Annotated in this window: 111 protein-coding genes, 2 tRNA genes and 1 pseudogene (2 of these 114 cut by a window edge); 72 read left to right on the plus strand and 42 right to left on the minus strand. The window is 53.7% G+C overall.

Annotated features, from left to right (window positions below; translation table 11 throughout):
* Window positions 1–778, minus strand: partial view of a GntR family transcriptional regulator gene (locus ACR0A1_RS14635; protein WP_480707736.1) — the 5' portion only. It extends 146 nt beyond the left edge of the window; the window shows 778 of its 924 coding nt (coding positions 1–778); it begins with the start codon at window positions 776–778; its stop codon lies beyond the left edge, outside the window.
* 192 nt (window positions 779–970) lie between these two features.
* Here ACR0A1_RS14635 and ACR0A1_RS14640 point away from each other — a divergent pair, with 192 nt between their 5' ends.
* The 9 genes from ACR0A1_RS14640 to ACR0A1_RS14680 all read left to right on the plus strand — a co-directional run bounded on the left by ACR0A1_RS14640 (window position 971) and on the right by ACR0A1_RS14680 (window position 9551).
* Window positions 971–2149, plus strand: a complete 1179-nt coding sequence (locus ACR0A1_RS14640) for a Bug family tripartite tricarboxylate transporter substrate binding protein (RefSeq protein WP_480868119.1) — start codon at window positions 971–973, stop codon at window positions 2147–2149.
* A gap of 72 nt (window positions 2150–2221) precedes the next feature.
* Window positions 2222–2653, plus strand: a complete 432-nt coding sequence (locus ACR0A1_RS14645; protein ID WP_039522583.1) for a tripartite tricarboxylate transporter TctB family protein — start codon at window positions 2222–2224, stop codon at window positions 2651–2653.
* A 9-nt stretch (window positions 2654–2662) separates the two neighbouring features.
* A complete protein-coding gene (locus ACR0A1_RS14650) occupies window positions 2663–4207 on the plus strand; it encodes a tripartite tricarboxylate transporter permease (protein WP_039522586.1) in 1545 nt (514 codons plus the stop codon).
* A gap of 50 nt (window positions 4208–4257) precedes the next feature.
* Window positions 4258–5343, plus strand: a complete 1086-nt coding sequence (locus ACR0A1_RS14655; protein ID WP_480868121.1) for an isocitrate/isopropylmalate dehydrogenase family protein — start codon at window positions 4258–4260, stop codon at window positions 5341–5343.
* Window positions 5344–5448: 105 nt separating this feature from the next.
* The gene (locus ACR0A1_RS14660; RefSeq protein WP_480868123.1) at window positions 5449–6093 is read left to right on the plus strand and encodes an aspartate/glutamate racemase family protein; all 645 of its coding nucleotides are present in this window, start codon (window positions 5449–5451) and stop codon (window positions 6091–6093) included.
* A gap of 10 nt (window positions 6094–6103) precedes the next feature.
* Window positions 6104–7381, plus strand: coding sequence for a 3-oxo-tetronate kinase (gene otnK, locus ACR0A1_RS14665; protein ID WP_480868125.1), 1278 nt, complete (start codon window positions 6104–6106; stop codon window positions 7379–7381).
* On the plus strand, window positions 7378–8019 hold the full coding sequence (gene otnC / locus ACR0A1_RS14670) for a 3-oxo-tetronate 4-phosphate decarboxylase (protein ID WP_480868127.1): 642 nt from the start codon (window positions 7378–7380) through the stop codon (window positions 8017–8019). Before otnK (ACR0A1_RS14665) ends, otnC (ACR0A1_RS14670) begins: the two co-directional genes overlap by 4 nt.
* A 6-nt stretch (window positions 8020–8025) precedes the next feature.
* A complete protein-coding gene (gene rraA, locus ACR0A1_RS14675) occupies window positions 8026–8499 on the plus strand; it encodes a ribonuclease E activity regulator RraA (protein ID WP_480753930.1) in 474 nt (157 codons plus the stop codon).
* A gap of 38 nt (window positions 8500–8537) precedes the next feature.
* Window positions 8538–9551 (plus strand): AbrB family transcriptional regulator, encoded by a 1014-nt coding sequence (locus tag ACR0A1_RS14680; RefSeq protein WP_480868332.1) that lies wholly within the window; start codon window positions 8538–8540, stop codon window positions 9549–9551.
* A 2083-nt stretch (window positions 9552–11634) separates the two neighbouring features.
* Here the strand turns inward: ACR0A1_RS14680 and ACR0A1_RS14685 are convergent.
* Window positions 11635–13179, minus strand: coding sequence for a ShlB/FhaC/HecB family hemolysin secretion/activation protein (locus tag ACR0A1_RS14685; RefSeq protein ID WP_480868129.1), 1545 nt, complete (start codon window positions 13177–13179; stop codon window positions 11635–11637).
* Window positions 13180–13303: 124 nt separating this feature from the next.
* Complete coding sequence (locus ACR0A1_RS14690; protein WP_170408154.1) at window positions 13304–13603, minus strand: hypothetical protein; 300 nt, start codon at window positions 13601–13603, stop codon at window positions 13304–13306.
* A gap of 569 nt (window positions 13604–14172) precedes the next feature.
* On the opposite strand from ACR0A1_RS14690, the gene ACR0A1_RS14695 reads away from it, so the two are divergent.
* The 4 genes from ACR0A1_RS14695 (at window position 14173) to ACR0A1_RS14710 (ending at window position 19869) form a co-directional block, all read left to right on the plus strand.
* Window positions 14173–14688 carry a DUF805 domain-containing protein gene (locus ACR0A1_RS14695; RefSeq protein ID WP_170425262.1) on the plus strand — a complete coding sequence of 172 codons (516 nt, stop codon included), beginning with the start codon at window positions 14173–14175 and terminating at the stop codon, window positions 14686–14688.
* A 74-nt stretch (window positions 14689–14762) separates the two neighbouring features.
* A complete protein-coding gene (locus ACR0A1_RS14700) occupies window positions 14763–15533 on the plus strand; it encodes a hypothetical protein (RefSeq protein WP_480868131.1) in 771 nt (256 codons plus the stop codon).
* A 1311-nt stretch (window positions 15534–16844) separates the two neighbouring features.
* Window positions 16845–18734 (plus strand): SLC13 family permease, encoded by a 1890-nt coding sequence (locus ACR0A1_RS14705; protein ID WP_170567630.1) that lies wholly within the window; start codon window positions 16845–16847, stop codon window positions 18732–18734.
* Window positions 18735–18963: 229 nt separating this feature from the next.
* Window positions 18964–19869, plus strand: coding sequence for a haloalkane dehalogenase (locus ACR0A1_RS14710; protein WP_480868133.1), 906 nt, complete (start codon window positions 18964–18966; stop codon window positions 19867–19869).
* Between the two features lie 32 nt (window positions 19870–19901).
* On the opposite strand, the gene ACR0A1_RS14715 is transcribed toward ACR0A1_RS14710, so the two are convergent.
* Window positions 19902–20789 (minus strand): LysR family transcriptional regulator, encoded by an 888-nt coding sequence (locus ACR0A1_RS14715; RefSeq protein ID WP_480868134.1) that lies wholly within the window; start codon window positions 20787–20789, stop codon window positions 19902–19904.
* A gap of 104 nt (window positions 20790–20893) precedes the next feature.
* Here ACR0A1_RS14715 and ACR0A1_RS14720 point away from each other — a divergent pair, with 104 nt between their 5' ends.
* The 8 genes from ACR0A1_RS14720 (at window position 20894) to ACR0A1_RS14755 (ending at window position 26188) form a co-directional block, all read left to right on the plus strand.
* On the plus strand, window positions 20894–21184 hold the full coding sequence (locus ACR0A1_RS14720) for a putative quinol monooxygenase (RefSeq protein ID WP_480868136.1): 291 nt from the start codon (window positions 20894–20896) through the stop codon (window positions 21182–21184).
* Between the two features lie 26 nt (window positions 21185–21210).
* The gene (locus ACR0A1_RS14725; RefSeq protein WP_480868138.1) at window positions 21211–22224 is read left to right on the plus strand and encodes a zinc-binding alcohol dehydrogenase family protein; all 1014 of its coding nucleotides are present in this window, start codon (window positions 21211–21213) and stop codon (window positions 22222–22224) included.
* A complete protein-coding gene (locus ACR0A1_RS14730) occupies window positions 22224–22604 on the plus strand; it encodes a VOC family protein (RefSeq protein WP_480868139.1) in 381 nt (126 codons plus the stop codon). The genes ACR0A1_RS14725 and ACR0A1_RS14730 overlap by 1 nt, the downstream gene beginning before the upstream one ends.
* Window positions 22605–22749: 145 nt before the next feature.
* Window positions 22750–23133: a nuclear transport factor 2 family protein gene (locus ACR0A1_RS14735; RefSeq protein ID WP_170626249.1), complete on the plus strand. Its 384-nt coding sequence runs from the start codon at window positions 22750–22752 to the stop codon at window positions 23131–23133.
* A gap of 136 nt (window positions 23134–23269) precedes the next feature.
* Window positions 23270–23773, plus strand: coding sequence for an aggregation factor core (locus ACR0A1_RS14740; RefSeq protein WP_170408449.1), 504 nt, complete (start codon window positions 23270–23272; stop codon window positions 23771–23773).
* 13 nt (window positions 23774–23786) lie between these two features.
* Window positions 23787–24239: a TspO/MBR family protein gene (locus ACR0A1_RS14745; RefSeq protein ID WP_480868141.1), complete on the plus strand. Its 453-nt coding sequence runs from the start codon at window positions 23787–23789 to the stop codon at window positions 24237–24239.
* Between the two features lie 65 nt (window positions 24240–24304).
* Window positions 24305–24805 carry a CIA30 family protein gene (locus ACR0A1_RS14750; protein WP_170626246.1) on the plus strand — a complete coding sequence of 167 codons (501 nt, stop codon included), beginning with the start codon at window positions 24305–24307 and terminating at the stop codon, window positions 24803–24805.
* A 210-nt stretch (window positions 24806–25015) separates the two neighbouring features.
* Window positions 25016–26188 (plus strand): adenylate/guanylate cyclase domain-containing protein, encoded by a 1173-nt coding sequence (locus ACR0A1_RS14755; RefSeq protein WP_170597186.1) that lies wholly within the window; start codon window positions 25016–25018, stop codon window positions 26186–26188.
* Between the two features lie 351 nt (window positions 26189–26539).
* Here ACR0A1_RS14755 and ACR0A1_RS14760 read toward each other — a convergent pair whose 3' ends face one another.
* Window positions 26540–28072 carry a phospholipase D family protein gene (locus tag ACR0A1_RS14760; RefSeq protein WP_480868144.1) on the minus strand — a complete coding sequence of 511 codons (1533 nt, stop codon included), beginning with the start codon at window positions 28070–28072 and terminating at the stop codon, window positions 26540–26542.
* Window positions 28073–28408: 336 nt separating this feature from the next.
* On the opposite strand from ACR0A1_RS14760, the gene ACR0A1_RS14765 reads away from it, so the two are divergent.
* Window positions 28409–29176, plus strand: coding sequence for a hypothetical protein (locus ACR0A1_RS14765; RefSeq protein WP_480868145.1), 768 nt, complete (start codon window positions 28409–28411; stop codon window positions 29174–29176).
* A 37-nt stretch (window positions 29177–29213) separates the two neighbouring features.
* Here ACR0A1_RS14765 and ACR0A1_RS14770 read toward each other — a convergent pair whose 3' ends face one another.
* The 5 genes from ACR0A1_RS14770 to ACR0A1_RS14790 form a co-directional block, all read right to left on the minus strand.
* Window positions 29214–29663 carry a MarR family winged helix-turn-helix transcriptional regulator gene (locus ACR0A1_RS14770; protein WP_480868147.1) on the minus strand — a complete coding sequence of 150 codons (450 nt, stop codon included), beginning with the start codon at window positions 29661–29663 and terminating at the stop codon, window positions 29214–29216.
* Entirely contained in the window at window positions 29653–30753 is a 1101-nt protein-coding gene (locus tag ACR0A1_RS14775) for an Acg family FMN-binding oxidoreductase (RefSeq protein ID WP_480868149.1), read from the minus strand. The genes ACR0A1_RS14770 and ACR0A1_RS14775 overlap by 11 nt, the downstream gene beginning before the upstream one ends.
* Before the next feature lie 216 nt (window positions 30754–30969).
* Entirely contained in the window at window positions 30970–31647 is a 678-nt protein-coding gene (locus tag ACR0A1_RS14780; protein ID WP_480868151.1) for a GntR family transcriptional regulator, read from the minus strand.
* Window positions 31644–32675 carry a Gfo/Idh/MocA family protein gene (locus ACR0A1_RS14785; protein WP_170408442.1) on the minus strand — a complete coding sequence of 344 codons (1032 nt, stop codon included), beginning with the start codon at window positions 32673–32675 and terminating at the stop codon, window positions 31644–31646. The genes ACR0A1_RS14780 and ACR0A1_RS14785 overlap by 4 nt, the downstream gene beginning before the upstream one ends.
* Window positions 32672–33760, minus strand: a complete 1089-nt coding sequence (locus tag ACR0A1_RS14790; protein ID WP_480868153.1) for an isocitrate/isopropylmalate dehydrogenase family protein — start codon at window positions 33758–33760, stop codon at window positions 32672–32674. The genes ACR0A1_RS14785 and ACR0A1_RS14790 overlap by 4 nt, the downstream gene beginning before the upstream one ends.
* Before the next feature lie 135 nt (window positions 33761–33895).
* Between ACR0A1_RS14790 and ACR0A1_RS14795 the strand changes: the two genes are divergently transcribed.
* The 8 genes from ACR0A1_RS14795 (at window position 33896) to ACR0A1_RS14830 (ending at window position 42005) form a co-directional block, all read left to right on the plus strand.
* Window positions 33896–34903, plus strand: coding sequence for a Bug family tripartite tricarboxylate transporter substrate binding protein (locus ACR0A1_RS14795; RefSeq protein WP_170513339.1), 1008 nt, complete (start codon window positions 33896–33898; stop codon window positions 34901–34903).
* A 56-nt stretch (window positions 34904–34959) separates the two neighbouring features.
* Window positions 34960–35709 carry a hypothetical protein gene (locus tag ACR0A1_RS14800; RefSeq protein WP_480868155.1) on the plus strand — a complete coding sequence of 250 codons (750 nt, stop codon included), beginning with the start codon at window positions 34960–34962 and terminating at the stop codon, window positions 35707–35709.
* A gap of 4 nt (window positions 35710–35713) precedes the next feature.
* Complete coding sequence (locus tag ACR0A1_RS14805; protein ID WP_170638038.1) at window positions 35714–37225, plus strand: tripartite tricarboxylate transporter permease; 1512 nt, start codon at window positions 35714–35716, stop codon at window positions 37223–37225.
* Complete coding sequence (locus ACR0A1_RS14810; RefSeq protein WP_480868157.1) at window positions 37225–37512, plus strand: putative quinol monooxygenase; 288 nt, start codon at window positions 37225–37227, stop codon at window positions 37510–37512. The genes ACR0A1_RS14805 and ACR0A1_RS14810 overlap by 1 nt, the downstream gene beginning before the upstream one ends.
* Entirely contained in the window at window positions 37509–38309 is an 801-nt protein-coding gene (locus ACR0A1_RS14815) for an N-acyl homoserine lactonase family protein (protein WP_480868159.1), read from the plus strand. Before ACR0A1_RS14810 ends, ACR0A1_RS14815 begins: the two co-directional genes overlap by 4 nt.
* The gene (otnK, locus tag ACR0A1_RS14820) at window positions 38303–39580 is read left to right on the plus strand and encodes a 3-oxo-tetronate kinase (protein ID WP_170395484.1); all 1278 of its coding nucleotides are present in this window, start codon (window positions 38303–38305) and stop codon (window positions 39578–39580) included. Before ACR0A1_RS14815 ends, otnK (ACR0A1_RS14820) begins: the two co-directional genes overlap by 7 nt.
* Window positions 39577–40218 (plus strand): 3-oxo-tetronate 4-phosphate decarboxylase, encoded by a 642-nt coding sequence (gene otnC, locus ACR0A1_RS14825; protein ID WP_170395486.1) that lies wholly within the window; start codon window positions 39577–39579, stop codon window positions 40216–40218. Before otnK (ACR0A1_RS14820) ends, otnC (ACR0A1_RS14825) begins: the two co-directional genes overlap by 4 nt.
* Before the next feature lie 755 nt (window positions 40219–40973).
* Window positions 40974–42005, plus strand: a complete 1032-nt coding sequence (locus tag ACR0A1_RS14830) for a GlxA family transcriptional regulator (RefSeq protein ID WP_170395488.1) — start codon at window positions 40974–40976, stop codon at window positions 42003–42005.
* On the opposite strand, the gene ACR0A1_RS14835 is transcribed toward ACR0A1_RS14830, so the two are convergent.
* The 7 genes from ACR0A1_RS14835 to ACR0A1_RS14865 are packed head-to-tail and all read right to left on the minus strand — an operon-like array spanning window position 41983 to window position 49460.
* A complete protein-coding gene (locus ACR0A1_RS14835; RefSeq protein ID WP_480615304.1) occupies window positions 41983–42915 on the minus strand; it encodes a 3-hydroxyacyl-CoA dehydrogenase NAD-binding domain-containing protein in 933 nt (310 codons plus the stop codon). The genes ACR0A1_RS14830 and ACR0A1_RS14835 overlap by 23 nt on opposite strands.
* Window positions 42915–43655 carry an SDR family oxidoreductase gene (locus tag ACR0A1_RS14840; RefSeq protein ID WP_170662990.1) on the minus strand — a complete coding sequence of 247 codons (741 nt, stop codon included), beginning with the start codon at window positions 43653–43655 and terminating at the stop codon, window positions 42915–42917. Before ACR0A1_RS14840 ends, ACR0A1_RS14835 begins: the two co-directional genes overlap by 1 nt.
* Entirely contained in the window at window positions 43655–45073 is a 1419-nt protein-coding gene (locus ACR0A1_RS14845; RefSeq protein ID WP_480868162.1) for an aminobutyraldehyde dehydrogenase, read from the minus strand. Before ACR0A1_RS14845 ends, ACR0A1_RS14840 begins: the two co-directional genes overlap by 1 nt.
* A 10-nt stretch (window positions 45074–45083) precedes the next feature.
* On the minus strand, window positions 45084–46016 hold the full coding sequence (kce, locus tag ACR0A1_RS14850; RefSeq protein WP_170648587.1) for a 3,5-dioxohexanoate:acetyl-CoA acetone transferase: 933 nt from the start codon (window positions 46014–46016) through the stop codon (window positions 45084–45086).
* Complete coding sequence (locus ACR0A1_RS14855) at window positions 46016–46810, minus strand: SDR family oxidoreductase (protein ID WP_170395498.1); 795 nt, start codon at window positions 46808–46810, stop codon at window positions 46016–46018. The genes kce and ACR0A1_RS14855 overlap by 1 nt, the downstream gene beginning before the upstream one ends.
* A 5-nt stretch (window positions 46811–46815) precedes the next feature.
* Complete coding sequence (gene betC, locus ACR0A1_RS14860) at window positions 46816–48342, minus strand: choline-sulfatase (RefSeq protein ID WP_480868164.1); 1527 nt, start codon at window positions 48340–48342, stop codon at window positions 46816–46818.
* Window positions 48339–49460 carry an aromatic ring-hydroxylating oxygenase subunit alpha gene (locus tag ACR0A1_RS14865; RefSeq protein ID WP_480868166.1) on the minus strand — a complete coding sequence of 374 codons (1122 nt, stop codon included), beginning with the start codon at window positions 49458–49460 and terminating at the stop codon, window positions 48339–48341. The genes betC and ACR0A1_RS14865 overlap by 4 nt, the downstream gene beginning before the upstream one ends.
* Window positions 49461–50441: 981 nt before the next feature.
* Here ACR0A1_RS14865 and ACR0A1_RS14870 point away from each other — a divergent pair.
* A complete protein-coding gene (locus tag ACR0A1_RS14870) occupies window positions 50442–50780 on the plus strand; it encodes a hypothetical protein (protein WP_480868168.1) in 339 nt (112 codons plus the stop codon).
* Entirely contained in the window at window positions 50780–51274 is a 495-nt protein-coding gene (locus tag ACR0A1_RS14875) for an ImmA/IrrE family metallo-endopeptidase (RefSeq protein ID WP_480868170.1), read from the plus strand. The genes ACR0A1_RS14870 and ACR0A1_RS14875 overlap by 1 nt, the downstream gene beginning before the upstream one ends.
* 86 nt (window positions 51275–51360) lie before the next feature.
* On the opposite strand, the gene ACR0A1_RS14880 is transcribed toward ACR0A1_RS14875, so the two are convergent.
* Window positions 51361–52239: an IS1595 family transposase gene (locus tag ACR0A1_RS14880; protein ID WP_480868172.1), complete on the minus strand. Its 879-nt coding sequence runs from the start codon at window positions 52237–52239 to the stop codon at window positions 51361–51363.
* Between the two features lie 1475 nt (window positions 52240–53714).
* On the opposite strand from ACR0A1_RS14880, the gene ACR0A1_RS14885 reads away from it, so the two are divergent.
* Window positions 53715–53927, plus strand: coding sequence for a hypothetical protein (locus tag ACR0A1_RS14885; RefSeq protein WP_170395513.1), 213 nt, complete (start codon window positions 53715–53717; stop codon window positions 53925–53927).
* 241 nt (window positions 53928–54168) lie between these two features.
* Complete coding sequence (locus tag ACR0A1_RS14890) at window positions 54169–54978, plus strand: hypothetical protein (protein ID WP_170395515.1); 810 nt, start codon at window positions 54169–54171, stop codon at window positions 54976–54978.
* A gap of 341 nt (window positions 54979–55319) precedes the next feature.
* On the opposite strand, the gene ACR0A1_RS14895 is transcribed toward ACR0A1_RS14890, so the two are convergent.
* The 4 genes from ACR0A1_RS14895 to ACR0A1_RS14910 form a co-directional block, all read right to left on the minus strand.
* Window positions 55320–56267 (minus strand): DMT family transporter, encoded by a 948-nt coding sequence (locus tag ACR0A1_RS14895; protein ID WP_480437132.1) that lies wholly within the window; start codon window positions 56265–56267, stop codon window positions 55320–55322.
* A 471-nt stretch (window positions 56268–56738) separates the two neighbouring features.
* Window positions 56739–58103 carry an alpha/beta fold hydrolase gene (locus ACR0A1_RS14900; RefSeq protein WP_480868174.1) on the minus strand — a complete coding sequence of 455 codons (1365 nt, stop codon included), beginning with the start codon at window positions 58101–58103 and terminating at the stop codon, window positions 56739–56741.
* A 479-nt stretch (window positions 58104–58582) separates the two neighbouring features.
* The gene (locus tag ACR0A1_RS14905) at window positions 58583–59122 is read right to left on the minus strand and encodes a luciferase domain-containing protein (RefSeq protein ID WP_480753975.1); all 540 of its coding nucleotides are present in this window, start codon (window positions 59120–59122) and stop codon (window positions 58583–58585) included.
* Window positions 59123–59187: 65 nt separating this feature from the next.
* On the minus strand, window positions 59188–59778 hold the full coding sequence (locus ACR0A1_RS14910) for a YceI family protein (RefSeq protein ID WP_480868176.1): 591 nt from the start codon (window positions 59776–59778) through the stop codon (window positions 59188–59190).
* Window positions 59779–59902: 124 nt separating this feature from the next.
* Here ACR0A1_RS14910 and ACR0A1_RS14915 point away from each other — a divergent pair, with 124 nt between their 5' ends.
* Complete coding sequence (locus ACR0A1_RS14915; protein ID WP_170408611.1) at window positions 59903–60484, plus strand: TetR/AcrR family transcriptional regulator; 582 nt, start codon at window positions 59903–59905, stop codon at window positions 60482–60484.
* A gap of 195 nt (window positions 60485–60679) precedes the next feature.
* Here ACR0A1_RS14915 and ACR0A1_RS14920 read toward each other — a convergent pair whose 3' ends face one another.
* Complete coding sequence (locus tag ACR0A1_RS14920; RefSeq protein ID WP_480763647.1) at window positions 60680–61261, minus strand: TetR/AcrR family transcriptional regulator; 582 nt, start codon at window positions 61259–61261, stop codon at window positions 60680–60682.
* Window positions 61262–61347: 86 nt separating this feature from the next.
* Here ACR0A1_RS14920 and ACR0A1_RS14925 point away from each other — a divergent pair, with 86 nt between their 5' ends.
* Window positions 61348–61821 carry a cupin domain-containing protein gene (locus ACR0A1_RS14925; RefSeq protein WP_170512635.1) on the plus strand — a complete coding sequence of 158 codons (474 nt, stop codon included), beginning with the start codon at window positions 61348–61350 and terminating at the stop codon, window positions 61819–61821.
* A gap of 261 nt (window positions 61822–62082) precedes the next feature.
* Here ACR0A1_RS14925 and ACR0A1_RS14930 read toward each other — a convergent pair whose 3' ends face one another.
* On the minus strand, window positions 62083–62724 hold the full coding sequence (locus ACR0A1_RS14930) for a TetR/AcrR family transcriptional regulator (protein ID WP_170597208.1): 642 nt from the start codon (window positions 62722–62724) through the stop codon (window positions 62083–62085).
* 249 nt (window positions 62725–62973) lie between these two features.
* On the opposite strand from ACR0A1_RS14930, the gene ACR0A1_RS14935 reads away from it, so the two are divergent.
* Complete coding sequence (locus tag ACR0A1_RS14935) at window positions 62974–63972, plus strand: efflux RND transporter periplasmic adaptor subunit (protein WP_480868178.1); 999 nt, start codon at window positions 62974–62976, stop codon at window positions 63970–63972.
* Window positions 63973–63984: 12 nt separating this feature from the next.
* Entirely contained in the window at window positions 63985–67128 is a 3144-nt protein-coding gene (locus tag ACR0A1_RS14940) for an efflux RND transporter permease subunit (protein WP_480868179.1), read from the plus strand.
* Between the two features lie 278 nt (window positions 67129–67406).
* On the opposite strand, the gene ACR0A1_RS14945 is transcribed toward ACR0A1_RS14940, so the two are convergent.
* From ACR0A1_RS14945 to ACR0A1_RS14955, 3 genes are all read right to left on the minus strand, one after another.
* Window positions 67407–68306, minus strand: coding sequence for a hypothetical protein (locus ACR0A1_RS14945; protein ID WP_480868181.1), 900 nt, complete (start codon window positions 68304–68306; stop codon window positions 67407–67409).
* A 169-nt stretch (window positions 68307–68475) separates the two neighbouring features.
* Complete coding sequence (locus tag ACR0A1_RS14950) at window positions 68476–70089, minus strand: mechanosensitive ion channel family protein (RefSeq protein WP_480868183.1); 1614 nt, start codon at window positions 70087–70089, stop codon at window positions 68476–68478.
* A complete protein-coding gene (locus tag ACR0A1_RS14955; RefSeq protein ID WP_170567857.1) occupies window positions 70086–71408 on the minus strand; it encodes a mechanosensitive ion channel family protein in 1323 nt (440 codons plus the stop codon). The genes ACR0A1_RS14950 and ACR0A1_RS14955 overlap by 4 nt, the downstream gene beginning before the upstream one ends.
* A 1258-nt stretch (window positions 71409–72666) precedes the next feature.
* Here ACR0A1_RS14955 and ACR0A1_RS14960 point away from each other — a divergent pair.
* Window positions 72667–72897 carry a hypothetical protein gene (locus ACR0A1_RS14960; protein ID WP_223117491.1) on the plus strand — a complete coding sequence of 77 codons (231 nt, stop codon included), beginning with the start codon at window positions 72667–72669 and terminating at the stop codon, window positions 72895–72897.
* Window positions 72898–73328: 431 nt separating this feature from the next.
* Here ACR0A1_RS14960 and ACR0A1_RS14965 read toward each other — a convergent pair.
* The 3 genes and pseudogenes from ACR0A1_RS14965 to ACR0A1_RS14975 form a co-directional block, all read right to left on the minus strand.
* A pseudogene (locus ACR0A1_RS14965) lies at window positions 73329–73505 on the minus strand (integrase); the annotation flags it as partial.
* 56 nt (window positions 73506–73561) lie between these two features.
* Window positions 73562–74338, minus strand: a complete 777-nt coding sequence (locus ACR0A1_RS14970; RefSeq protein ID WP_480753989.1) for a nuclease-related domain-containing protein — start codon at window positions 74336–74338, stop codon at window positions 73562–73564.
* Between the two features lie 234 nt (window positions 74339–74572).
* Complete coding sequence (locus ACR0A1_RS14975) at window positions 74573–75010, minus strand: helix-turn-helix domain-containing protein (RefSeq protein WP_370644341.1); 438 nt, start codon at window positions 75008–75010, stop codon at window positions 74573–74575.
* A gap of 286 nt (window positions 75011–75296) precedes the next feature.
* Between ACR0A1_RS14975 and ACR0A1_RS14980 the strand changes: the two genes are divergently transcribed.
* The 7 genes from ACR0A1_RS14980 to ACR0A1_RS15010 all read left to right on the plus strand — a co-directional run bounded on the left by ACR0A1_RS14980 (window position 75297) and on the right by ACR0A1_RS15010 (window position 80412).
* A complete protein-coding gene (locus ACR0A1_RS14980; RefSeq protein ID WP_480868186.1) occupies window positions 75297–76637 on the plus strand; it encodes a tyrosine-type recombinase/integrase in 1341 nt (446 codons plus the stop codon).
* Window positions 76624–77136: a hypothetical protein gene (locus ACR0A1_RS14985; RefSeq protein ID WP_480868188.1), complete on the plus strand. Its 513-nt coding sequence runs from the start codon at window positions 76624–76626 to the stop codon at window positions 77134–77136. Before ACR0A1_RS14980 ends, ACR0A1_RS14985 begins: the two co-directional genes overlap by 14 nt.
* Before the next feature lie 621 nt (window positions 77137–77757).
* A complete protein-coding gene (locus ACR0A1_RS14990; RefSeq protein WP_480868190.1) occupies window positions 77758–78309 on the plus strand; it encodes a hypothetical protein in 552 nt (183 codons plus the stop codon).
* Between the two features lie 224 nt (window positions 78310–78533).
* Window positions 78534–78938, plus strand: a complete 405-nt coding sequence (locus ACR0A1_RS14995; protein ID WP_480868192.1) for a hypothetical protein — start codon at window positions 78534–78536, stop codon at window positions 78936–78938.
* Between the two features lie 216 nt (window positions 78939–79154).
* A complete protein-coding gene (locus ACR0A1_RS15000; protein WP_480868194.1) occupies window positions 79155–79379 on the plus strand; it encodes a hypothetical protein in 225 nt (74 codons plus the stop codon).
* A gap of 175 nt (window positions 79380–79554) precedes the next feature.
* Window positions 79555–80028, plus strand: coding sequence for a hypothetical protein (locus ACR0A1_RS15005; protein ID WP_480868196.1), 474 nt, complete (start codon window positions 79555–79557; stop codon window positions 80026–80028).
* A 57-nt stretch (window positions 80029–80085) separates the two neighbouring features.
* Window positions 80086–80412 carry a hypothetical protein gene (locus ACR0A1_RS15010; protein WP_480868198.1) on the plus strand — a complete coding sequence of 109 codons (327 nt, stop codon included), beginning with the start codon at window positions 80086–80088 and terminating at the stop codon, window positions 80410–80412.
* 369 nt (window positions 80413–80781) lie between these two features.
* Here the strand turns inward: ACR0A1_RS15010 and ACR0A1_RS15015 are convergent.
* Together ACR0A1_RS15015 and ACR0A1_RS15020 are read right to left on the minus strand one after the other, a co-directional pair.
* Window positions 80782–80857, minus strand: a tRNA-Ala gene (locus tag ACR0A1_RS15015).
* A gap of 137 nt (window positions 80858–80994) precedes the next feature.
* Window positions 80995–81318 (minus strand): TIGR02300 family protein, encoded by a 324-nt coding sequence (locus tag ACR0A1_RS15020; RefSeq protein ID WP_170395552.1) that lies wholly within the window; start codon window positions 81316–81318, stop codon window positions 80995–80997.
* Window positions 81319–81418: 100 nt separating this feature from the next.
* Between ACR0A1_RS15020 and ACR0A1_RS15025 the strand changes: the two genes are divergently transcribed.
* From ACR0A1_RS15025 to ACR0A1_RS15035, 3 genes are all read left to right on the plus strand, one after another.
* Window positions 81419–82111 carry a M48 family metallopeptidase gene (locus ACR0A1_RS15025; protein ID WP_480571347.1) on the plus strand — a complete coding sequence of 231 codons (693 nt, stop codon included), beginning with the start codon at window positions 81419–81421 and terminating at the stop codon, window positions 82109–82111.
* A gap of 30 nt (window positions 82112–82141) precedes the next feature.
* On the plus strand, window positions 82142–82789 hold the full coding sequence (locus ACR0A1_RS15030; protein WP_170395556.1) for a GntR family transcriptional regulator: 648 nt from the start codon (window positions 82142–82144) through the stop codon (window positions 82787–82789).
* A gap of 111 nt (window positions 82790–82900) precedes the next feature.
* A complete protein-coding gene (locus ACR0A1_RS15035; protein ID WP_170401999.1) occupies window positions 82901–84031 on the plus strand; it encodes a lytic murein transglycosylase in 1131 nt (376 codons plus the stop codon).
* A 4-nt stretch (window positions 84032–84035) separates the two neighbouring features.
* Here the strand turns inward: ACR0A1_RS15035 and ACR0A1_RS15040 are convergent, their stop codons facing one another.
* Window positions 84036–84998, minus strand: a complete 963-nt coding sequence (locus ACR0A1_RS15040) for an acetyl-CoA carboxylase carboxyltransferase subunit alpha (protein ID WP_170395560.1) — start codon at window positions 84996–84998, stop codon at window positions 84036–84038.
* A 121-nt stretch (window positions 84999–85119) separates the two neighbouring features.
* On the opposite strand from ACR0A1_RS15040, the gene ACR0A1_RS15045 reads away from it, so the two are divergent.
* A complete protein-coding gene (locus ACR0A1_RS15045; RefSeq protein WP_480868201.1) occupies window positions 85120–85953 on the plus strand; it encodes an AraC family transcriptional regulator in 834 nt (277 codons plus the stop codon).
* A gap of 1 nt (window position 85954) precedes the next feature.
* Here ACR0A1_RS15045 and ACR0A1_RS15050 read toward each other — a convergent pair whose 3' ends face one another.
* Complete coding sequence (locus ACR0A1_RS15050) at window positions 85955–86551, minus strand: LysE family translocator (RefSeq protein WP_170626224.1); 597 nt, start codon at window positions 86549–86551, stop codon at window positions 85955–85957.
* A gap of 72 nt (window positions 86552–86623) precedes the next feature.
* On the opposite strand from ACR0A1_RS15050, the gene ACR0A1_RS15055 reads away from it, so the two are divergent.
* Window positions 86624–87076 (plus strand): Lrp/AsnC family transcriptional regulator, encoded by a 453-nt coding sequence (locus tag ACR0A1_RS15055; protein ID WP_170513733.1) that lies wholly within the window; start codon window positions 86624–86626, stop codon window positions 87074–87076.
* A 118-nt stretch (window positions 87077–87194) separates the two neighbouring features.
* Complete coding sequence (locus ACR0A1_RS15060; protein ID WP_170395568.1) at window positions 87195–87773, plus strand: PA14 domain-containing protein; 579 nt, start codon at window positions 87195–87197, stop codon at window positions 87771–87773.
* A 39-nt stretch (window positions 87774–87812) separates the two neighbouring features.
* Here the strand turns inward: ACR0A1_RS15060 and ACR0A1_RS15065 are convergent, their stop codons facing one another.
* Window positions 87813–88775, minus strand: a complete 963-nt coding sequence (locus tag ACR0A1_RS15065) for an L-malyl-CoA/beta-methylmalyl-CoA lyase (RefSeq protein ID WP_480868204.1) — start codon at window positions 88773–88775, stop codon at window positions 87813–87815.
* Between the two features lie 295 nt (window positions 88776–89070).
* Here ACR0A1_RS15065 and dgcN point away from each other — a divergent pair, with 295 nt between their 5' ends.
* From dgcN to ACR0A1_RS15080, 3 genes are all read left to right on the plus strand, one after another.
* Complete coding sequence (dgcN, locus tag ACR0A1_RS15070; RefSeq protein WP_480868205.1) at window positions 89071–90072, plus strand: N-acetyltransferase DgcN; 1002 nt, start codon at window positions 89071–89073, stop codon at window positions 90070–90072.
* 68 nt (window positions 90073–90140) lie between these two features.
* On the plus strand, window positions 90141–91106 hold the full coding sequence (gene dgcA, locus ACR0A1_RS15075; protein ID WP_480707031.1) for an N-acetyl-D-Glu racemase DgcA: 966 nt from the start codon (window positions 90141–90143) through the stop codon (window positions 91104–91106).
* A gap of 10 nt (window positions 91107–91116) precedes the next feature.
* The gene (locus tag ACR0A1_RS15080; protein WP_170395576.1) at window positions 91117–91977 is read left to right on the plus strand and encodes a D-amino-acid transaminase; all 861 of its coding nucleotides are present in this window, start codon (window positions 91117–91119) and stop codon (window positions 91975–91977) included.
* A 44-nt stretch (window positions 91978–92021) separates the two neighbouring features.
* Here ACR0A1_RS15080 and ACR0A1_RS15085 read toward each other — a convergent pair whose 3' ends face one another.
* The 3 genes from ACR0A1_RS15085 to ACR0A1_RS15095 all read right to left on the minus strand — a co-directional run bounded on the left by ACR0A1_RS15085 (window position 92022) and on the right by ACR0A1_RS15095 (window position 93515).
* Window positions 92022–92336, minus strand: coding sequence for a DUF1244 domain-containing protein (locus ACR0A1_RS15085; protein ID WP_170395578.1), 315 nt, complete (start codon window positions 92334–92336; stop codon window positions 92022–92024).
* Between the two features lie 114 nt (window positions 92337–92450).
* The gene (locus ACR0A1_RS15090; protein ID WP_170395580.1) at window positions 92451–92690 is read right to left on the minus strand and encodes a DUF6868 family protein; all 240 of its coding nucleotides are present in this window, start codon (window positions 92688–92690) and stop codon (window positions 92451–92453) included.
* An 87-nt stretch (window positions 92691–92777) separates the two neighbouring features.
* A complete protein-coding gene (locus ACR0A1_RS15095; RefSeq protein ID WP_480754037.1) occupies window positions 92778–93515 on the minus strand; it encodes an N-formylglutamate amidohydrolase in 738 nt (245 codons plus the stop codon).
* A gap of 118 nt (window positions 93516–93633) precedes the next feature.
* Between ACR0A1_RS15095 and pyk the strand changes: the two genes are divergently transcribed.
* The 10 genes from pyk to ACR0A1_RS15145 all read left to right on the plus strand — a co-directional run bounded on the left by pyk (window position 93634) and on the right by ACR0A1_RS15145 (window position 101781).
* Window positions 93634–95079, plus strand: a complete 1446-nt coding sequence (gene pyk, locus ACR0A1_RS15100) for a pyruvate kinase (RefSeq protein ID WP_170395584.1) — start codon at window positions 93634–93636, stop codon at window positions 95077–95079.
* A 243-nt stretch (window positions 95080–95322) separates the two neighbouring features.
* A complete protein-coding gene (locus ACR0A1_RS15105) occupies window positions 95323–95760 on the plus strand; it encodes a universal stress protein (protein ID WP_170395586.1) in 438 nt (145 codons plus the stop codon).
* 14 nt (window positions 95761–95774) lie between these two features.
* On the plus strand, window positions 95775–97325 hold the full coding sequence (locus ACR0A1_RS15110) for an alanine/glycine:cation symporter family protein (protein ID WP_170465878.1): 1551 nt from the start codon (window positions 95775–95777) through the stop codon (window positions 97323–97325).
* Window positions 97326–97507: 182 nt separating this feature from the next.
* Window positions 97508–97708 carry a 50S ribosomal protein L35 gene (rpmI, locus tag ACR0A1_RS15115; protein ID WP_010443552.1) on the plus strand — a complete coding sequence of 67 codons (201 nt, stop codon included), beginning with the start codon at window positions 97508–97510 and terminating at the stop codon, window positions 97706–97708.
* Window positions 97709–97722: 14 nt separating this feature from the next.
* The gene (gene rplT / locus ACR0A1_RS15120; protein WP_008756009.1) at window positions 97723–98088 is read left to right on the plus strand and encodes a 50S ribosomal protein L20; all 366 of its coding nucleotides are present in this window, start codon (window positions 97723–97725) and stop codon (window positions 98086–98088) included.
* 466 nt (window positions 98089–98554) lie between these two features.
* The gene (locus ACR0A1_RS15125; protein WP_480868209.1) at window positions 98555–99775 is read left to right on the plus strand and encodes a tyrosine-type recombinase/integrase; all 1221 of its coding nucleotides are present in this window, start codon (window positions 98555–98557) and stop codon (window positions 99773–99775) included.
* Window positions 99776–100465 (plus strand): hypothetical protein, encoded by a 690-nt coding sequence (locus tag ACR0A1_RS15130; RefSeq protein ID WP_480868211.1) that lies wholly within the window; start codon window positions 99776–99778, stop codon window positions 100463–100465.
* Between the two features lie 97 nt (window positions 100466–100562).
* Window positions 100563–100757 carry a helix-turn-helix transcriptional regulator gene (locus ACR0A1_RS15135; protein WP_480868213.1) on the plus strand — a complete coding sequence of 65 codons (195 nt, stop codon included), beginning with the start codon at window positions 100563–100565 and terminating at the stop codon, window positions 100755–100757.
* Between the two features lie 96 nt (window positions 100758–100853).
* The gene (locus tag ACR0A1_RS15140; RefSeq protein ID WP_480868215.1) at window positions 100854–101144 is read left to right on the plus strand and encodes a winged helix domain-containing protein; all 291 of its coding nucleotides are present in this window, start codon (window positions 100854–100856) and stop codon (window positions 101142–101144) included.
* Window positions 101145–101265: 121 nt separating this feature from the next.
* A complete protein-coding gene (locus tag ACR0A1_RS15145; protein WP_480868217.1) occupies window positions 101266–101781 on the plus strand; it encodes a helix-turn-helix domain-containing protein in 516 nt (171 codons plus the stop codon).
* A gap of 921 nt (window positions 101782–102702) precedes the next feature.
* Here the strand turns inward: ACR0A1_RS15145 and ACR0A1_RS15150 are convergent.
* Both ACR0A1_RS15150 and ACR0A1_RS15155 read right to left on the minus strand, forming a co-directional pair.
* Window positions 102703–103821 carry a hypothetical protein gene (locus ACR0A1_RS15150; RefSeq protein WP_480868219.1) on the minus strand — a complete coding sequence of 373 codons (1119 nt, stop codon included), beginning with the start codon at window positions 103819–103821 and terminating at the stop codon, window positions 102703–102705.
* Window positions 103822–103938: 117 nt separating this feature from the next.
* A tRNA-Ser gene (locus tag ACR0A1_RS15155) sits at window positions 103939–104028 on the minus strand.
* A gap of 304 nt (window positions 104029–104332) precedes the next feature.
* Here ACR0A1_RS15155 and ACR0A1_RS15160 point away from each other — a divergent pair.
* Window positions 104333–105289: a FecR family protein gene (locus tag ACR0A1_RS15160; RefSeq protein WP_480615339.1), complete on the plus strand. Its 957-nt coding sequence runs from the start codon at window positions 104333–104335 to the stop codon at window positions 105287–105289.
* Window positions 105290–105310: 21 nt separating this feature from the next.
* Complete coding sequence (locus ACR0A1_RS15165) at window positions 105311–107572, plus strand: adenylate/guanylate cyclase domain-containing protein (RefSeq protein ID WP_170566150.1); 2262 nt, start codon at window positions 105311–105313, stop codon at window positions 107570–107572.
* Between the two features lie 220 nt (window positions 107573–107792).
* On the opposite strand, the gene hemC is transcribed toward ACR0A1_RS15165, so the two are convergent.
* Complete coding sequence (gene hemC / locus ACR0A1_RS15170; protein ID WP_170636667.1) at window positions 107793–108749, minus strand: hydroxymethylbilane synthase; 957 nt, start codon at window positions 108747–108749, stop codon at window positions 107793–107795.
* Between the two features lie 107 nt (window positions 108750–108856).
* Here hemC and hemE point away from each other — a divergent pair, with 107 nt between their 5' ends.
* Window positions 108857–109891: a uroporphyrinogen decarboxylase gene (hemE, locus tag ACR0A1_RS15175; RefSeq protein WP_480868221.1), complete on the plus strand. Its 1035-nt coding sequence runs from the start codon at window positions 108857–108859 to the stop codon at window positions 109889–109891.
* A gap of 58 nt (window positions 109892–109949) precedes the next feature.
* On the opposite strand, the gene ACR0A1_RS15180 is transcribed toward hemE, so the two are convergent.
* Window positions 109950–111044, minus strand: a complete 1095-nt coding sequence (locus ACR0A1_RS15180; protein ID WP_480868223.1) for a CaiB/BaiF CoA transferase family protein — start codon at window positions 111042–111044, stop codon at window positions 109950–109952.
* A 155-nt stretch (window positions 111045–111199) separates the two neighbouring features.
* Between ACR0A1_RS15180 and ACR0A1_RS15185 the strand changes: the two genes are divergently transcribed.
* From ACR0A1_RS15185 to ACR0A1_RS15200, 4 genes are all read left to right on the plus strand, one after another.
* Complete coding sequence (locus ACR0A1_RS15185; protein ID WP_170395597.1) at window positions 111200–111715, plus strand: SRPBCC family protein; 516 nt, start codon at window positions 111200–111202, stop codon at window positions 111713–111715.
* A gap of 91 nt (window positions 111716–111806) precedes the next feature.
* Complete coding sequence (locus ACR0A1_RS15190; RefSeq protein WP_170395599.1) at window positions 111807–112736, plus strand: ABC transporter ATP-binding protein; 930 nt, start codon at window positions 111807–111809, stop codon at window positions 112734–112736.
* Window positions 112733–113494 carry an ABC transporter permease gene (locus ACR0A1_RS15195; protein WP_170395601.1) on the plus strand — a complete coding sequence of 254 codons (762 nt, stop codon included), beginning with the start codon at window positions 112733–112735 and terminating at the stop codon, window positions 113492–113494. Before ACR0A1_RS15190 ends, ACR0A1_RS15195 begins: the two co-directional genes overlap by 4 nt.
* 104 nt (window positions 113495–113598) lie before the next feature.
* Window positions 113599–114378, plus strand: partial view of a S49 family peptidase gene (locus ACR0A1_RS15200; protein ID WP_170423599.1) — the 5' portion only. It continues 18 nt past the right edge of the window; only the first 780 of its 798 coding nucleotides appear in the window; its start codon is at window positions 113599–113601; its stop codon lies off the right edge, out of view.

Raw genomic sequence — 114378 nt, forward strand, 5'->3', positions numbered from 1 at the left:
CAAGATGCTCAGTACATTGTTCTATCAATCGTTGATGGTTCACTTCGGCTCGGTACTCCATAAGGCGTCGCATTCTATTCACGCGTTGGAGTGCCATGAGAAAGAACGGGTTTCCGGACAACTTGATGAGCTCCTCATGGAATAGAGCCCCGCTTTCTAGCAGCGCTTCTCCATTAACGGCGTCCATATCCATATCGAGCATTCCCTGCTGAATGCGCCGCTGTTCATCCAGGACTTTGTGATCGAGTTCAAACGAGGGCTCCAGCATGGCGGCTGGTTCTATCGCCATTCTGAACCTGTAAATCTCATCAAATGCCTCGGGTGTTTTTGCGACTGGAAGAAACCGCCAGCCGTAGCCTTCTTTGCGTTCAGCCCAACCTTCTCGAGAAGCGCGGATCAACAGTTCTCCGACCTTAGCTTTAGTCCAGCCGTACTTCTGCTTTAAGAACTGCTCAGTAACTTCTTCTGGAATTTCATTTGTTAGCCAATCGTTTGCAAGCAGTTGGTATTCGTCCAGTTCGCTCGGGTCGACAGTATCCAGGTTTTCTTTGATGGCTGGAGGCAACTTGTCGGCCACAAAGTACCCGCGGTTTTCCAGGCGGATGAGAACATCTTTTTCCTCTAAGGATATAAGCGCCTCGCGCACTGGGGTTCTGGATACGCCATACCTGTCGGCGACTTGCTGAGCGCTTATATGCTGGCCACCTTCAAGTGTACCCGCAACGATATCATGCAAAAGACGGTTCGATATCTTCTTTGACAATTCGCTGGCTCGCATCGGTACGCCTGACTCCTCTTGCCGCTCTCACCTACGTAGATTGCATCTGACAGCTAACATACAGCCAAATTTTAGGTTTTCTACACGTAAAAAGCCAAAGGAAGGTGGATTTTACACTGCTGAGACGATGATGTTCGCGTAAATTGGATTGGTTTTATGACTGTTTGAGCGAAGTTCTTTCATTTCAGGTGAGTGCCGATTCTTCGAAAACACATAATAAAACATATACTTGAAAGGTGTCGGGAAATAGCTCGTTCGATCATTTTGGTTTTTTTGATTAAAAAAAGCAAAATAAGATTGGCTTTTTGCGCATCAATATGCAATCAAAATAGCCAGTGCGGGATTCGCGCTGAAAAACACTTGGAAAACTGGGGAGGATTACCCGTGTTCATGAAATTTACTCGCATCGGCGCCATTGCTGCTGCGGCAGCCGTTGCCGGCGTGACTGGCGCGTCCGCCGAATTCAAAGCTGAAAGCCCGCAATGCATTGCGCCCTCAAATCCCGGTGGCGGATGGGACTTCATCTGTCGGACAACAGCAAAGTATCTTTTCGATCTCGGGATCATCGAGGATTCGATGCAGGTTACCAATATGAGCGGTGGGGGCGGTGGAGTTGCGTTCGCGCATGTCACGAAAGAGCGCAACGAAGACAACAACCTTATCGTTGCGGCTTCTATGAGTACCAGCGCTCGAATTGCGCAGGGCATTTACGAAGGCGCCCAACAGGATGACGTGCACTTTCTTGCGACTTTCGGAGCTGAATATGGAGCCATCGCTGTTCCCGCAGACTCCAAATACACCTCTCTGTCTCAGATGATGGATGACATTGTCGCTGATCCAAAATCAGTTGGGATCGCGGGTGGTTCGTCTGTGGGCAGTTTTGACCACATCAAGCCCATGTTGGTCGCCCGCGAAGCTGGCCTCGAAGATGTTACCCAGATGAAATATGTATCGTTCGATGGTGGCGGTGAAGCCATGACCGGCCTGCTTTCTGGTTCGGTCGAGGCGCTGTCTGGAGATTTCTCCGAGATGCTGGGCTTCCTAGAGTCGGGTGATATCCGGGTAATCTCGATCCTGGCTCCTGAGCGTCTGAAGAATTATCCGGATATTCCTACTGCAAAGGAGGAAGGCTTCGACGTCGTTGGCGCGAACTGGCGCGGCCTTTACATGCCGGCTGGTGCAACTGACGAAGCTAAAGAGTTCTGGAAGAACGCGATCATTACGCTGACCGAGGATCCTGGGTTCCAGGCAGAGCTCGAAGCAGCTGCTATTGAGCCGTTCAACAACTTTGGCGACGACATGTACACCTTTGTTGAGGGCAGTATTGCGGACGTGACCAAGCTCTCGAAAGAGATCGGTATCATCCAATAAATGTCATGCTTGCCCAACCGGTCGCATCTGGTTGGGCACCTAAAATAAATTCCGGAAATCTGGGAGGAAACTATGAGTGACCGCATCTTCGGCGGTTTCGGGCTGGCCCTTGCGATATTCTATATTTGGGCCGCATCGATCATCAAAGACAGTTTCATGGTCGATGTCGTGGGTCCGCGCGCCTTTCCTTACATCGTGGGCACCGTGTTAGGCCTTACGTCGCTCTACTTCATAATCCGCCCGGATGAAGAGCCTAAGTGGCCAGGGTTGCGCGACTTTGCCGAGATATTGTTCGCCACTGCTGTGATGTTTCTATACGCATGGTCTCTTTCCGAGATTGGGTTTGTTATCGCGACAACCTTTGCAACTGCCTACCTAACCTGGCGACTGGGAACCACTCCGCTTTGGTCGCTCGTCGTAGGCCTGCTGACAGCCATCGGTATCTACGTCGTTTTTCACCTAATCCTAGGCCTTGCTTTGGCCGAAGGACCATTGGGGTTCTGAGGGGTCGCCATGGAAACGCTTGCACTTCTTGTTGATGGATTCTCGGTTGCGTTGTCACCGCAAAATCTGTTCCTTGCTGTCGTTGGATGCTTCCTCGGCACTTTGATGGGAGCATTGCCTGGCTTGGGCCCGGCAAATGGGGTCGCGATCCTCATTCCGATTGCCTTCTCGCTCGGTCTTGGGCCCATCCCATCTCTCATCCTGCTTACAAGTGTCTACTACGGCGCCATGTACGGAGGTCGAATTAGTTCGATCTTGCTAAACATCCCGGGCGATGAACCCGCGATGATGACGTGCCTCGATGGATATCCGATGGCAAAGAACGGTCAGGCCGGCGAAGCCTTGTCTTTGGGTGGCATCGCATCTTTCTTTGGGGCGTTTGTCGCAACAATTGGCCTGGTGATTTTGGCGCCACAGTTGGTCAAAATCGCGCTGCTTTTCGGACCAGCTGAGTACTTTGTCCTCTTTACAGTCGCATTTGCGACACTGGGTGGTGTGTCCTCTACGAACCAAGCCAAATCTGCTTTCGCAGCTGCACTAGGGCTGGGTATCGCGATGATTGGCAGTGATAGCCAAACAGGGTCGCAGCGCTTCACCTTTGGTGAAATCCACCTCTTCGATGGCATCGACTTCTTGATCGCTATCGTTGGCTTGTTCGCCTTGAGTGAAGTGTTGATTTTTCTCGAACATCATCGTGGCGGTGCCGTTGGATCAGCTGGCGCGACGAAAGTTGGGCGCATCTTGCCAGACTTCGGCATGATCAAGCGCTGCTTGCCTTCAATCGCTCGCGGCACTGGTCTTGGTTTCTTCTCAGGCGTCTTGCCAGGTGCCGGAGCATCGCTGGGGTCATTCCTTGCGTACTCACTGGAGAAACAAAGCGTCGACCGGGATGGGAAATCCTTTGGAAAGGGCGATCCGCGCGGTGTTGCAGCTCCGGAGGCAGGCAATAATGCGGCCGCTGGAGGCGCGTTGGTGCCGATGCTTTCGTTGGGCGTACCGGGCTCGGGGACGACCGCCGTTCTGTTGGCTGTTTTGCTGCAACTTAACATTACCCCGGGACCACTGCTCTTTACAAAGAACCCGGACGTGGTTTGGGGGCTGATCGCGGCCTTGTTCATCGGCAACATCATTCTGCTTTTGATGAACGTTCCGTTGGTCGGGTTGTTCACGCGCGTGTTGCTGGTGCCGACGCGCATTCTGATGCCTGTCGTCGCCATGATCTCGTTCGTTGGGATTTACTCGATAACGGGCTCCACCTTCGATGTAATGCTCATGGTTGGTTTCGGTTTTGCAGGCTGGCTTCTACGCAAGCTCGACGTGCCGCTGGTGCCAGTCATCTTGGGCATCCTTCTTGGCAACCAGATGGAAGTGAACCTTCGCCGCGCAATGACGATTTCGGACGGGGATTGGTTGGCGCTAGTGGGAAGTCCCCTCGCAATAATCCTCTGGCTTATCGCAATCGCCGGTTTCGTATTGCCCATGTTTGTTGGCCGTCGGGTTAAGGACCGCATGGATGCGCAGCGCCATGACGAAGAGGCATCGGTGGGGGATTAAACCCACCGGATTTCAAGAATGACTGGCTTCGGCCAACAAGGAGACAAAAGATGCGTATCATGACATTGCCCTGCGATGGCATCGGACCTGAAATCATGGCGGCGACTTTGGAAGTCGTTGAGGCCGCCAACAAGAAGTACGATCTGGGATTGACGTTTGAAGAAGAAGAGTCCGGTTTTACCAGCCTCAGGAACCACGGTATCACTCTGCGTGACGACGTGTTGGAACGTGCACGAACTGAGTTCGATGGGGTCATTTTAGGGACGCAGTCCCATATGGACTACCCGCCGGTCGTTGAAGGAGGTCGTAATGTTTCGGCCGGGTTCCGTATCGGCCTCGATCTTTATGCGAATGTGCGGCCGGCCCGCAGCCGTGACTTTCTACCAAACAAAGCGCCCGGGATGGATCTTGTGATCATGCGCGAGGCGACGGAGGGATTCTATCCTGACCGCAACATGTACAAAGGCGTCGGAGAAATGATGCCCGATCCGGACATGGCTTTGTCGGTTCGCAAAATTACGCGACACGGATCAATGCGGATTTGCAGAGAGGCTTTCAAACTGGCCATGCAACGGAAGAAGAAAGTCGCCGCGATACACAAGGCCAACTCTTTTCTCATGACCGACGGCCTGTTTCTGGAATGCTTTCGCGAGGTGGCGAAGGACTACCCTGAAGTCGAAACCGAAGAGTTGATTGTCGACGCATTTGCAGCCCTGCTGGTTCGAAAACCGCACGAATATGATGTTGTCGTCGCGACTAATTTCTACGGCGATATTCTCTCGGACCTTGCCTCTGAATTGTCGGGGTCCTTGGGGCTCGCTGGATCGATTAATGCAAACGCCGAAACTGGCCTATGCTGCGCGCAAGCACAGCATGGTTCCGCCCCGGACATCCAAGGGCAAAACGTTGCGAACCCGACATCACTTATTCTCTCTGCTGCCATGATGCTCATATGGCTCGGCGAGCAGAGAGGAATTCCGAAGCTTATGGAGGCTGGGCAAACCATCGCAGATGCAGTTGATGCCGTCATCGATGATCCTGCAACGCGCACCCGTGACCTTGGTGGCACCGTAAACACCGACACCTTCGGGACGCTTGTGGCCGAAATGGTCTCCAAGGAAACGATCCCGGCGTGATTGGATCTCCCGGTGGGCAAGCGTGCCCACATCAACTGGTGGCGTCGCTCCTTGCGGCGTCACCCGTCTTGAGCTGGAGCAATTATGAGACGACCAAGATTAGCGTTGATCCATGCAACCCGCGTTGCGATTGATCCAATCGAAGTTGCAGCACGCGAGCACTGGCCGGAAGCAGAAACCATTACGATCCTAGAAGAGGGGTTGTCTTTAGACAGGTCTAAGCAAGTCGAATTGTCCGATGATCTTTTCCGGCGCATCGTAGACCTTTGCCAGTATGCGGAAGGCGCTGACGCAGATGGTGTACTGTTCACGTGCTCAGCATTCGGAGCCGCAATCGAAAGAGCAAATTTCGAGGCGCTCATCCCAGTCATGAAGCCGAATGAAGCGATGTTCGATGCGGCTTTCTCATACGGTGATCGCATCGCAATGATTTATTCTTTTCCTCCAGCTGCGGCAGGTATGGAAGAGGAATTTCTAGATGCTGCTAGGGCGCGCGGCAGCAATGCGGAGATCACGTTATACTATTGCTCTGGCGCGTTGGCTGCAAAGCAAGCGGGTGATGATGAAAAACACAATCGCCTGATTGCGGAAACCGCATCAAGTATCAACGACGCTGACGTTATTCTTCTAGCCCAGTTTTCGATGTCTGACGCCGTTGAGGATGTCCGTAAGACAGTGCAGATTCCAGTGTTGACCAGTCCACAGGCGGCGATTCACGAAATCCGACGGCGCGTCGAAGGCAATCAGTGAGGGTGGTTCAATGCTAATCGGTGTCATTGCAGACGATTTTACCGGTGCGAGTGATATTGCGAACACCTTGGCCAAGGGCGTTGAGCCGGAAGGTGGATTACGAACGGCTCAGTTCCCGGGTATTCCAACAACCCCGGCCAACGAAGAGATCGAAGCGGGTGTGATCTCGCTCAAAAGCCGCACTGCACCTGTCGAAGAAGCTGTTGCGGACAGCTTGCGAGCCCTGCGGTGGCTTAAGGATCAAGGATGCCAGCAGTTCATCTTCAAGTATTGCTCGACCTTTGATTCCACGATGGAGGGAAATATCGGCCCGGTTGCGGAAGCGCTGGCCAATGAACTGGGCGCGCAAAAGGTTGTGTTCTGCCCGGCTTTCCCGACGACAGGGCGCACCGTCTATCACGGCCATCTATTTGTGCTCGGCAAGCTGTTGAACGAGTCCGGGATGGAAAATCACCCCCTTACTCCGATGACGGATGCCAACATCAGGCGTTGGTTGCAGCATCAGACCGAAGAAGCGGTTGGGTCGGTGCCAGTTGACACCGTGAAGCAGGGGCCAGAGGCGATTGCTGATGCGTTGCAGAACGCAAACGAACGCTTTGTAATCGGTGATGCGATCTCGGACGAGGATTTACTGGCTTGGGGCGAGGCTCTGAAGGATGCCCAGCTCATTACTGGGGGATCTGGGATAGCGCTGGGGCTACCCAGAAACTTCGTCAGAAGAGCTTCGTCCAAAAAAGGTGGCAGTGTGTTTACAGGTATCACTGGGCCCGCTGCTATCCTTGCAGGGTCATGTTCAGGTGCAACCCGTGGGCAGATCGATGTTCATGCGGAATCCAATCCAACGTTAGCCATCGATGTTCCGGGTGTCATGTCCGGGGAAGTGACCACGCAAACGCTTCTGGATTTCTTTGAAACGCATCCGGGTCAGGCGCCGCTCGCGTATTCATCAGGAAGCCCGGATGATGTGCGCGCGATCCAAAACAAATTCGGTCAGGTGGCTGTGGCGGAAAAGCTGGACAATCTCTTTGCAGATACAGCACGAGAACTTGTTCAGAAGAGCTACAAGCGATTGGTGGTGGCGGGAGGAGAGACGTCGGGAGCTGTCGCCAAGGCTGTCTCTGAGGAACTGGGGTCTCCAGCCATGTCAATTGGGCCAGAAATTGACCCGGGCGTGCCAGTCCTGAGCGTTGGAAAATCTGAACCCATTGCACTGGCTTTGAAGTCTGGAAACTTTGGCGCTCCGGACTTTTTCGCTAAAGCGCTCAGAATGATGGAGGTCGGTAAATGAGATCTGAAGAATTGGCTTTACGGCAGCAGATGTCGGGACTGTGTGCCTCGCTGTTTGCACGTGGCTTTTCCGTCGGGACAGCGGGCAATGTCTCCGCACGCCTTGATGACGGAATCCTCATGACGCCAACCAATTCCACCTTGGGTGATATCGACCCAGAGCGTATTGCCAAGATTGATTTGGATGGAAACCACGTTTCAGGAGACAAGCCGACCAAGGAAGTTTTTCTGCATCAAGCCTTCTATGAGACGAGGCCACAAGCTGGTGCAGTGGTGCATCTGCATTCGACCTGGGCCACTGCTCTGTCGTGTCTGGAAGACACCGATCCCAATGACTGTATTCCACCGCTTACACCATACGTGGTCATGCGCGTCGGCACGGTCAAACTTGTTCCATACGTTAAGCCGGGTGATCCGAACTCCGGTGATTTGATCCGCGAACTGGGCGGCCAGTATAGTGCGGTGCTGTTGGCTAATCACGGCCCCGTCGTTTCAGGGAAGGATCTGTTCTCAGCGGTCTGTGCAGCAGAAGAGCTGGAAGAAACAGCCAAGTTACTCTTGGCGCTGCGAGGTATGCCAACCCGAATGCTGGATGTAGCTCAAGTTGCAGAACTCAAAGATACTTTCGGAAGGATGTAATCCATCATGAAAACCGCTGACCTTATCGATCACCATGCGTCAGAGCTTACACTTGTCCACCTGCCGTTTCGGCAGTTCGGGATAAAACCATTCTTTGCGGCGCACATACAGACAGTGAAGTGCTTCGAAGATAACACGGAACTTAGGGCGCAACTGGAAACACCCGGTGAGGGGCGCGTCTTGGTTGTCGACGGCGGAGCATCAACGCGAATTGCAATTCTTGGCGATATGTTGGCTGATCTTGCGATCAAAAATGGATGGGCTGGTCTCATCCTGAACGCCGCAATTCGAGACAGTGCCGAAATCAATCAAATGGACACTCTGGTATTCGCCTTAGCGACCAGCCCCGTCAAAAGCGCGAAACGTGGATGGGGCGTAATCGGGGAGCCGGTGACCTTCGGTGGGGTTAAATTCCATCCTGGTGATTGGGTTTACGGCGACGCGGACGGCGTGTTGCATAGCAAGAAGCGATTGGTCTGATTTCGAGTTTTGCCAAGTTCTCACAGCATGGTGCTATCATAGTCACGGCAGCAGTTGCTGGCTGGCTTGTATCGCTTACAGGCATTCCACTGGGGTGGATGATCGGGTCAATGTTGGTGACCATCGCCGGGTCGTTGAAGCAGTTACCTGTCAAACTACCGGGCCCTATGTTGGACCTGGTAAGAGCAACTGTAGGTGTGATGTTAGGAGCATCCTTTACGCACGAGTTGCTTTCCTCTTTTGGTGCCTGGTGGGTGTCGCTGGCCTTCTTACTGTTAGCCCTTGGAACAATGTACGTCCTGGGTTTCTACCTATTACGACGCATTTCGCGCTTTGATGCATTGACAGCTTCTCTGTGCGCAATGCCGGGTGGCATTGCCGAAATGGTGTTGCTGTCCGAGCAAAAGGGTGCGGATCAGGCTCGTGTCGCTATCGTTCATGCGTTGCGCATTGCATTAGCAATTTTGCTGATTCCGCTACTAATCAACCTGATTGCAGACTTCGAAGTCATTCCACCCGAAGCGCAAACACAGCTGGCTTCGATCACGTTCACCGATTGGATTTGGATCATCGGATGTATTGTTGTGGGAATGCTAGCACGGGGTAGGGTGAAGCTGCCGGCACCTATTGTGGTAGTGCCGATGATATTCAGCGCGGCCGTCCACTTGCTGGGATGGACAGAATTCGAGGTTCCGGTTTCTGTGACTGCGTTGGTGCAGATCTTCATAGGCATTAATGTTGGTGCACGGTTTTCCGGAGTGCCCATCAAAGCACTGATCGCAGCTCTTGGTGCAGCGGCCATGGTTGTCGCTCTCCAGATTTCTGTGGCCTTTTCAGGCGCATTGGCTGTTGCGAACGTGTTGGAGACAGACCCGGTCGCACTTGTCTTAGCCTATTCACCTGGAGGCTTGGCGGAGATGTCAATCATCGCGGTGAGCGTTGGTCGAGATGTTGCGTTCGTCGGCGTGCATCATATTTTTAGGGTCTTGGCGGCGCTTGTTTTGGCGCCTGTCCTCGTAGCGGCTCTGTCAAAGCGGGATATCGAGCATTGAAGAATCCGATGAAGTTCACTCGCTAAGCAATCGATGCCGCCTTTGCCGCAAAAGCTTGTATGTCGCCAAAATACAAGTTGGCTGACTGGAGAAGGCCAACCGAGCCGCGCTACATTGAAAGGGATCTACCACAACCTCGCAATTGAGTTGTGTTGTTCGGTTTTGGGTTGAATTATTCCAGTTGAAATGCACTTTTGATTGAGTTTTGGTGCGTTCAAGTTGATCGAGCTACGCTAGGTCAATCGACAATTGAGCGCGTATGGTGAACCGTGCAAACTTATGGGCAAATCGTGCAAACTTATGCGCAAATGCTGTGCAATATTATGGGCGAAGACACCCAGATTTTCTGAATAAAATCAATGATAGGAATGCAGCGTTATGCGCGTCCCTACAGCGGTTGTAGGTTTGCGCATAACACTTCGCACACCCCATAAATTTGCGCAGTTCGCCCACAGTTTTGCGCTGCGCGATTGTCGGCATTGGCGACGAATTCAATCAGTTTTGGCCTAGTCGTTGTGGTTTCGACCCTTTGCATTTCTCAATCCCGCAAAGGGCCACTCTAAGGAAACTTGGATTCTCGCGAAGGTCTGCGATGCGCAGAAAGCTGACATTGCAAAGTTGCCGTTCAAAGTTTCGCTTGCCCGACCTGACCGTCCCAGATGGTCGGAGGCTCTTCTTGGAAGTGCGGCACTTTAGATTGTTGGCCTAATTGAGGCAAATTTAGGTACAGAGCATTTTTGGGCTACGTCAGCCAACGTAAACGCCAGGGAATATGGGCAATACGAAATCCAATTATCCAGATGACAATTGACGAACTATTGGTCGACTAATCTCATTGTCCGAGTAAAACCTACCATGCGAGCTTCAGCGCTGCTTTCGTTTGACCGAAATAATGCATCCAGAATGTTTTGGATGCCTTGCAGGCACATCCCTTGCCATAGCGTCCACGTTTCCGAGGTGCCGCAACGCTCCGTTGTTCAGCAATACGCCTCGCCCAGCATCATACCGGCGCTGTCCAAATCCGCTGGCAACGCATTCCCAGTCTTCCTTGGCCGCCGCGTTGCGGAATCTCGGTAGGTCGTGCGGGTCATGTCGTCCAGGTGTTGCTGCGACGTGATCATGTTTCTTCGCATTGCTTTGGTGGGTTAAATGGTGGGTCACTTGTGTTGTGCCAGGTTGCTGGATAGTACCGGTTGTCGGCCTCGGCCTAGGGCGCATGATTGTCACGACGCCTTGTGGTTTCGGATGTCCTGGGACTGCCACGTGAGTTGCCGTCGGTTTCGGTGTCAACTGTGGAACCTGACCAGGAACCGCCGTGGGAACCTGATTGGGGGTTGCGGTTGGGACAAGCGGTGGTGTCGCTGTAGTGCCGCTGGGTTGCGGAACACGGCCGGGCACTGCGACCGGAATCTGGTTTGGTGTTGCAGTCGGGACGAGCAGTGGCACAGCAGTTTGACCCGTAGGCTGAGGTGGGACCTGACCAGGAACTGCGACTGGTATTTGGTTTGGCGTTGCGGTTGGCACAAGTGGCGGAACCGCTGTTGGGCCGGTAGGTTGAGGCGGAACCTGGCCAGGGATAGCTATCGGAACTTGATTAGGAGTTGCAGTCGGAACTTGCGGCGGCACCGCGGTAGGACCGGTAGCCAATGGTGGAACCTGATTGGGAACGGCTGTCGGAACTCGGTTTGGTGTCGCGTTTGGTGCCAAAGGCGGAGTTAGCGTCGGCGCTACTATCGGTGTGGGAACCTGACCAGGAACCGCTATTGGTGTCGCAATAGGAACCTGACCGGGAATTGCGTTCGGAACCGCGCCCGGAGCAAGGACTGGAACAGTAACGGACGTGGGTGTTTGCTGCGTTCCCTTAGGCGGCAACTGATTTGCCACCGGCTGAGTTGGGCCAGTAACTTGATTACCTGCCCCTTGCCCACCAGCCTGCCCGCATCCTTGGCTCGACTGGTGCGGGTTCCCTACGCCTCGGCACCACCCGTAGTGATTTCCGCGGGCAACGACCTGAGTAGCGGCCAGTTCTGCAATCAAACAAGCTGCAGTAAGTAAAACAATGCGGTTCCGTTTCATAACATCCTCACCAACTTGTTGTCAGAGCAAGATACGCGCCAGGATCGCCAGATTCGGTTAAAGGGCCGTCTCTCAAAGGGACACCGACGTATCCGGACAGAAATAGGTTTCGCTTGAACTCGATGTCCAAACCCAGACCTGTGGATGCCAGTGTAGCATTATCAACTTCAAAACTCGCAGGGTCATTGTTCGAGATGTAACCCACGTCGAAAAAGGCAAAGGGCGTTAGCCGATGAATGCTCTGAGAGCTGGGGAAGTAGGAGTGAGATACTTCGAATATCGCAGAAATCCCGGAATCACCGTCTACTTCGTCAAACCGATATCCGCGCAAAGCGTAACGATCACCAAGGAAGTACTCTTCAACAGAGGGCAGCCGGTCTGTTGTGTACTGCCCCCAGATCTCGGTGCGCCAAGCTGTGTTGGGCGACAAGCCCGTAAGTGGGCTTTCGTATCCGACGCCGCCTCGTAGATGCCAGAAAGAAGAGTCCCCGTCGTCAAAACTCGCGTCTGTCGTGTCGTTGTCATTGTCACCAAAAGATAAGGTTAGCCCCGCTTCCAGAGCTTGTCCCTTTGGATAGTTTTGCCCGTACAGATAGGTAAGGCCAACAACACTTGCGTCACTGGACAATGGAACGCCACCGCTAACAGAATCCGATTCTGAAAGGCGATAATCCAAAAGCAGGTATCCATAACGAGCAACATCGCGGATCACAGGATAACCCATCGCAACGGTGAAGTTCTCGCCGTCAATATCTGTTCTGGCAAAGTCCCCTGAAATGTCGCGTTTTGCGTTGACGTTCCCATAAAAAATCTCACCGTATAGACCATTGCTGTTCAGCGGCGTGCGATAGGTAAGAGCGCCCCACAATGAGTGTTCATCGTCTTTGTCCCAATTGTAATTGCCTGATCCCTCAAATCGCAGCAAATCTCCGACGGTCAGCGTCGAATAAAACTCTTGTACGACATAAAAACTAAGCGCTTCTCCAAGCTCACGCGGAGGGTTGTCGAGTGTCGCACTACCGGCTTGTTTTCGCAGTGGCTCTCCCAATACTCTCAGCCGAGCACCAGCCTGATCCGGGTAATCAAGTTCGGTCGACAATTCCAAGTCAGGTATGTCCTCGGCCAGCATCACTGCCCGCTCAAATCGTTTCAGCGTTATGGGATAGGAGGTGGTGAGGGGCTGAAAAATCTTCTCTAGTGTTTGGAACGTACGCGTATCTACACCTTCAATTTCGATGGTTTGAATGCGCCCTTCATTAACAATTATGCTCTGCCCATCAGGACCGGGCCAGGCTTCAGCCAAAAAATAACCGTCTTCTCGGTAGATCTGAGTGATCGTTGATGCGACCTCCACCGCTGTGATGCGCCCTGACCGATTGAAGGCCAATTGACCGGCAAAAGTTAACAGCTCATCCGTATCATACACCGTTACGCCGTTGACTGAGTGCTGTGATGCTATGTCCCAGGTTTGTGCAATGCTGTATTTTGGAACCGAAACAATGGCCACAAAAGTGCAAATGATCGCAATTACAACCGAGTTGGTCACGGGCATTTTCTACAACCTTTGCATGATTGAGAATGTTAGAGCCTAATCCTATTACGAGGTTTGAATGTCTGAGCTTGCCGTTATTCAAATTTGATCACGACTGGTGCTTTCGAGATACACAGCAAACAGACTACAATGCGCCTTCGTCGCCCAGGAACTCGATACCAGCGGTCGCGCCATCACTGTAGGCAATGCAATTCCAAGGAGCACGATCCTCGCCAACACCGACAGTGACTTGTGTTCCAGCCTCGCTGAACGCGGATGAGAGCACAACGACTTGCGAATTGTTCGTCGTCTTGGCTACATCTCGCAAACATGCTTGCTGAGCCGGTGTGAGCTCGGCGGACGCACTGGATGTACTCGCGTCGTCACAGGCCGCAAGCATTGCGAAACAAGTTGCGCCTGAAATCATCACCATCTTGTTGGTCATTTTCTTCTCCCTCTGGGTCCGTTGAAATTAGTGAAATTGGATGCGTTTACTTGAAGCTCTCGCGTCTGCGCAGCCAATAGAACTTACCTCGATCCTTTGATTATCTTTCCCAAAACTTGCCGCGTGGGGCTTGCTCGGCGGAACAACATTTCGTTGACCATCGGGGCCGCCAACAACGTGTGAAGGCCGAATGACGACACTGGCGAAAGCTAGAGCAAACTCTGGAAAGAGGGGGAGTACGTTAAGTTTCAGCATCGCGTCCTCCCAATGCTTGATCTTTGTTTGAGGACCTCCGACCGCCAGCACTCACTCCAGCAGTCGGAAGGGCCCGACAAATCGGGCGACAGCGACATCAACGGAGGTAAAATGAAAGTTGTGTCGAATTCGCATGTTTGAATCTATTTTTTCATAAATCAACATTTTTTCCGCGCGTAAATTTCTCTACGCTCTCGTACGATAGGCCTCTGCATTCAAACAAAAAGGTAAGTGAGAGCATCCATACAGGCGAGTTTGTTCTTCTAGGTGGCGAAACGTTTTGAGGCCGCACAGAGATTAAGAAAGGAATGAAAATGGGATTTAGTGAGGCCGTTAAAACGTGTTTTTCAAAATACTTCCAGTTCTCCGGCCGGGCTATACGTTCAGAATACTGGTGGTTCTTCTTGTTTGTGGTTCTCGTGAGTGCTGCTTTGGCTGTGCTCGATACGATCCTATTCGGGACTAACCCCGAGACAGGGCAAGGATCTCGGGTTCTGTCCTCTGTTTTTCAACTGGCTGTTCTCATACCTATGCTGGCCGCCGGTTGGCGAAGGCTGCATGATACAGGACGACCTGGCTGGTATTTGCTGCTGCCGATGGCGCTCAGCTTTACAACGCTTTTTGTTATGCTGGGTGGCGTGGCGTTCTTTTCGGTATTGGAGCAAGGAACCGAAAACCCCGATGCATTACGAGGACCCGCGGCAGTACTGGGCGTGACCGGTATTGTTGTTGTCTCAATTCTTCAATTGGTTCTGTCCATTCTGATGATCTGGTGGTTGACGCGCCCTTCGGAAGAAGGCGCAAACGAATACGGCGAACCTGTTTCCTGACCTGGTTGCCGGGGCAATTGGCCGGAATCTCAGGCTGAATGACAGTGCGAACCGTAACACCATGGAGAGAGAAAATGAGTTTCAAAACGATTTCCACTGGGACGCTAATGATGGTTATGGCGACCACTGCATCAGCGGAGTGGTCGTTCAACTCTGGGCCTATTCCCAATGCATTTATTCAAACCGGAAACATGACGCTGGAACTTCAGTGTAACCGTATTCGCTTTGCTCCGGCTGGATATGAGGACAGCCAGGACATTACGGACAAGCAGGGGCTTTCCATTCGTTTCTTGAAGAACGGAGCCACGGAAGTTGGAGCATTTCAGATTGGCGCAGAAAACGCTGCCGTACAGATCGTTGATAACTATCCCGTCGAAGTCAGTTTCAATAGTCAAGAGGACTATGGTTTTGTACTGGGCCAGCTTGCGGCCAATGCATCTGTTAACCTGTCGATGATTGATCAAGATGTCAGCTACGGAATCTTTGACTTGAAAGGTTCCAGCGCGGCAATTCGGTCCCTTCGTTCCGCCTGCGATTCAGATCCTAGCCAGCGGTCCTCCTACGAACCCCCCGAAGGCATCGTATATTGTGGTGGCGGAGCGATAAAGCGCGTGATCGAACCCGTAATTTTGGACAACTCGGGGGAAGAGTGGGACGCGCGAGTAACAGTCAACGGCGAGTCGATCAGAGCCATGACTGCATACAGTTACTTCGGAAATTCTGAGCCGCCAGCCGGATTTGTCGTGGCCCTGCTTGGGGAGGACAGGTCCGAGTTTCTGATTTTTAACGAAGGCTCGGCAAACTGGCTGGAATATGGGGACTACCGATATGATCAGTGCAATTGATACCTTGTGCCAACCAGCTTTCCAAATAGCGCGTCAGATGAAGTGTTTGGTCGCCGGGATTGTGCTTGCTTCGGGCCTTGTTTGGACCTCACCAGATGTCGCGGCTGATGTATCGCGCCTTCCGCCCGGTTTGCAGGCGAAGGTTGATCTGGCGGCACGAGCCTGTGCGGAATTCAACGACGCTCAATTTGACTTAGATTGGGGTGCGGTTGAAAAGGTCGATCTCGACGGAGACCCACAACGCGATTGGGTTCTGAATGAGTCCGGTCTTGCGTGTTCAAGCGCCGCCTCTCTTTTTTGCGAAACGGGGGGTGCATGTCGCACTTCCTGGTAGAAGAGGAGGCTCATTCCTTGCTCAATCAAGGCTGGACTGTTGCTGATTTTGGGCGTCAACGCGTTGTCCTCGCAAACGTCCATGGATCCAATTGCGACGGAATAAATCCCACGTCATGCGTCAGCGCCAGTGCTTGGGATGGCCAAGCAAACACTTGGCGCTCGTCTGCTAGTTATTGGGAGTAAGTTGCATTTGGGCATCGCAGATAAACCTGAGAGCCTGTTTGTTCAACGAGTTCTATGTAGCATGCAAACTTATGGGCAAATCGTGCAGACTTATGCGCAAATACCGCGCAGAGTTATGGGCGAACTTCCAAGATTTTTTTAATGAAATCAATGTCGGTATTGCAGCGTTATGAGCGCACCTACAGCGGTTTGTAGGGGCGCGAATAGCTTTGCATTTCGTCTAAAGAATTGCGTATTTGGACCAAAGCCTTGGGTGCAACAGCCGCCCATTGAATTTGGCATCCAAAGATAATTCTGCACAGTGCAAATTTTAGTTGGATTCATGCCATGATCATGGCTCACGTGAAGCTTGAAGTCTGCCGCTTCCAGCTCAATGCAGCCTTTCGCGGTGCGACCCGCAACAGTATTCCGCAGTAGAGAAGATCAGGATCGTGCTGGACGGCCTAAAAGGCGAGGACAGCAATGCAGAGCTGAGCCGTCGTGAGGGCATCGCGCAGAGCGTTCCCTACTTGGCAAGTATAATTGACTGGATATGAATGATAACGATACGGAAAATCCATTTGTGTGTATTTTAGAAAGTGTGAAAGTTCATTTCGCATTGTGATGCTTAGTTAGGCTTATGAATTTGTCATCTACCTCTCTTTGGGTTGGCAGAATCCAGGTTTCAGCAGATACCGCGCCCGAAAAAGCGAGCCGCGTAAGCAAGCCCAATGTCTATTGGCCTTATCTGCCGCGCAGAGTTGGTCCTTCGTATTTGCTGGTAGTCAGGTAACGTTAGTTTGGGAGTAAGATATGGAATTACCAACACTAACGTACGAAATGATAGCCGTGCTGAGTCTATTGTCTTTTACGGTCTTACTTTTTGTTACCGAAATCATACGGATTGATGTCGCAGCAATTCTCGTAATGGTGCTGCTTGGTGCACTGAGCTATCTCCCTGGGCTGGGTAATCTAGCCGATGTATCTAAGCTCTTTGAAGGTTTCTCCTCCAACGCTGTGATGTCCATCATCGCAGTTATGGTAATTGGGGCGGGGCTTGATAAGACTGGACTTATGTCAAAGGTTGCGGCCTTGATCCTCAAGAATGGTGGCACGACAGAGGCCCGGATAATCCCCATAATATCAACAACGGTTGGTGTCATCAGTTCCTTCATGCAGAACGTCGGAGCTGCTGCGCTTTTCCTTCCTGTTGTCAGCCGCATCTCAGCACGTACAGAAATCCCGATGAGTAGATTGCTGATGCCTATGGGGTTTTGCGCGATACTCGGTGGTACGATTACATTGGTCGGGTCATCGCCCCTGATCCTGTTGAATGACCTGATTGTTTCAGCAAACTCATCCCTTCCTGCTAACCAGCAAATGAAGACATTTGGGTTATTTTCAGTCACGCCTATCGGTGTGATGTTGGTGCTGACTGGGGTGCTTTACTTTGTGCTCTTTGGTCGTTGGGTTCTCCCTGCGCAGCGGGATCGTGGAGAAGACGCAAGCTCAGCGCGGTCCATGCAGACCTATGTCGAAAACACCTATGGGCTAAGGGCTGATATGTTCGAGATACGTGTCCCGGAAGGCTCGATCATCATTGGGCAAACGCTCGCGGATCTAATGGTAGCCCATAACATGTACATTCTTGGCACGTCCTATCGTGGCCACAAGGTCATCGCGCCGATGGCTGATACCAAGATCGAAGCCCCGGCGCGGCTCGCAGTGCTTGGCCTGCGTCGGGTGGTTGAGCATCAGTTTGCTGAGCCTTACGGATTAGAGATCCTGCCCCAACTAGATGTCTTTGCGGATGATTTCGCCGCGACCCAATCCGGGGTGGCCGAGGTTGTTATTCCGCCCGGTTCTTCAGTGATCGGCCAGACTCCGATTGATTTGCGCCTCCGTCAGACACATGGTTTGTCTCTGCTGGCCATTCAGCGCGGAGAAGAAACACTGAGCCACGTTGAAACCGAGGATCATTCAGCCACGCATATCGGGCAAGTCCCTTTGCAGGCCGGTGATACGTGTGTGGTTCACGTGCAGTGGGACCGTCTGACACGACTGAAGTCGGACAGGGATTTCGTCGTTGTCACCTCGGACTTTCCCCAGGAAGAGTTGCGGCCCCACAAGGTCGGATGGGCGCTCGCCTTCTTCCTAATAGCGTTGAGCCTAATTCTGTTTTCAGATCTGCGCTTGTCGTTGTGCCTATTAATTGGCGCTGTTGGCATGGTGTTGAGCAGGGTGCTCTCGATTGACGAAGCTTACGAGTCGATTAGTTGGAGTACAGTTTTTCTACTCGCTTCACTGATCCCGTTGGGCCAGGCAGTCCAGAACACCGGCACTGCGGATTGGATTGCCGCGCATGTGTTGGCCCTCCTGAAGGGTTGGCCGATCTGGTCGTTGCAAGCAGGAATAGCCGTTTTGGCAACGGCATTCACCCTGGTCATGTCCAACGTAGGTGCGACCGTCCTGCTGGTGCCGTTAGCGGTTTCTATTGCGGTATCGGCGGGTGGTAACCCGGCTGTATTTGCCCTCACAGTAGCAATTTCAACGTCCAACTCATTTTTGATCCCAACACACCAGGTGAACGCGTTGATCATGGGCCCGGCAGGCTACCGGGTGGTGGATTTCGTTCGCTCCGGTGGAATTATGACTCTCCTTTTCTTGGTTGTCTCAATGACCGGGCTTGCGATTTTCTTCTGAGCCGCCTCTCGGCGATCCGTACAGAAGAACTCGCAATATAAGGTTTTTGAGACCAAATTTTTGGGCGCGGATTCAAAACGTCTGCAAAAAGGGCCTCCTCCGCGAGGGACCGAAGTAATGTGTCCAACTCAACCAAACCTGAAGTCGGTATACGCTGGAACTGGACCGTTCTTGTTTTATCGATCACTGTTATTGGACCAAGACCGTCGGCATTTTTGGAGAGTTCACGATGAAGTTCCTTCGTACACCGGACCATCGGTTTGACGGGCTGCCAGATTTCAACTTTGGCCCGAACTATCTTGATGTGGATGACACCGAGGGAAGTCTTCTGCGACTGCATTATTTGGACGAGGGACCGGCTCATGCATCACCAGTATTGTTGATGCATGGAGAGCCAACCTGGTGCTTCCTTTACCGGCGCATGATTCCGTTATTCAAGGACGCTGGCCATCGAGTTCTGGCTCCTGATTTGATTGGGTTTGGAAGGTCGGATAAACCAACAGAGCGATCCGACTACACCTACCAACGCCATGTAGACTGGATGTCCGAGTGGTTGCGGAAGGTTGACCTGACGGGCATCACGTTGGTTTGCCAGGACTGGGGTGGTCTAATAGGCTTGCGGTTGGTTGCGAGTATGCCCGAGCGGTTCTCGCGCGTAGTTGTGGCAAACACGGCCTTGCCCACCGGTGACGCACCCTTGAGTGAGGCATTTCTTTCATGGCGGGAATACTCGCAGTCCGTGCCTGAATTTAATTCGGGACGCATTGTATTCGGCGGCACATCATCCAAGATTTCCGATGAAGAAGTCGCAGCATACAACGCTCCGTTCCCAGATGCGCGCTATCTGGCAGGCGCTCGAGAGTTTCCAGTGTTGGTGCCCGACTCGCCCGACAATCCAGCTTCAGAAGCCAACCGAGCCGCATGGAAAACCTTCAAGACCCTCAACACTCCGTTTCTGACTGTTTTTGGAGAAGACGACAGGGTTATGGCGGGCGTAGACAAACTGTTCCAAAAGTCGGTCCCTGGGGCAGTTGGTCAAAATCATATCCTTGTGCCTAGAGCGGGGCATTTCATCCAAGAAGATGCTGGCACTGAGCTAGCACATGCGACTTTGAAATTCATTGAGCAGACATAGCAGCTATCAGATTAGTGTCTTCCCCTGCGGCCTCAACTCACACCAAATTTGCGACGCAAATGCTCAGCTAAGGCTGTTATGCGACGTGGTTGGGCCCGGCTCGGTGGAAACATCATTTGCAAAGGTTTCGGCGGTGGGAGGAAGTCGCGCAAGACAGAAACAAGTCTGCCAGATCGAACATCGTCGCCCACATCCAGCTCGGACTTCAATACGACCCCATGGCCTGCAATCGCCCAATCGCGGATGAGTGAACCATCATTGACTATTCGATTTCCCTTTACCGAAACGCGCTGGGCATTTGGTCCTGATCCAAACTCCCAAACGTTGTCGATCATGTCGCCAAACCTCATGACCAAGCAGTTGTGGTTTAATAGATCTTCTGGTTTTTCAGGCGTTCCAAATGAGGCCAGGTAACTTGGGGACGCACAAACGAAACGTTGGTAGCTTCCCAGATTTCGCAACCTGAGCGAGCTGTCTGTGATGTTGCCGAAGCGAACGGCGAGGTCAAAACCCTGGCCTACGAGGTCGACATAACCGTCCGAGAGGGACAGTTCGATTGAGACGGCAGGGTTCTTTTCGGTGAATTCGGCAATAACCTTGGAGACAATGCTCCGTCCCAAGTCAATGGGCGCGCTTATGCGAATTGGACCAGACAGAGTTTCGGCGCCGTGCCGAACAAGTGTGTCCAGGTCCGCAACCTCACTGAGAACGTTTCTTGCTCCATTAGCGAGTGTCCGGCCTTCTTCGGTCAGGCTAATGGAACGGGTGGTGCGGTTGAACAAAACCACGCCGTAATGTGCCTCCAGAGCCGCGAGCCGTTCGGACACTGTCGTACTCGACAACCCTGTCTCGCGCGCCGCGGCCACCAGACTGCCTTTCTCGGATATGGTCAGAAACAAGCGAAGATTGTCTAAAAGCATTAAACGGAATTTCCGGATTATATGTTCGATCTTGCCCTGTTTATCCCGAAAGAACTGCGGCGTAAATCTTGCGCATCGCTCAAGAACACATGGGACCTATTCCAATGGCCAAGCTGACAATCGTCGCCAACATCAAAGCCAACCCCGACAAGATCGACCTCGTAAAGGCTGAGCTTATGAAGCTCATCGACATAACCCGTGCCGAAGAGGGTTGCATTAACTACGACTTGCATCAGGACAACGACAATCCGGCTCATTTCGTGTTCTGCGAAAGTTGGGAAAGCCGGGAGCTTTGGCAAACCCACATGGGTGCTCAGCACCTTGCGGCTTACCTGGAAGCAACAGAAGGCGCCGTTGCAGAATTCACGCTAAATGAGATGACAGTCATCGGTTGATAAAGAACCGGACAAAGGAGCACGTTATGAAAGCCGTGGGATACCTTAAGACAGGATCGATTGATCGGGCGGACGCCTTAATCGACTTCGAGGCCGACAAACCGACGCCAAAAGGGCACGACTTGTTGGTGAAGGTGCAGGCCGTGTCAGTGAACCCAGTCGATACGAAAATTCGTCAAAACCGTGCTCCTGCAGGTCCAGCACCTGATATTCTAGGGTGGGACGCAGTAGGGGTCGTCGAAGCCGTTGGCGAAGCGGTTGAGACTTTCAGTCCGGGAGATACAGTTTGGTACGCCGGGGCAATAAACCGGCCGGGAACCAATGCCGAGTTTCATCTGGTGGATGAACGTATTGTCGGGTCAGCGCCAAAATCCATACCTGCAAAAGCAGCTGCTGCGATGCCGCTAACGACGCTTACTGCCTTTGAGATGCTTTTCGACCGCTTGCGAGTCCAAAATGCCGTTTCCGGCGGAACCAAGACGTTGCTGGTTATTGGTGGCGCAGGCGGTGTCGGGTCTATCACCATTCAATTGGCGCGGGCCCTCACTGACATGACGGTGGTTGCAACTGCGTCCCGACCCGAGACACAAGACTGGGTTCGAGAGCTAGGCGCACACCAAGTCATCAACCACGCGGAACCTTTTGGCTCACAACTCAAGGCTCTCGGTATCGACAGCGTGGATTTCATCTATTCAACAAACCAGTCCCAGCTTTATGCTTCCCAAGCTGGAGAGGTGATGACGCCCCAAGGTCGCTTTGGGTTGATCGATGATCCTGAAACCTTCGACATCGCGCCGTTTAAACCCAAATCGATCTCATTGCATTGGGAGTTCATGTACACTCGGTCGCTTTTTGGGACTGGAGATATGAATCGTCAAAGCGAAATCCTGAATCGAGTCGCCGCGATGATAGACGATGGAAAGATCAGATCCACAGCGACCGATACACTTGGTAGGATCAATGCTACAAACTTAATGAAAGCGCATGCTATCCTCGAAAGCGGCAAGGCCAAAGGAAAGCTTGTGCTTGAGGGTTTTTAATGAGAATTGAACGGCTGGATCATGTAAATATTGTGACGACTAGGTTGCCTGAGATGGTTACTTGGTATGAAAATGTCCTAGGTTTGCAACCCGGGGCCCGCCCCGATTTTCCGTTTCCCGGAGCATGGTTGTATGCGGGTGATGACGCCGTGGTTCATCTTGTGGGTCACGAAGGAACACCTAACGTTGGCTCTGAAGTGAGGCTCAAGCTCGAGCATTTTGCGCTCTCAGCCACGGGGTTGAGCGCATTCGAAGAAAAACTGATCTCGAGTCAGATCCAGTATCGCAAAACTGATGTCCCGGGGGCTGGAATGGTGCAAATCCATGTGGCCGATCCTGATGGAAATCACATTCACATAGACTTTGAAGAAACCGAATAAGTGGCTAACTCGCGAAATAATCGCAACGCAAAATCAAGCCGGTAACTTCTTGCCGATTAGGGATTGAGGTCCTTGCCGGGTTGCTTCCAAGACTTGCGTGGGACAACATTTTTTGGGCGGTGCAAACGTCGATTTGGAGATCAGTATGCCGGACCTCGAAACAAACAAGAAAAACGTCATCGCTTTCTACGAAATGATGTTCAACGAGTGTCGACCTGCGGAGGCCATAGCAACCTTTGTTGGTGATACCTATACGCAGCACAACCCGCATGTTGGCGACGGAAAGCAAGCCTTTGTTGAGTACTTCGAGCGCATGGCCGCCGAATACCCGGGAAAGCGTGTGGACATCAAACGTGCGTTTGCTGAAGGCGATCACGTTGTTCTGCATTGCCATCAAATCTGGCCCGATGGTCTCGAGTACGCAGGGATCGATATTTTTCGCCTGGATGCTGATGGCAAGGTTGTCGAACACTGGGACGTTCTTCAGGAAGTTCCAGCAAACAGCGAGAATGACAATGGTATGTTTTGACTTCGTCGTTCTGACAGCGGTGCATGGAACTTCGAAAGGGCCTGTCAGCTAAACCACCATAGTCAAAGGGCATAAGTCTGATCCAAGAGATCCGCCGAAGCGTATCTATCAAGAACCAATAAGGAAGGAGATAAATATGCTCCCGAAGAGTATTCTTGCGGCGACCCTTGGACTATTTGCAGCCACTTCGCTTCAAGCCGGAGTTCAAATTCGCTTCATAGAAGGCGCACCCAAAGACCGTTTTGTTCTGACAAATGTAGGAACGTGCGAAGTAGAAACCTCGACCGTCAAAATTGACTTGTCGCAATCTGCTGGACGTCTGATTTTCGACGTTACCGAAAAAGGCGCGGGTGTAGAGGTATTCCAACCGCTCGAATTCGTTGAGGGTGCGGATGCACTGCGTCAATTTCCTTCGGTCGTGGACGGGCAGAATACAATTGAACTTGAGATCGTTTCCCTCGCAGCCGGGGACAAATTAGCCTTTACCATCGATGTGGACGACACGATCGGGCAACGCGAAATCACCGTAACGGAGTCGGAGATCGAAGGCGCCACGGTGTCATATACCGACGCGGATGAGACCAGTACTGCGACCTTCTCTTCCGAAGCGCTTGTCAACGTAACGACCAAGGGCTGCTGAAAGCTATCCCACAATGTCGAATTGGATGGTCCGCATAGCATTTCTTGCGCTCGTGTTGGGAGGCGGCATCCTGATCGGGATATTGACCGCGCCTGGCGATTGGTATGCGCAGCTTTCTAAACCTGCTTTCAATCCACCAATTTGGATATTTGGCCCGGTCTGGACGGTGCTTTATGTCTTGATCGCCATGGCGGGTTGGCGCCAGTTCGAAACAGACCGAAGCTCGACTGCCATGAAGCTGTGGTGGGCACAGATGGGTCTAAACTTTTCGTGGTCCCCAATCTTTTTCATACTGCAACTACCGTGGTTTGCGTTTGTTGTAATTGCCGCGTTGCTGGCTGTCATCGTCATGTTCATCGCTCTGGTCAGGAGCTCGGATCAGGTTTCCGCACTAGCCTTCCTGCCGTACTTTGCATGGGTCGCATTTGCCAATGTCTTGAATTTTTCTATTGCAATACTGAACTGAGAAAAAACGATATGCGTGGAAACTTCGCTGGGCTTGTTTCAGGTCTTGTTATCATCGGATCTATAATGGCACAGGCTGATGAAAATCTTGCAGAAGACTTCTCCAAGTCGCCGGAGACGAGTTGGGACTACGTTGCCGACACCGTCATGGGAGGAGTTTCTTCAGGACAGGTGCAGTTTCGTTCGGAACGTGATGTTGCGTTCGCCCGGTTGACCGGAACCGTCAGCACAAAAAACAACGGCGGCTTTATCCAGTTCCGACGCAAGTTGTCTGATCGACCAGATGAGGGTGTATCGGGCGTCAGGCTGTTGGTACGGGGGAATGGCGAGCAATACTTCGTCCACCTCAGGACACGTGGCACGGTGCTTCCATGGCAATACTATCAGGCCGCGTTCGCAACTTCTGACAACTGGACCGAAGTCTGGTTACCTCTCTCAGGCTTCAAGGCTTCAGGTGCCATGTTGCGCGCTATTCCCGTTGCTGACGAAATCACCTCAGTTGGAGTTGTAGCCTACGGGAGAGATCACGAGGCCCGCGTAGATGTCAGCGAGATTGGTTTCTATTGAAGGTTTCCCAAGAGAGGGCTGCAATCTTCAAATAGGTCTGTTTGGAACCGCGCGGGATCTAAATTTACAAACCATCTTCCCGATGGAATACATTCCGTTGATGCCCGAGCATCAATTTGGACAGGTCTGATCAGGCTGCTCAACAACAGCAACCGACATTGCCAATCCAATTGTCTTTGCTCATCGTTTCCAAGCGACTAAATTGGGTCCATGGAAGAAGTCACTCGACTGACCGAATGGATGATTACAGAAGGTCGTCGCTCCGGTGATCCTGTAAAGGTGGTGTCACAGTTTTGTTCCTCCTTGATCGAAGCCGGAGTGCCGCTATGGCGGGCAAACATTGGCCAGCGCTTTGCCAACCCATTGCTTATTGCCTGGGGGGTAGTTTGGACGCCTGAAGGCACCGACAGCTACGACGTCACGCATGAGACGATGTTGACAGATGGTTATGTCGGGAGTTCATTCGAGTATATTCTTGCGAACAGAAAGCCACTTCACAAAAGTCTCCGGCGACTGGACTCGGAAACAGAGCATTCATCCTATCTTGAATTTGCAGAGCAGGGTGGCACTGACTACTACGCTACTTTGCTCTATTACGGCGATGGATCGCTGCATGGATGTACGTTCGTTACTCAGGCAAAGGATGGATTCTCGCCCGAACATCTTAGGCTGATTGAAGCGGCCTTACCGGCCCTTTCTTCCGCCTTGGAACCTGTCACGATGCGAAAATCGTCTAAAGGTCTGCTTCGAACTTATTTAGGAGATGGACCTTCCGAGGCCGTCTGGAGCGGCAATATAAAGCGCGGAGAGCGAACAACTTTGGATGCCGTGGTTATGTTCTCTGATCTGCGAGGCTTTACGGCACTTTCCGAGACCTCTCCGGAAGAAGATATTTTCGACACGCTTAGCGACTATTTTGATCTGGTGGTTAAAGCCGTAGAGGACAACGGTGGAGACGTCCTCAAGTTCATGGGCGATGGCATTCTGTCGATCTTTACTATTGAAGCGCAAAAAGACCATGCCGACCGCTGCAGAATGGCGGCTCTTGCTGCGCAGAGTGTGCTGAGTGGTTTGAACGCTCTCAACACCAGACGAGACGGGTTTCAAAAACCGCCTTTGGATGTTGGTATTGGAATCAACGTTGGGCAGGTCAGCTATGGTAATATCGGCAGCCCCGGCAGGCTTGATTTCACAGTTCTGGGCGGGGCGGTGAACGTTGCAAGCCGAATTGAAGGTTTAACAAAAGCAATTGGTCGGAGAGTGTTGGCTACGTCAGCCGTTGCAAGTGCTGCTCCGAGCATGTTCGTTAGCTGTGGGGATCACGAAATACGTGGCCTTGCGCAGCCCATTGAATTGTTCTTTCTCACTGAAGATGCACAATAATCAGCTATAGTTATTCAAAACAATCTACCTTCGGCATCTTACGAGATTAGACGATCGCTAGAAATGAAACACAAAGCGCAAAAATCCACTAAGGCGCGGCACGCTGAACGTAACTGTTTGCGTAACCGGAAAACGGGACTTGCCCGTTGTCGTTCAGCTTCCCTGGAATAATGAACATGGCCATTGACTTTGGTAGCAGGCATTTTCCCGCCAGCATTTGATGAAATGAATATCTAGTCTGTATTAAGAATTGGATATTGGGAAATATCTGCGACTGATGTCCTATTTCTTTTTTGCTGCCATCTTCGCAGGCGCCGGTGACGGCCAAGCGATCAGGTAGTTTGCAGAAACCTAAAGCTGGGACCCAATTGGTAAAATACTTAATAACCCGGCAACTATGTGATCCCAGGCCGATCCTGTCGGCTCGAATTGGTACTCAAGAATGGTGCCATCATTGGCTCTTGTCGTCCATTTAAGCTGGCCAGCTTGCTCGAGCGTCACGTTATATGTGTATGCGGGTAGTGCGTCGTCCAAGGCTCCCATCGTCTGCGCAGTCAATGCTGGCGAGTCAATCAGAATTCCCATCTCGGTGTTGATGTTGACAGATCGCGGATCCCAGTTGAATGAACCCACGAACAAGTACTGGTCATCAATTGCAAATGCCTTGGAGTGCAGGCCTGACCTGGACTGAGCCCAGTTAATACCGCGGCGTTGGACTTGATAAGCGTCGGGTCGCAGCTCGTAGAGTTCTACTCCACCGCGTAGTAGTGCTCGGCGTTTCTTGGCGTAGTGTGCGTAAACGGGTGCGACGTCGTTAGATGCAAGTGAGTTGGTTACAACCTTTACGTCGACCCCGCGGTTCTCGAGTTCGGTCAGCCATTTCACACCGTTGTTGCGCGGAACGAAGTAGGCGGACACGATGTTCACTTCACTGCTGGCATTCTCAAAGTACGGAAGCAATTGAGATGCAAGAACGGGACCTGAGTTCTCGAGGCCCGCGGCCTTTGAAGGCGGATCAGCATAAAGTTTCGCTGGCAGCCAATCCAGTAACAGGGCGCCATCCGCGAAGTTCTCTTTTGCCGACTTTCTGAGCGCTGCGCCGTACTGCGTTTGTTTCGCTTCCTCGACGAGCTCATGCAACCTGCTGCGCGCATCGCTCAGGTCAAATTCTTCGGGTTCTCCGACAACCACGCGAGCCGGAACAGCGAATTCGCTGTTCCAGTAAGCGTCAAAGCTACGTGACACTTCGCGTACAACTGGGCCTGCGGCCAGCACATCCAGATCAGCATAGTTCATTTCTTCCCGCGCCAAAAAATACTCGGCACCGATGTTTCTCCCACCCACAATCGTGAACACGTTGTCTGCTGTCATGGACTTGTTGTGCATTCTGCGATTGATGCGTTTGAAATCAGTAAGACCCGCGATCAAAAGGCTCTGATCTCGCCAGAACGGGTTGAACAGCCTTATTTCAATGTTTTTGTGATTGTCCAACGCAGCGGTCATCGCGTCGTAGCCGGACGTATCCATATCATCCAACAACAGCCTAACACGAACACCCCGATCCGCCGCTTGCAAGAGACTGGCAGCGAACAGGTGACCGGTTGGGTCGTCGTGCAGAAGATAGTATTGCGCGTCTATCGTTCGCTCGGCCGCAGTGGCCAACAACAGCCGTGATACGAGTGCTTCTTCTCCATCACTGATCAGCTTGATGCCTGACCGACCGTCTTTAGGATCCCCAAGGCGATTGGCCGCCTGACCCAGAGCCGTGCTGGAATTTGCCGGTAGCGCAGCTGATACCGTCTTTTCATACGTGCGGGTTTTCGGAGCGCAAGCGACAAGAAACAGCGCGCAATAAACACTAATCACGAACTTCCACAGCGCCATTGGCTTTCTCCAACCCTATGCCCTAGGTGACTACGCGCGAGCACGCGATTGCAAGTTTGTTCTATGAAGCCTGAGGTTGTTTCGTTCGCTAGTGTTGATTTCGTAACTCTCACAAGCGCCATGTTGTTGGTTTGCGATTTCGACACACCCCTAGTTCCAACGGACTATGGCAGAACCCAGATGCGTTGAACCACACCGCTCGTAACCAGTTTCCGTGTTATAAGTCTCTGATCAGGTAAAATGATGCTCTCTGATTTTGGAAGTTTAGGTGCTCTTAGCATTGACGTGTTACGATTCCGCCCCACAGTTTTGACGCAGATTTTCGGAGCATCCTGAGTGTTTGTGAGGACCACCGCCTTAGTGATTTTTGCTGTGTCGACCCCGGCCACGGCATTGCAGCTTCGCGAAACAGGGCGTTATGAACTTTATCAGCCCGCAAGTCTTGACTACGATCCGACCTTTTGTGGGTTGTGGATTGCGAACGAGGGGCCCGAGGCAATTCTCGTTACATTGCAAGGTGATGAATTGCGCCGTATATCCAGCGATCTCTTTCGGATCAAAGCAATTGCTGTTGAAGGGGATCACTTGTTGCTGGGCGATGGTCTCGGCAGTCTTCAACGTGTCACCAAGGACGGATCACGCCTGGGAGCACCCTTCGAATTGGAAGGTGGTTTCGCGGATACGGAAGGAATTGCGATCAACGCCAAGGGACAGATCGTGACCGTAGAGGATGACCCCGAACGGTTGTCGTGGTTCACCTCAGCGGGTGCTTTGACGGCGAGGTTGGATACCATGAAGTTCTCTCCTCCCTTGAGTGAGGCGCAGGGGATCGCGATTGATCCGCGTACCGGCCACATGTTGATTGTTGATGACTGGGAAGGGTCAAACAGCCTGTATGAGTTCACGGCAGATGGCCAACTTCTCGCCCAGCAAAGTTTGTTAGAATTCGGAACCGATCCAGAAGGCATCGCCATTAGGCCGGGATCCAACCAACTGTTCGTGGCATTCGACGGTGGCGCGAAGATTGTGACATTTGACTACACACCCACTTTGCCTGAAGGATCGCCACCGCTCCCGCCGGGCGCGGATTGCATGATGTTCTGAAAATTTGGTTGCTTGCTTCGGCTGGCGCAGGTTTCGACTAGTCGCGCTCGCTGTCCAAAGTTTCGCGTATGAGCGTCAGATTAGGCAATGATTCATGGAACGGTTCAGGCCCGAGTTCGGACAAAACTGGAGCCAGGGATTCCGACATCCGCTCCATACAAGCTTTCAAAAACTCCGCGCCTTGCGGTGTAGGCCGAGCAATTTTCGAACGCTTGTCATTGGGGTTGGCTTCAAGAGTAATCAGGTCATGATTTTCAAGACTGGAGAGCATGTGCGTCATCGAAGTTTTAGGCACTTGAAACGCGTTCGAAAGTTGCTGTGGAGTTTCACCCTCGGGACGCCGTACCAGATGGCCCAAAATTCCGAATTGAGTCGCCGTCATTCTACCAGGCAAGAACGCTTCCAGCTTGGTCGAGATCAACTGATTGATGATCCCGACCTCGGTGAAGAACCGGTAAACTTCGTTGGTCTCATCTTCAGGATTCATTCAGAATTCGTGTCTCCAGCGGCCAGCGGGGTGTGGCAATTGGTTCAGGTCCATACCCCAAACGCAGCAACATTTGCACCGTGTGGCGCGGTGACGCAAGAAGCTCATGCGCCAGAGCGTATTCATCGGCCATCTCAGGATATTCCTGAAGGGCCTGACTGACCGGATGCACGCCCAGGCCCATTTCGGTTGTCTTCAGGTAAAAACGCATCAATTGACGCCCGGCATCGATTTGATCGCTTCGCGTATTTTTAGCTGTCGTGAGAACTGCGTACTGCGGTGTCGCGTCTAGCATAGCGAAGTAGTCTTGCATGTGCGCCTGAGTGCCTGGGTGATCAACGTTCATCAGGGTCTCATTGTCCAATAGGCCGGTAAGTCGCAGCGTTTCCAGCATGGGATCACGCAGTTCAATCCCGTCTGGGTTTGCGTTGATTTCTGCTTTGCCGATCCGCATCAGGTCGACGGATTCTCTAAGAGTCTGTGGAGTTCGCATTTCGATTTCAAAAGCGCGTTTTGTGAGGTCTCGAATACGGGCCACTAGATCCTCATCGGAAATCAGAGTGGCATAGTTTTCAAGGACCGATATTTCCGCCTCAGAGAGCTGCTGTTCAGTGTACGGTTCTTTATTTGAATGTCGGTTGAGGATTTGATCTGAGAGTGGATCGGATGCCCCGCCAGATACAAACATCGCTTCTGCGATAGGTCCGTCATTCCCTTCTGGCAGTAACTCGACCTCAGTATCAAACCCGTGGGCACCTGCTGCCAGAACCATCGTTTCAACAAATGCACCGAGGCCAATATAGAGCTGGCGGTGGTAAGGATCGGTTTCCGGAAGCTCGCGATCTGTATCACGGTGGATCCGCACCTTGTCTTGCCCAACCAACTCGATCAGCCAAGGTTGCAAATTGTGCGGATTGGGGGCGAGAATTGCGTAGGACATAGCAGCCTTGCGTGGGTCATCATACGGTTTCGGCGTCCACGGAGCTAAAGCTTCATGGGGTGTACGTGTCGTGAGAAACCCAGCCGCGCCCGTTGCCGCCAGTATTGTGCCTCCGCCTAGAATCTTGAGAAAACGTCTTCGGTTTGGCATCTTGACTCTCCAATAGTACGATATCGAACTAAATTAATGCGAAATCGTACCATTTCAACCCCAATCGATGCAGTGATTGTTTGAGCGACTAGAAAAAAAGAAAATCAGAGCAGCCGGAGGCAACTGCGGGTTGCCGTGGTAGACAAGTATTCGGAGCGCCTTTAGTACCGAAAATAAGCAGATATTTTAGATGATTAATGGCCGGATACGAGAAGATCAGAGGCTGTTGAGCCGATGCTTTTCGAGTATCTCGCAAAGCATAGCCTTGGCTTGCAGCCTGTGTTCTCGATGACGTTCACGGGCGACATCCGGTCGACCTTCACTAATAGCATGGAAAACAACCCGGTGGTCTTCATTGGATTTGACGGGCAGAGGTCTGATGAACAAGGTCGTTGCGCGCGCGCGGCGCACCTGGTCGCTCATCATGGCGACAATCGCTTCGACCCGTTTGTTGCCGCCCAACCGAACGAGCTCTTGATGAAATAACTCATCGGCCTCGGCCCAGGCTTCAAGATCTTCGGCTTCGATGGCTCGGTCCATCTTCGCAATTGATCCAGCAAGTACCGAAAGTTCATCTTCTGAATAACCCGCTTCGGCAGCGCGTTGTGCAGCGAGGCTCTCGAGCTCCGTCAGGATGTCGTAGATTTCACGCATATCGTCTGATGAAACCGGCAGTATCCGCACGCCTTTGCGGGGCCGCATCTCCAACAACCCCTTGCTTTCCAACATCAGCGCAGCTTCCCGTATCGGGGTGCGGGACATACCAAGGGTTTCGGCGAGTTCCGACTCCAGGTGGTCCGTTCCGGCTGCAAGTTCGCCGGACAGGATCATCTGCCGCAAATCCCTAACGGCGCGTTGCGTATTGGAAAGAGTTTTTGCGTCTTGACCCTTCACGGCGTCTCCAGGTTGATCTTTCGTCCCTCAGCAGCCGAGAGATAGATGCTCTCTTCGATGCGGATCACGTCCAAATAGTCTCGAGCCGTGTTTTCCAGCGGCGTACCCTTTACAAGGCCTGAAACGACGTGACTTTGCAAGGCGTGGACGCAATCGCCGCCAAATCCATTATGATCGCTTGGAGGTAGAATTTGCTGCTGCGCCTGCTTTCCAAAAGCGCGGAGTTCAACTGAACCATCGCCGTTAAGAACCAATGATCCTGTTGTTCCTTCAATGAGGGCTTCACCCATAGTTTGACGCAGGTTTTTGGCGCTGTGGTCAAGACACCTGTTCCCATCGAACAAAGCTTTCAAACCGTTGGGATGATCAAACAGGATATAGCCGGCATCCTCACCTGCGATAATGGGGTTCACTTGGCGCAAGTCCGCATAAACTGCGCTGGGCGCATCGAACAAGAATCGGAATGTGTCGACCCAGTGAACTGCTGTTTCATGAACCAGGAAACGCGGCATGTCCTGAAAATACGGCTGCCGGTCAAGATAGGCGCGTGGTCCTTGTCCGTCGCCAGGCCGAAGCCGGAAAGTAGCTTGTAGAGGTGTACCAATTCGACCCTCGGTCATCGCCTCTTTGATCGCGCGATACCAAGGTTGAAAGCGAAAGTTCTCGTGTACAACAATAGTTGCTCCTACCGCTTCGGCCTCTGAAACAATTTTCTCAGCTTCATGCAACGACATGCAGAAAGGTTTTTGGCAGATCAACCACTTTATTCCAGAGTGCAGCGCCGTTCGGATGGCATCGGCCTGCGCCACAGGCGGGAGGATGATGTCAACGAGATCTGGTTTTTCCGCCTCCAGCATTTTTGACAGATCATCGTAAGCGGCCAGTCCTGTTTCTTTCGCCTTTTTGATGTCACGGTTGCAGGATGCAATCGGAACCGCTCCGGGCATTCGAGACCAGCTTTCGTAGTGGAACTTGCTGAAGTACCCCGCACCTACGCACGCGACCGTGATGGCTTGTTGAGTATTCATGCCAGCAATGCTTCCAATACCGATGAGGCTGCGTCCTGCGTTCCGGCGGTGCCACCAAGGTCACGCGTCAGGTTTTGACCGCTCTCAGTCACCTTTTCCACGGCTTCCCGTAAACGTTCGCCATCTTTGGACAGTTCTGGATGATTATGGGTCAACCCTAACCATTCAAGCATCATTGCCGCAGACAAGATCATCGCGAAAGGATTGGCAGTGTTTTGTCCCGCAATGTCCGGAGCAGAGCCGTGACAGGGTTGGAACACGGCGTGGTTCAACCCGATATCTGCTGAAGGAGCCAATCCAAGACCGCCCATAAGGCCGGCGCCAAGGTCGGAGAGAATGTCTCCGAACATGTTCTCAGTGACCAAAACATCAAATTCCCAGGGTTTTTGAACCATCCATAGAGCGGTGGCATCAACATAAGCATGGTCTGCCTGCAATTCGGGATGGTTTGCAGCTTCTGCATCAAACATCGATCTGAAGAACGCAAAGGCGCGGAATACATTGGCTTTGTCGACACATGTAACTCGACCCCGACCGCGCCCGGTTCTTTTGCGGTTCTGGGCGAGTTCAAACGCAAACCGGAACAGTTTTTCGGACACCTCACGAGTGATCAGCAGAGTTTCACGTGCTTCGTGTTCGGTAACTTCTCCAGCGCCTTGGGTGAAGAACAGTCCTTCTGTGCTTTCGCGTATCAAGACAAAGTCGATCTCTTTTCCGGGAGGCAGCGCCAAGGGGGTCATTTGTCCGCTGCTAACCTTTACCGGACGCACGCCGGCAAAAAGGCCGAGCTGCTTCCGCAGGTCGATCTGTGGTGAAATCTCGGTTCCGTCAGGGTAGCGAACATCCGGCAAACCCATTGCAGATAGCAGAATCGCATCAGCCTTGCGTGCAGTTTCAAGTGAACCAGTCGGAAACGATTCTCCAGTTTTGGCGTAGTGGGCTGCGCCCGCTGGAGCGTCTGTAAACACCAGTTCGTAGGAAGGACTGCCGCGCGAGAGCTGACGCAGAATTTCAAGCGTAGGGGCCATAATTTCCGGGCCGATTCCGTCCCCGTGGAACACTGCCACATCATAACTTTTCTTCATCTTAGCCCGCTTCCTTCCCGTTTCGCATTCATAGCGCGATAGCAGCTTTCACTACAGTCCGTTGACAACGCATTCTTTAATGTATACGCAAATAAATGCAATAATAAACGCAAAGATGTTTGGGAGGACTTGGAAATGAAACTGAAGTTAGGGCAGTTGGCGGCCGCAGCCGTGATTGCAACCGGGATTTCAGGGGCTGCTACCGCGCAGGATTACCCTTACCGTGATATCACCACAGCTGTGGTCTGGGGGGCCGGTGGCGGCACGGACACGATCAACCGAATGATCATGGCCGAAATGGAAAAACACCTTCCAGTCTCGATCAATGTGATCAACCAAACCGGTGGGGTCGCAGGCTCCAACGGCATGGTCTACGTCATGAACCAACCAGACGATGGCTACACATTGGTTGGTCTGTCTGAATCGAACGTCACCGCTGCTGTGCAGGGTGGTTGGGATAAGAAATTTGACTTTTGGTATCCGTTTATTGTTGGCGGATCACCCGATCTGATCTCAGTTCCGGCGGACAGCCCTTACAATACTCTGGAAGAACTGGTCGACGCTGCCAAAGCCGCTCCTGGAACTATTCCCGCTGCCGCGTCCGGCGCGGGTTCGATCCACCACTTGAATCTTCTCGCCATCGAGAAAGGGTCCGGTGCAGAGTTCAAGTTTGTTCCATACAAAGGCTCAGCGCCCGGGCAGGAAGCGGCGATAGCAGGTGAGGTTGCGTTGGTTGTGACTTCGCTGGCTGAACAAGCTCCTTTGATCGAAGGCGGACAATTGAAGCCACTTGCGATGTTGACACCGGAAGATGCGCAGATTGCCGGAGCTACAGTGCCATCTGCCTTTGGCATCTATGACGGTCTCGACAAGTATCTGCCGCTAAAACAAGCCATCGGATTCGCCGTTCACAGCTCGGCTGGAGATGATGTGAAGGCGGCCCTCGGCGATGCGTTCGAGCAGGCGATTGCATCCGATACCGTCGCTGAATGGGCTGAGGCAAACAATTATGATGTCGGTGGTCAACACGGCGAAGAAGCTCAAGAATTGTTTGCGAACCTTGAGGCTACTTTTGCCTATACCTTGCAAGATTTGGGCGCTGCCACGGTCGATCCAGCCTCGCTGGGTATCGAGAAGCCCTAATCCGATCAACTTTGGAAGGGCGCGTCTGATCGCGCCCTTTCATCTAGGAGGCAGGCATGGACAAAATCGACGAAACACTGGTCATGCGGACCCGCGATTTCTGGGCTGCGATTGTTCTAATAACAGTGTCCGTCTTTTTCCTTTGGAAGACGTTGGACATCCCACTTTGGGGTGAAAACCGCGCAGGTGTAAGTGGGTCGGACTGGTACAACTCGGCTGCAATTGTACCGTTGTTCATCTTCTGTGGATTGCTTGTGTTGTCCTTCGTCTTGCTGGCTAATTCGATCCGCTCAGGTGGAGCCCAGAACGCACTCACGGCTTTGGGGATTGGATGGGATAAGTCGGAAGCCTATCGAGCAACAACAATAGGCCTGATCCTTCTTGCATACGTCGTCGGGCTGGTTCCCAGAGTGGACTTCATATTGTGCTCGGGGTTACTGATTACAGCTTTGACTTACGGCTACTACGGCGGTCACGCGCGGCGTGCTTTGGTAGCCTGTATCGCAGTTGTTTCTGCCGGGGTTTTTGCGTTCGCCGTGTTTCCCGCGCAGGCGGAATGGAATGCACACAGTGATGATTGGTTTACACTGGCCCTATGGGTCTCGCTATCACTTGTGGTGTTGACCAAAGCGGCTTCCGAACGCGTTTTGCGGTTAGTGCCAGTCGTCGCAATATTGGCCCCGCTGATCCTCGTTTGCGCGATGGCCTTTATTTTCCGACAGAACGTGCCCGCGCGCGGGGGACTGATCTTCAAGCAAATCGAATACCACTACTACGTGACGCTTCGTCCGCTATGGAAAGATTGACCGGATGGACTTTATCCTTTCGCAACTGGCTGGATTTGGGACCGCATTCGTGGGCCTGGCAGTAGACCCGCTGACCTATCTGTATTTGATCGCATCCGTGTTCCTGGGCATCACATTCGGCGCATTGCCCGGCCTGACCGCAACGCTGGCAGTGACGATCCTGACGGGTTTCTTCGGCAACAAAATCCCATTGGACTATTCGCTTATCGCTTTGCTCGGGGCCTATGTCGGCGCGATTTACGGTGGCTCTTATCCGTCAATCCTGCTGAACATTCCGGGCACGGCGGCTAGTGCGGCGACAGCCATGGATGGCTACCCTCTGGCCAAAGCGGGTCGAGGGGGCGAAGCACTAGGGCTGACCACGACGGCCAGTTTCATAGGTACAGTTATTGGGACCATCACGCTTTTGATCTTTGTCTGGGCGCTGCTTTTGGTTTCAAAGAACATCGCAAGCCCGGAGAAAGCTTTGCTGGCCCTGTTCGGCATTCTGCTTTCTGGCACTTTAATGAGCGAAGACTTGGTGATTAAGGGATGGATCGCCGGTCTGATCGGGCTTGCAATGTCTATGGTGGGGCTCGATCCGCTTCTGTCTGAGCCGCGCTATACATTCGGCTGGTCTTACCTGTTGAGCGGGTTTCAGGTTGTGCCCGTTTTGATGGGGGCCTTCGCCATCCCCCAAATCATCGACGGCTTGAGGCATGTTGAGGCCGGGAAAGTTCTGGCCCTGAAAGGTCGCATCCTTCCGAACCTACGCTCCATCCGACGCTACCTGCCCACCATTGGTCGGTCAGGAGTGATTGGGACCGGGGTAGGAGCGCTTCCTGGCGTCGGCGAAGATGTCGCCGGTTGGGTCAGCTACGGTGTCGGCAAGACCGTATCTGCCGAGGGCGATAAGTTTGGAAAAGGGTCATTGGAAGGTCTGCTATGCTCTGAAACAGCAAACAACGCCTGCATTGGGGGCGCGCTAATCCCGCTTTTGGTTTTGGGCATTCCCGGTTCACCACCCGCCGCGGCTTTGATGGGGGCTTTCAAGATCAACAACGTGATCCCGGGCCCCACGATAGACCCCGAGATCATTCTGCGCGTAGTCGCAATCCTAGTGCTGGCATCCCTGACTATGTTCTTGATGGGCCTGTTCACTGCTCGGGTCTTTATCAAAATACTCGCCATACCGCAGACCATCTTCTTGCCGGTTGTGATGGTTCTGACAACAATCGGGTCCTTCAGCGTCGGTGGTGGCATCAATGATCTCTACCTGATGCTTGGTGTCGGCGCCGTCGCCTATTTTATGAACCTGATGAAGTACCCAATCGCACCATTGGTCATTGGGGTAATACTGGGAAGCCTGTTTGACGAAACTTTCCGCCGATCGCTGTTCTTGTCGGACGGGGATCTTTCGGTCTTCTTTTCGCGACCCGGTGCGGCCATTCTACTTGTGCTCAACGTTGGTTTGATCCTCAGCCAACTGCCCGTGGCAAAGCGCGCTTTCTCACGTTTGAAAGGACTTTCCGTCTGATGTTTGTGGTTACCGTCACCTACACTCTCAAGCCCGGTACGAGAGAAACCTTTTTGCCGCTAATGGTCGAAAACGCTTCAACCACTTTGCGTGAAGAACCCGGATGCCAGCAGTTTGACGTTTGCCTAGGCGACGATCCCGAGACAGTTTTTCTCTATGAGGTTTATGATGACAGCGTGGCGTTCTCCGCCCACCTAGAAAGCGCGCATTTCCAGTCCTTCGATACGGCTGTGGCTGATATGATCGCCACCAAGACTGTTCAACAGTATTCCGAGGTCATCCGATGAACGATTGGGAAATTCACGCCGTGAAATACGCGGATCGCAATGCCCGCACTCGACGCGACAGCTTCATATTGGATGACAATCACGATGCACCTCACGCGATGGACTATTTCGTTTGGGTGCTCAAGCGTGGCAACAAAGTTATTCTGGTCGATACCGGATACGACGGCGACGAGGCAGCCGCCCGTGGTCGTCCCATTGCGATGGACCCACGCGAGGCTTTGCGCCCATTAGACATCATGCCTGAAGCGGTGACCGAGGTTATCGTGACCCATCTCCATTATGACCACGCTGGGGGGCTGCATATGTTCCCAAATGCGAAGTTGCACATGCAATCGGCGGAAATGGCCTTCGCCACAGGTCCCTGCATGTGCCACGACCACTTACGCGCGCCTTTCTCGGCGGGCCATATCTGCGAGGTCGTAAAGCGCCTCTATACAGGCAAGGTCGTGTTCTACGACGGAGAGGCCGAGATAGCAGATGGGGTGACCGTACACTGTATCGGCGGGCATTCGCGGGGGTTGCAATGTGTTCGTGTAAGAACAGCAGCCGGGTGGATGGTTCTGGCCTCGGATGCCTCGCATTACTACGAGAATTTCATGGCGCGAAAAGCTTTTCCCATCGTTGTCGACCTGCAGGACATGATGGATGGTTTCGAGACACTCGAGAAGTTAGCCTCACATCCTCGACTTATCGTGCCCGGCCATGATCCACTTGTGCGCGAGATTTTTCCCGTCGGAGCAGCAACGCACATCCATAGGCTGGATCCAGGGCCGACGAAGGACATTAAGATATGCTAATCGGCGTCATAGCGGACGATTTCACTGGTGCGAGCGACATTGCGAACACATTGGCAAAGGGCGTCGAGCCGGAAGGTGGATTAAGAACCGCGCAGTTTCCAGGTATTCCGGATACCCCGGCCGACAAAGAGATCGAAGCGGGCGTCGTCTCACTCAAGATCCGCACTGCACCTGTCGAAGAATCTGTTGCGGACAGCCTGCGAGCCCTGCGATGGCTTAAAGATCAAGGATGCCGCCAGTTCATCTTCAAGTATTGCTCGACCTTTGACTCCACTAGGCAGGGAAATATCGGCCCGGTTGCGGAAGCGTTGGCCAACGAACTGGGCGCGCAAAAGGTGGTTTTCTGTCCAGCCTTTCCGACAACGGGGCGCACCATCTATCACGGCCATCTATTTGTGCTCGGCAAGCTGTTGAACGAGTCCGGGATGGAAAATCACCCTCTTACTCCGATGACGGATGCCGACATCAAGCGTTGGTTGCAGTATCAGATCCAAGAAGCGGTTGGGTTGGTTTCAATTGACGCCGTGACGCAAGGACCAGAGGCGATTGCTACTGCTTTGCGGAACGTCGACGAACGCTTTGTGATCGGTGATGCGATTTCGGACGAGGATTTGCTGGCCTGGGGCGAGGCTCTGAAGGATGCCCAGCTCATTACTGGGGGATCTGGGATAGCGCTGGGGCTACCCAAGAACTTCGTCAGAAAAGCTTCGTCCAAAAGAGGTGGCAGTGTATTCACGGGTATCGCTGGGCCCGCCGCTATCCTTGCAGGGTCTTGCTCAGGTGCGACCCGTGGTCAGATCGATGTTCATGCGAAATCCCATCCGACCTTCGCCATTGACGTTCCGGGTGTTATGTCCGGGGATGTGACTATGCAAACGCTTCTGGATTTCTTTGAAACGCATCCGGGTCAGGCACCGCTCGCCTATTCATCGGGAAGCCCGGATGATGTGCGCGCGGTACAAGGTCAATTTGGCCAAGAAGCCGTGGCGGAAAAGCTGGACAATCTCTTTGCAGATACCGCGCGCGAGCTTGCTCAGAAGAGCTACAAGCGATTGGTGGTTGCCGGAGGGGAGACGTCGGGAGCTGTCGCCAAGGCTGTCTCTGAGGCACTGGGATCACCGGCCATGTCACTAGGGCCAGAGATCGACCCGGGCGTACCAGTCTTGAGCGTTGGAAAAACTGAACCCATTGCGCTGGCTCTAAAGTCTGGAAACTTCGGCGCTCCGGACTTTTTCGCTAGGGCGCTCAAAATGATGGAGGCCGGCAAATGAGTTCTAAAGAACAGGCGCTGCGAAAGCAGATGTCGGACCTGTGTGCATCGCTGTTTGCGCGCGGATTTTCCGTCGGCACTGCTGGCAACGTCTCTGCACGTCTGCACGACGGCATCCTCATGACACCAACCAATTCCACCTTGGGCGATATCGACCCCGAGCGCATCGCTAAGATTGATTTGGATGGCAACCACGTCTCCGGCGACAAGCCGACCAAGGAGGTCTTTCTGCACCAAGCCTTCTATGAGACGAGGCCACAAGCTGGTGCAGTGGTGCATCTGCATTCGACCTGGGCCACTGCACTGTCTTGTCTGGAAGACACCGATCCTGACGACTGTATTCCACCGCTTACGCCATATGTGGTTATGCGTGTCGGCACAGTCAAACTGGTTCCATACGTCAAGCCGGGCGACCCGACGTCCGGTGATTTGATCCGCGATCTGGATGGCAAATATAGTGCGGTTCTGTTGGCCAATCACGGTCCCGTCGTATCGGGAGAGGATCTGTTTTCAACGGTCTCTGCAGCAGAAGAGTTAGAAGAAACAGCCAAGCTGCTCGTGACACTGCGCGGCCTGCCAACCCGCCTACTGGATGCAGAACAAGTCGCAGAACTCAAAGAGACTTTCGGAAGGATTTGATCTGGCACCAAAATGGTGCGTGTGCAAACTATCGGGCAAATCGTGCAAAGTTATCCGGTGACTTACCTCAGCAGATCTCAAGCGATACAACCCAGCAAACGATTGGCGGAGAACGAGTTTTTTATAAGGCCACGTTCACCACTATAGACGGTACTGATAACTATGTCCTCTACCCTTTAGAGGTATCGACGACAGCGGGTGACTATTATGGCGGGGCAAGTAGCTGGTTCTTTTCGACGACCGGGCCTTGCTAGAAGGCGTTCCGCTTGCATTAGCCAGCATAAGCACAAACAATCCGAACAAGATGAATTACGTATGCTTTGTCGATGGAACAGCAATCGAAACAGCCACAAGTAGCGTAATTGTTGAAGGCCTCTCAGGCGGTGATGAGATGATCCAGGCGGATGGGAGACCAGTTAAGATTTGATGGGTTGGCGCTAATGATGTGAGCCTTGCAGAATGCCTTGCAAATCAGAAGCTTTGGCCTGTGAAAGATTGATATGACTGCGCTTGGACGCGGAATCCCGAATTGTGATCTCGTTGTCTCGCAACAACACTAAGTTTCTAGCGGCCAAAACGGACTTTCGCCGCGGTAGAACGAATGTCGGTTTTTGGATTTCAGAAACTTAATGAGCGCTGATCTCCCCCGGTATTTTCCACTTGTTTATGCTGTGTTTGCCTTAGTAATTGGACTTTTTTGAACCAGTGATAAGTTCATTATTGACAATTTTGGACGCCATTTTACAGAATCGGCCATGATCCATCCAATTGATCGCAAGTTAGATATCGTTGTCCTGGTGAGTCCGCATTTCAATGTTTCGGCGACTACGTCTTTCGTGGATCCTTTCAGAATAGCCAATTACCTGACAGGTTCGGCTCGATTTTCTTGGACCTATGTCTCGGACCTCGGTGGACCAGTTGAGTCTAGCAGCGGCCTTGTCGTTGACACTGCCCCATTGGCGGCCGTGACGGGGCGCAAGCCCTGGTTGGTTCTGGTGAGTACAAGTTGGTCACCTGAACGTCACGGAACATCTCAGTTTAAGGTGGCCCTTCAGAAGTGGGAGGCGTGCGGAGCAATCGTTGGCGGCTTGGATACTGGTGCGATTGTTCTTGCGGCTGCTGGACTGCTTAAAGGCAAGACAGCGACGGTTCACTATGAGCACATCGATGCCTTTGCTGAAATGGCCCATGATACCACAGTGTCAGAGAACATGATTGTTATGGATGGAAAGATGTTCACTTGTTGCGGGGGTTCCGCAGCGACTGATCTGGGTTTGCGGTTTGTGCACTCTGTCGATGGTGAGAGTATCGCCAATGCATCTGCGCGATATCTTTTTCATCACAATGTACGCGGTGAGGGCCAATCACAGAACCCCAAAGACGTGGAGCCACTGGGGTATGTCACCTCTGGGGTGGTAAGGGACGCGATCGACTTGATGGAGGCACATTTGGAAGCCACTTTGTCGATCCCTGAAATATCAGCGAGGTTGAAGATTTCGCAACGACAACTTAGCAGATTGTTTCGGCAATATGTCCAGAAGTCGCCGATCGAGTACTACCGTGACATACGCCTTGATCGCGCGCGTGGACTAGTAACCCAAACAGAGCTGAAATTCAGCGAGATTGCAGAAGCATCAGGATTTAACGGGCAAGTTCATTTCAGCCGGGCATATCGAAGCCGTTTTGGCCTCACACCAACTGCAGACCGTATTGAAGGCCGTACTCCATTCGAGTTCCGCGCGTGGCCAATGTTCAAGCCTGATATTAAGTCCGAAGGTGTTGGGTAGCTTTTTGCATCGCCGTAAGCATCTTGTCGCGTTGCGCTGATAACTCTTCGGTACTTTGCCCTTGAGTTTGATCGTTAATGCCATCGACCAGTTTATTGATGACATCCTCATCAAGACGAGGGTTGCCCAGGTCGTCCCACCAGCCATTGAATGTATCCTTGAAATGGTCACAGAAGGCCCGCAGACCGCCGTCGCCTGCACCCAGGTGGAAAAGCGTCGTCGGACCCATCGCGGCCCACCGCAATCCCGGGCCGGCCCACATCGCTTTGTCGATGTCTTCGACGCTCGCAACGCCTTCAATCGCCATATGGACGGCCTCGCGCCATACTGCAGCTTGTAAGCGGTTTGCGACGTGTCCGGGCATGCCCTTCTTGATCCGGATCGTGACTTTACCCAGATCTTCGTAGAACGTCTCTGTTCGGTTCAGAACATCTGAACCGGTTGCGTCGTTCGCCGTCAACTCGACCAGCGGAATGAGATGTGGCGGGTTGAACGGATGACCTAAGATGAGCTTACTCGGATCGCGCCATCCCTGTTGGAGAGCCTCGAGTGTTAAGCCGGATGTTGAGCTTGAAACTATTGCATCAGCACCCAACTCTGGCTCAACTTCCGCATAGGTGGAATGTTTGATCGGCAACCGCTCGGGCACATTCTCCTGAATGAACTGCGCGTTTCGCACGGCCTCAGCTGCGGTCGGTGCAAAGGTGATCGCATCTCGGGTGGCGTGGCCAACTTGGCCCAATTCTTCCAACGCAGGCCACGCCTTTTCAATGTATTTACGGACGGATGCCTCAGCGTTCGGATCGGGATCAAATACAGTCACACTGCGACCCGACGCGAGGAACAGCGCTGCCCAGCTTGCCCCGATGACACCGGCTCCGAGAATGGCGGTTCTTTCGATTTCCGACATCAGAACAGTCCCGGATTCAGGGGGGAGGCCGCAGTCATACCACCGTCTACAGTGAACAGTTGGCCAGTCGCAAAAGACGACTCGTCAGAAGCTAGCCAAACAGCCATCGCAGCAATGTCTGCGGGCTTACCAAAGCGTTTGACCGCATGGCGTGCCAGCGCGTCTGATCTAGCCTTTTCTGGGTCATGGGCGAGTTCGAATGCTGCGTCCAGCATGCCCGTCTCAATCCATCCCGGGCAGATTGCATTGCAGCGCACCGCAGGTCCATGGTCCACCGCGATAGAGCGTGTAAGCCCATGCACAAACGCTTTTGAAGCATTGTAGAGCGCCATCGATGGGTCAGCGGCATTGCCCGAGATCGAACCAATGTTGATGATCGAACCACCCTGAGACATTTTCGGAATAAAGGCGCGGCAACAGTTAAAAACGCCTCGTGCGTTTACTCCCATCACCAAATCCCAATCCGCGTCTGTGCTTTCGGTCACTGTTTTTTCGACCTGAACGCCGGCGTTGTTGACCAGGATATCTACCAGGCCGATTGTTCGGGCAGTACGTGCAACCGCTTCGGGATTGGATACATCCAGCGTATACCATGCTACGTGATCCGGTAGATCATCTGGCTTAGGGCCGCGCCCGCAGGTGGCGACAGCCGCACCTTCGGCTGCGAAGGCCTCAACGATGCCGCGACCAATGCCCTGTTTGCCGCCGGTAACAAAGGCGCGTTTCCCAGCTAACCGCATCAGTGTGCCACCATAACGTGACGGACTGCGGTGTAAGCATCCAGCGCATAGACCGACATATCGCTGCCCGTGCCTGAGCCCTTCATCGCGGCCCAAGGCATCTCGGGGGTCGCAACCCCATGCGTGTTTACCCAGGTGAATCCATAGCGCAACTTGGACGTCATTTGCATTGCTCTCCCAACATCTCGTGTCCAGACCGATGAGGCCAAACCGTAAGCTCCGGTGTTGGCGATCCTCAACGCATCTTCTGCCGCAGAAAACCGAGAGACAGTTACAACGGGTCCAAAAACCTCATTGCAGGCAATCTCTGCAGTGTTGTCGACATTGGCGATGACTGTCGGCTGGTAGAAAAAGCCGTCTTCTTCGCCAGAGGCCCCACCGGAAACGATTTCAGAGCTGCTGTGTGCGCGATCAACAAAACCCGCTACACGATCCCGCTGAGCCGCAGAGACAAGCGGGCCCATTTCCGTTCCTTCAGCTTTCGGTGCACCGATTTGGATCTGGCCAACCTGACCGGCAATCGCGGCCACAAGTTTGTCATAAACTCTGTCTGCAACCATCACGCGGCAAGGCTGTGCGCAGTCCTGACCGGCATTGAAGTAGCTGCCATATCGGATCGTCTCGGCCACAGCATCGAGATCAGCATCATCAAAGACAATGACTGGCGCCTTGCCGCCCAATTCCAGATGAACGTGTTTAATTTTCTGGGAAGCAGCCCGCATTGCAGCCATGCCTGTCGCCGGAGAACCCGTAACACTGATCCCCTCCATCTGTGGGCTGTTCATCAGGGTATTCCCCACGCCGGGTCCGCGACCATGGATCACGTTAAGCACACCTTTTGGCAGAACATCTTGTAACAATTCTGCAAGTCGCAGAGTAGATAGCGGCGTGATCTCGGACGGTTTCAATACCACCGAACATCCTGCCGCAATTGGTGCAGCAATCTTCCAGGACGCCATCATCAGCGGGTAGTTCCAAGGGGCGATGGCTGCGACAGGGCCAATGGGGTCGCGCCGGATCATCGACGTATGACCCGCGACATACTCTCCAGAGGCAGACCCCATCATGGTGCGCGCAGCCCCGGCGAAAAAGCGAAAGACATCAATCGTCAGCGGCATTTCATCATCATGAGCCGATGGCCAGGGTTTTCCCACATCTAGGCTCTCAAGTTCTGCCAACTCCTGGCTGTTCGCCTCGATAACATCAGCTATCTGAAGCAAGATTGCAGCGCGTTCTGCAGGGGTCGTAACCGAAAAGGTTTCAAATGCCTCTGCTGAGCCGCGCACCGCCGCCTCGACCTGTGCATCGCTGGCTTCTTTTACAGCACCGACTACCTCGCCTGTTGCAGGGTTCAGGACGTCCAAGGCCTCTCCGATCCCTTCGACCATTTCACCGTTGATCAACATGTTCGTCTGCATATGCATCTCCTTAGAAGCCAACCTGATCGCCGCCTTTTAGTGCGAGCCGCATGCGCGCTTCTGCTGGCGACGCGACCGTAAGGCCAAGGTTTTCAACGATTGATCGGATGCGCGTGACCTGTTCCGCGTTAGATTTTGCCAACTCACCCTTGCCGATGAACAGGCTGTCTTCGAGACCGACACGCAGGTTACCGCCCCGCATGGCGCTTTGGGTCGCAAATGGCATTTGGTGACGACCAGCGGCAAGGACCGACCATTCGTAATTCTCTGCTCCGAACAGCTTATCGGCTGTGTTGTGCATGTGGGTCAGATGGTCGGCATCTGCGCCAACGCCACCCAAGATGCCAAATACCATCTGAATGAAAAATGGCGGTTTAATCAGGCCCTGATCCACGAACCATTTGACGTTGTAGAGATGTCCAAGATCATAGCATTCGAACTCGAACTTGGTGCCGTGATCTCCACCAAGTTTTTCGATGGCGTAACGAATTGTTTTGAAAGTGTTGGGAAAGATAAAGTCTTCCGTCATCTCCAAAAATGGCCGTTCCCAGTCGTGCTGAAACTCGGTGTATTTCTGCAGCATCGGAAAGATACCAAAGTTCATGGATCCCATGTTGAGCGATGCCATCTCTGGGCTGGTAGATGTCGCCGCCCGCAGCCGCTCATCCATCGACATCCCCAAGCCGCCGCCGGTCGAGACATTCATCACAACATCGGTGGACTGCTTGATTACGGGTAGAAACTGCTTGAACAGCTCAGGTCGGGGATCGGGTTTTCCTGTCTCCGGGTGCCGTGCGTGCAGGTGAATGATTGATGCCCCTGCCTGGGCCGCCTCAATACTGGCCGTCGCAATCTCGGCCGGTGTAATCGGCAGATGCGGAGACATTGACGGCGTATGGATGCCTCCGGTCGGCGCGCAAGTGATAATGACTGGCTTGGGCATCAGAGCTTCATCTGCTGCACTTGTGCAGACAGCCCCCCGTCCAGAACCCACAACTGGCCAGAGGCATAGCGCGCCTCGTCCGAGGCAAGCCAGTTGACCAAATTTGCAATATCCTCGGGCGTCCCGTAGGTCCGCATTGGATGAACATCGCGCACGGCCTTTTGCAGCGTTTCAATGTTGCCACCTCCTCCGCCGGATCCATCGCCGTTGAAGAAGCTCTGCAGCATTGGAGTGTCGATATAGCCAGGGCAGATGGCATTCACCCGGATACCTTCTGGGCCATGATCGCAAGCCATTGCGCGGGTCAAAGCGTGAACTGCACCCTTGGTCGCGCAATAGGCCGCAAGCCCTGGATCTGCGATGAACCCGTCGTAGGAGCCAAAATTGATAAGGCTTGCGCTATTCCCTGTCTTCGCCGCTTCGCGCATCAATGGGATGGCGTATTTCGAGGTCAGGAACGTGCCCGTGGAATTAACCGCAAAGCTTTGATTCCATTCCTCCAACGTGGTCTCTTCAACCGTTTTTTCGATCTCAATCCCCGCCGCGTTCACTAGGATGTCCAACTTTCCGTGTGCGGCGCGCACATGATCCATCGCCGCAACCGAGTCTGCTTCTTGAGTCACATCCAGCTTAACAAAATGACTGCCGTCGTCGTCGTGTTGATCTAACGACCCTTCCGGTGTGAGGTCAGCGGCAAATACCGTTGCGCCTTCTCTTAGAAACCGAGCGACAATCGCGCGCCCGATTCCACCGCGGGCACCAGTCACGAGAGCAACTTTTCCGTTCAGCATCATTGGTTTCAATCCTTCAATGGCGGATAGCGGTAGCGGCGTGCAGCCACTGTCCAATCCATATTGTTGCGTACATACTGCTGGCTTGCATCGGACGGCGGGTTGTAGTCCCAAGGCTCGCTGGCACCGGCCTCCATCGCGGCATGTAATGCACGGCGCGATTTTTGTGTGGCGATTATCTTCTTTCGCAAAGCACTGCCGTCCCAACGCACGACGACTTCAGCTGCAAAACGAGTTTTCGCGTCGGAGTAGCTTGGGTCCGAAGCTAAATTCTTCGTTTCCATCGGGTCAGCACTCAGGTCATAGAGCTGCGGTGGGTCGCTATCACAATGAATATATTTCAAGGGCCCGCGCCGGATCATGATCACAGGATAGCCCGTCATCTCGGCACAATATTCTCCGATCGCCTCATCAACTGGATCTTCTTCACCCCGAGCCAGAGGCATAAGGCTACGACCGTCGATCGGCTCTCCGATCATCGTCTCATCACCGCCACCGATGTCGATAAATGTCGGCAATAGATCAACCAGTGACACTGCATTTTGAGCGGCCCCAACAGCGATGCCTGGTCCGGCCATGACCAATGGAATTCGTGCTGAGTGCTCGAAGAAGTTCATTTTGTACCACAGCCCACGTTCACCCAGCATGTCGCCATGGTCGGCTGTGACAATCACAATGGTGCTGTCCAACTCGCCTGTTTCTTCGAGGGTTTGAACCAGCTCTCCGATTTTGCTGTCGAAGTAACTGACGTTTGCCAGGTAGGCATGGCGCGCGCGCAGGACTTCTTCCTCGGTCAGTGGCACATAAGACGCTTCGATCCCATCCAATAAACGTCGTGAAAAGGGGTCTTGATCCTCCAACGCGGGCACAAACGCGGGCAAGTCAATTTCATCATCCGTATACAGGTTCCACCATTCTGGTCGGGCTACATATGGATCGTGCGGGTGAATGAAGCTTGCAACCATCGCAAAAGGCGCGTCATTGCCAAGCGCTTTGTCTCGGGCCGCATCGAACAGCCAGCGTTTGGCAGCAAAACCGACCTCGTCGTCATAGTCGATCTGGAAAGTCGCGTGGGCAACGCCGCTTTCTTTGACCGTTTGCATATTGTGATACCACTTGTCGATCCGCTCGTCCGGGGCCTCCCAATCCGGGGTCCACGCAAAATCAGCAGGATAGATGTCGGTTGTCACACGATCCTCAAACCCATGCATCTGATCCGGTCCGACAAAATGCATCTTGCCTGCCAAACAAGTACGATAGCCCAGCGATTTCAGATAATGCGCAAATGTCGGCACCGAAGCCTTGAACTCGGATGCATTGTCGTAAGCTGCGATGCGACTGATGTGCTGACCCGACATAAAGGAAAACCGTGAAGGCGCACAGAGAGGGGAATTGCAGTAAGCTGCATCGAAGCGCATGCCGCGCGCGGCCAACGCGTCAAGATGTGGCGTCTTGGCGACCTTATGCCCGTACGCCCCTGTGAAATGCGGAGCCAATTGGTCCGCCATGACCACAAGGATGTTTGGCCGCGTCACGTGGCACCTTTTGCGTAAGCGTCCAAGACTAAGCCATGGAAGTGATGAACGGCGTGCTCGGACTTGCCGGACCCGTCCGGGTCATTGACGATCCGACCTTGGGTGAACGCAGGTGTATTCATCCCGCGCTGCACACTTTCGACAAGGCTGATATCTTCGACCTGAAGAACTTCGTCCAGATAGCGAATTGCGTCCAACTCCATCGCGTCGGGTTCCGGCGTCTCAAGGAAGAAGTCGTAAGTTTCAAGCGTCCGATCTGGCCCAACAGGTATGATGTTCAACACGATCATGCTGGACCGTCCGGGATATCGCATCAGGCAAGTGGTGGGATAGAGCCACCAAACCGCGTGAGTTTTCACCGTGGCGTTCGAGACGTCATAGGCGGTATTTGGACTGTTGCCTGCGTCAGCCATATGGCTGGAGTAGATGCCGTAGGTTGTAACCTTGTAGGTATCCATATCCACGAGGTCACAAAAATCCTTATGGGCCGTAGGGCAATGATAGCACTCAAGGAAATTGTCCACGACGTTCTTCCAATTCGACTTGATGTCGTAGGTCAGACGGTGGCCAAAAGTGAGTTGATCCACATCCGGCGCCCAATGGCGCACCTCGGTTTCCAGGTTTCCGGATTGCTCTGACAAAGAGGCAGCCGTCGGATCCAAATTGACAAAAACAAAACCGCAGAATTCTTCAACCTGTACAGCATCGAGACAAATCTCATCCTTGTTGAAGTCTTCTAGGTTTTCAGTATGTGGCGCACGCGCCAATTGCCCGTCAAGTTTATAGACCCAGGCATGATAGGGGCACATAATCCGTGTTGTATTGCCTTCGCCTGATAGCAGTTCATGGGCACGGTGTTTGCATACGTTGTAAAAGGCGCGAAGCTTACCCTCTTTGTCGCGCACAACCGCAATAGGTTGACCGGCAACTTCCACCGTTACAAAGGACCCCGGCTCTCGTGTTTTCTCGACATGACACACCCATTGCCAAGTTTTGGAGAGGATGGAGCGAAGGTCAGTGTCAAACCACTTGTGCTCGGTGTAGGCAGCAGCCTGCAATGAGCTGGAGCGCGATGGGTCAGCATGATAGCCAAAGAAAATTGCACCTGAATCAGTCATGATAGCGTCTCCGATGTTAAGTTAAATCTATTGCGCGTGGGATTCGAAGCTATGTTTAATCAGCCGCTAGTTTGATTATTTTCGCTAAGCATTTGGCTTTCGGGGACACCGTATTAACCCATCAAGCACTGCGTTTAGCTGCCAAGCGAATGCTGGGCCCTTGACTGCATCTGTTATGCGGTCATTCGTGCACACTGCAGGAATCGGCAAAATGGGCTCAAACCGAACATTCTCTGCACTGCGGTTGTGGGAATCTGGCGGAGTGTCTGGATTGCGGGACAAAGTCGCCTTTTGTTGACGCCGCTTTTGCTCACGCAGCATTTCCTCGCATCTGCGGCAGCGTCCTCTCGTTGGCGCAGAAAATTTCACGAGACCGGACATTGAAGCCATTCGGTTAGTCGGCTTTCAATCCGACCTTTCGCCGCGACCAACCTCAATCACCAAGGGGCGGACGAAGCCAACATTCATTCGTTGAACGCTTTCGACGGGTCGTCCAGTGTTAAAGGGCGTGAATCGCACATAGCTGTACGTGGAGTAGTATTGACCCTTTGGAAAAGGCTTGTGAGAACGTTCAAGCGACCGGAATTCGCTGGGCCTGATCACAGGAGCAGGGAAGCATTTATACGCAGCTTTTGTCAGGACTACAAAGCCAGGAATGATTATTGCATGGCGATAAGCACCGCAACCGAGTGTCTCAAACGTCCAGAAATGATATCAGAGTTATCGAAGGCTCACTCTGATTTCGTTGGCATATACGCCACTCCCGACATCGAGCTACAATTGATATCTTTCGGAACAGATGCATCCTTCGACCCAAGCAGGCTGACGTGCGGAACTGCGGAAATAGAAGGCTCTCGTCTGAAGCAACCGTTTTTAATCAAAAGCGTGCACGGGGATTGGTCTGATAAGTACATTGGGGTGTATCCCCTCAGCATACGTTATCTTCTGGACAGTATTCGGCGGTCATGAAATGAGTGCTGTATGGAAGAATTGTCGAAGTACATTGATGCCACCGCTGCCGCCGCACAGTTGGGTAGGCTTGACCTAGTTTCGTTGCTATTGGCCGCTATCGGTCTTATATTGGTTTTAGGAGGATTGTTTGCTTTCTTCAATTTTCGGGCTCTCGCTAGAGCGCAAGCGACGGCAGAAGCGACCCGAGTTGCGGAGGAAGTGGCTGAGCGTACTGCCAACGAATATCTGCAAAAAGAACTCCCTGATGTGATGCGAGCATATCGGGAAATGATGGATTCCGAGGCTGTAACAGACGAGATCGCAGACCAGTTAGCTGGGGCGCAAGAGGACGAGAAAGGAGGCTCTTGATGAACATTGCAGAACAATGGGATGTGATGACCAGTGCTCGAAAAAGCCTTCCGGTTGATGTGCACGGCTTACCAAGGCGTTTGGGCGTCGGCCTAAAGCAAGCTTTTTTGGCTGATGGTATCTCAGGTATGCTTGAGAAGATCGGAAACGGCTTCCTCATAACCATCAACGCGACAGACCCATACACCAGGCAGAGGTTTACTCTTGCTCATGAACTCGGTCACTACATGTTGCACCGACATTTGGTCGGTGATGGGGTAGATGACGACAGGGCGTATAGGAGCACCAAGGTCGGAAAGTACCACAACACGCTGATTGGCCCATCCGAAGAGACAGAGGCAAATAAGTTTGCCGCCAACCTTCTGATGCCTAGAGACTTGGTTAATTCGGAATGGAGTAAACCCGGCACTACGGTATCTTCAATGGCATCGCTGTTTGGCGTTTCCGAGCATGCAATGTCAATTCGACTTGGGGTTCCTTATGAATCTTACTGAGGCGAAAAAACAAGGAAAACTTGGCGAGTTCATTAAAGAACACGAGGCCGATCCAGACGGAGACCTCGACAAGTTGGACGCTGTGATTAAGCGTCCAACTCAGGGAACCGCGAAAGCAACTCGGAAAGCATCGTCTCAGGACGCATCCGACGATTGAAGCGGTACTCAAACTCCTTGACGTAGCGCTCAAGGTGCCTGTGCGACACGCTGGTATGAGTGCCAGCAATCGACTTTTTCAGATGATTAAAGAAGGATTCAATCTGGTTGGTGCTGACGCCTTCTGGGGTGGCGTATTCGCCCTCAGAGTGGTTGACGGTCTTGTGGGTGTACTCAGCGGGCAGAAACGACTTCCGATACCCGCGATGCTCGTCCGTATGGAGTTCTGAGCCTTTCGCGACGTGCTTGTGAACGGTGTTCGTCATTGTCGTTTTGGTCTGGTCAGGAATGACTTTCAGCAAAACGTCACCGTGTCGCTCCATCATGCCCATGACAACGGCCTTGCGCTCGCGCCAGTCCATGCCGGTAGTCACACCGCCGTAGTAAGTCTCATCGACCTCTACAACCTCACCAGCGCCGCCCACAGGCTCGTCACTGTCGATTGCGGCCATGTGCTCACGGATCAGCGCAGCCATGCGCCACGCGGTCTTGTAGGTCACGCCAAGCTGACGCTGCAGTTCCTTGCCGCTGACGCCGTGCTTGGATGTAGTGAAAAGGAAAATTGCATAGAACCAGAGTTGCAGAGGTGTGCGGCTCTTTTCGAAGATCGAACCCACCATCGGGTGAATGTGGTGGCCGCACCACTGGCACGAGAAAGCCTGTTCGGACTTAAGGCGATACCACTTCGCAGCACGTTTGCACTTGGGGCACTCGTGACCCTGACCGAAGCGCACGTTGAACAAATGCTCAAGGCAGGCTTCATCGTTAGGGAACTGTTGGAAGAACTGGCGAACGGTTGTCTGTTTCATACAAAGGATATGGGAATCCGACTACCGTATGTCAAGGGGATACACCCCAGCACATTGCACATAACAAGGAAAGCGTGGACGGCTCGTTTCGGCTAGAACAGATTTACTTTATAGATCCATTTCCTGAGGATAATAAGGAGAACGAAGCCGCTTTTCTTCCTATTTTGTGAACGTCAAAGTTGGGCTCTTCTGGCACCTTCGTCGCAAGATCCATGAACGACCGCTCCAGGATGGAGCTCCCTTTGCTGTGCGTCGTATGAATGGGCAAGATGCAGGACAAATCTGCCGTTCAACTTTTCTGTGGTGGTGTCTGCTTATCTAATAGTCGTATAATCCGTTCAGTCAGTTATGCTTGAACCAGAACAGGTAATTTGATCGTGCAATTTGGTGTTGTTGACCTTCAAACCTGACAAATTTGGATTTTCTATCAGGTCGCTGCTCAGACTCTCACATCGCTCGACGAACACCCACCTTGGCGTTAAGTTGCCCGAACAGGTTGGCGAAAATGATCAACCACGAAGGCACGGATTGGGCGGAGGCAACAAAGCATTATGCCTGAGAAAATTTAATGACATCGAGATTAACGCATTTCTTCCAAAAAGCACTTGGCCGTAAGCGCAATAGTCACAGGTTATCGAATGAGGACGAAAATTTCGTCGGCAGCGCAGCCGCGGGAATGTTGGCACAAATTCAGCACGAAACGAATATGCGCGCCGCGCGTGGGAACGAGCCGATCTCCGTTCGTCTTGTCCCCCAAGTGCCAGTACGGGATGCGGATGCCGCGGCGGGTTGGATCGGAGGAGGGGCTTGTCGGTTACTTTGCCCTCTGGCGCCATAGCTCGTGTAGAAGCGATTTCAGACCTGAATGTCGAGAGCTTCGCGCCAGGCGAGGACAGAAATCAGCACCAGGTTCTCGCCAATTGGACTGCCCGTGTAAGCGGCGGTCATTGGGGGCATCTACATAGGCAAACGGTTTCTTATCGCGGCTTGCTGGATGTTTCGCGGCATGGCGACCATTGAATGCTTGATGACCTGACGATTATCAGCGCCAAAACAGGAGGGTAATTCAGTGGCTGAAACGCGGCCTCAAAACCAGTCATTTGAGCACTTATCGGAAATTGGACTCACAATGCGAGCAGGGAGCTGACATTTCAGTGTTTCGGCATTCACTTGAATTGCCACCAATCGCCAATGTCCCGAAAGGCACCAAAAGTACGGCAGTGCGTTGGCAGTTCATTTTGAGGCCGAAACGTCTTAGGCTGTGAAATGGGCCGTAAACGGAGGAACCAATCGTAATACGAACAATCGCACTCGCGCTTGTGGCAAGCGTCATTGCAAACCCTTCTTTTGCAACGTTTCTTGTTTCCTGCGAAGCGCCTGATGAGTCAGGCGTTGCGGTAGCATTTGGCTTTGGATCTGTACCCGGCCTTGCGATTATCAGCGCGACGATCCACGCGGATGGACAGGACTGGAGCATGACAGAGACAGAAGGTGCGCTGCCCATTGTTTTGGCGCAGGGGGCCTCGGAGAACACACACACATTGCTGGATTTCGCCGATCCTGAGTTTGATCGCATTGTTGCATCCGTGCGGCTGATTACGGCTGATGAAGGCGATGACCAAATCACCGTTGGCACGCTTAAGATCCCAGAGGTCGGGGTCTTTCCGCTGGTCTGCGAAGGACCATGACCCATATCTGTGCCAGAAACGTGTGGGCGGGGCAGAGAGAGAATTCCGATGCCCATGACCTGGTGAAAGAACATCCAGTTATAGCTTCATTCTCCGTTTTTTGGCGATCTCGGCCCGCCCTGACCTATAGATATGAGGTCAACACCCCGGACAAATTCAGACGTGGCATTTTCTAGCTGGATTCCACACCACGCCCACCCGGCAACCTTCTAGCGGCCACGCCACCTCAGGAGACAGTCGCATGATCCAAGAAATACAACAACCTGGAGATCCAGTAGCCGACATTCTCTTCAATTGGCTTCCATTTCTTGGGATGGTTGCGCTTGGCGTAGTAGGATTGATCATCACCGCGCGGGGCTATCGGCACTATCTCAATTCGACGTATCTAAAGCGAGCCGGCCGACCTGGGCAGGCGCGCGTGACCGACAAGTGGGTCAAGAAGGGCCACGTTGGTCGCAACGAACGGCATCGTACGAAACCTTCGAAACGTTACTTTCTGCGCTTCCAACTTTTGGATGACCCGCGCGCATTTTCCCTAAAAGAAGTCGCTCCGGTAGACCTTTGGAACGCGGTCGAGGTCGGCGACGCGGTCGACGTGCTCTATCACCCGAGGCGGCGCTTGATGCGCCTTGCTGCCTGGACGAAGTACAGCGGGACAAACGCAGGTGCGGCCCAGATGGCGATTGGTGCGATCATGCTGTCAGCAGCCATCGCTTCGGTTGCAGAAGGCGCAGTCTCCGCTTTGCGAAGTCCTGAGCAGCGCATTGCTGGCGAAAGATGGGTTCGCAGCAAGGCAGAGGTTTTGAACATGGGCAAGCCTGCGGATCCGTATCTGCGTATGTTTGCCCCAGGGTCTCGGATGATCCGTGTCGTGTTCGGAGAGACCCATGGCGGCGCATTCTTAGGGAATGAGCGCTTTATCCGTGTGACCCCAGCAGAAATTGAAACTTACGCCATCGACGACGAAGCGATCCTGGTTGCCTGGATGGACCCGGAGAATGAATTCAATGCCGTTCTGGACCTTGAGAGGCGTGACACAGATTTGCGCTGATTGTTTTGACTAAAAGTAAGGCGACAAATACACTCAAATGGCGAGTTGGCCCGAATTACGTGACTGATCTTGGTTGCAAAGAAAGTGCACTTTTGATTCTGGAAAAGTCGAAGTGCTGAATAACCAGATTGGCAATGCAAGCATCAACATCGCTTTATGTCTGCCGCATGTGAACACGTGCTGCGACAGCGCTCTCTGAAATTCAAAAATCTAGAAGGTCCGCGAGTCGCACGTTGATTATTGGTCTGATGCTGCGTTGTTGATGAATGTCCGGTTCGAAGGGCCTCGCCGCAGCAACTTGACCAGGATGTGTAGGTCGGCTTTAGGCCGGGCATGTAGCCTTAGATTGGAGGTACGGCGCGTTCGGTGACCAACTGTCTGGCCGCCACCCTTTCGCGATGTATCATGTACAGCCCTGCACTGATGATGATCGCAATGCCAATCAGGCTAAGCGTATTCGGGAAGTCATTGAAGACAAGATAGCCGAACAAGGTCGCGACCGGCAGCTCAAAATACTGCAGCGGTGCCAGCGTGACGGAAGGCGCAAAAGACAGCGCATAGGTCATCATCATGTGGCTCACCGTCGCGAAGAAGCCAGCGCCCAAAAGCCACAACAGAGCGGTGTCTGTTGGCCAAACGGGATCAAACAAATCAGAGCCGGAACCTTGCGCAACAATTAGAGCTGGAATGCAAAACAGGCTGGCGATCAGACCGGTGTGGAATTGCAGGGTCACGGGGTGCACCCGACGCGACAATCCCCGGGTCACAAGAATGTAGAAAGCGAAGGCAACTGCCGTTCCTACCGGAATAATAGCGACCGCGCCGAAAGCTGCGAAACTGGGCTGGATGACGAACAACACCCCGACAAACCCCACAAGCGCCGCGCAGACGCGACGCGGGCCGACATCTTCACCAAAATAGAACTTGCCGACCAACAAGACGATGAACGGGGCCACGAACACGATTGCTAATGCATCGGCAAGGGGCATCACCCGGATCGCGGCAATGAAGCAAAATGTTGCGAACACCAACAGCAATGAGCGGAATACCAGCACCATCACCTGACCTTTCGCCACGCGCAACGACAGTCCCATTATCCAGATGAAAGGCGCCATCAACGCGCATTGTACCACAAACCGAGCAGCCGTAATCTGCCCAACCGGCACACTGGTTGACGCGAGTTTCGCAGACACATCCAGCAAAGGAGCGGTTAGGCAAAACCCCAGCATCAGCGCAACGCCAACAAGTGTGCGATCCGGAGATTGAGGTATGCGTTCAGCTGAGGTCATCACTTTATTTAGAGATGTCGCCAAATGCGTGTCTGTTCTCAATACGACGACAGGCAAAAATCCCGCTATCCACGAGTTCGGGTTGAATTGGATATAGCGCTCGTGGCGAATGTCTCTTCTGACGGTCCGCACAGTCGCATCAGATGGCCGGGCCAAATGGCAGCTAGGGCCGTTATCACACATCCCAACAAACTGACTTATCGGAAGCTTTGTCCGCAGAGCGGTCATTCGGGGTGAGGCGATCAGTGTCTGCTGTGCGGACAAAGTTGCCATAGGCTCAATGGTTGTTGAGGACCGGTCTCAGCTCAAACCGGACATTCGTGACAAGACTTTGCAGTTTCCGAGATCAGGACAAAGCGGTCGATGACGAGAAGCTTAGAGTTTTCAAATTCCAGTATCGAAAATCAAAGGGCGCACGGCATCTTCTTACCTTCGAACAATAAAGGGTTGGCAAAGAACAACGTACACTGCTCAAATTGAACTCAAGAAACGCTCAATTTCCACTAGGGCTTTAGGCCAGGCAGGATCATACTCTGGCATCGTGTTGTTTGCTGTTTCAAGGCCAATAAAGCGCGCATTCTCGATGCCGGAGGCGAATATCCTACCTTGTTCAACACTGTGCATCCTGTCTCGATTAGCGTGCATGACAAGAGCCGGACAGGTGATCCGCGGAAGTAGATCGGTTACGTCGACCCCTGCGACCAGTGGTCCAATCTTGAGCCAATCCTGATGGTCCATTGCCACTTTCATAAACTCTGCATAAGTGCGCTGGTCATGCGGACTTGCGGTTGGAGCAAAAGACTGGGCCATCAAGTCTCTTGCAGAAGGGTATTCATCGTTCCAGCCTTCAAGACTCATATCCATCATTGCTTGCCCAAGAGCGGCAATTCCAGGCTGTGAACGCACCGCGAGTCCTTGTGCAAATCCACCGAGTAGAACCAACCCCGAAACACGGTCAGGATTATGTGCGGCAAAAGCCGCCGCAATGGTTGCCCCAAAAGATATACCAAACAATGGCATTTTTTCGATCCCGGCTGCGTCCAGCACGGCCTCAACATCTTCGACGATTCGATTCAAAGACACATCCTGCACGCCGCGCTGGGACAAGCCATTGTTTCTACCATCAAACCGATAAAGGCAGTGATTTTCAGAAAGCAGCGGCAACCACCCGGCGATGGTGTTCATCGTCCAATCGTATTCCAGATGCCTGAGCCAGTTTGGTGTGACCAGTAACTTTCTTCCGCTTCCAGTGGATGTCCAGGCAAGCGTTGTACCGTCTTTTGATTTTGCAAAGCGGACGTCTTGAGAGTTAGCCAGCAGCTTGTTCTTTGCGTGTCTTTTGTCACCATCTAAATCAATAGAGTAGGCTTCCACTGGATTTGGAATTCCCTTCAACCGTATCGAGCTTTCTGGTCGCAAAGCAACCGCCAGCGAAGTTCCTGCAACTTCAGCAGCTGTCTTGCTGACGAGACAACTTCCAATATGCGCGCTGGATTGAAGGCGCGACGCAACATTCACGGCCTCTCCGAACAAGTCTGCGCCATTTGGCATTACGTCGCCAACGTGGAGACCTCCTCGAAGTGTTACGTCTTCATCTCTCATCTGATTGAAAATCTGGCTGGCAGCATTAATTGCGTCAGTGGCTGCAGCAAACTCAACCAAAGCACCATCTCCCATCAGCTTGAATATTCGTCCATTGTTTTCATGGACCAACGGTCTGATCACATCGTCCAAAATGCGTTGTAGAGTGTTCAGCGTGGTCTCAGCATCCTCTGACATGCGCTTGGTATATTCGACGACATCGAGGCTTAGGATCGCAGCAATTTTCCGCTTCATCAGTCGATGTGATCCTTTTAGCTAAACCAATTCCTCTGAACCAAAATTAACAGACGAATAGATTTTTGTGGCTAAAACATGTGCCTGGGTATTTTGCTAAGCCGGCAAGTTCCAAAACTTGCGTTGAAACACACAGCCGAGCAAAATGTCTAATTGGCTGGCGAAACCTAGAATTGAGGTGGAGTGGTTAGCGCGTTTCGCGTTACTAACAAAGGTTCACTTTGCAATATCCATTCTGAAAGTGTCAGCCCGTTGCTCTCTTCATCTGTGACCGATGGCGGCCCGAAGCGGAACTTCGACTCTGAGCTTTGCAAAATCTAACAAGCGGACGGCCGCTTCCATTAGTGTGAATGGCTTGAAGGTATCGAGCGCTTCGCCACGGCGACAATTTAATAAAAAATGACTATGAGAAACAAGGTGGCTGAAACTGCTCTCTGACAGGAAACAGGTGTCCCCGCACACTTTCGCACAATTCGAGCTTAGCCCAATGTCTTGCCGGTGATGAAGGTGTACGAGCTTTCTACCAGATCGATGACGACATCCAACTCTTCTGGTGTGGTCGGTGTATATATCAAGACAAAGCCGCTCCACCCAGGACGTTGCTTGGCCCAAGGGTGAGCTACGGCCCAGCCAGCCTCAATTGCCCGCCGCGCCATTGCCGGATGCAGCGAAGCGTGCAAGCTGCCATCAGGATGCATATGCGCAAATTCAAACCCACCGACGATAGAGCTCGGTTGAGACAACAACATGTCGGGATCAAGCTGAAAACCAATTGCGCCAGGTAGTGATATGCGTGTGGGGCCAAGTGTAACCCCTGGGAATTGAGCAACTCGCTCCAGCAATAGCTGGGCCAATTCGGCATCAATTTTGACACCAATCTGAGTATGCGGTACGCCGCTTGTCGTTTCAGGACGGTGCGAGGTGCGCTCCGGCAAAGAGCGCTCTTGCGCGGACGCCATCGAGCACATCAATGCCACTACCGTCGTCGCAACCGCCAATGTTCTCAGGTGCACATTCATTTTGTTGTCAGCCCGTCAAAAGTAAAGATTGAGTGCTCAGCGCGGTTTCGGTGCCCCTGCACGCATCATTCAGCTTTTAACGCCTCGATATTGATCAAGAGATCTATTTCGTTGCTCACCGCTGGTGCAAAGGCCCCAAGTCCGAATTCAGACCGCACGATAGTCGCCGTTGCTGCCAGCCCCAAGGTCGGTGTGCCTTCCTTTTCGCCAAAAGGGTATGGCGCTGACTTGTTAAGCGTTGTTTCCAGAACAACAGGTTTGGTGATGCCATTCATGGTCAGGTCGCCAGAAATATTCGCGGAATTGTCCCCGGTGACTTCGATGCTGGTTGAGGCGAATGTGACCACGTCACCGTCAGTCGCGCCAAAAAAATCATCGGACATGAAGTGTTGCAAACGGGCATCCCAGCCCGTGATCATAGATTTTACAGGCATAGACACTGTGACAGATGACGCAGACGGATCATCTTCGTTGAACTTTATCTCACCGCTAAAACCTGAGAACATTCCAAATGTTTCTGAGAACCCGATGTCGTCGTAGCTGAACAATACCTGGCTGTGTCCAGGATCCAGCTCGTAGGTGCCACTCTCGGACAAAGCGGTTGTCGCGCCCATCGATAAGAGTACCGCCAGCGGGGTTGCTGCCACTTTGAACATTGATACGCTCCCATTTTGACAAGACGTGTTTGTGGAATTGAGTTTTGCGATTTAGGTATTGGCTGACCATACTTTTAGGGCAAAATGTTCTGCAGCGCAACAAAATGTTCTATAGGAGGGGCGATTGAAAGAAGATCCCAGGCTGATCGCCACACGACAGGCCGCACTTGATGCGGCGCAAAGGATACTGATGGATGAGGGCGTGCTGCACGTAACTCATGGCGCGGTTTCAAAGGCAACGGGCATTTCGCGCAGCACACTTTACAGGCACTGGCCAGATGCGCGCGGTCTGCGTGATGCAGCATTCAGGCGCATCGCAACACCGCCTAACATACCACCCAAAACAGATGGCCCGCTGCGATCTGACCTGCGCTGGTTACTCGGAGTACTGATGGGAGCCTTGAACGACACACCATGGGGCCAAATTGCGCCTCAAGTTGTCGCTGCTGCGTCCACCGATGCAGAAGCGCGCTTGGTGATCACTGAATTCATGAAAGACAGGTTTGCAAGTGTTGAAGCCGTGCTTTCAGCCGCAATAGATCGGGGTGAGATCGCCGCCGACGTTCCGGTTGACCAATTCATAGAACTGGCAGTCGCTGCACCTTATTTCCGCAAGCTCATTCGTCACGAGGCGCTGAACGAAGAATGGTTGGACAAACATGTCGATCTGCTTTGCAGTATCGCGAAAACCAATTCAGGACAGTGACCATCGCCTGACTTTGCAATCACAGCGACCTTCAACTGGCGCGAGATTTCGACAGAACAGCAAGTTATGATCAATAGCCTGTCCAGCCGGTTCCTCATAACTGCTGCTCCAAAAGGTCTCGGCAAACGTTCGCTATGATCGTTCGTTGAGGTTTGCAAAGTCTGCTTTCTGCGCATTTCTGTAATTCGGCCATCCTCAGTTTTTTGGCAAGTACCGATCCAAAAGAGCGTCGACCAACCCTTCCTGAAGTTGGTAACCAGTTGCTTCGTCTACACGCAGAATGTCTTCAAGAATGATAAGTTGTTCCATTCCCGTCGTCATGGACAACCGCTTCGCCAGGTCGTCAACGTCCTTCGGCTCCATCAATGAATGAATTGGCGCTAGTGCTTCAGAAAAAGCCGTCACTCTTCTAGCGCCACGCATTTTAACCGTTCCTTCCTCAAGTGATGCCTTGAGTGATTCAGCCAGAAACTGCCTGAAGTGCGCCTCATGAACCCGAGAAAAATCCAGATAGTAGCGTGCGACCACGTGTACGCGGCTCCTGACGTCATCCAATCCCTTGAGAAGCTCTGACGTTGGCGTGACGTCTAGATCAAGCGTCGCGTCCAAAGCCAAAACACTTGGGTCAGAAAAGTAACGATAGACCGTTGCGCGGCTGGTTTTGGCGCGTTCAGCGACTTTTGCTAGCGTGACTTCCTTTCCCTCCGACATCAATTCTCGAGCGGCCGAAAGAAGTGCTTCTCGCGTTCGGTTGATTTGATTTGTACGAGGTGCCAATCCCAAGCCCTTTGCGAAACACTTGTCTCATAAGTAGATTTATGTATCATAAGCCGAGTGTGTTTCAAGTAAAGGGAGTCGCAGTTATGACTGAACCTCGCCCGCGAGTTTACCATCTTCTTGGGAACCTTTTGACCTTCCACGCCTTTCCCAGTGAGACTGGAAATCGTTGCACAATCGTTGAGATAAAGACGGCTCCTGGTGCCGGTGCGCCGCCCAATCATCATGCAGGCGAAGATGAGAGCTTCTATGTGCTAGACGGTGAGTTCGAGTTCTTCGTGAATGGTGAGACAGTCAACGCAAAAGGTGGTGATTTCGTCAAAGTCCCGGACGGCGCAGTGCACGCCTTTACATGTACTGGGGAACGGCCTGGGCGGCTACTTTGCATCAACGCCCCCGGCGCTATGCATGACACATTCTTTACTGAAGCTGGTGAAACAATGCCTGAGGGTACGACAGATATTCCGGCGCCAGATGGACCGCCAGATATTCCGGCGATCATGGCCGTAGCGGACCGAGTGGGAATGACGATCCTTGCGCCAGCGGACATTCCCAGCTAACGAATGCGATTGCATAACTCCGGGTTGCGGAACGGAGGCTTTGGAACAAAGCTTCTGCCGTACACCCTAACTTGTAATACTGGCTCAACCCGAAGCCGACATTCACTACGAGACCTTGCGATTCTGGATAGCCGACATTGGCGGCGCTTTCCAAAAAATGTCTTCTATGTGAACCAGAGCAATCGTTTAGGCGCAGGCGTGACAGCGGCTTAGATCGTCTGCTATCAGTGCTTGGTTGAATTCGTTTTAGCGTGAGAACGCTCAACTCAGCATTCTTTCCGAAACGTCCTCAAGAAGGGTATGAAGATCGAATTCTTCACCTTTCTCCGCAAGCCCTTTGTCATGCAAAATGAAGGACAGCCCGTGCACGAAACTCCACAACAAAAAACCACGGCGGCGAACTTCGTCTGTGATTCCCGGTTCACCGAGACATTTTGCTACTTCAGTCAAAAGAATCCCGAAACTTTGCTGGCCGCCTTCCTCCAGCCGGGGATCCGCGATGCGGTCTGTGAAGCCGCCAAATTTCAGTCTGAAGATCCCGGGCTCATTTAACGCAAAGGCAATATACTCCATCCCTATGGCAGTAATGCGCTCGGGAGATCCTTCAGGAACGCCTTCCAGCGCAGTAAGCATTTTGTCTCGGTGCCGATCCATTCCCTCAAGGACAGTGGCGACCAGCATTTCTGTCTTGTCTTTGAAGTGCTTGTAAGGTGCCGCAGTCGATACGCCCGCGCGTCTGCACGCCTCGGATACGGAAAAACTGTCCGGACCTTTTTCTTCTACCAACTGTCGGGTTGCTTCGATCAGTGCAGCGCGGAGATCACCGTGATGATAGGCTTTCTTGCTGACTGAAGGACCAGCCGTTTGTCTGCTAGTCGAATGATTTTTTTCGATGCTGCTCATGATCCAACATGTGCCAGATCACGTATCTCTTGTCAAAGTGAGAACTTCTAACATATGTTAGAGATGCTAACTTGATGAGGTCCCCAAATGCCGAATCCTGCCAATTCATCTACTGAAGCGACTAAACCGAGCCTATTTGCACGTGTGTTACGCGGCGCTGTGCGTTTGGGAGTGACCGTCAGTTTTATAGCCGTTGCAGCGGCCGCCGTTCACTTTGGCGCATCCGAGCTCACCCGTAGAGCGGAGGCGGTGCCCGCACCTGATGCCGCCGCTGTGACCCCGGTATCCGTGACGCCGATAACGTCCGAGAGCGCTTACACAGTCGACCGTGTGTTCATCGGGCAGGTCGAACCTCAGCGTTCGGCAGATATCTCTTTCGAGCTGAACGGGACGCTCGATCAAATTCTGGTGGATGAGGGTGACAAGGTTGCCAAAGGTCAACTTCTTGCGACACTGGACATTGCACTGCTGGAGGTCGAACGCGACCGTCTGACATCATCACGCGATGCCATTGCAGCCCAGCTTGCATTTGCAAGAAAGACGGTCGAGCGAAACGCGAAACTCATTGAACAAGGCTTTACCAGTCAAGCCCGTTTGGACGAAGCCGTTTCTCAGCAAGATGAATTGTTATCCAGAATTGGCGAGTTGGATGCGGCCTTGCGCGATGTTACCGTTCGGATTGAGAAATCCGGCATCGAGGCCCCATTTGCCGGTCAAATAACCGCGCGACACGTGGACGGCGGCGAAACTCTGCGCTCGGGCGAGCTGGTTCTAGGAATGGTCGAGGTCGTGTCGCCGCAGGTTCGGATCGGTGTTCCTCTCGATGTTGATCCGGCGCTTCTGACTGATGTTGAGATCGAAATATCAGCTAAAAGCTACCGGGCTGAGCTTGCAACCTTGCGGCCCGATATTGACCCGGTGACCCGAACCCGCACTGCGCTGTTCGATCTGAAAAACGCTCCCGACGTTGCTTTCGGACAAACCGCACGTGTGCATGTACTCGATCCTGTCCAAAGTGCGGGAACCTGGGTGCCCACAACATCGCTGAAGGAAGGAACGCGCGGGCAATGGACACTGCTGGTTGCCGACGCGCAAAAGACTGTGCGCCTGGCGACGGTCGAAGTGCTGCATGCCGAAGACGACCGCGTCTTTGTGCGTGGCGCGTTTCCAGAAGGCACCGTCCTGATCGATCAGGGTCCGCAGCGGGTGAGCGTTGGTCAGCGCGTCGCCTTCGACACTGGCGAGTAACGGAGCGATCTGATGGAAACCCTAACCTTTCGCCATCCCCGGCTGGTTGCTCTCATCGTTTTGGTGCTTGTGTCTGCAGGGCTGTCTTCGTTCCTATCGCTTGGGCGACAGGAAGACCCCACGATCACCAACCTCTTCGCAACCATAACCACGCAGTTTCCTGGCGCAGACCCCGAACGGGTTGAAGCACTGGTTACCGCAGAAATCGAAGAAGAACTGCGAAAGATCGCCGAGGTGGATGAGATCAGTTCTGTCTCCCGCTCGGGCGTGTCGGTCGTTTCTGTTGAATTGCTGGAAACACTAGACGAAGCCACCATTGAGCAGGTTTGGGCCGAGGCTCGGGACGCCGTGGAAGATGCGCGCCAGAACTTCCCGGCAGGAGTATTGCCACCGGAATTCGATGCCGAAGGTATTGCTGCCTATTCCGCTGTCATTGCAGTTGCGGCCGAGGACCCCGACTTCCCGATAACTTTGCTGTCTCGTCATGCCGAAGCATTGGGTGACAGATTGCGCGCGATACCTGCGACACGAGCCGTCGACTATTTCGGTCAGCCAGAGGAAGAGGTGCTCGTAAGTGTCGATATGGACAAGGCCGCTGCGCTTGGGCTTGGCGCCGCCGAGATTTCCCAGCGGATCGCCGAAGCAGATGGGAAGGTTCAGTCTGGGCGGCTGCAATCCGATGTCGACCTAACCATTGGCGTCAGCGGAGAAATTGAGAGTCTGGATCGTATTCGGAGCATCGTCCTGCGTGAAAACGCGGACGGTGCAGTGGTGCAGCTCGGCGATATTGCCAGCGTAGACCGGGGCGCACGCGAACCGCAGTCCTCAATCGCTTTTGCCAACGGGATGCCCTCCGTTTTGGTCGGAATTCTGGCGCAGGACGGCGTGCAGATCGACCGCTGGACAGGCTTTCTACGGGATGAGCTTGAGGCCGGCGCCGCAGCGGTACCTTTGGGCATGCAGGAAATACTGCTGTTTGATCAAAGCCAGTACACGACGGATCGTTTGTCAGAGGTTGGGGTCAACATGGCCATTGGCGTGGCTCTGGTTGTGGCAGTTTTGTTTGTTACGTTAGGTGTTCGGGCAGCCGCGATCGTGGCTTTGGTTTTGCCGGTTGTCTCATTGGCGACCCTGGCGACGATGAACATGATCGGTTTGCCCATTCACCAGATGTCCGTGACGGGTCTGATCGTTGCCCTCGGTCTGCTTGTTGACGCAGCCATCGTGATGACCGATGAAATTCGATGTCGTCTGCAGGATGGGATGGAGCGACTTTCAGCCGTGCGAGATGCTGTTCGCCGGTTGGCCGCGCCTTTGCTGGCGTCGACCGTCACTACAGCGCTTGCCTTCACGCCGATGATCTTGCTGCCGGGACCCGCCGGCGACTTTGTCGGTGCTATCGCTATCGCCGTGGTGCTGATGCTTGCTTGGTCCCTGGTTGTGGCCTTGACTGTGACTCCAGCGATTGCGGGCTGGCTACTGTCCGATCGCCCAGACTCAGGAATGCTGAGCCGCGGTATCAGCATCCCGCCACTTGCCCGTATGTTCGAGGCCTCAATTCGATTGTCAGTCACCAATCCGGTGCGATCTATCGCGTTGGCATTGATCTTGCCGGTGCTTGGCTTTGCGGCCTTTCCAACGCTGACCGCGCAATTCTTCCCGGGCGTCGACCGCAACCAATTCTATATCGAAGTCGACATGCCGGGTGGAACGTCAATTGCCACCACCGAAGCAACCGCCCGCCAAATCGATGAAATGCTGCTGGCTGACGACGGCGTCAAAAGTGTCTACTGGACCGTCGGAGAGTCCGGCCCGGCATTCTACTACAACATCGTTGGAAACCGCTCACGAGAGCCTGGGTTTGCACAAGCTATGATCACGACCGGCACGGCAGACGACGCCGCCCGCCTTGTTGGAACTTTGCAGAGTCGTCTGGATACCGACTTTCCTGATGCGCAGATCATCGTTCGCAGTCTTGTTCAGGGCCCTCCGGTCGCCGCACCGGTTGAAGTCAAAATTCAGGGGCAGGACATCACGGTTTTGCGTGATCTGGGCGACGAGGTGCGTTCAGTCATGGCCAATCTCGATCTAGTAACCCAGGCGCGCGCCAGCGTGAACGGCGGCAACCCTCAAATCCGGTTCGAGATTGATGAGGTCAACGCGCGTCTGCTGGGACTGGATGTGGCGGATATAGCTGGTCAGCTGGACACGGCGCTTGTTGGCATTACCGGTGGATCACTGATCGAAGGGACCGAACAGTTGCCGGTGCGTGTTCGACTGGGTGACGAGGTGCGATCAGACCTAAGCGCCATTGTCAGTATGCCCATCCTGCTGCCCAATGCTGCCGCCGTATCCGCCACAAGTGTTTTCCCTGCTGTGCCGTTGTCGGAACTAGCCAGGCCGGTGATCGAACCAGCGGAAAGCGTCATAACCCGAACGGATGGCGTGCGCGAAAACACTATCCAAGCGTTTATCGTCCCCGGTGTTTTACCCGAAGGGGCGTTGCAAGACGTACTAGAAGCGCTTAATGCGTCCGGGTTTGTGTTACCGCAAGGCTATTCGATGTCCTTAGGTGGCGACAGTGATGCCCGATCCAACACCGTGGGCAATCTGCTTGCCTCTGTTGGATTGATTGTCACACTCTCCATTGCGACCATCGTTCTCACCTTTAACTCGTTCCGGCTGACGCTCGTGACCTTGGTCGTGTGCGTGTTGTCTGCAGGCCTTTCAATGCTGTCGCTGGCCGTTATGCAATTCCCGTTCGGAATAACGGCGATTATCGGTGTCATCGGCTCGATCGGGGTTTCGATCAACGCGGCGATAATAATTTTAACCGGGTTGCAACAAGACGTTGACGCAAGCCAAGGCGACCGGGTGGCGATGGCGCGTGTTGTGACTGGTTCAAGTCGGCATATCATCTCGACAACGGTCACAACCTTTGGTGGTTTCCTACCCCTGATCATAGCTGGAGGAGCATTTTGGCCGCCATTCGCCGTTGCAATCGCTGGGGGCGTACTGTTGTCGACTGTCGTATCGTTTTATTTCACTCCGCCAATGTTCGCCCTGGTGCATCGTGGAAAGCTTGACCAACCGCTTGAGGCAAACAACCAGCATTCCCAGCCTCAAGAAGCTATTGTTGCGCTTGTGGCAGAGTGAGGTTCGAGACTACTTCTCCTTGCAAATTGGTATGTTTCAAAGCCGTCGTTGTTCGAAGCGGGGTTCACTTTCTGCTATGGGCCGCACCCCGGACTTTGCAAAGTCTGGTTTCTGCGCATTGCTGTAATTGGGGCATCGCGCAGCATCGGTCAAAGTGGGCTCGGTGCAGACCTTCGCTGCGTTCCAGCTAACAGACCTCTTTGCGGACAAAGCGGACGTTCGAACTCAGACGCAATAATAACTCCGCGCACAATTGGCAAACAGGCTTAATGCTGTGATCAGAACCTGACCCTAAACGCCAGCCCAACCAATGGCGCTGTTTCATAGGTCTGACGACTAATTTCCGCTCCATTCGCATCATCTAGCGTCAGGCGGCCGTCAAATTCTGCGCCTGCAAATACGCTCAATGAAACTCCAGGATTTGGGTTGTATCCAACGGAAAGTACGACGGGGACACTCTTGTCCTCGCCCACCCCGTCCTGCGCGAGACCTTCCCCATCCAACCTGAATCGAATTCTCTCCGATCGTGCGGTTAAGGAAAGATCTATGGTCTCAGTCAACGTATAGCTCAGGGTCAACCCGGGGCCTTGTGTCGCTCCAATCCCTGAGCCAGTGTTCAAGTTCCAGCGATCATTTAGGTCCCAATCGATCAGCAGGGCCGGAAAAAAATCTGTACCACCATCGTCAAATTGAGAGAACGCGCCAAAGGCCGGTCCTATCGTCAGACGCTCGTTAAGTCGCCAAGCAATACCCGCAAAAACACCGTAGGTCCTGCCATCAGATGAGGAAGCTCCACTTTGATAATCCCACCTGATCTGCGGTGACACAAAAACTGTTGCTGTATCGCTCGCACGAAATCGCAGGGGAACAGAAACGCGAAAGTCACGGATGTTCTCCCATGGCTGATTGTTCGATTGACTGAAGCTATAGTCCAGCTTGCCGAAGCTGGTTGAAAGCCCAATGGAGTTTCCTCCTTCCAGATTGTAAAGTGCGGTAGCACGTAGAAATGCTCGGCTTGCAGAGAATTCACCGCCGTCGCTCAAATCCGCGTCCCCCTGAAACGCAGCAAGTCCATCAACCTGATACGCCCAACCTAGCCGGGGCTGCGCGGCTGAAGGTGACGCTGCAAATCCTAGAGAAATAGCTCCAAAGCAGCACGTCAGAAAAAGGTTTTTCATTTGGCATTTCCCACGTGACGCTGATTCCTTTTGAGTTGCCATTCCTGAACGAGCGTTTCAAGTCCCTAATGGTCGGCTCTGTGGACTGCGGAGACATGGCTACTCAATGACATATTTATACAATACGAAGCTTAAGCACTGACACTGATAACCTATAGCTGAATGCAGTTTATTCAGCGTGATGAGCAAGCTTGCCGTCCCATTCCTCTGACGAAACTTTGGGTTCCGGCGGGTCCGCAATGTACGACGGTGTCATTATCTGTGTTCCGTTTTCATTAAACACATCGACAATGTTTTCGCGCAAATCGGACAAAATCTTAGGCAAGCTCGATCCGCGCGAAGTGTATGCGTTGATCTCGTAATTGATTGCGTAGTCAGCCAGCTGCGTCCAAAGCACAAAAGGTTCAGGGTTCTTTCTTAACCCTTGAGTACGATGAGCTGCCTCTATCAGCATCGCTTTGATTTTCTTTGGTGGCTCCTCGTATCCGATCCCTACTGTCGTGTGAACCAACAGCCCTCGACCATCCACTTTGCGCGAATAGTTTACGACTTCGGAGTTGAGCAGCTGTGCATTTGGAATGCTAATCATCTCGTTCTTTATCGACTTAATGAGTGTTTCCATCAGTTTGATCTCGGTTACATCCCCAATCTTGTCGCCAACCTGAATTCGATCACCGACATTGGTACTGCGTCTATAGATGACAAACAGACCGGCCATCATATTCGAGACGACCGTGTTCGACCCTAACGATACCATGATGCCGGCAAGGATAGTCAGGCCTTGGAAGGCTCGAGAGTCAGATCCGGGAATATAAGGGTAGGCAAACACCAGCGCGATAACAATCAGCAAAGCCCTGCACAGCATTTTTGTTGGCGCAATCCAATGATCTTCAAAATCTTTCAGTTGGAAAGCACCGCTCTCGACGTTGTCGAAAAAAAGATCGAGGCCTCGAATTCCCAACCGTGTCACAGCTGCGATGATTGCGAGCATGATCAAGTTGGGGATATATTCAACAATTGCCAAAACGACGGTTACGAGCGGCTCGCTGACATACTTCAAGAGGATCTGGGCAATGCCCTGGGTCTCGGCAAAGGAGAGCAGCACCAATGAAAGGTAGTAGTAGAAAAAGAACAGAAACAGGACCCACATCAATATGTGTATTGAATAGACGATAATCGACGCGATTGCCCTGCTTCTCAAGAGCGATTTCGTGGCTTCCTCAACACCTTCAGCTCTCTTTTCCAAGATGTTTCTAAAGTAGTCTAATAACATTCGCCGTTTCGCAAAAAACGCATAAGAAGTGAGGGCAAAGACTGCTGTCCAAGCAAAGGCAGCCATCGCACTATCTACTCTGCCCTCATTGGACCGAGCATCTCGGTATTGAAGGACTGCAGCCTCAATCGCTTCGGACTGAAGCCCAGCTAGAACTTCAATAGCCATTTGTTCGAGCTCTGCATCAGCTTGGGTGGTTATCGTAACCATCTGCCCGTCAACGCGTATCATTTTCCCAAATTCGGCGTCCGATATCTCAAGCTGAACCGAAGCTTTCGCAGATGCATCGGCGACTTGAGCGATCCGCTCCTCAATTTTTCTCGCTCGTTCGGTTGCGGGCAGCGCACTTGAACCGCGAACCACGAACAATTCTTCGCCATCCACAATCACCGGCGCAATAAACTCGGGATCCTCTCTCTCTTCAGCCGGTGCGAGGATTTCTTCAGACTGAGCAAGCGCAACAGTGCAGGAAAATAGAAGAGGCAGTAACCATAGCGTAAGGGCCCTCATGATTTTGCTCCTTCTGCGGGAATAATATGCACATCGCGTTGCGGGAACGGTATAGATATGCCTTCTTTGTCAAACCGCTCTTTTGCTTGACCGGTCAGATCCCAATAAACGGTCCAATAGTCATCAGACTTGGACCATGGACGGCAGAAGATGTTGACGGAGTTGTCTCCCAACTCACCCACGAAAATTTCAGGTTCTGGTGCCTTCAGACAAAGCTGGTGATGCGCAACCAAGTCTTTGAGCACTTCAATTGCTTGGGCAGCGTTGTCCGAATAGGCGATACCAAAGACCAGATCGACCCGACGTTCTTCGGATGCACTTACATTGGTAATGACATCCCCCCAAATCTTGCTGTTGGGAACTATAATAATCTGGTTGTCGAATGTTCTGATCTTGGTTGAAACCACCGACATCTCATCCACAAACCCAGATGAACCGCCCACTTGGATATAGTCGCCAGTGTCGAATGGCTTGAGGACCATGATCATCAGACCGCTTGCGAGGTTTCCCAGCGTTTCCTGCAATGCGAAACCTAGGATGAACGACAAACCACCGAGCACGGCAAAAAGCGGTGTGACGTTAACTCCGAACAAAGCTAAAACGACGAGTATACCAAGGACGAAAACGGCCCAGTATACGGCGGTGGCAATGAAGCGTTTCAGCATTCTGGAGATAGTTGGAATTTTGTTCAGACCCCGTTCAGTGACCCGGCGCACCATCCGAGCAATGAACATCATGGCCCAAACTGCCAACAAAACACCCAGACCGGCCATCAGCAGGCCTACGCCCCCATCCCACGAGAACAACCAGGCCCAAGCGTTCTGAAAAAGCGTTTGAAGGTCGGTAGTTTTTAGGGCTCCCGTTTTCAACGCGAGAATATAGTCAGAATGCGGTTCTAGATCTTCCGCCTTCGCGCCTTTCAGGGCCCATGCTTCGAGTACCAGACGATAGTTGTTGAGAGTTTCTGATCCAGAGTCGTTCAAAGAGGACAACTGAGACCGCAAGTTGTCTTCCCGAGCTCCGCTCGCCGACCGAAGTTGCAAGTTTACTTGCGCGACTTCTTCGAGCCGAGAGCGCACATAACTCTGCCAAGTACCAGCGACTTGGGAAAGCTCTTCCGCGGTTAGGGGAACAAGTAGGATCTCGAGATCGTCAGCCGCAATCATCTCATCAACGACTGCATTTTTTAGATCGTCATTCTCGACTTCCACAGCCTCTTGGTCGGCCTCAGTCTCTTGCGCGCCGGCAGGAAAAGCACTCGCTAATGCCGTGAACCAAATGAATGACCAAATCTTCAACGTTCTCAGTGCTCGTCTCATCTGTCTGTCCCTTACTTCTTTAACGGTCGAAGAGAGCACACACAGATGCAACAAATCCAGACTTATGTTTATGTTTGAATATTTCCTTGTGACGAACCCCACGGATTTTTGGGTCGCCGTAGATATAGAGAACCTCTCAAATTCGCGGAACCATAGATCTGCGAATGAAACAGAAATTTCCCAAAGGGGTCATAGACTTGCCGTGCACGTAGAATTGGGAGCCTTTTCCATTAGACCCATTAAACCGAGAATAACGGCCTCCTGGCGACACCACTCACTTGCGTCTCCAGGAGGCAACCAGACAAGTCTGGCGAATGCGCGAGCAACAGAGGTAACACAAATTCGCCACGCATTCGAATACTTGAATCTAAAATACAACAAATCAAGTAATTTTACGCGCGCCAAAAAGTTTGCTCTCGCGTGCATGAGAAATACTTGTTTATTCCAGCTTACACGTCCGCTTCAGAAAACGTGGCGGCGCTGTGCAGATGGCGGGTGACGAACTTTGACTGTAGCGAACAGAATTTGCGCTCATGCCAACTTGGTTGACTAACAGCGGCCAACCACACATTCGACTTAGTCTGGCCAGTCCCATGGTCAGACTAAATCCCCGCGTTGCCCATCATCCCAGATAGAGGTGACGCGGGGAACTTTGATCCATCTTTCAATCAGTACCGTAACACCAACACCCCAAAACTACCGCCCGCGTTGTTCACCTGGTTTCCCTCCGAACGATGCGGGTTTTTTTGGGGGGGATGGGGATATAATGAGTTTCCATTTTGCAGAGCGACCGACTGGACCTTCTACTTCTGGTTTGGTCGATGGCGCACGTGTTGGCCTCATTACCACCTGCTTTTCAAACCATTCGAAAGGACGCAGCCATTCATTTTAGTTTGAAGATTCGCGTTTTCGGTTTTCCCTCATATCTTCATTCTACAATATTATAATGGGATTGTTCCTATGAAAACGACAACTAAGACCCTTGCTGCCGCTGCCGTTCTTGCATGCGGAGCAACCGTAGGACATGCCAAGGACAAAAAATATTCTGCCAAAAGACAACGCAGAGTTCGTAAACTATGGCGAGGAATCCGGCTGGAATATGTTTGTGGATTAGAGCCGAAATACTTGCCTGATCGAACGGGTGGATGAAAATACCAACGTTGTTCAAATGGGTCTTACCCCAGACAAAGATTTTGGCTACATGGGTGTTTTTACAAAGGCAGACATCGAATTTGAGGATGATAAAGTCTAGCTGCTCATGGACAACAAATTATACTATGGCGATACAACAGCGGCGCCACCTAATTTGGCGGACGGGTACAAAGGCGGTTATCTCATTGCCAACAATCCCGACTTCGTCACAGACGTGATGGAGCGCGAAACCATGATTGTAATGCCACAGTCTATTTTTGCCTTCGAATTAAGCCTTGCTGGCACCAAGAAGGCAATTGAAGCGGCGCGTGAGTGCAATGCTTCTCTGACCAACTGATCGGTGTCGATACTTCAAGGCCGTCCACTTTGTGGGCGGCTTCGTTTGTGACTGCGCGAACCCTGTGTATCGAGGAAGCCTATAATCGATTTCAGGCTTCAATTTCGATCAACTCTGTTTTGTAACTTAGATAGTTTGTCCCTTTGTTCCAAAATAACTTCTTAGAGGCGCAAAAATACGTCCGCTTCGGGCTCGAAGGGGACGTTCGCCTCACTTTACATGAGTGACTGCTTACTTCCCCAAGCACTCACATGGGAGTGAGCGATGACGCCCCAGTTACTGACCTGAGCCCGATGATCCTTGCGGGAGATTCAACTCAATCGACGACGATGGTGACGCTCGTCTCGGCTCGAAAGTCCGGTGGAAAGTCATCACTTATGCGACAATTGCCAATCACGAAATGCGGACGACTCTTGCTGCTCGCTCAATCTTCAAACGTCGATCTTTTCTGCGATATTCAGCGCGTCTTCCAATTCAACGCCAAGATATCGAACTGTGCTGTCAACCTTGGTGTGGCCAAGCAAAAGCTGCACCGCGCGTAGATTACCTGTTTTCCGGTAGATCAGTGCCGCTTTTGTGCATCTCAGCGAATGCGTGCCGTATTTGCTCAATTGAGGGAGGGCTTAAGCTGAACCGAAAAACGGACAGCATTTTCTCCAACCTTCTAAGTAGCCTTTCGTGTTCCCCGGCACTTGGGAAATTCCACGCACCCAAAGAAAGCACTACCCGATTTCCTGTTAGTGCGTTTGACCATATTAGCGCCGCATCTCGGGCAAGATGTTCGGCCTATTCGCCCGCTAGGCCTGTCTGTCGAGCTTTTTACTTTGGAAGCAGCCATCCTCTCCAGGTTTTTCAGGTGTTCTTTCTTCGTCTCCCTGCTGTTTTCCAATGCTATGTTGCGTAGTTTCGCTACGTACGCGGTCACTTGTACGTCCGAGAGTGCAATCTTCTTCTCGACTGCAATTAGCCTTCCGAGGTCTTGCAGTCCCCAAGCGACGCTTTCTGGCATCGCCGTTTTTGGTCGGGCCGAGCCCGTAAACACCACAAAGTTGTGTAAAAGACTTTCCTCAATACCCAAGATGACTTGGACGGCCTTCACGTGGGCATAGTTCTGCCGAAGCGGATTTTGAAAACTGCGGCGCTTGCCGCCTTTTAGCACTTGGGTCCAACTACGTTGGTCGGAACTGCCAAAAATCCGACCGGACATGTTCTTTGTCTCAACAACAAAGATGCCATAGCGAGAGATCAGGAGATGGTCGATCTGAGTAGTGCCACCGGCTACGGGAAGCGTTAAATCGGACAAGACCTGATAGTCTTTTTCGTTCAATACTGATGTGAGTGCTGAATGCACCCGACGTTCACCTCTGGCGCCTTTTCTTTCAGGTGTATTGTAACTTGCTTCAAGTGCCCAAAAAGCGGATTTCAACAGGAATTTTAGCATAACAATTCAAACCATTCCTTTGTTGAAGTTGATCTAACGCTGCACTGCTGTGCACCAGGCTCAGAATTTGAATGGACATTTTGTTACTTGGGTTTTTTGAAGTGCGACCGCTTGTTAGCGGGCGCCAAAAGGTTGTTAGATTATGACAAATCTGGTGCACCCTAAGTGCAAAGAAGATAGATTGTTTTGAGCAATGCGCACCAAACAAGAGCCTTTATACATCTCGAAGAAAAGCTATTGTCGAGCACTAAGTATCCGATACACGGACGCCCGACCTATACCCAGCCTACGCGAGATTTCCGTAGCGCCGATCCCTTCACTTGCAAGAGCAATCACATCAACCGACTTTGCCTTTGCCGTAGGTTTGCGACCCTTGTACTTACGCGTCTTTGCCTTATCTAGTACTACCGCAAAGTACTTATACACCTGTGTGCGCAGTTCGCCGTGGTTCATGCCCGATGCTTCTATGTGCTTTGTTATTGTGTCGCCGCACACTGCAAGACGCCGTGCCAGAGTACCAGCCTCTTTAGGGCGTCGAGTACGTAAAGACACCCGAAGGGTCCTACGTGTGGTGCATGGTCTAGTGTGGGGTTTTGGTCTTGTGTCGGGCAGTGGCCAACGGAAGTAATAGATGCCGTGTCTGGACAGTGAGAGATACGCATGCAGCTTCATTTTGTGTCACGCCTGTGTGTCACACCGCTCTAATGCTTGCTATCTAGTTGTATTGTTAGGTTTTGGTGGAGCCTAGGGGAGTCGAACCCCTGACCTCTTGCATGCCATGCAAGCGCCGCATCCCAATGCCCGATTACCACCCTGACAACACATCGCCATGCCCGTCAATGAAATAGCTCAGGTTTTCTTGGGTTTTGGCTGCAAATGACTGTTTGCATCTGGCTACAGGTGTCCATATATGTCAACAGAACAATCCGTGATTAGTAAGCACCGATTAAGCACCAAAATGACCGAAACAGCCAGACGCACCCGCCGGAAACCCGAGCGCCTGACCAAATCCCGCGTGAACCAATACCTGCGCGCCGGAGTTCCGGGCAATTACCCAGACACCCAATCCGGGCTTTCATTGCGCATTCGAGACACTGGAAAGGGGTCATGGTATTACAGTTATTCGACAGGTGGCAAACAAAGACGCATGCAACTGCTGACAGCTGGCATTGACGATGAGGCTGGATTGTTTGAGGCGCGCGAAATCGCCAGGACCCACGCCCGCAACAACGCCCAGCGCAAGAAGGAAATACAGGCCGCGATCGAAGCTCGCACAACACCACCGCCACCGTATGACCCAATCAACACCAGCTGGATGGGTGACAATGCCCCGGCTGATTTGACACTGCGCGAGGCGCTGGACCGATACGCGCAGGAGGCCGTCGGGGAAATGCCGCCCGACCTCGACCCTGCACAGCAAACCCGTTGGCAGCGCAACGCCCAAAGCCGCACATACCTGCTGAACCTGATCCCAACGCGCGAGTGGCTGTCACTGCCCCTCGCGCAGGTACCAAGCATAACACGCCGCATGCTGCGTGATCGGCAAGATCAGCTGCGTTCAGATGGCGTTGGCCCTGCATCGGTCAACCGTGGCACGTCATATCTGAAAACTGCACTGAACTGGGTCTTGCAGGAAAACATCGGCCTCAACACCAATCCGTTCGCAGGGTTCAGCGTCCAAAAACAACACCGGGAACAATCACGCAGCGTGGTGCCGACCTCAGATGAGATCCGGGCATTATGGTCAGCCACGGAAGACGGTGAACTGCCGCTGGATTATCGCAGGGTCTGGCGCATGTGCCTGCTGACGGGCGCGAGGCGTTCCGAAATCGCCAGCCTTCGTCGAGCGGATGCGGTCACCGATGCAACCACCGAACACGGGCAGCTGTCAGGGCATGCAATCATCATTGAAGGCGCAAAGACCAAGGCGGGCAACCGTCCGATCCCGCTTTGCGCCATGGCTGGTGAGATTGTCACCGAGGCCATGAATGACGCGGCAGGTGAATATTTGTTCGCGGTTTCGTCTGGCGGTCTGCGCCCGTTTGGCAATTGGTCACGGGCAATCAAACGTCACCGGGCGTTGGCTGGCATTGATCGCGATATCACGATCCATGACCTGCGCAGGCTAGCGTTCACCCGGCTGTCAGCCGCTGGCGTTGACCTGATGGTAATACAGACGCTGATCGGCCACCGCCGGGGATCGGCAACAATGCAGACATACAACCGGGCGAAATACTGGCCGGAAATGCGCAAGGCCGTTGCCCGCCTGCAGGCTGAATTGGTGCGTGATCTGGGCTGATTGGCGGCACAACGCAACGTTTTGGCAGATTATCAAATGCAAAGCCATGCTTGCTGCACCACATCCACGCTGGAAAACTGGGTACGAAAGACAATCGGGAAGTGAATTGATGATTGGAAGGACATTTGGCGCACTGGCGCTGTGCACAATTGGATTGGCGGGCTGCATGGAAGGCGGAACCCAAACCGAGGCGGAATTGCTGCAATACGGCTGGAAACCAGTATCGGAGGCTATTGACGGTTCTTCCGCGACGTATGCACAGCGTTCTCCGGAATCCGGCAAAAAATACTGGGTTTTGACCAAAACAAATACCGCGGAAATGCTGACAAAATATGAGTTTGATTGTGGAAACCAGCGCTTCCGTGAATTGGTTCCGACTTCTGATCGTAATTCAGGGGTTTCCTTGGAACTCAATCCAGATTGGCAAAGTGTGTTAGATTTCCTCCCTCAATCGATGATGCCGATACTCCAAAGTGACGTCTGCAGCGGATTGATCTAACTACCGATCACGTCAACCACGAACGCGCAAAGTCAAATTGCCGCCGTTTTTCCGACAAGACTATTGGAATGGATTTTGCGGGTTCGTCGCGCTCCCGACCGAGTGATTATCGGGTGATTTCTGACGGCGTGTTGACATTTGATTCGATTGGGTGCCCTGTAGGGTCGAAGCAACATACCCAGTGGCTTGTCTTGCCGGAAAGTGTTGCGTCATGTCGAAAACACCTCAGTTTAACCCGTTTGATCCCGCGAATGATCACCAGATCATGTCGCTTGCCCAGATTGCCCGAATGGTGGGCAAAAACACGCGTACGGTTTTACGCTGGGCAGATCCAAAGTACTACGCCGAGCCCCTGAAAACCCAACGTCTGCCCGACGGATCTCGGGTAAGCACGTGGGCACAGGTGAAAGCTTTCAGCGATCGGGAGGGCGCAGTACAAAGCCAAAGCCGACGCGAACGTAGTGGTCTTTCCGGATGCAACTGAAACGCATGGCGTGGATTGGCAATAGACCAACTGTGGCAGAAGCAACCCTTCATCGGATGAAACACTGAAGTATGCGTTGGAGCGGTTATAAACCTCGACTGCCTGAGACGTCGAAATACAGGCGCCACGGCAGGAATGTGCGCGCCAAAGCGAAATACAAAGCAGTGATGCAGGAAATCGCATATTGCCATGATACTGGCACACGCTTTGACAATCAGACGTGCGCGGACCTGACGGGGCACAGCCTCACCACTGTGAAACGCGTGCTGAGGGTATTGGCGGAGGCTGGCGTGATTCTGATCACCAATCCGGGCACCAAAGCGCGAAGCGTCAAACTGGCGACGGGATGGTTGGATTTTTGGAAAATGCGGTTTCCGCAAGTGGCTGAATTGCGGGACGCTCAGCGCGGCAAAACTGCGCCGGATTGGGATGAGGCTCGGGGCGCAGCGAAGGGCAGACAGCAAGAAGCCGAAACGGGCGACTGGCCCCGCACGGGTCCAGTTGAAATGGCCCAAACGGAACCGGTTGCATCGACTCAACCGGACCGCACGGGACCACATAACGGTGATACGGCGCACGCGCGCGATCACGGAATAGTTCCGCAGGATGATATGCCTCCTTGGCCGAACGACCCCCACCCGATCGACGAGCGGGGCGATTGGGTGCCGTTGGGGCCATACGATGATTGATGCTGAACAAAAGAACCACCAGTATCTCGCCGGTCGATACGTTTGTGCAATTGCTGAGAAGGTGTTGGATTGTGCGGAGGGCCTGGCGCAGTAATGGCACCGTTGGTACTGCGTTGGAGTCTTGACGGGCTATACCGAGAACCTGTTCTACAAAGACAACAACCTGCACTGGTTCTGAGGCCGTGCAAATGGTAGAACCGAAGGGAGGTATTGAGGAGTTTCATATGCTTCGCACAACTGCGATTGCAATCGTGGCATCGCTGTCGGCTACGATCTCCCAAGCGGGAGAATTAGGCTATTTGCTGTGTGAATACAGCGCGTTGGGAGAAGATGAACGTTGGAAAAGCCAAAGCATTCCGATGTATTACGTTGACGACAAGCTGGTTGCCCTTGGCAATCCCAGCCACTGCCTCGATGAGCCTCAATTCACGATTACCGAAAGACATGCTGCGTGGCGCTGCGTTAACGCAAAAAACGAGAACGGATCCGCTTCGCGTTCGATCTATGTGGAGATAAACCGATATACTGGTCGGTACCATCGCAATGATTTTGATGGTCATTACGATGACCTCAATATACGTGATGTTTGGCATGGTGTTTGTTCAGCTCACCACGAGCCTCAGTTCTGAGGTGGGTCGTTCAAAATGAATGTCGATGAGTGTCGTATTTGTGGGCGCAAAATTGGCCATTCCACGCCCTTGTATTCATTGCAGTTACGACGCGACAACCCTGATTATCGATGGAATACGCGCTTGCCGTTTGAAACGCGGCGGTGGCAGCCTGCCCGTCATGACCCCTTGAACGTGGTTGCGATCTGCAGTGATGAGTGCCTGAGGCGTGGTGCAATGCGCAACAGCGAAGGCAAATCCCTATCTGATGCCGTAACGGCAATAAAAATGAAGGCGGATCAGGCGCGCGATCGCTTGAAGACCGGACTTGCCCGTGGTGGCAAACCTGCCACCTGCGATCAGTGTGGCGTTGCGTTTCCGGCCATGCGATCAACGGCGCAGTATTGCGGCGATGCCTGCCGAGCCAAATCGCGCCGGAAACGCTTGGCAGCTGATGATTGACACCATCAACCAGCGAATTTGGCAGGAATAAACAAGAATCTGACGCGAGTTCGCATGCAGTCGAAACCACAAGTCATCATTTCGATTGCGTGGGTGTTGCGCACCATCGCAGAACATCCGCAAAAAACCGGTGTGAATAAATATCCGAACAGTTTGAAGAATGGGGCGTCAAATCATGAAACGCATTTTTGCAATCATGGCAGCAACAGTACTGACACAACCTGCGTACGGTGATGAGGGCGACAAAATATGGGTGCACAGCGCCTTGTCTCCATCGGTAAACCCGGACATTGCGGTGGATCTCCTCGATGGTGCAACTGAGGGTTGCTGGACAAACTTGAAGGAAGTTCGTGAATACGCTCATGGTCAACTGAGTGAAGTTGGATTTCAGGTTGTTGAGCAGGGGGAAGTGTCCGGTGCAGTACTTGAAATTACTGTTACCTCATCCCGTGAGAGCGGGAGATGTTACGGGAGGGTTCAAGTCGTCGGGTTGGTGTCAGCGACGCCGTACGGGGAGGGAGTATTCGGTCTTCCCGTCTGGGGGCTCGCGCAGCGTTACGGTTTTGTTTTCACGGGTCGTGACAACGCCAATATTTTGACGCTGGAAGCCGTACGCAAAGCTGTTAACGCGATTGAAGCCAACCGATAAGGCGTGTGCATTCATCGGGGCTTGGTTTTGTTGTAAATTCCAAAGGAGTTCTATTTGATGAAGTATTCAGTTCTTTTGCGATCGCTTTGCATTCCCGTGGCGGCGATTTTGGCAGGCTGTGAGGCAGGAAATTATGAGCAACCAACTCAGTACGTTGTCGGGAAAGTTATTGATTTCGAACAAAGCTCAGGTCGAATAGCAACTGAAGTAATGTATATCCCAACAGTGCATACCGTGTTGGAGAAACCGCTCATCGATGAAATGGTCGCAATGTGCAAAAGCTGGGGCTGGAAAGGCGTCTATTACGGTCACGGGTATTTTGCTGGGCGAGATGGTTTGACGCAGATTTGGCGAAACAACAACCAGTGCACAAACAACGTGTGAATAGTTTATGACTCAGTTCAGCGGCATGTCTGAGATCGGCGCTGGCAGCGAATTAAGCTGTGGTTGAAGCCGATGTGCACTCATCCAAAAAGGAAATGCCGGCTTTCCTGCGGGCTCACGGAAATGCGCGCGACCGCGAAGGAATACAGGTTGTAACCTGCCCCAAAAATCTGTGCATATAATTGAAAGAAAGGGAAAAACCCAATGCAGTTGCAGCCACATTGTCTGCGAGCGAAGTAGCGAGTGCCAGCCCTCGCAACAATTCAAATTAGCACCCAGTAAGCACCAAGCCCGAAATTTCGGCGCTTGCGAGGTCAGGGCTAAAACACCTGCGCGCCTTGAAGCGGTTAATTTCATTTGAAGATTTGGTGGTGGAGCCTAGGGGAGTCGAACCCCTGACCTCTTGCATGCCATGCAAGCGCTCTCCCAACTGAGCTAAGGCCCCATAAAGGTACCGTCGTAACGGTGGACGGACGTTTATGAGACGCCGTCGATGAGTGCAAGTCCTAAAATCGGAATCGGCAAAAAATTCAGACCGACTTCGCGGACCGGGTCGAGGCGGCGGGGCCGCCTCGGGATCCATCAGTTTTCGTCTTCTGACGACATGTCCTTTATATCGTCTAGTGAAACGTTGTCGCTGTCGTCATCGTCGTCTAGCAGATCGTCGTCCAATTCGACATCGACATTATCGTCATCATCCAGAACGATATCTTCGTCCGACGACGCTTCGCGCGCCTTGACCGATGCGGCATCTTCAGCATCCGCGGCGATCATCCGGCTTTTTCCGGTGTCCAGCTCCACGACCTCGCCCGTATAGGGGCTGACGATCGGGTCCTTGTTCAGGTCGTAAAAACGTTTGCCGGTTGTCGGGCAGACACGCTTTACGCCCCATTCTTCCTTGGGCATATCAAATCCCCTTGATATCAGGTGAATCTCATCAATGATTCAGGTCACCTGCCACATGCGGCAGGCACTGTCAAAGCCTTTGCGCAAAGGAGGCCCACCCATGGGGCGACACGCATTGCCCGGAACACCTCCGGTGCCGCTGACACTGCGCAGATCGGCGCGCGCACGGCGGATCAGTTTGCGAATTTCCCAATTGGATGGACGGGTTACGCTGACCTACCCGACAGGGGTGGCTGAAGCCGAAGCGCTGGATTTCGCACAGCAGAAAGAGGGCTGGATCCGCGGGCACCTGCAGGATCGACCTAGCCTTGAAGCAGTTGGCGTAGGGCAGTTCATTCCGATCGAGGGTACGGCGCGGCGAATCGTTCCTGCATCGGGGCGGAGGGTCTTGCTGAGTGGCGATGCGATCGGGGTTCCGCCCGGTGCCGAAGCACGGCGACTAGCGCGGTTTCTAAAAGAGCTTGCCCGCGATCGTCTGACCGGTGCGTGCGATGATTACGCGGCGATGCTGGGGCGGTCGTACAGTAGCCTTACTTTGCGCGATACGCGTTCGCGCTGGGGGTCGTGCAGTTCTGCGGGCGGGTTGATGTTCTCCTGGCGGTTGATCCTCGCCCCGACAGAGGTTCTCCATTATGTGGCCGCGCATGAAGTGGCGCATCTTGCCGAAATGAACCACTCACCTGCGTTCTGGGCGCAGGTCGAGCGTATTTTTGGCCCTTACAAAGAACCACGCCGCTGGCTGCGAGACAACGGGGCTGAACTGCACAGATATCGCTTCGACTCCGTCGCTTGACCTCGGCGCGATTTGTGATCACATAAACTCATGTTAACCTCACGCCCCGCCGAGTCTCATACGGCAACCCATGATCGCGTTTATCGCGCCCTCAGATCCCGCATCATGCATGGAGAGATTGCCCCGGGGCAGGCGTTGACACTGCGCGGGATTGGCAAGGAATTCGGTGTGTCGATGACTCCGGCGCGCGAGGCGGTGCGACGTCTGGCGGCAGAAGGTGCTTTGTTCCTGTCCACCTCCGGTCGGGTATCAACGCCGGAACTCACGCGCGATCGGATCGAAGAGCTGGCGGCGCTGCGCGCGCTGCTTGAGGTTGAACTGGCCAGCCGGGCCCTGCCGCGCGCGCATATGGCGCTGATTGACCGGTTGCAAAGCATCAACATGGCAGTAGCCGAGATGGTCACGAAACGCGATGCAGTGGGATATATCCGTGCAAATCTGGAATTTCACCGCACGCTGTATCTACGCGCACAGGCCCCCGCGATGCTTGCCATGGCCGAAACTGTCTGGCTGCAGCTGGGTCCCACGATGCGTGCCCTATACGGTCGGTTGCGGAGGACCGAGCCACCGCACTACCATCGTCTGATCATCGCAGCGCTCAAGGCCGGGGATGAGCCTGGATTGCGACTAGCAGTGCGTTCGGATGTGACCCAGGGCTTGCGGCTGCTTGTGACCTGAGCGGCTTGTTGCCCATCTTCCAATTCAGTTGATTTCGGATGTCGCTTTGCTGGCTTGAGCGACCGGGCTGCGCTATTCTGAACGCAAATCACAACAAGAGCAGATTTAACTATGATTAATCGAAGAGTGTTTTCCTTAGGGCTTGGTTCAACCCTGTTGGCGGCCTGTTCCACAGGCACCGCACCCAACAGTGCTCCGGCTTCGCGGATGCGTGCGGTTCCGAACGCAGGATGGGATGCCTGGGTGGCCAGTTTCAAAAACCGGGCAGCGTCACAGGGCATTTCACAGACGACCCTTAGCCGAGCGTTTCAAGGCGCAGGATATCTACCCGACGTGATCGAACGCGATCGCAATCAGGTCGAATTCAAACGCTCGCTTGAGGATTATCTGGCGATTGCTGCCTCGGATGAACGGATCAGCACTGGCAAGCAAATGCTTGTGCGGCATGCAGGAACCCTGTCGCAGATCGAAGCCCAATACGGTGTCGACAAGGAGGTCGTCGTGGCTGTTTGGGGCCTGGAAAGCCGTTATGGTGCACGGCGCGGCGATGTGCCGGTGATCTCGGCAACGTCGACTCTGGCCTATGACGGGCGGCGCGGAGCGTTTTTTGAGAAGCAACTGGTGGCAGCGCTGAAGATAATTCAAGAGGGCGATACGACCCCGGCTAACATGACCGGCAGCTGGGCCGGAGCGATGGGCCACACACAGTTCATTCCGACGTCTTACCTTGCTTATGCGGTCGATTTCACCGGCGACGGGCGGCGCGATATCTGGTCCGATGACCCAGCAGATTCACTTGCGTCAACGGCGGCTTATCTGGCACGTGCCGGTTGGGTGCGAGGGCAGCCTTGGGGCGGTGAAGTCGGCACGGTTTCGGGCACGCCGGCGGCAGTGCTGCAACCGCAGACGCCCGGCCCACGTATTGCTGTGTTCCGCAATTTTCAGGTGATCAAGCGCTACAACAATTCGGACAGCTACGCGATCGGCGTAGGTCATCTTTCTGATCGCATTGCTGGCGGCGCGCCGTTCCAAGCGTCATTCGGGCCGGATGCGACCGGTTTGACGCTGGAGGATCGTAAAGAACTGCAGCGCCGCCTGACATCCGCGGGCTATGACACACAAGGCGCAGATGGTGTTATCGGCAAGAATACTGAGGCGGCAATTAGCGCCTACCAGCGCGCCAACGGGTTGTCCGTGACTGGCCAGCCTTCGGTGGCTCTGTTGCAGCGGTTGGGTGGCTGACGGGTTAAGCCGCCAGCCCTTTCGAACCGATATCCAGGAACTTCTGACGGCGGTCCTTGATCAGGGCTGCCGCGTCTTTCCCATCAAGCTCTTCCAGCATCGAGGCAATTGCAGACCGCACGGCTTCGACCGCCGCCGGGCGGTTGCGATGTGCACCGCCCTTGGGCTCGGTGATGATGTGGTCACAAACGCCCAGCTTGTGCAGATCCTGAGCGGTAAGGCGCAACGCTTCGGCGGCCTCGCGCATTTTTTCGGCATCTTTCCAAAGAATCGACGCGCAGCCTTCGGGCGAAATCACCGAGTAGACCGAATGCTCCAACATCGCTACGCGGTTCGCAGTCGCAAAGGCGACCGCGCCACCAGAACCACCTTCGCCGATGATTACGGACACCAAAGGAACGCCAATCTTTAGGCACATCTCGGTTGAGCGCGCGATCGCCTCGGACTGGCCACGTTCTTCCGCCCCCTTGCCGGGATAGGCCCCAGCTGTATCGATCAAGGTGATTACCGGCAGGCCAAAGCGGCCTGCCATTTCCATCAGGCGTACGGCCTTGCGATAGCCCTCGGGGCGGGCCATGCCGAAATTGCGTTCAATCCGCGATTTGGTATCGCTGCCTTTTTCGTGGCCAATCACCATGACGGGTTGATCGTTGAACCGCGCCAGACCGCCAATTACCGCCAGATCGTCGGCAAAGTTCCGGTCACCTGCCAGTGGGGTGAATTCGGTAAACAGCGCATCCACGTAATCGTTGCAGTGTGGACGTTCAGGATGACGCGCCACCTGACATTTCCGCCATGGGGTCAGATCGGCATACAGCTCGTCCAGAAGCTTGGCGGCCTTGGCATCCAGCGCGGCGGCCTCTTCCGTCACATCCATTTCTTCATTGGCACGGGCCAGCGCGCGCAGCTCTTCAGCTTTGCCTTCGATCTCGGCCAGCGGTTTTTCGAAATCCAGATACTGGGTCATGACGCCTCTCAACGCGGAAGTTCCCTGCTATATGACTAATGCTTGTCCGGGATGCAACTCAGCAAGATTTGTGGTTGTGGAATATGCGATCACCGTTGGGCAAAGTGAAGGAAGGATACTGATGGCTGCCAGCTATGAAGATCGCGTGCTGCGTGTGTTGACCTACATTCATGACAACCCCGCCAGAGACTTGTCTCTGGACGCCCTGGCCGAGGTTGCGGCCATGTCGCGGTTTCACTGGCATCGCGTGTTTCGCGTCATTACTGGCGAGACCTGCGCGCAGGCCACCCGTCGGATACGCCTGCACCGTGCCGCCTGCTGGCTGGTGCAAACAGACAGACCGGTTACGCGGATCGCGACCGACGTTGGCTATCCGAACCAAAAATCCTTTGCGCGGGCCTTTTCCGAGGCCTACGGCAGCAGCCCCACCGCGTTTCGACGTGCGGGGCAAATACTGCCGGCCCATCCAATGTTCAAAACCGGAGGATATCCGATGCATCCCGTAACAACCCGAACCGAACCGTCTCGCCGAGTCATAGCGCTGCCACATAAAGGGGCGTATGCCGAGATTGGCCGCAGCTTTGAGGCCTTTGGTGCCCTGTGCGAATCCCGCAAACTGTGGCCGCAAGTCGGCCCGATGATCGGGCTGTATCTCGACAGTCCGGACGATGTGCCCGAGGATGAATTGCGCAGTTTTGCAGGTGCTGAATTCTGCGGTGATGATACGCCCGAGGGGATGGAAGACCTTGAAATTCCGGGTGGCAAAACAGCGGTGTTGACCTTCAAGGGCCCTTATTCCGGCCTTCACGGCGCGTATCAGACATTATTTGGCAATTGGTTGCCCGAGTCTGGCGAAGAACCTGCGGACCATCCGTGTTATGAGATCTATCTCAACGATCCACGAGAAACGGCCCCCGAGGATCTGTTGACCGAAATTTGCCTGCCGCTCAGGTAACCTAATTCGGCCACAGCACCGGATAGAGCGAGGCCACAAGCAGGGCCGCCATCGTCCAGTTGAATGCCAGCAATCGGTGCGGGTTCGTCAGGATTCGCGCCATTTGCTGTCCAAGAACCGTCCAGGTGCTGACCGAGGGCAGGTTGATGGCTCCGAACACCAGCGCGACCAGCAGAATCGCATTGATCGTTTGGTCGGGCGCATAGGCGGCTGTCGCGGTCAGCGCCATCGCCCAGGCTTTTGGGTTGACCCATTGGAAGGCTGCAGCTTGCAGAAACGTCATCGGGGTGCCCGCAGCATCGACACCTTTAGCGGGCGCTGCATGGGCGATTTTCCATGCCAGATACAGCAGATACAGAACCGAAAGAACTTTCAACACGGTATGACTAATCGGATACCGGTCAAAGACTTGAACCAGACCCGCCCCTACCAGAAGCACCATAAAGGTGAAGCCCAAACCGATACCCAGCATATGCGGGATCGTGCGGCGAAAGCCGAAATTCGCACCCGATGCCATAAGCATAAGATTGTTGGGTCCCGGCGTGATTGACGAGACAAAGGCAAATGCGATCAGGGCCATCAGGATATCGTAGGTCATGGCTGCATTTTCTCGCTGAATCCGGCAAATGAAATTGCGTATTCGTGCGCTCTAAGGTTAATGTTGCAATAAATGGCGAAGATTGATCAGATCAACCAACATATATTGCAAGAGCTTTCGCGGGACGGTCGCATCAGCAACCTCGATCTTGCCGAGCGGGTGGGCCTGTCGCCCTCCGCTTGCTTGCGCCGGGTGCAGGAGCTTGAGCGGGCAGGGATCATTTCCGGCTACCGAGCAGTGCTGAACCCGGCGGCGCTGGGGGTGGGTTTCGTTGCCTATATCGGCGTTGGTCTGGGCGAGCACACAAAAGCGGCGCAGGAAGGGTTCGAAAGGGCCTTGCAACAAGCGCCCGAAGTGGTGGAATGTCACAATATCACCGGCACGATCGAATACCTGCTACGGGTCGAATGTGCCGATTTGCCCTCCTACAAAACCTTCCACACCGAGGTGCTGGGTACACTGCCGCATGTGACCTCGATCACCTCATATGTTGTGATGGGATCGCCCAAGGATATGCGCGCGTGACCATCAAAAAGTGATTTTTAACCATCTTGCGAGGTCAAAGTTCAGCGCCTAGTGTCATCTCAACAGGATCGTCGGCAGGGATTAACCCCGAAGCAGGCGCAAATTCAGGGAGTAGACCATGACATTTTTTCGCACCGGAGCGCTGGTGGCTGCCTTGGCAATGTTTGCCGGCGCTGCGACAGCAGCACCTTTGAAGTTACAGCCAGCTAGCCCTCAGCCCAGCCCAAAAGCCGGCTTGAACGTAAAATACAGTTGGGAAGGTAACCCGCCTCGCAAAATCCAGAACCTCTCGAAGGTCAATCATCTGCTGAAAAAGGCAAAGCCGGGTCAGCCCCTCCGAGGTTTGGACTACAGAGACACGAACGAAGGTGATCCTGTCCTGACCTACAATCAGGCGTTCAATGTTGCCGCGGAAATCAGCGGATATATCCGGTTTGATTCACCCGGAGTTTACGAGCTTGAAACCTGGTCGAACGATGGGATTGACGCCTGGGTCGGCGGTCAGCAGATCGGCTATGTCAACGGCCGTCAGGGCTGCGAAGCCAACCAACGCACCGAGGTCGAAGTGCCGCAGGCGGGTTGGTATCCAATCAAAATCAAGTATTTTCAGAAATACGGTACCTCGTGCCTGATGATGAAATCAGGAAAGAAGGGTGAGCGTTTCACATGGACACCAAACAATGTATTTGGACGCTGATCAGATCGATTAGGGCGCTCAGCTGAGCGCCCCTTTTTCTTAGTTACCCGCCGCGATTAATTCCGCCTGCGCCACAATAACCTCGGCTTGTTTGATCGAAGCGATATCGACCAAACGCCCTTTGTAGACCGTCGCGCCTTCGCCGTTGGCTTTTGCATGTTCCATGGCGGCCAGGATTTCGCGCGCTTCGGACACTGCTTCATTCGACGGTGTGAAGACCTGATTGGCCAATGCGATTTGCTTGGGGTGGATGGCCCATTTGCCGACCATCCCCAGCGTGGCAGACCGTTTGGCCTGCGCGATATAGCCCTCATCGTCGGAGAAATCGCCAAACGGGCCGTCGACAGGCAGCACGCCATGAGTCCTGCAGGCGGCGACAATTGCGGCCTGCGCCCAGTGCCACGGATCGGACCAGTGCTTCTCACCCTCGCGCAGCATATAGTAGTTTTCCTGCGTACCCCCGATGCCGGTTGTCTGCATGCCCATTGAGGCTGCAAAATCTGCGGCGCCAAGGCTCATGGCCTGCAGGCGCGGGGATGAGGCTGCGATTTCTTCGACATGCGCCAGTCCGGCGGCGGATTCGATGATCACTTCGAATGAAATTGGCTTGGTTCGGCCCTTGGCACGCTCGATTGCGGTAACCAGAGCGTCCACGGCATAGACATCGGCCGCGCAGCCTACCTTGGGGATCATGATCTGATCCAGACGGTCGCCTGCCTGTTCCAGCACATCAACCACGTCACGGTACCAATAGGGTGTATCCAGCCCATTGATCCGAACCGACATGTATTTATTGCCCCAATCGACTGTGTTCAGCGCCTCGATTACGTTAGCGCGAGCGGTATCCTTGTCGGAAGGAGCCACCGAATCTTCTAGATCCAGATTAATGACGTCTGCAGCTGATGCAGCCATCTTGGGAAATAGCTTGGTGTTCGAGCCCGGGCCAAACAGTTGGCAGCGATTGGGCCGGGCCGGAGCGGCAGGTTGGATGCGGAAGCTCATTTGGACCTCATGAGAGTAAGGAAATTGCGTTTAGGGTTGGTCATGGGATATTAAATTGCGCAATGCTGCGCAAGCGTGATTGTGCATATGCGGCAATGCGTATGCAGCATGATTGAAGATACTGGTAAAATGGGGTGCTTAAAGTTTGATCAGTTTAAAAACTTCGAACAATCTTGTGCAAGAAAGCCCAAATACGCAAAAACTTCCCGCTGTGGGCGGGCAGGCAAGAAGAATTTGAGAAACCCTCGTCAAAACGGTTCTCTAGCTTAAGCCAGAATCAAAGGAGTGCACCGCAATGATCGAGACACCGTACATGTTGTTTTTGGGCGATGCGCCCGACTTGTTGGCGGCCAAAGTGGCCATTGGTATCCGCGACTGGCGTCCTGAGAATGCCGTGGGTCAAATAAGGCTGGATGGTTGCAAGACTGATTTGGGTCTTACCGAAATGACACTTGCCGAAGGTAAAGCTGCTGGTGCCAAGACTCTTGTCATTGGTGTTGCCAACCGAGGTGGGGTCATCAGTGAGGCCTGGAAAGAGGTTCTGATCGCAGCACTGGAGATGGGTTATGATCTGGCGTCGGGCCTGCACAACCTGCTGCGCGACGAAGGCGATCTGGTTGCTGCGGCACAGACTCACGGCTGCACATTGCACGACGTCCGTGTACCGACCGTAGGATATCCCATCGCAAACGGCCGCAAGCGTACTGGTAAGCGGTGCCTGGCCGTTGGAACCGACTGCTCTGCCGGCAAGATGTACACTGCGATGTCCATGGACGCTGAAATGCGCAAACGCGGCATGAAATCCACCTTCCGGGCCACCGGTCAGACCGGAATTCTGGTCACGGGTCAGGGCGTCCCGCTGGATGCGGTTATCGCCGATTTCATGGCGGGATCCGTTGAGTATTTGACACCGGACAATGATCCGGATCACTGGGATCACATCGAAGGGCAGGGCTCTTTGTTCCATGTGTCCTATTCTGGCGTGACCATGGCGCTGATCCATGGCGGTCAGCCCGACGCGCTGATCCTGTGCCACGAGCCGACCCGGACCCATATGCGAGGATTGCCTGAGTATTCACTGCCGACGCTGGAGCAGTTGCGCGACACAGCACTGCCGCTGGCGCGCGTGGCAAACCCAGAGTGTCAGGTTGCAGGAGTGTCGATCAACACCCAGCATCTGAGCGAAGACGACGCACACGCATACATCGCCAAGGTTGAGACCGAGATGGGTATCCCAGCAACCGATCCTTACCGTTTTGGTGCTGGTAAACTGGTGGATGCGCTGGCCGCACTGTGATCTAAGCAGGTTGCCGATCGCCCCTTGCTGTCGGCAACAGACACCACTTTCGATGAAAGGTTGAACGCGTGCAGATTGACGTTTCCCGCGATGTATTTCGGCTGGCGCAGGTATTCACTATCTCGCGCGGCTCACGGACTGAGGCAAAGGTCCTGACGGTTCGGATCTCGGATGGTGTGCATCATGGTTGGGGCGAATGCGTGCCCTATGCGCGCTATGACGAAACGCTGGATTCAGTCGAGGCCGAGATTGCCGGCCTGCCCGACGTATTCTCTCGCTATTCCCTGATGGATCTGCTGCCTGCCGGCGCGGCTCGGAATGCAGTGGATTGCGCGCTTTGGGACCTTGAGGCGAAACGCTCCGGCAAACGGGCGTGGGAGCTGGCGGAACTTGCCGCACCGGGGCCTGAAGTTACGGCCTATACTCTTTCCCTGGACACTCCCGAGGCAATGCAGGCACAGGCGGCAGAAAATGCGTTCCGACCCTTGTTGAAGATCAAACTTGGTACACCGGACGACATGCCCCGGCTTGAGGCCGTGCGGGCTGGTGCGCCGGAGTCCAAAATCATTATCGACGCCAATGAGGGTTGGTCTGCTGAAGTGTACGCCGATCTTGCACCGCATCTTGTGCGACTGGGCGTTGCTCTGGTTGAACAACCTCTGCCAGCCGGTGAGGATGATGCACTGATCGGCATGGATCGTCCGGTGCCGGTATGTGCCGACGAGTCCTGTCACGATCGGGCCAGCTTGCCTGCGCTAAAAGGCAAATATGATGTGGTCAACATCAAACTCGACAAGACCGGCGGTCTGACCGAGGCGCTCGAACTGCGCAAGGCCGCGCTGGCCGAGGGCTATGGCATCATGGTCGGATGCATGGTTGGAAGTTCGCTGGCCATGGCACCTGCAACGCTGGTCGCGCAGGGTGCGATGGTGACGGACCTTGACGGACCGCTTTTGTTGGCAGAAGACCGCGACACACCCCTGATTTTTGATGACGCCGGAGTGCATCCGCCCAATGCGGCACTTTGGGGCTGAGGAGAAGAACATGACCCGCACCGTTTATGTGAATGGCGAGTACCTGCCTGAAACCGAGGCAAGCGTCTCGATCTTTGATCGAGGTTTCCTGTTTGCAGACGCCGTCTATGAAGTCACCAGTGTGCTGGATGGTAAGCTGGTCGATTTCGAAGGCCACGCGGTGCGCCTGAAACGCTCGCTGGACGAGTTACAGATGGCTGAACCCTGCAGCAAAGAAGAACTTCTGGAAATCCATCGCAAACTGGTCGAGCTGAACGACATCGAAGAAGGTCTGATCTATCTACAGGTTTCGCGCGGCAGTGACGGCGACCGGGACTTTGTGTTCCCGTCAGCGGATACCAAGCCGACGCTGGTTTTGTTCACGCAGAATAAGCCGGGTCTGGCCGACAGCCCTGCGTCGAAGAAAGGGGCCAAGGTTATCTCGATCGATGACATCCGTTGGGGCCGCCGCGATATTAAAACCGTGCAGCTGCTGTATCCGTCCATGGGCAAGATGATGGCGAAAGCGGCTGGCTGTGACGATGCCTGGCTGGTTGAAGATGGCTATGTCACCGAAGGCACCAGCAACAACGCCTATTTCGTCAAGAACGGCAAGATCGTCACCCGCCCGCTGTCCAACGACATTCTGCACGGCATCACCCGCAAGGCGGTTCTGCGCATGGCTGCCGAGGCGCAGATGGAGATTGAGGAGCGCCTGTTCACCATCGACGAGGCGAAAGAGGCGGATGAGGCCTTCACCACTTCGGCCAGCGCTTTTGTCATGCCGGTGGTTGAGATTGATGGCGTGGCACTGGGTGATGGCACGCCGGGCCCGATTGCCAAACGCCTTCGCGAGATCTATCTGGACGAAAGTCGAAAGGCCGCAATCTAAAGCAAAGGCCCGCCAAAACGGCGGGCTTTTTCGTTTTCGGGGCGTCAGCCTTTTTTCGTGACGTTCTCTTCAAACGCGACCTTGAAGGCGGCTTGTTTCTCTGCGTTCGCTTCGGTCTGGTAGTTGGCCTTCCACTCATCCATGGTCATGCCATAGAAAATCTCGCGCGCTTCGTTTTTGTCCATGTCGATGCCCTTGGCATTGGCGGCTTCCTGATACCAGCGCGACAGGCAATTGCGGCAGAAGCCGGTCAGATTCATCATATCGATGTTCTGTACGTCGGTGCGATCCTGCATCAGATGCTGCTGCAAACGGCGAAACGCTGCGGCCTGAAGTTCGATTTCAGTTTGCTTGTCCATTGTCGGGCTCCGAATGATTGTCTTGCGTTCTGAACCTGACCTAGCAATCCGTGGGCCATGTTACAACGAACAGCGGGGGCCTTAAGGCCCCTTGGAACGTCAGGTTTTGATGCTTTATGCCAGTTTGAGGGCCAGCCACGGCACAAGGCAAAAAATGATTGTCAGGATTTTGTAGTTCGCAAGATACCTGAAATAGGCCCTCTTTACGTCGGCCCGCTCCATTTGGAACATTCTGCCATGTACGCCTGCGATCCAGTCCTGCATGATGATGATCATCAGCGTGCTGAACAACAAAACCGCAATGTTAAGGGCGGTCATCCAGCCGAAGACAGTTGTCAGGAATTCCTGAGTCATGGTCGTCTCCTTTCCCTTAATATATGGGTGTCAGTATATTGGCTCACAATATTTCGAGGATCGGAAGCGGCACGAAGTGACCTTACGTCATAGTCCGCTATCGTTCAGTGCATCCTGCAGAATAACGGCCAATCGTTCGGCCCAGCTGCGTTGCCCGACATGATCCGCAATCAGATCATTACGCAGCTCGATCAGTGCATTAGGACGGCCGAAACTGCTGCAATGCTTGTCGATCGCATCGCCGGGTAGCACACCTGTATAGGGTTCATTTACCCCAACGCACAGATCATCCTCGGCGTTCAACCGGTTAATCAGCGGGCGCGAGAACCGCTCATCCGGTGTGTGCAAGACGCCGATGTGCCACGGCCGAGGATCGCGGCCACGGAGCTGGCGCGTAAAGGAATGCATCGAGATGATGACCGCATGCGGCAAGGCCGCAAGCTGTGCCAGCGCATCGTGATAGGGCCGGTAGCACATATTTAGACGACGCTCACGCTCGGTCGCATCTGCGTGTCGGTTACCGGGGATGATCGAGCCGTCATAGAGCTTCATCAGCAGCGTCGGATCGTCCTCGCCCCGGTTGGGGTCAATCACGAGGCGCGAGAAGTTGGCTGCGATTACGGGGGCGTTCAGGACCTCACCCAGATGTTTAGAGACCTCGTAGGCGCCCACGTCATAAGCGATGTGACGCTCCATATCCTCGCGCGGCAGGCCCAGGTCTCCGCCGTTGATATCGGGCGGCACCATGTTGGTGGCGTGGTCGCAAGTAATCAGCCAACGCGACGGGCGATCCGCGCCGTGAACAAAAAACGGAGAGTATGTCATGAGCCTGTCATCTTGTTTGTCGCAGGTGTAGGACAGTTGCGTTGGAAAGGGAATTGCGCAATAAGCAGCCTGAGCAATGTTTGCGGTAACATTTACGCGTTTGAGGAGAGCCTGATCAATGCGACGCCTGAGAAATGTGAAAATCGTGGCGACGCTGGGACCGGCGTCCAATGACTATGATACCATCCGTGCGCTGCATGAGGCCGGGGCCGATGTATTCCGGCTGAACATGAGCCATGGCAGCCACGATGAGATTCGCGAGAGGCACCGTATAATCCGGCAGATCGAAAAGGATCTGGAAAGCCCGATCGCGATTCTGGCTGATCTGCAGGGGCCAAAGCTGCGCGTTGGCGTGTTTGCAAATGATGCGGAAGAACTGGAGGAGGGCGCCGCATTCCGTCTGGATCTTGATCCGGCAGCCGGGGATATCACCCGGGTCTGCCTGCCACATCCCGAAATTTTTGCCGCATTGGAGCCAGGTGCGCGCCTGCTGGTCAATGACGGAAAGATTCGTCTGATCGTGCAGGATTGCGGTCAGGATTTTGCACATTGCACGGTCGAAGTCGGTGGCACGATTTCGAACCGCAAGGGTGTGAACGTGCCTGACGTGGTGCTGCCATTGGCAGCGCTGTCGGCCAAGGATCGCGACGATCTGGAATTTGTCTGCCAACTGGGTGTGGACTGGTTGGCGCTGAGCTTCGTTCAGCGTGCCAAGGATGTGTTCGAGGCGCGCGCATTGGCCGATGGCCGCGCTTCAATCCTGTCCAAGATCGAAAAGCCCGCTGCAGTCGAGGCGTTTGACGATATTCTTGACGCCTCGGACGGTATCATGGTCGCGCGGGGTGATTTGGGCGTTGAACTGCCTGTTTCGGCAGTACCCCCAATTCAGAAGCGCCTAGTGCGTAAATGCCGTACAGCCGCGAAACCTGTGATTGTCGCCACGCAGATGCTGGAAAGCATGATCGAAAGCCCGATGCCCACCAGAGCCGAGGTTTCGGACGTGGCCACCGCCATCTATGAAGGCACCGACGCGATCATGCTCAGTGCGGAATCGGCTGCGGGTTCTTATCCCATCGAGGCGGTTCAGACGATGAACAAAGTTGCCATCGAAGTTGAGGCTGACCCGACCTACACTCAGATTATTGCCGCGTCGCGTACCGCCAAGGGTACGACCATCGCTGATGGTATCGTGGCTGCGGCACGCGAAATTGCCGAAAAGACTGACATCAAAGCCATCTGCTGCTTCACTCAAAGCGGGACCACCGCCTTGCTCACCGCCCGTGAGCGTCCCGGTGTGCCTATCATCGCAATGACCCCCGCCACTGGCACCGCCCGCAGGCTTTGCCTGAGCTGGGGTTGTCATTGCGTCTTAACCCCTGAACAAGAGCGGTTCAAAGGTGCGGTCGTCAGCGCCGCTCGCGCCGCCCGTTCGGGTGGTTTCGCCGCTGAGACTGATCAGATTGTGGTCACCGCCGGCGTCCCTTTCAATGTTCCTGGCACCACCAACATCTTACGTATAGCCCCTTGTGATGAACGGCTGATCTACAACACTGATCCGGGCTAAGCCCGGATCGCCACTACTAATTTCAGTTTGATACCAAGCGTATGCCTAATATTTGGGCATATAATAATATTTATTTACAGTACCTTAGAAGTTTGAGGGTTGTATCCAGCAATAATCTCTCTGTTTTTGCGTGTTTTTTCGGGATACTTGCCCTTAGGGCGGTCTACTCAAGCAAGTTCCAGGTTCCGGCTGCCCTGCCGGGGGCGAGGGCCCCGGCCAAAGCAACAATAACGGAGGAACGGCATGACAACGAAAATTGTCATAGGACTGGACGGGACAGAAACCGGAGAACGCGCGATCGCCTTTGCCAAAGACTTGGCCGGGCGTATCGGTTCATGCGAGCTTCTGGCGGTTTACGTCATCGAATGGTCTCCTTTCACATTCCAGACACCAGAAGAGAACGCCCTACGCCACAAACGGCGCGAAGAAGAGGTTGCGTTAGCTACGTCACGGATCATCGAGCCAGCGGTTGAAGCGTTGAAGGCTGCAGGATTCGAGGCGCGCGGCATCGTCCGTCACGGAGATGTGGCGGAAACGCTGAATGCAATCACGGTTGAAAACGGTGGCTCCCAGATCGTTGTGGGTCGGGCCTCGGCAGATGGGTTTAAAAAACGCCTGTTTGGCAGTTCGACCCAGAACCTTGTCATGCACGCCGATGTTCCGGTTACGGTCGTGAACTGAGGGGAGAGATTATGATGAATATTCAGAACAAACTGAGTCTGGCAGCACTTGCCGCTCTGGTTGCGAGCCCCACTGCCGCACAGGAGGCGGTCGGGTTGGACGATAAAATCAACCAGGCCTTTGCTGATTTCACCGGGCCTTTCGTCAGCTTTATTTTTGCCCCGTTTCCGGGCACCGGGTTCCCTTGGATCGTGGGTTGGCTGGTCATCGCCGCGACCGTCTTCACGCTTTATTTTGCCTTTGTACAATTGCGTTTCTTCGGTCATGCGATCAGCCTTGTGAAAGGTGACTATTCTGATCCCAATGATGCGGGTGAAGTTAGCCACTTTCAGGCGCTGGCAACGGCGCTGTCCGGTACAGTTGGCCTCGGTAATATTGCCGGTGTTGCGGTCGCCGTCGGTATCGGCGGGCCAGGTGCAACTTTTTGGATGATTGTCGCAGGCCTGTTGGGCATGGCGTCGAAATTCACCGAATGTACGCTGGGTGTAAAGTACCGCAACGAATATGATGACGGCACCGTTTCTGGTGGTCCAATGTATTATATGTCGAAAGGGTTCAACGAACTGGGCCTGCCGGGCGGTAAAATTCTGGCCGTTCTGTTCTCGATCTTCTGCATCCTTGGCGCGCTTGGTGGGGGCAATATGTTCCAGGCCAATCAGGCGCATCAGCAGATCGCAGGCATCGTCGGAGATTACCCGGGCTGGATCACTGGCCTGGTCTTTGCAGGCATCGTCTTTGCAGTGATCGTGGGCGGCCTGAAATCCATCGCGCGCGTGACTGAGAAAGTCGTTCCTTTCATGGGCGTGATGTATGTGGCTGCGGCTCTGGTGATCATCCTGATGAACGCGGATCAGATCGGTTGGGCCTTTGGCCAAATCTTCGCGGGAGCGTTCACCGGTCTTGGTGTCGCTGGCGGTATGGTCGGCGCATTGATCCAGGGCTTCCGGCGTGCGGCGTTCTCGAACGAAGCGGGCGTTGGTTCTGCGGCGATTGCCCACTCGGCGGTTCGCACCAAAGAACCGATCACCGAAGGGTTCGTGTCGCTGCTGGAGCCGTTCATTGATACGGTCGTAATCTGTACCATGACCGCGTTGGTGATCATCATCACCCAGCAGCTGATCGTCGATCCGGAGACCGGAAACTATATGCTGAACGAAGCCGGTAATGCCATCGCAACGGTTGACGGAAACTCGGGTGTCAGCCTGACTTCAGCCGCCTTTGGCAGCGCGTTCAGTTGGTTCCCTTACGTTTTGGCAATCGCAGTAGTTCTGTTCGCCTTCTCGACCATGATCAGCTGGTCCTACTACGGCCTCAAGGCCTGGACCTACCTGTTCGGTGAGGGCCACACCAAGGAACTGGTGTTCAAGGTCATTTTCTGCATCTTCGTAGTCATCGGTGCAGCGGCTAACCTTGGCCCCGTTATCGACTTCTCGGATGCGGCGATCTTTGCCATGGCGGTTGTGAACGTCTTCGCGCTCTACTTCCTGATGAAAGTGGTACGTCAGGAACTGGCGTCCTACGCCGAACGGCTGAAGAGTGGCGAAATCCGCAAATTCGAACATTAATCCAAACTACCGGGGCGGCGCGCGTCGCCCCGGTGCCTAGCCAGCCTGCAAAAAGCGCAGATTCTGGCCCAAACCCCCTTGCCAGTATGACCGAACTTGCGTAAACGGCGCTTCTGATCGCGTGACCGGCCGAGATGGCATGCCGAGTCGCGTCTGAAACCGAACCCCGAAAGGAGACGGAAATGCCTAAGATGAAGACAAAGTCGAGCGCCAAAAAGCGCTTTAAGGTGACTGCGACCGGTAAGGTCCTTGCTGGCCAGGCCGGCAAACGGCACGGCATGATCAAGCGGACCAAGAAATTCATCCGCGACGCCCGTGGCAACACCACCCTGTCCGCCCCCGACGCCAAGATCGTCAAGGGCTACATGCCCTACGACCGCTAAGAGGAGATTAAGAGATGTCCCGCGTTAAAGGTGGAACCGTAACTCACGCCCGTCACAAGAAGGTCATCAAGGCTGCCAAAGGTTACTATGGCCGCCGCAAGAGCACCTTCAAGGTTGCCCGTCAGGCCGTAGACAAGGCCAACCAGTACGCAACCCGCGACCGCAAGAACCGCAAGCGCAACTTCCGCGCGCTGTGGATCCAGCGTATCAACGCCGCTGTCCGTTCGCATGACGAGGCACTGACATATTCCCGCTTCATTAACGGCCTGAACCTGGCCGGTATCGAAGTGGACCGCAAAGTTCTGGCCGACTTGGCTGTGCACGAACCGGAAGCGTTCGGCGCGATCGTCGCCAAAGCACAGGCCGCGCTGGCTGCCTGAACCTCTTTCGAGAGACAGTGAATGAAAGGCCGTCCCAGCTGGGACGGCCTTTTTTTTGAATCCGTAACGGGTGTCGATTGCGCCAGGTTGGCAAATTGAGCTCCCTAGGGCGATGAAGATAAATATCTCACCGCCTCCAACATCCTGGGCTGAATTGTACTGCAGAGAACGCACCAAGCTCCAGCATCAGGGTGCAATGGTTGATGCGAGAGATCCAATCCGCCTTGAGAAATGGTAGTGTGCAACGCCCGTGAAATGTCGTGAATTCAGTGGGATGATTTTATGAGATCGTTCAGACCATGGCAGGCATCGCAGGTGATGCCCGGTATGGGTGGCGGAGACGAAGTCCGCCTTACGGAATTCTACAGTGTTCCGTAAAGTACCATAAAACAGATAGTTAAAGCCTATCTTGTTCTTGAACATTCCAGTGCCGTCCCACATATTCCTGTCAATAATGGGGGACGGAATGGCGGACGAGGAAAGTACTACCAACGACAACGCACCGCGCAAGCGCCAAGAGAAAGCACTTTCGGCTGCCTTCGTTCGAACGGCATCTAAACCGGGTAAATACTTTGATGGGCATGGCCTGTTTCTAAAGGTGGATACATCAGGCGCACGGCGCTGGGTCCAGCGTATTGTCATTCGCGGCAAACGCACTGAAATAGGCTTGGGGTCTGCATCCCTTGTGAGCTTAGCAGAGGCCCGAGAAGCCGCGCTAGAGAACCGCAAGCTGGCGCGGGCTGGTGGCGACCCATTGCAAGCCAAGCGCACTGCTGAAGCCCTACTTACGTTTGAGGAGGCCGCGCGAAAGGTTCATAAGATCCACGAACCAACTTGGCGCAACAAGAAACACGCGGCGCAGTTTATTTCCACACTCGAAACCTACACCTTTCCCCGCATTGGCAAGCTGAAGGTTTCCGAAGTCACCACGGCTGATGTGTTGGTTGTCCTTCAACCAATCTGGCTAGAAAAGGCTGAAACAGCGCGGCGTGTACGCCAGCGTATCGGCACTGTGATGAAGTGGGCCATTGCCAACGGTTGGAGGCAGGACAACCCTGTGGATACGGTTTCTTCCGCTTTGCCCAAGCAGGACAGGACGCAAGTGCACAGAAAAGCGCTGCCCTACATCAAGGTTTCTGAATTCCTAGAGAGCCTGAAGGCATCAAGCGCCGGGGATGCCACCAAATTGGCGCTAGAACTGCTTGTTTTGACTGCGTCCCGGTCCGGCGAGGTTCGTCTGGCGGAATGGCACGAATTTGATTTGAAAAACGCTGTCTGGACCCGCCCAGCGCTACGTATGAAGGCCAAGAAAGAACATCGTGTTCCCTTATCCCCCGGCGCCTTGGAGGTGTTGTCCAGGGCTCAAAATTTGGGTTCAGGTAAGGGCTTGGTTTTCCCTGGCACCAAACAGGGCAAGCCATTGTCTGACATGACCCTGTCAAAGCTGGTTAAGGGGCTGGGCTATGATGTCGATGTACATGGGTTCCGAACGTCCTTTAAGACATGGGCGCAAGAACGCACCAACACCCCACGCGATGTATCTGAAGCAGCCTTGGCACATACCGTGAAAGATAAGGCTGAAGCGGCATATGCCAGGTCGGACTACTTTGAAAAGCGAAGAAAACTAATGGAAAACTGGTCTCATTTTATTGCCGAAAACTCTGACAGCTTAGTTAGGATTGGATAATTGTTTGCCCCAAAAGGCTGGATCAGCCTGCGCGAAATTTATTTCACAATAGCCGCTATATTTGATGAGAAAGGTCACATCGGTGATATAGAGTTTTTCGGCGACGAAAACTTTGAAGTCACATGGCTGTATTTGCAAGAGAGTAGTGAGGTTGCGGTTTGCCTAGCTAGTGGCGAACCTGTACCTGCTTCTCGCCTTCTAATCTTTTCAGATAATCCTTATGACAACCTAAACGACCACATCGATATATCGGTTGGGACTGTAGGTTCCTCACAGTCGTCAAATCACATGAGCGAACCTCCCGATGAACTTGAACTCCAACGACGATATGGCCCGTTCCTCCACTTGCCTTTGATTTTTCCACATGATGATTTCCTGGAATTTCTAGATGACTTTGAAGCCGATATACCTGCGTACATTGGGCCGCGTTTATCAACTGCTGATGAAACTGACTCGCTTCCTTTTGGAGAAAACCAGCTTTCTCCCAAAAGAGATATGTCACCCCGAGCTGTGTCTGAAGAAATAATAAGACTGGCGGACCTAGGTAAGCTACCCAAGTTTCAAGACGCCAAAGCTCTATTGGCCAAAGAACAAAGTGTGCGCAGTTTTCGTTTCGCATGGAATCTTGCTCGAGAAAAAAGACCAGAAATTTCTAAACCGGGGCGCAAACCAAAGGTTCCGAATTCCTAACACCGTATCGAAACGGCTTTTTAATCGTGACACCTATTTCAGGTTCTTCGTCCCGTTAGGTTCCAATTAGTCACTTACTGACACGAAAGGAACCGACATGCACGAACGCTACCTACGACGCCCGGCTGTTGAAGCCGCCACTGGCCTTAGTCGTTCAAGTATTTACGACATGATGGACAGGGGGGAGTTTCCCCGACCAGTCCGTATCGGAAAACGCGCTGTTGCTTGGCCCGAAAGCACAATATCCGATTGGCTTTCCGATAGACCGATTGCCAAATCACTGGCCGGGTAAAACAACACCCACGCAGTCATGAAACTGGCGCGGGTGCTGGGTAGTCTAGACGCATAAGCCCTATCGCTTCGCGCCTCCCAAATCAATGAGGCAAATATGAATTTGAACGTCATCCTTCTGGGAGGCGATTGCCCCCGCTTGTTCACACTATCGGGGCGCATCGGCCAAACGATGCATCACCTGATGCAAGCAAAAAATCAAGGCATCACATCGCTTGAAAACCCTGCAATCCGTCTTGCCGCACACATCCATTCCTTGCGTGAAATGGGCTTTCACATTGACACTGAAATTGAACCCCACGGAGGAAGCTATCCCGGATATCACGCAAGGTACCATCTGCGGAGTTCCGTTGTTCTAGGCCACAGCAGTGGGGAGCAGAAACAATGATTGCCAACCCCAAGGCCAAAATTGACTCTCTCAGTCCATTTGAACGTCACCTGAAACGCAAACACAGTCTGCCGAACCATTGGCTTCGCACAAACAAAGAACTGCGCGGGGGACATCGCTGATGGCGGCAAAAGGCAAACGGCGCGACGCAGAAGGTCAGTATGTGACGCTTCCTTATGCTCAACTTAAATCAGAAGCATGGCGGTCCCTTTCGGGGGCCGCTGTCAAAGTCTGGTTGGAGCTTCACACGCGGTTCAACGGCGGTAACAACGGTAACGTGCGTCTTTCGATGAATGAAGCAGTCAAGGCGCTGGGCATATCAAAAGGCACCGCACAGCGCGCCTTTATTGAACTGGAGGAAAAGGGGTTCATTGTCCTGCACAAACCCGGCAACTGGTACAACCGGCGCGCCCATGAATGGCGGTTGACAACAAAACGTATGCAAACCGCCAAGGGAGTGGAGGTTGCCACAAACGAATGGCGCTCTTGGCGGGCAAAAACAAAAAGCGGACCACCAGAGTACCCATCACCCGCGCGGATGGGTCCATCAGAAAACCCAAGCCCCGTTTCTGGGTCCACCAAAGAACCCGTCAGCGTCGATTCTGGCCTCCCTCTGGGTGCTCTGGCGGGACACTAATACTAACCACTCTCAGGAAAGGAACACGGTGTGCAACAACCGGCAGTTAGCAAGAAAAGCCAAAGCCCAAAACACCCGAAGACCCTAAACTTGCCTATCGATTTCGGAAAAAAATTGGGTTGGTGGTAATGGGAGGTTATGGATCTGGAAGACCCGCCCACAAGAAAAAGGCAGAAGAATGCCGTTCCCTAGACGTCAATCGGATGCACCGCGAAGGATGCTTGAACCCGGGCTGGATCGGGAATTGGATTTGGTCGCGTGATGGTGAGGAAGTCGCTCGGATTGGCTTTCGCGCTGAGGCAGCGCGCCTAGTCCTGAGTTATCGCATCAGCCAATATGGTGGTGATTGGGAGCCGGTAACTCAGCCGGTGCCGCTTGACCACGCTAGCTGCAACTATGGTGGTCAGCGCCCCTATTTTCTTTGCCCCGGTGTTGTGAGTGGACGGCACTGCAATCGGCGCGTGGTCAAACTTTACTCAGGTGGCAAATACTTCCTCTGTCGCCAATGCTACAACCTCGTCTACACCAGCCAGTCAGAATCGCGGTACGACCGCATGTTGCGCCGCGCAAACAAACTTAGGTGTGCGCTTGGCGGGGAAGCAGGGATGGTAAACCGTATAGCAACCAAGCCCAAAGGTATGTCGCATCGGATGTACCAACGAAAACGAGAAGATATTGAGTGGTTCGAGGGCCAAGCGGACCGAATTTTCATAGCAAAGTTCAAAAGATTCCTGAGCAAAGAGGAACAGGAGTTGTACTTCGACGATCCATGGTTCTAGCATGGACGCTCAAAATCGGTTGATGACTGTTCTGAGTAGCCTTGTGACGTTTTGGAGGCTGACATTGCGCAACTGCGAGAATTGGTTGCGCAAACCATCCTTTCACAAAGCCACACTAAGCGGACTTGCGTTTAGAGAACCTCTATAGCAGCGGAATGCCTAGCATAACTGAAAGCCAAACGATGCCCTTCAATATCAGAAGGCCGATTCCCCAGACAATTACATTGGCCAAGGTTTTTGCACCCTTAGTCTTAACTTCATCTTTGGTCATTTTTATGAAGTCTTTAAGCTCTGCCAAAACCGCCTGAATAACACCAACGCTCTCCGCAACAGCTTCTACGTCAGGCTCGGTCTCATCCGCCTGAGAAACAATAACATTAATATTGACGTTGAGTGTTAGCGATAAGCTATGGGGAACTCTAAATTCTTCAGGAGGTTGATTATGTCCAATCCCACCGTGACTTCGTTCTTCCGAAGCCATCATTAACAATGGCTCTAGATCTTTCGCTAATTCGACCAGTTCACGCCGCGCGGAGACTTCACTTTCAGTCCCCGTAGTAAGATTCGGTTTTTCGCGAGCACGCCTGCGAATTTCATAAAGAGACTGCTCAAATTGGAACTGTTCTGCTAGCGCATCTTCGTCGCGCTTCCGCATAACGGGGTGGTTGTTGCTGGGAGCCCATTCGAATATTCCATCTTGGTTTTGCACAGTCTTCGCTGCTTGTTCAATTGCCTCTTCAGAGGCAATGTCACCAAATTCACCAAACAGTTCATCTGAGGCGTCGTACGGCCCTCCCCAAATGTACTCGTAGTTATAGGGGCTATCCTTATCAATCGCATATGGCATGGAGTTTTGCGGGTCTTCGAACATTCGATTGAACCAGCCAACCATGGTGTCGATTTGCTCTTCCTCGGTTAAGTATTCAAAGCCAAGCCTTGCTGCCGCTCTTTCTTCGTACTCAAGCTGCTCTAAGTCGAATTCTTCTTCATGCTCCAAGCCATAGTCAAAGTCTTGGACTAGGCGGTGTCCGCCTGTATCGGTTTCGCTAAAGTTCTGAACACCAACGGGGTATTCCCATAGACTCCACGATAGTTTGCCCAGGACTTCGTGTTCTACTGTGGCCAGATAGTGTTCTTTTTCACCCATTGGACCTGCGCCGCCTCCGACGTTGTCCCAATCAAGGTCCGAATCTTGGATTTCAAACTGTCTGCCAGACGCTTTATCAACAATTATAGCGGTACCAATACAATACACATTCATGGTCGCAATACCCTTGTCATCATACCATTCAGTTTGAAAATTGGGGGGGTTAATGGGGGACGCATAAAAACAGTTTCATTTTAGGTCTTTGTATTTGCGCCATAAAATGAAAGATTATGGCGGAGACGAAGGGATTCGAACCCTCGAGACGGTTTCCCGCCTACTCCCTTAGCAGGGGAGCGCCTTCGACCACTCGGCCACGTCTCCGCTGGCCGGTATATCCTTGCCTGTCATCCAGATACAAGGCGATTTTCTATGTCTGGAAAATTTTTCTGAATACCGATGATCAAACCCACAAGAAGGAGCGCTGGGGCTACCGGAAGCAGGGGTGCGAAACCCCCGAAATGCTGAAAAACATGCAAAACCTTGCCAACTCCACCTGTTCTGGCGCATATTTGTCTAGTTTTAAGGCTCTAATAACTATTCAGATTTAGCTTTCTGAGGCGACAGATATCGGGCGTGGGGTGTTTGGCACCCTGGTAGGTACCTTTTGGGGGAAGGGGACTTGGGTTTGGCCTGGTTGAAATTGTTTTGTGTTTTCTTGGTTCTAGCGACGCTGCCTGCGTCGGCCATCGCATCAATCGGAAAAGTGCTCAGTGCTAAACCGGGCGCGGATATTATCCGGGCCGGTAAAAAGATACGCTTGCGTGAAGGGATGGATGTTGTTTCAGGCGATACTATTTCGACCGACAGATCAGGCGTGGTTCAATTGGTGTTCGTAGATGAAACCAAGATCGCGGTTGGTCCGAACGCTCGAATGATCCTGGATGTCTCGATGCTGCGAGGCAATAGGAAGGCAAAAAACTTCACCGTGCAGGCGCTGGGCGGCAGTTTCCGTTTCATTTCGGGCAAAAGCAGAAAGCGCGCTTATTCGATCAAAACGCCCGATGCCACCATGGCCGTGCGGGGAACGACATTTGACATGTGGATTACATCCGGCAGCCAAAGCGCGATGCTGGTTATCGAGGGCACCGTTCAGATGTGCGGCCGACGCGGGTCATGCCGGTCGGCAAGCCGACAGTGCAGTCTCTTTGCGACCGGTTCGGGCGGTCAGGTGGGGCGCCCGATAGATCAGGAGCAGTATGACAAAGCGCTAAAAGGTGGTTTCCCCTTCATACGCTCGCAAACGCAACTGCTGCCACCGTTTCGGGTGAGTGCCGAAGGGTGCTCGGGCAGACAGGCTCAGGCCCCAAAGATTGAATCTGAAAGGCCAGAGCGGCGCGAAGCGCGGCGGCAAACGGAACAAGGTCGTTCTGAGGTGTCGGCGGCCCGCGAAAGCGGGCGATCCGAAGCGCCAGACCGGGCCTCAGCCAGCGCCGAAGGGCGTTCTGGGACATCAGCGCGCGCAGGTGTAAGCGCCTCGGGTGAAACGAGAACATCCGTAAACGCATCCAGTGGAAATATCGGTGGATCGGGTGTCAGGGCAACGGCGACGGCAGGTAACGCTTCAGCGATAGCTGGTTGGTAGCATCAGGTTACATATATTTTCATGTTCCCCTGCGCCTGGAAGGTGAACGTGGTGGGTAAGATAAGAGACAAAATTGGGCATCGATTAGTATTCAGGCTTGTGGGCTTGGCGCTGATCCTGATGGGCTGCTTCATTAGGGTCGCGGATCCGTATCCCGTTCAAATGTCCAGATTGATTTACTTCGATATCCTGCAGCGGATTTCACCACGGGCCTACAACCCGGATCTGCCGGTCCGCGTGGTGGATATTGATGAAAGGTCTCTGGCAGAATGGGGCCAATGGCCTTGGCCTCGTACCCTGTTGGGTCAGATGGTCGAACGATTGGGCGAATACGGTGCCGCTGCGATTGCCTTTGATATGCTGTTTGCCGAGCCCGACCGATACTCTCCGATGCGACTGTTGCAAGACCCGACCTTGTCCGGACTATTGCAGGTGGATCAGGCCGCGATCGATCTGGACAATGACGTCAGATTTGGGGACGAAGTTGCGAAATGGCCAGTGGTTCTGGGTGTGGCAGCCCGGCAAACCGATAGCGGTTCGGCCATTGTACCGAAGGCGGGGTTAGTTGAAATCGGAGAGAACCCCGCAGCTGGCCTTGTCAGCGTTGCCCATTGGACCTCTCTGGCACCGCCATTGGGGGAAGAAGCGGCCGGGATCGGGGGTGTTAATGTTTCGCCCCAAGGAAGTTTGGGTGTGGTGCGACGGGTCCCTGTGCTTTGGTCCGGGCCCAACGGTGTATTACCTGCGCTTGGGGTTGAAGCCCTGCGGGTGGCCATGGGCGAATCCGTTTATTTTGCCGAAGGATCGCAGGACGAGATCGGCATCATGCTTGAGGTTGGTCTGGGTGATTTTGTGCTGCCGACCACCGAGAATGGCGAGATTTGGGTGCGTTACAGGCGGGACAATCCTGGCCTCTATCTGTCGGCCGATGATGTCATGCGTAGCGGTAGTGATCCAACGCTTCAGTCAGAGATAGAAGGACGGATCATTCTGGTCGGCACCTCTGCGGCGGGCCTGTTCGATATGCGCGAAACGGCACTGGGTGAATCTGTTCCCGGTGTTTCGATTCACGCCCAGATTATCGAACAGATCATCCTTGGCGATGTGCTGAGCAGATCGGATGTTACCTCTGCACTTGAGCTGCTGGCGTTCGTGATCCTGGGCGTCGTTGTCACAGTGGTCATGTCCAACTATGGGGCGGTCGCTTCTTTTGCTGCAGGCGGTGTTGCCGCATCGGCCGTAATTGCCATCAGTTGGTTGGCGTTCCAGAACCAGTCGGTTCTGTTTGATGCGACCTTCCCTTTGGCCGGAGGTATGGCCAATTTCGGGCTTCTGGCCGGGTACCTCTTTGTTTCGACCGAGCGGGAGAAGCGGGTGATCCGCCAGACTTTCTCGCATTATGTCGCACCGGAAATCCTCGATGAGATGGAGGCCAATGGGCATCAACTGCAATTGGGAGGTGAATCTCAGGAGATCACGGTGATGTTTTCGGACATTCGGGGCTTCACGCCATTGTCCGAGTCTGTATCAGCCACCGATCTGGTGGCCTTGCTGAATGCGCTGTTCTCAGAGATCGGGGATCAGATTCTGGTCGAGCGTGGAACGATCGACAAGTTCATCGGCGATGCGGTTATGGCTTTTTGGAATGCACCGCTGCCCGTGGATGACCACCCGTGCCGCGCTGCCTTGGCCGCGCTGAAGATGCGCGGCGCGCTAGATAAGTTCAACACTTTGCCCATCATGCGCGGGCGTCCTCCCATCGCACTGGCGACAGGCTGCGCAACCGGAGCCGCCTGCGTCGGCAATATCGGCTCGCGGCGCCGGTTCAATTATACAGTAATCGGAGATGTGGTGAATGTGGCAGCGCGGATCGAACAAAACTGCCGACATGTGGATTATGATATTCTGGTCTCAGACTCTATTCGCCGTGTCACCAATTCTGATCTTGCGCTGCTAGAGGCGGGCTTCGTGGATTTGAAAGGCAAAAGCGAGCCAGAGCCTGTTTATGTACTGGTCGGTGATCGGGAAGTTGCAGGCAGTGCATCGTTTCAAAAGCTGCAGACCGCACACATAGGTCTACTAGAGGCGATACGCGCACGGGAGTCACAGACCGTAGTCGCTGGATTGTGCAAGGAATGTGCCAAGCATGCGATGGCGGTTGAGCCAGGTTTGGCATCATTCTATCGCGCGCTACCGGGGCGCATGGCGGATTTCCGATCAGAGGTGCTTCATGCGCGGCCGGTGTTTAGTCATCATCATGGTCTGCGCGAAGGTGCAGAGTAAGTACTTCGCCATATGCTTTGGAAAAGAGAACGGGGCGCTGTTGAAAATCAACTGCGCCCCGCCGGAAGTATCAATCTCGCCCCCTCGAATACCATCTAAAACAACACGGGCTAAAACTTTCGATATATTCGAGATCGACCTTCTGTCCCCATATTTAACGAATTCGGCAGGGTAGACAGTGAAGAAGTTCACATTACCCTGAAATTGTTTAAATTTTTTCTCAACGCCAGTCGAAAAAACCCGGTCCGGCCTGTTTCAGCAGAGAGGCGGCCATCGACTGACCCAGTTTTGCCCCGTCTTCAAGCGCCCCGGTGGCCTCTTCACTGATCGCCTCGGATCCATCCGGGCGCAGAACTTCTCCACGCAGATGCAGTTGGCCATCCTGGACTTGCGCCAAACCGGCGATCGGTGTTTCGCATGAGCCATCCAGCCCGGCCAGAAGGCTGCGTTCAGCCGCAAGGCGCTGGCTTGTTTCAACATGATGAATCGCCGCCAGCATCTCGGCGGTACGGCTATCGTCGCTGCGCCGTTCAATGCCGATGGTGCCCTGCGCAATGGCAGGTAGCATGTCATCAGGTGATATGGCAGTCGCGGGGACGTCTTTCATATCCAAGCGGCGCAATCCGGCCATGGCCAGAAAGGTACAATCGGCCACGCCATCGGCCAGCTTCTTCAGGCGAGTCTGAACATTGCCGCGAAACTCGACCACTTTCAGATCGGGCCGCCGATTCAGCAACTGCGCCCGGCGGCGCAACGATGAAGTCCCGACAACTGCGCCCTCTGGCAGATCGTGAATCGAACTCAGAGTCGGCGAGATAAACGCATCGCGCACATCCTCGCGCGGCAGGAATGTATCCAGCACCAGCCCGTCAGGCTGTTCGACGGGCATGTCCTTGGTCGAATGTACGGCGATGTCGATCTCACCTTTCAGCATCGCCTCTTCGATTTCCTTGGTGAACAGACCCTTGTTGCCAATCTCTTTCAGCGGCCGGTCCGCGTCGATCATGGCGCGGTTGTCACCGGTGGTCTTGATTACCACGATCTCAAACGCGTCCTCAGGCAGGTCGAAAGCGGCGCCAAGTCTCTGACGGGTTTCATAGGCCTGCGCCAGCGCCAGCGGAGATCCACGGGTGCCGATTTTCAGAGGCGATGCGGGGGTAGGCAATATCAGACTCATGTGCACAGCTTTAGTCGCGTCACATTGCCCTGACAATGGGGGCAGAGCTTGACAAATTGCCACTGAGGGCCGACGCGTTGCACCAAACCGGAACACTGGGGGCACGAATGGCCGAGACAAAGAAATTGCTACGGGCGCTGGCGGGGGAAGTGCAGGATGTGCCGCCGATCTGGATGATGCGACAGGCCGGGAGGTATTTGCCTGAATATCGTGCAACGCGCGCGCAGGCCGGAGATTTCCTGTCTCTTTGCTATAACCCCGAGCTTGCCGCCGAAGTCACCCTTCAGCCCATTCGCCGCTACGGCTTTGATGCCGCGATCCTGTTTGCTGATATCCTGCTTGTGCCGCAGGCGCTGGGTGCGGATTTGTGGTTTGTCACCGGCGAAGGTCCTCGCCTTTCGACAATTACACGGCAGTCGGAGTTTGATGCGCTGAAGTCCGTTGATGCAATTCATGAGACGCTTTCTCCGGTGTATGAAACCGTGCGTATTCTTTCGCGTGAGCTTCCTTCTGAGACAACTCTGATCGGATTTGCAGGCGCGCCCTGGACAGTGGCGACCTACATGATCGCCGGACGGGGCACCCCGGATCAGGGGCCAGCCCATGCGCTGCGCGAAGAAAACACTGCGCTGTTCGAGGCGCTGTTGGATCGGATCACGGCCGCGACAATTGAATACCTTTCTGCCCAAATCGAGGCAGGGGCCGAGGTTGTCAAAATATTTGATAGTTGGGCGGGATCATTGAAGGGCGAAGCGTTTCAGAAATACGCCGTAGAACCCTGTCGCGAGATTACTGCCGCCATAAAAGCCCGCCATCCGGGCATTCCCGTGATAGGTTTCCCACGCGAAGCGGATCAGGGTTACATCGGTTTCGCCAAGGCCACCGGTGTGGATTGTGTCGCGCTGGACAATTCTGTGTCGCCCGAATGGGCTGCTGCGAATGTGCAAGTCGATGGGTGTGTGCAGGGCAATTTGGCTTCATCGCATATGGTGACAGGCGGGCAAGCGCTTGTCGATGAGACGCGGCGGATTGTCGAAGCCTTCTCAAAAGGACCGCATATCTTCAATTTGGGTCATGGTATTACGCCAGATGCGGACCCTGAGAACGTTCAATTGATGATCGATACGGTGCGCGGGCGGTAAGCCTGGCGAGGGGGCCAGCCTCCTCTTGGCCTGCGGCCAATTCACCCCCGAGGTATTTTTAGCCAGATGAAGCGGGAGGAAGTTCGTTCAAAATCTCATTTGTATGCTCTCCGCGTTTGGGGCTGGGCCGCGGTTGCCAGTTGTAGGTTGAGAATCTAGGAGCGGCTGCGGCTTGACGTGTTTCGTCGTGGTCGACCCATGTTTGGCGAGCCGAATTCATGGGGTGATCTCGTGCTTCTTGTGGACTTAGGACCGGCGCAACGCAGGCGTCTGTCCCCTGGAATAGCGCCGCCCATTCGTCGCGCGGTTTTCTGGCAAAGACTTCGCTCAACCGTTCCGTCAGGTTGGGCCAAGCGGTCTGGTCGTATTGCTGAGCGAACTCCGCATCATCGCTGAGCCCGAGGATGTCCAGGAAGTGAGCATAGAATTTTGGCTCTAGACACTGAACTGAGATGAAGCCGCCATCTGCGCAGGCGTAGGTTCGGCTCCAATGCGGTCCGTCAAGCAGGCTTTGACCTCGGGTGTCGGACAGGTTGCCGGTTTGGCGCAGGCTCATCAGCAAATTCATCATGTGTGCCGAGCCATCGTAGATGGCGGCGTCCACCACCGTGCCTTTGCCTGTGCTTCGGGCATTCAGAAGCCCGGCGAGCAGACCTGCAACCAGATACATCGCACCACCGCCGATATCCCCGACAAGTGTTGCGGGCGTCAAAGGCGGTTGGCCGGGCAGCGACGCGTAGGATAAAGCCCCTGAAAGGGCGATATAGTTGAGATCATGGCCCGCTGTCTCAGAAAGTGGGCTATGCTGCCCCCAGCCTGTCATTCGGCCATAGACCAGCTTTGGGTTCAGGTAATGACAGTCTTCCGGCCCCAGCCCCAGCTTTTCCATCACGCCGGGGCGAAAACCCTCGATCAGCGCATCAGCCGTTGCGATCAGCCGTTTTGCAACGCTAAGGTCCTGCGGGTTTTTGAGGTCCAGCGCTATTGATCGTTTGCCGCGATCCAGCAGCGAACGTTCAGGCATACCCGGAGTGACGGCGGACCCTTTGCGATGGATGGTGATGACATCGGCGCCCATATCCGCCAGCAGCATGGCCGCGAAGGGGGCTGGGCCCAGCCCTTCGACTTCGATGATGCGTATGCCGTGCAGCATGTCTTCCTCCTGCGGCGCAGGGTTTCTGTTGGGCGGAGCGAATGCAAGCGAAGAATCCCGATCCCGTGCTTTGGTTTGTGCAAACTGGTTGCCTGCATCGATGTTTCAGGGCTAGGTCTTTGTGGTCTGCCGTAGGATTAAAAAGAGGTTGAGAGATGCAGTTAAGCGATACCCGTGAAATTCAGGCGCCGCCTGCCGCCGTTTACGCTGCGTTGCTGGACCCTGAAGTATTGAAAGCCTGCATCAGCGGCGCGCAGGAGATTACCGGTGATCCAACCGAGGGGTATAATGCGACCGTGGTGCAAAAGGTTGGCCCTGTGAAGGCGACTTTCAAAGGCACAGTGACCATGTCCGACATGATTGAGCCCGAACGCCTGACCATCGCAGGTGAGGGCAAGGGGGGCGCTGCAGGCTTTGCCAAGGGAAGCGCTGATGTAACCTTCGCGCCCAGCGAGGCTGGTGGCACCCTTCTGACCTACGAGGTCGAGGCTAAGGTGGGTGGCAAACTGGCTCAGCTGGGCAGCCGCCTGATTGATGGGTTTGCCAAGAAGATGGCCGATCAGTTCTTCGCCAATCTTCAAGAATATTTCGAAGGTCCGCCACCGCAAGAAGACGCTGCCGAAGAAGAGACCAAGTCAGGCTGGCTAGGTCGCCTGACGGGACGAGACTGAACCCTGCGCACACGCGCATGGCACTGTGCGGAATTGGACTGTTCGACGATGGTCCGTCACGATAGGTTGCGGGGTCAGAACGAGGGTACGCATGACGACCATATTGTCGATCCGGGATTTGCGGAAGTCTTATGCCGATGGGTTTGAGGCGCTGAAAGGTGTGTCTCTGGACATTGAAGAAGGTGAGATTCTAGCGCTGTTGGGACCCAATGGGGCGGGTAAAACAACGCTGATCTCGACTGTGTGCGGTATTACCACGCCGACTTCGGGCTCGGTCACCGTAGGTGGCCATGACATCCAGACCGAGTATCGCGCAGCCCGCAAGATGATTGGGCTGGTGCCGCAGGAAATCGCGCTGGAACCGTTCGAGAAGGTCTGGAACACTGTCCGCTTTTCGCGCGGGCTGTTCGGTCATAGCGGAGACAACGCCAGGATCGAGGAAATCCTGCGCAAGCTGTCCCTATGGGACAAACGCCGTAACGCAATCAAGGAACTATCCGGAGGCATGAAGCGACGTGTGCTGATCGCGAAAGCCTTGGCGCATGAGCCAAGGGTGCTGTTTCTGGATGAACCCACCGCCGGCGTAGATGTCGAGCTACGTAAGGACATGTGGGAGATCGTGGCCGAATTGAAGCAGGCTGGTGTCACCATCATCCTGACCACTCACTACATCGAGGAAGCCGAGGCAATCGCCGACCGTGTGGGTGTCATCGACAAGGGTGAGCTTTTGCTCGTGCAGGACAAAGACACATTGATGGCGCAGATGGGCAAAAAGCAGATTGAGGTCATGTTGACCGAGCCCATTTTATCCGTTCCCGACGTTCTGTCCGATCATCAACTGACGCTCAACGGTGCAGGCGATGCGCTGATCTATACTTACGACACCAATGCCGAGCGCACGGGCATCACCACTCTTCTCAATGATGTTGCACAGGCCGGTTTAGTGCTGCGTGATGTGCAGACGCGGCAATCGAGCCTTGAAGAGATTTTCGTCAACCTCGTGTCCGGAGAACCCGCATGAACTGGTCCGCTATTACTGCCATCTACCGGTTTGAAATGGCCCGATTCTTTCGCACACTGGCGCAGAGTTTTTTGTCTCCGGTCCTGTCGACCTCGCTTTATTTCGTGGTGTTTGGCACTGCCATCGGCAGTCGCATTCAAGAGATCGAAGGCGTGTCCTACGGGGCCTTCATTGTGCCGGGTCTGATCATGTTGTCCGTAGTGATGCTATCAATCTCGAACGCGTCCTTTGGCATCTACTTCCCCAAATTCTTGGGTACGATTTATGAGTTACTTTCAGCCCCCATCAATTTCATCGAGATTGTGATTGGCTATGTGGGCGCGGCCGCAACTAAGGCACTGTTTGTAGGTCTTGTCATTCTGGCCACTGCGACGTTCTTTGTGGACATTCGCATTGAACACCCGTTTGCCATGGCGGCTTTCCTGATCCTGTCCTGCCTCAGCTTTTCCTTGCTGGGTTTCATCGTGGGTATCTGGGCGGGTAATTTTGAACAGATGTCGCTTGTCCCCCAGCTTGTTGTGACGCCCCTGATTTTTCTGGGTGGGACGTTTTACTCGATCTCGATGCTACCTCCGCTTTGGCAGACGATCACTCTGTTCAACCCTGTGGTTTATCTGATTTCCGGGTTCCGCTGGTCATTCTATGGTATCGCAGATGTCCCGATATTTTGGAGCCTTCTGGCCATACTGGCCTTCACCGGAATATGCCTCGCGATCATTGGCTGGATCTTCAAAACCGGTTGGCGCATCCGCAGCTAGGGCGTTGCATTTTTGCCCATCAGGTGTGTGAAATTGGTTCACGTCGCGTTTATGGCGCTTCGGGTCTCTTGTTTACGGCTCCGGCGCGCTCTACATCGGCTTCCATGAAACTCAGCCTGCCCTTCATGAAAAAGCCGCCACTTGTGGCCGTTGTTCGCCTGTCCGGTGCCATTGGAATGGCCGGGCGAGGGTCGATGAACGCGACCGCTCTGGCACCGGTGTTGGAGAAAGCCTTTCGCAAGGGCAAGCCCGCTGCGGTCGCGCTGGAGATCAATTCGCCGGGCGGCTCCCCCGTTCAAAGCTCATTGATCGGTGCGCGTATCCAGCGACTGGCGGAAGAGCTTAAGATCCCTGTTTACGCTTTCGTCGAAGACGTGGCGGCTTCGGGTGGATATTGGTTGGCGGTTTCAGCGGATGAGATTTGGGCCGATGACAGTTCGGTTCTGGGGTCGATCGGCGTGATATCGTCGGGATTTGGCGCGCATGTTTTTCTGGCACGTCAGGGCTTTGAACGACGCGTACATACTGCGGGTCAGTCGAAATCAATGCTCGACCCGTTTGCTCCGGAAAAGAAAGAAGACATTGCACGGCTCAAAGTGCTGCTGGGCGATATCCACGAGAATTTCATAACCCATGTGAAATCTCGCCGGGACGGCAAGCTGGACAGCAGCGCTGATCTGTTCAATGGCGAGGTCTGGCTGGCCCGTCGCGCGCAACAGCTGGGCCTGATCGATGGTATTGCCCATCTGAAGCCCAAGATGCAGGAGAAGTTTGGCGACAAAGTCAGGTTCCGCCGCTATGGCCTGCGCAAACCGATCTGGTCGCGCTTCGGCGCTACGCTGGCGCAGGATGCCATAGCCGGTATTGAGGAGCGCGCTGCCTAC

It is taken from the genome of Ruegeria sp. D6, assembly GCF_056534365.1.

Bases quoted from the DNA above. Each gene is read 5' to 3' on its own strand.
- ACR0A1_RS14880 (WP_480868172.1), bottom strand. From the start codon at position 52,239: ATGAAACAGACAACCGTTCGCCAGTTCTTCCAACAGTTCCCTAACGAT.
- ACR0A1_RS15150 (WP_480868219.1), bottom strand. From the start codon at position 103,821: ATGAATGTGTATTGTATTGGTACCGCTATAATTGTTGATAAAGCGTCT.
- ACR0A1_RS14905 (WP_480753975.1), bottom strand. From the start codon at position 59,122: ATGAATGTGCACCTGAGAACATTGGCGGTTGCGACGACGGTAGTGGCA.
- ACR0A1_RS14865 (WP_480868166.1), bottom strand. From the start codon at position 49,460: ATGACTGATTCAGGTGCAATTTTCTTTGGCTATCATGCTGACCCATCG.
- ACR0A1_RS14775 (WP_480868149.1), bottom strand. From the start codon at position 30,753: ATGCCAAACCGAAGACGTTTTCTCAAGATTCTAGGCGGAGGCACAATA.
- ACR0A1_RS14740 (WP_170408449.1), top strand. From the start codon at position 23,270: ATGCTCCCGAAGAGTATTCTTGCGGCGACCCTTGGACTATTTGCAGCC.
- ACR0A1_RS15005 (WP_480868196.1), top strand. From the start codon at position 79,555: ATGAAACGCATTTTTGCAATCATGGCAGCAACAGTACTGACACAACCT.
- ACR0A1_RS15065 (WP_480868204.1), bottom strand. From the start codon at position 88,775: ATGAGCTTCCGCATCCAACCTGCCGCTCCGGCCCGGCCCAATCGCTGC.
- ACR0A1_RS14655 (WP_480868121.1), top strand. From the start codon at position 4,258: ATGCGTATCATGACATTGCCCTGCGATGGCATCGGACCTGAAATCATG.
- ACR0A1_RS15050 (WP_170626224.1), bottom strand. From the start codon at position 86,551: ATGACCTACGATATCCTGATGGCCCTGATCGCATTTGCCTTTGTCTCG.
- ACR0A1_RS14910 (WP_480868176.1), bottom strand. From the start codon at position 59,778: ATGTTCAAAGTGGCAGCAACCCCGCTGGCGGTACTCTTATCGATGGGC.
- rplT (WP_008756009.1), top strand. From the start codon at position 97,723: ATGTCCCGCGTTAAAGGTGGAACCGTAACTCACGCCCGTCACAAGAAG.
- ACR0A1_RS14805 (WP_170638038.1), top strand. From the start codon at position 35,714: ATGGACTTTATCCTTTCGCAACTGGCTGGATTTGGGACCGCATTCGTG.
- ACR0A1_RS15000 (WP_480868194.1), top strand. From the start codon at position 79,155: ATGCGCAACAGCGAAGGCAAATCCCTATCTGATGCCGTAACGGCAATA.
- ACR0A1_RS15140 (WP_480868215.1), top strand. From the start codon at position 100,854: ATGAATTTGAACGTCATCCTTCTGGGAGGCGATTGCCCCCGCTTGTTC.
- ACR0A1_RS14925 (WP_170512635.1), top strand. From the start codon at position 61,348: ATGACTGAACCTCGCCCGCGAGTTTACCATCTTCTTGGGAACCTTTTG.
- ACR0A1_RS14930 (WP_170597208.1), bottom strand. From the start codon at position 62,724: ATGAGCAGCATCGAAAAAAATCATTCGACTAGCAGACAAACGGCTGGT.
- ACR0A1_RS14730 (WP_480868139.1), top strand. From the start codon at position 22,224: ATGAGAATTGAACGGCTGGATCATGTAAATATTGTGACGACTAGGTTG.
- ACR0A1_RS15165 (WP_170566150.1), top strand. From the start codon at position 105,311: ATGTTCCCCTGCGCCTGGAAGGTGAACGTGGTGGGTAAGATAAGAGAC.
- ACR0A1_RS15145 (WP_480868217.1), top strand. From the start codon at position 101,266: ATGGCGGCAAAAGGCAAACGGCGCGACGCAGAAGGTCAGTATGTGACG.
- ACR0A1_RS14810 (WP_480868157.1), top strand. From the start codon at position 37,225: ATGTTTGTGGTTACCGTCACCTACACTCTCAAGCCCGGTACGAGAGAA.
- ACR0A1_RS14710 (WP_480868133.1), top strand. From the start codon at position 18,964: ATGAAGTTCCTTCGTACACCGGACCATCGGTTTGACGGGCTGCCAGAT.
- ACR0A1_RS14955 (WP_170567857.1), bottom strand. From the start codon at position 71,408: ATGAGACGAGCACTGAGAACGTTGAAGATTTGGTCATTCATTTGGTTC.
- ACR0A1_RS15025 (WP_480571347.1), top strand. From the start codon at position 81,419: ATGGGGCGACACGCATTGCCCGGAACACCTCCGGTGCCGCTGACACTG.
- ACR0A1_RS14975 (WP_370644341.1), bottom strand. From the start codon at position 75,010: ATGAAGCTGCATGCGTATCTCTCACTGTCCAGACACGGCATCTATTAC.
- ACR0A1_RS15105 (WP_170395586.1), top strand. From the start codon at position 95,323: ATGACAACGAAAATTGTCATAGGACTGGACGGGACAGAAACCGGAGAA.
- ACR0A1_RS14705 (WP_170567630.1), top strand. From the start codon at position 16,845: ATGGAATTACCAACACTAACGTACGAAATGATAGCCGTGCTGAGTCTA.
- ACR0A1_RS14895 (WP_480437132.1), bottom strand. From the start codon at position 56,267: ATGACCTCAGCTGAACGCATACCTCAATCTCCGGATCGCACACTTGTT.
- ACR0A1_RS15035 (WP_170401999.1), top strand. From the start codon at position 82,901: ATGATTAATCGAAGAGTGTTTTCCTTAGGGCTTGGTTCAACCCTGTTG.
- ACR0A1_RS14960 (WP_223117491.1), top strand. From the start codon at position 72,667: ATGGACAACAAATTATACTATGGCGATACAACAGCGGCGCCACCTAAT.
- ACR0A1_RS14830 (WP_170395488.1), top strand. From the start codon at position 40,974: ATGATCCATCCAATTGATCGCAAGTTAGATATCGTTGTCCTGGTGAGT.
- ACR0A1_RS14950 (WP_480868183.1), bottom strand. From the start codon at position 70,089: ATGAGGGCCCTTACGCTATGGTTACTGCCTCTTCTATTTTCCTGCACT.
- ACR0A1_RS14980 (WP_480868186.1), top strand. From the start codon at position 75,297: ATGACCGAAACAGCCAGACGCACCCGCCGGAAACCCGAGCGCCTGACC.
- ACR0A1_RS15040 (WP_170395560.1), bottom strand. From the start codon at position 84,998: ATGACCCAGTATCTGGATTTCGAAAAACCGCTGGCCGAGATCGAAGGC.
- ACR0A1_RS14840 (WP_170662990.1), bottom strand. From the start codon at position 43,655: ATGCGGTTAGCTGGGAAACGCGCCTTTGTTACCGGCGGCAAACAGGGC.
- ACR0A1_RS15195 (WP_170395601.1), top strand. From the start codon at position 112,733: ATGAACTGGTCCGCTATTACTGCCATCTACCGGTTTGAAATGGCCCGA.
- ACR0A1_RS15180 (WP_480868223.1), bottom strand. From the start codon at position 111,044: ATGCTGCACGGCATACGCATCATCGAAGTCGAAGGGCTGGGCCCAGCC.
- ACR0A1_RS14870 (WP_480868168.1), top strand. From the start codon at position 50,442: ATGGAAGAATTGTCGAAGTACATTGATGCCACCGCTGCCGCCGCACAG.
- ACR0A1_RS14995 (WP_480868192.1), top strand. From the start codon at position 78,534: ATGCTTCGCACAACTGCGATTGCAATCGTGGCATCGCTGTCGGCTACG.
- ACR0A1_RS15095 (WP_480754037.1), bottom strand. From the start codon at position 93,515: ATGACATACTCTCCGTTTTTTGTTCACGGCGCGGATCGCCCGTCGCGT.
- otnC (WP_170395486.1), top strand. From the start codon at position 39,577: ATGAGTTCTAAAGAACAGGCGCTGCGAAAGCAGATGTCGGACCTGTGT.
- ACR0A1_RS15135 (WP_480868213.1), top strand. From the start codon at position 100,563: ATGCACGAACGCTACCTACGACGCCCGGCTGTTGAAGCCGCCACTGGC.
- ACR0A1_RS14800 (WP_480868155.1), top strand. From the start codon at position 34,960: ATGGACAAAATCGACGAAACACTGGTCATGCGGACCCGCGATTTCTGG.
- rpmI (WP_010443552.1), top strand. From the start codon at position 97,508: ATGCCTAAGATGAAGACAAAGTCGAGCGCCAAAAAGCGCTTTAAGGTG.
- ACR0A1_RS15045 (WP_480868201.1), top strand. From the start codon at position 85,120: ATGGCTGCCAGCTATGAAGATCGCGTGCTGCGTGTGTTGACCTACATT.
- hemC (WP_170636667.1), bottom strand. From the start codon at position 108,749: ATGAGTCTGATATTGCCTACCCCCGCATCGCCTCTGAAAATCGGCACC.
- ACR0A1_RS15185 (WP_170395597.1), top strand. From the start codon at position 111,200: ATGCAGTTAAGCGATACCCGTGAAATTCAGGCGCCGCCTGCCGCCGTT.
- otnK (WP_170395484.1), top strand. From the start codon at position 38,303: ATGCTAATCGGCGTCATAGCGGACGATTTCACTGGTGCGAGCGACATT.
- ACR0A1_RS14750 (WP_170626246.1), top strand. From the start codon at position 24,305: ATGGCACAGGCTGATGAAAATCTTGCAGAAGACTTCTCCAAGTCGCCG.
- ACR0A1_RS14770 (WP_480868147.1), bottom strand. From the start codon at position 29,663: ATGAATCCTGAAGATGAGACCAACGAAGTTTACCGGTTCTTCACCGAG.
- ACR0A1_RS15190 (WP_170395599.1), top strand. From the start codon at position 111,807: ATGACGACCATATTGTCGATCCGGGATTTGCGGAAGTCTTATGCCGAT.
- ACR0A1_RS14735 (WP_170626249.1), top strand. From the start codon at position 22,750: ATGCCGGACCTCGAAACAAACAAGAAAAACGTCATCGCTTTCTACGAA.
- kce (WP_170648587.1), bottom strand. From the start codon at position 46,016: ATGCCCAAGCCAGTCATTATCACTTGCGCGCCGACCGGAGGCATCCAT.
- ACR0A1_RS14795 (WP_170513339.1), top strand. From the start codon at position 33,896: ATGAAACTGAAGTTAGGGCAGTTGGCGGCCGCAGCCGTGATTGCAACC.
- ACR0A1_RS14645 (WP_039522583.1), top strand. From the start codon at position 2,222: ATGAGTGACCGCATCTTCGGCGGTTTCGGGCTGGCCCTTGCGATATTC.
- otnK (WP_480868125.1), top strand. From the start codon at position 6,104: ATGCTAATCGGTGTCATTGCAGACGATTTTACCGGTGCGAGTGATATT.
- ACR0A1_RS14875 (WP_480868170.1), top strand. From the start codon at position 50,780: ATGAACATTGCAGAACAATGGGATGTGATGACCAGTGCTCGAAAAAGC.
- ACR0A1_RS15020 (WP_170395552.1), bottom strand. From the start codon at position 81,318: ATGCCCAAGGAAGAATGGGGCGTAAAGCGTGTCTGCCCGACAACCGGC.
- ACR0A1_RS14945 (WP_480868181.1), bottom strand. From the start codon at position 68,306: ATGAAAAACCTTTTTCTGACGTGCTGCTTTGGAGCTATTTCTCTAGGA.
- ACR0A1_RS15060 (WP_170395568.1), top strand. From the start codon at position 87,195: ATGACATTTTTTCGCACCGGAGCGCTGGTGGCTGCCTTGGCAATGTTT.
- ACR0A1_RS14815 (WP_480868159.1), top strand. From the start codon at position 37,509: ATGAACGATTGGGAAATTCACGCCGTGAAATACGCGGATCGCAATGCC.
- ACR0A1_RS15090 (WP_170395580.1), bottom strand. From the start codon at position 92,690: ATGACTCAGGAATTCCTGACAACTGTCTTCGGCTGGATGACCGCCCTT.
- ACR0A1_RS14755 (WP_170597186.1), top strand. From the start codon at position 25,016: ATGGAAGAAGTCACTCGACTGACCGAATGGATGATTACAGAAGGTCGT.
- rraA (WP_480753930.1), top strand. From the start codon at position 8,026: ATGAAAACCGCTGACCTTATCGATCACCATGCGTCAGAGCTTACACTT.
- ACR0A1_RS14700 (WP_480868131.1), top strand. From the start codon at position 14,763: ATGAGTTTCAAAACGATTTCCACTGGGACGCTAATGATGGTTATGGCG.
- ACR0A1_RS14785 (WP_170408442.1), bottom strand. From the start codon at position 32,675: ATGAATACTCAACAAGCCATCACGGTCGCGTGCGTAGGTGCGGGGTAC.
- ACR0A1_RS14845 (WP_480868162.1), bottom strand. From the start codon at position 45,073: ATGCAGACGAACATGTTGATCAACGGTGAAATGGTCGAAGGGATCGGA.
- ACR0A1_RS14715 (WP_480868134.1), bottom strand. From the start codon at position 20,789: ATGCTTTTAGACAATCTTCGCTTGTTTCTGACCATATCCGAGAAAGGC.
- pyk (WP_170395584.1), top strand. From the start codon at position 93,634: ATGCGACGCCTGAGAAATGTGAAAATCGTGGCGACGCTGGGACCGGCG.
- ACR0A1_RS15080 (WP_170395576.1), top strand. From the start codon at position 91,117: ATGACCCGCACCGTTTATGTGAATGGCGAGTACCTGCCTGAAACCGAG.
- ACR0A1_RS15055 (WP_170513733.1), top strand. From the start codon at position 86,624: ATGGCGAAGATTGATCAGATCAACCAACATATATTGCAAGAGCTTTCG.
- dgcN (WP_480868205.1), top strand. From the start codon at position 89,071: ATGATCGAGACACCGTACATGTTGTTTTTGGGCGATGCGCCCGACTTG.
- ACR0A1_RS14970 (WP_480753989.1), bottom strand. From the start codon at position 74,338: ATGCTAAAATTCCTGTTGAAATCCGCTTTTTGGGCACTTGAAGCAAGT.
- ACR0A1_RS14725 (WP_480868138.1), top strand. From the start codon at position 21,211: ATGAAAGCCGTGGGATACCTTAAGACAGGATCGATTGATCGGGCGGAC.
- ACR0A1_RS15030 (WP_170395556.1), top strand. From the start codon at position 82,142: ATGTTAACCTCACGCCCCGCCGAGTCTCATACGGCAACCCATGATCGC.
- ACR0A1_RS15125 (WP_480868209.1), top strand. From the start codon at position 98,555: ATGGCGGACGAGGAAAGTACTACCAACGACAACGCACCGCGCAAGCGC.
- ACR0A1_RS14835 (WP_480615304.1), bottom strand. From the start codon at position 42,915: ATGTCGGAAATCGAAAGAACCGCCATTCTCGGAGCCGGTGTCATCGGG.
- hemE (WP_480868221.1), top strand. From the start codon at position 108,857: ATGGCCGAGACAAAGAAATTGCTACGGGCGCTGGCGGGGGAAGTGCAG.
- ACR0A1_RS14790 (WP_480868153.1), bottom strand. From the start codon at position 33,760: ATGAAGAAAAGTTATGATGTGGCAGTGTTCCACGGGGACGGAATCGGC.
- ACR0A1_RS15085 (WP_170395578.1), bottom strand. From the start codon at position 92,336: ATGGACAAGCAAACTGAAATCGAACTTCAGGCCGCAGCGTTTCGCCGT.
- otnC (WP_480868127.1), top strand. From the start codon at position 7,378: ATGAGATCTGAAGAATTGGCTTTACGGCAGCAGATGTCGGGACTGTGT.
- ACR0A1_RS14720 (WP_480868136.1), top strand. From the start codon at position 20,894: ATGGCCAAGCTGACAATCGTCGCCAACATCAAAGCCAACCCCGACAAG.
- ACR0A1_RS14685 (WP_480868129.1), bottom strand. From the start codon at position 13,179: ATGCCCGTGACCAACTCGGTTGTAATTGCGATCATTTGCACTTTTGTG.
- ACR0A1_RS14690 (WP_170408154.1), bottom strand. From the start codon at position 13,603: ATGACCAACAAGATGGTGATGATTTCAGGCGCAACTTGTTTCGCAATG.
- ACR0A1_RS14695 (WP_170425262.1), top strand. From the start codon at position 14,173: ATGGGATTTAGTGAGGCCGTTAAAACGTGTTTTTCAAAATACTTCCAG.
- ACR0A1_RS14650 (WP_039522586.1), top strand. From the start codon at position 2,663: ATGGAAACGCTTGCACTTCTTGTTGATGGATTCTCGGTTGCGTTGTCA.
- ACR0A1_RS14890 (WP_170395515.1), top strand. From the start codon at position 54,169: ATGATCCAAGAAATACAACAACCTGGAGATCCAGTAGCCGACATTCTC.
- ACR0A1_RS14940 (WP_480868179.1), top strand. From the start codon at position 63,985: ATGGAAACCCTAACCTTTCGCCATCCCCGGCTGGTTGCTCTCATCGTT.
- ACR0A1_RS15110 (WP_170465878.1), top strand. From the start codon at position 95,775: ATGAATATTCAGAACAAACTGAGTCTGGCAGCACTTGCCGCTCTGGTT.
- ACR0A1_RS14900 (WP_480868174.1), bottom strand. From the start codon at position 58,103: ATGAAGCGGAAAATTGCTGCGATCCTAAGCCTCGATGTCGTCGAATAT.
- ACR0A1_RS15010 (WP_480868198.1), top strand. From the start codon at position 80,086: ATGAAGTATTCAGTTCTTTTGCGATCGCTTTGCATTCCCGTGGCGGCG.
- ACR0A1_RS14745 (WP_480868141.1), top strand. From the start codon at position 23,787: ATGTCGAATTGGATGGTCCGCATAGCATTTCTTGCGCTCGTGTTGGGA.
- ACR0A1_RS14885 (WP_170395513.1), top strand. From the start codon at position 53,715: ATGACAGAGACAGAAGGTGCGCTGCCCATTGTTTTGGCGCAGGGGGCC.
- ACR0A1_RS14760 (WP_480868144.1), bottom strand. From the start codon at position 28,072: ATGGCGCTGTGGAAGTTCGTGATTAGTGTTTATTGCGCGCTGTTTCTT.
- ACR0A1_RS14855 (WP_170395498.1), bottom strand. From the start codon at position 46,810: ATGATGCTGAACGGAAAAGTTGCTCTCGTGACTGGTGCCCGCGGTGGA.